104 protein-coding genes, 1 tRNA gene, 2 pseudogenes and 1 other annotated feature (1 of these 108 running past the window's edge) are annotated in these 115,343 nt (G+C 53.7%); of the genes and pseudogenes, 33 read left to right on the top strand and 74 right to left on the bottom strand.

Going from position 1 to position 115,343, the window contains the following annotated elements; all coding sequences use genetic code 11:
• From CGS49_RS00545 to CGS49_RS00465, 17 genes are all read right to left on the bottom strand, one after another.
• A protein-coding gene (locus tag CGS49_RS00545; protein WP_097800078.1) for a hypothetical protein crosses the window boundary here: on the bottom strand, positions 1-156 show its 5' portion. It extends 138 nt beyond the left edge of the window; the window shows 156 of its 294 coding nt (coding positions 1-156); its start codon is at positions 154-156; the stop codon falls past the left edge of the window.
• A gap of 2 nt (positions 157-158) precedes the next feature.
• Entirely contained in the window at positions 159-2,687 is a 2,529-nt protein-coding gene (gene pglZ, locus CGS49_RS00540; protein WP_097800077.1) for a BREX-1 system phosphatase PglZ type A, read from the bottom strand.
• Positions 2,688-2,771: 84 nt separating this feature from the next.
• Positions 2,772-3,692, bottom strand: coding sequence for a BREX-1 system adenine-specific DNA-methyltransferase PglX (locus CGS49_RS00535; RefSeq protein WP_097800076.1), 921 nt, complete (start codon positions 3,690-3,692; stop codon positions 2,772-2,774).
• A gap of 140 nt (positions 3,693-3,832) precedes the next feature.
• On the bottom strand, positions 3,833-5,443 hold the full coding sequence (locus CGS49_RS00530) for an RNA/DNA-binding domain-containing protein (protein ID WP_097800075.1): 1,611 nt from the start codon (positions 5,441-5,443) through the stop codon (positions 3,833-3,835).
• Positions 5,444-5,464: 21 nt separating this feature from the next.
• Positions 5,465-5,659, bottom strand: a complete 195-nt coding sequence (locus tag CGS49_RS00525; protein WP_097800074.1) for an antitoxin VbhA family protein — start codon at positions 5,657-5,659, stop codon at positions 5,465-5,467.
• A 38-nt stretch (positions 5,660-5,697) separates the two neighbouring features.
• Positions 5,698-7,092, bottom strand: coding sequence for a hypothetical protein (locus CGS49_RS00520; protein WP_097800073.1), 1,395 nt, complete (start codon positions 7,090-7,092; stop codon positions 5,698-5,700).
• Positions 7,073-7,900, bottom strand: a complete 828-nt coding sequence (locus CGS49_RS00515) for an FRG domain-containing protein (RefSeq protein WP_097800072.1) — start codon at positions 7,898-7,900, stop codon at positions 7,073-7,075. The genes CGS49_RS00520 and CGS49_RS00515 overlap by 20 nt, the downstream gene beginning before the upstream one ends.
• A 15-nt stretch (positions 7,901-7,915) precedes the next feature.
• On the bottom strand, positions 7,916-10,579 hold the full coding sequence (gene pglX / locus CGS49_RS00510; protein WP_097800071.1) for a BREX-1 system adenine-specific DNA-methyltransferase PglX: 2,664 nt from the start codon (positions 10,577-10,579) through the stop codon (positions 7,916-7,918).
• Between the two features lie 17 nt (positions 10,580-10,596).
• The gene (gene brxC, locus CGS49_RS00505) at positions 10,597-14,211 is read right to left on the bottom strand and encodes a BREX system P-loop protein BrxC (protein WP_097800070.1); all 3,615 of its coding nucleotides are present in this window, start codon (positions 14,209-14,211) and stop codon (positions 10,597-10,599) included.
• Positions 14,212-14,235: 24 nt separating this feature from the next.
• Positions 14,236-14,805 (bottom strand): DUF1788 domain-containing protein, encoded by a 570-nt coding sequence (locus tag CGS49_RS00500; protein WP_097800069.1) that lies wholly within the window; start codon positions 14,803-14,805, stop codon positions 14,236-14,238.
• Complete coding sequence (locus CGS49_RS00495; protein WP_097800068.1) at positions 14,802-15,407, bottom strand: DUF1819 family protein; 606 nt, start codon at positions 15,405-15,407, stop codon at positions 14,802-14,804. Before CGS49_RS00495 ends, CGS49_RS00500 begins: the two co-directional genes overlap by 4 nt.
• A 178-nt stretch (positions 15,408-15,585) precedes the next feature.
• Entirely contained in the window at positions 15,586-15,795 is a 210-nt protein-coding gene (locus CGS49_RS00490; protein ID WP_097800067.1) for a hypothetical protein, read from the bottom strand.
• Positions 15,796-15,809: 14 nt separating this feature from the next.
• Positions 15,810-19,043 carry a helicase-related protein gene (locus CGS49_RS00485; RefSeq protein ID WP_097800066.1) on the bottom strand — a complete coding sequence of 1,078 codons (3,234 nt, stop codon included), beginning with the start codon at positions 19,041-19,043 and terminating at the stop codon, positions 15,810-15,812.
• 20 nt (positions 19,044-19,063) lie between these two features.
• Complete coding sequence (locus CGS49_RS00480; protein WP_143405788.1) at positions 19,064-19,675, bottom strand: hypothetical protein; 612 nt, start codon at positions 19,673-19,675, stop codon at positions 19,064-19,066.
• A gap of 18 nt (positions 19,676-19,693) precedes the next feature.
• Positions 19,694-20,377 carry a 3'-5' exonuclease gene (locus CGS49_RS00475; protein WP_097800064.1) on the bottom strand — a complete coding sequence of 228 codons (684 nt, stop codon included), beginning with the start codon at positions 20,375-20,377 and terminating at the stop codon, positions 19,694-19,696.
• Between the two features lie 99 nt (positions 20,378-20,476).
• On the bottom strand, positions 20,477-20,773 hold the full coding sequence (locus CGS49_RS00470) for a hypothetical protein (RefSeq protein WP_097800063.1): 297 nt from the start codon (positions 20,771-20,773) through the stop codon (positions 20,477-20,479).
• A 504-nt stretch (positions 20,774-21,277) separates the two neighbouring features.
• Positions 21,278-21,490: a hypothetical protein gene (locus CGS49_RS00465; RefSeq protein WP_055192231.1), complete on the bottom strand. Its 213-nt coding sequence runs from the start codon at positions 21,488-21,490 to the stop codon at positions 21,278-21,280.
• Between the two features lie 150 nt (positions 21,491-21,640).
• Between CGS49_RS00465 and CGS49_RS00460 the strand changes: the two genes are divergently transcribed.
• The 8 genes from CGS49_RS00460 (at position 21,641) to CGS49_RS00425 (ending at position 28,803) form a co-directional block, all read left to right on the top strand.
• Complete coding sequence (locus tag CGS49_RS00460) at positions 21,641-21,952, top strand: helix-turn-helix domain-containing protein (RefSeq protein WP_055192229.1); 312 nt, start codon at positions 21,641-21,643, stop codon at positions 21,950-21,952.
• A gap of 108 nt (positions 21,953-22,060) precedes the next feature.
• Positions 22,061-23,386, top strand: coding sequence for an AfsR/SARP family transcriptional regulator (locus CGS49_RS00455; RefSeq protein WP_179858993.1), 1,326 nt, complete (start codon positions 22,061-22,063; stop codon positions 23,384-23,386).
• Positions 23,387-23,803: 417 nt separating this feature from the next.
• A complete protein-coding gene (locus CGS49_RS00450) occupies positions 23,804-24,088 on the top strand; it encodes a helix-turn-helix domain-containing protein (RefSeq protein WP_097800061.1) in 285 nt (94 codons plus the stop codon).
• A gap of 519 nt (positions 24,089-24,607) precedes the next feature.
• On the top strand, positions 24,608-25,375 hold the full coding sequence (locus CGS49_RS00445; protein WP_242975286.1) for a type II toxin-antitoxin system PemK/MazF family toxin: 768 nt from the start codon (positions 24,608-24,610) through the stop codon (positions 25,373-25,375).
• Complete coding sequence (locus CGS49_RS00440) at positions 25,372-26,157, top strand: DUF6551 family protein (protein ID WP_097800060.1); 786 nt, start codon at positions 25,372-25,374, stop codon at positions 26,155-26,157. The genes CGS49_RS00445 and CGS49_RS00440 overlap by 4 nt, the downstream gene beginning before the upstream one ends.
• Positions 26,158-26,187: 30 nt before the next feature.
• Positions 26,188-26,433, top strand: a complete 246-nt coding sequence (locus CGS49_RS00435) for a helix-turn-helix domain-containing protein (RefSeq protein ID WP_097782380.1) — start codon at positions 26,188-26,190, stop codon at positions 26,431-26,433.
• An 88-nt stretch (positions 26,434-26,521) separates the two neighbouring features.
• Complete coding sequence (locus tag CGS49_RS00430; RefSeq protein ID WP_097800059.1) at positions 26,522-27,412, top strand: helix-turn-helix domain-containing protein; 891 nt, start codon at positions 26,522-26,524, stop codon at positions 27,410-27,412.
• The gene (locus CGS49_RS00425) at positions 27,412-28,803 is read left to right on the top strand and encodes a tyrosine-type recombinase/integrase (protein WP_097800058.1); all 1,392 of its coding nucleotides are present in this window, start codon (positions 27,412-27,414) and stop codon (positions 28,801-28,803) included. The genes CGS49_RS00430 and CGS49_RS00425 overlap by 1 nt, the downstream gene beginning before the upstream one ends.
• Before the next feature lie 83 nt (positions 28,804-28,886).
• Here CGS49_RS00425 and CGS49_RS00420 read toward each other — a convergent pair whose 3' ends face one another.
• The 9 genes from CGS49_RS00420 to CGS49_RS00385 all read right to left on the bottom strand — a co-directional run bounded on the left by CGS49_RS00420 (position 28,887) and on the right by CGS49_RS00385 (position 38,295).
• Entirely contained in the window at positions 28,887-29,054 is a 168-nt protein-coding gene (locus CGS49_RS00420) for a hypothetical protein (protein WP_179858992.1), read from the bottom strand.
• A 542-nt stretch (positions 29,055-29,596) separates the two neighbouring features.
• Complete coding sequence (locus tag CGS49_RS00415; RefSeq protein ID WP_207653394.1) at positions 29,597-30,289, bottom strand: vWA domain-containing protein; 693 nt, start codon at positions 30,287-30,289, stop codon at positions 29,597-29,599.
• An 18-nt stretch (positions 30,290-30,307) separates the two neighbouring features.
• Positions 30,308-31,315: a protein kinase domain-containing protein gene (locus CGS49_RS00410; protein WP_097800057.1), complete on the bottom strand. Its 1,008-nt coding sequence runs from the start codon at positions 31,313-31,315 to the stop codon at positions 30,308-30,310.
• Complete coding sequence (locus CGS49_RS00405; protein ID WP_179858991.1) at positions 31,312-32,271, bottom strand: protein phosphatase 2C domain-containing protein; 960 nt, start codon at positions 32,269-32,271, stop codon at positions 31,312-31,314. The genes CGS49_RS00410 and CGS49_RS00405 overlap by 4 nt, the downstream gene beginning before the upstream one ends.
• Positions 32,258-32,872 carry a hypothetical protein gene (locus CGS49_RS14080; protein WP_179858990.1) on the bottom strand — a complete coding sequence of 205 codons (615 nt, stop codon included), beginning with the start codon at positions 32,870-32,872 and terminating at the stop codon, positions 32,258-32,260. Before CGS49_RS14080 ends, CGS49_RS00405 begins: the two co-directional genes overlap by 14 nt.
• Before the next feature lie 75 nt (positions 32,873-32,947).
• The gene (locus tag CGS49_RS00400) at positions 32,948-34,018 is read right to left on the bottom strand and encodes an Ig-like domain-containing protein (protein ID WP_097800055.1); all 1,071 of its coding nucleotides are present in this window, start codon (positions 34,016-34,018) and stop codon (positions 32,948-32,950) included.
• 21 nt (positions 34,019-34,039) lie between these two features.
• Positions 34,040-35,248: an InlB B-repeat-containing protein gene (locus CGS49_RS00395; RefSeq protein WP_097800054.1), complete on the bottom strand. Its 1,209-nt coding sequence runs from the start codon at positions 35,246-35,248 to the stop codon at positions 34,040-34,042.
• Positions 35,249-35,316: 68 nt separating this feature from the next.
• Positions 35,317-36,624: a zinc-ribbon domain-containing protein gene (locus CGS49_RS00390; RefSeq protein ID WP_097800053.1), complete on the bottom strand. Its 1,308-nt coding sequence runs from the start codon at positions 36,622-36,624 to the stop codon at positions 35,317-35,319.
• A gap of 300 nt (positions 36,625-36,924) precedes the next feature.
• A complete protein-coding gene (locus tag CGS49_RS00385) occupies positions 36,925-38,295 on the bottom strand; it encodes a sodium-dependent transporter (RefSeq protein WP_097800052.1) in 1,371 nt (456 codons plus the stop codon).
• Positions 38,296-38,515: 220 nt separating this feature from the next.
• Positions 38,516-38,775 (top strand) — a binding site (T-box leader).
• A gap of 102 nt (positions 38,776-38,877) precedes the next feature.
• On the opposite strand from CGS49_RS00385, the gene CGS49_RS00380 reads away from it, so the two are divergent.
• Positions 38,878-39,819: a bile acid:sodium symporter family protein gene (locus CGS49_RS00380; protein WP_097800051.1), complete on the top strand. Its 942-nt coding sequence runs from the start codon at positions 38,878-38,880 to the stop codon at positions 39,817-39,819.
• Between the two features lie 61 nt (positions 39,820-39,880).
• Here CGS49_RS00380 and CGS49_RS00375 read toward each other — a convergent pair whose 3' ends face one another.
• A complete protein-coding gene (locus tag CGS49_RS00375; RefSeq protein ID WP_097800050.1) occupies positions 39,881-41,374 on the bottom strand; it encodes a DUF1846 domain-containing protein in 1,494 nt (497 codons plus the stop codon).
• 254 nt (positions 41,375-41,628) lie between these two features.
• On the opposite strand from CGS49_RS00375, the gene CGS49_RS00370 reads away from it, so the two are divergent.
• A complete protein-coding gene (locus CGS49_RS00370; RefSeq protein ID WP_097800049.1) occupies positions 41,629-42,837 on the top strand; it encodes a GNAT family N-acetyltransferase in 1,209 nt (402 codons plus the stop codon).
• A gap of 87 nt (positions 42,838-42,924) precedes the next feature.
• Here the strand turns inward: CGS49_RS00370 and CGS49_RS00365 are convergent, their stop codons facing one another.
• The 7 genes from CGS49_RS00365 to CGS49_RS00335 form a co-directional block, all read right to left on the bottom strand.
• Positions 42,925-43,758 carry an InlB B-repeat-containing protein gene (locus CGS49_RS00365; protein WP_097800048.1) on the bottom strand — a complete coding sequence of 278 codons (834 nt, stop codon included), beginning with the start codon at positions 43,756-43,758 and terminating at the stop codon, positions 42,925-42,927.
• Positions 43,759-43,979: 221 nt separating this feature from the next.
• Positions 43,980-44,948, bottom strand: coding sequence for a hypothetical protein (locus CGS49_RS00360; protein WP_143405786.1), 969 nt, complete (start codon positions 44,946-44,948; stop codon positions 43,980-43,982).
• Between the two features lie 283 nt (positions 44,949-45,231).
• Positions 45,232-47,157, bottom strand: coding sequence for a PTS fructose transporter subunit IIABC (locus CGS49_RS00355; RefSeq protein WP_097800046.1), 1,926 nt, complete (start codon positions 47,155-47,157; stop codon positions 45,232-45,234).
• Between the two features lie 29 nt (positions 47,158-47,186).
• The gene (gene pfkB, locus CGS49_RS00350; RefSeq protein ID WP_097800045.1) at positions 47,187-48,092 is read right to left on the bottom strand and encodes a 1-phosphofructokinase; all 906 of its coding nucleotides are present in this window, start codon (positions 48,090-48,092) and stop codon (positions 47,187-47,189) included.
• The gene (locus CGS49_RS00345; protein WP_097800044.1) at positions 48,089-48,844 is read right to left on the bottom strand and encodes a DeoR/GlpR family DNA-binding transcription regulator; all 756 of its coding nucleotides are present in this window, start codon (positions 48,842-48,844) and stop codon (positions 48,089-48,091) included. The genes pfkB and CGS49_RS00345 overlap by 4 nt, the downstream gene beginning before the upstream one ends.
• A gap of 246 nt (positions 48,845-49,090) precedes the next feature.
• A complete protein-coding gene (locus CGS49_RS00340; protein WP_097800043.1) occupies positions 49,091-50,539 on the bottom strand; it encodes a C69 family dipeptidase in 1,449 nt (482 codons plus the stop codon).
• A 398-nt stretch (positions 50,540-50,937) separates the two neighbouring features.
• Complete coding sequence (locus CGS49_RS00335) at positions 50,938-51,987, bottom strand: ABC transporter substrate-binding protein (RefSeq protein WP_097800042.1); 1,050 nt, start codon at positions 51,985-51,987, stop codon at positions 50,938-50,940.
• 224 nt (positions 51,988-52,211) lie between these two features.
• On the opposite strand from CGS49_RS00335, the gene CGS49_RS00330 reads away from it, so the two are divergent.
• The 3 genes from CGS49_RS00330 (at position 52,212) to CGS49_RS00320 (ending at position 54,628) form a co-directional block, all read left to right on the top strand.
• Entirely contained in the window at positions 52,212-52,892 is a 681-nt protein-coding gene (locus CGS49_RS00330) for a Crp/Fnr family transcriptional regulator (protein ID WP_097800084.1), read from the top strand.
• Positions 52,893-53,066: 174 nt separating this feature from the next.
• Positions 53,067-54,047: a glycosyltransferase family 2 protein gene (locus CGS49_RS00325; RefSeq protein WP_097800041.1), complete on the top strand. Its 981-nt coding sequence runs from the start codon at positions 53,067-53,069 to the stop codon at positions 54,045-54,047.
• Positions 54,044-54,628 (top strand): flavin reductase family protein, encoded by a 585-nt coding sequence (locus CGS49_RS00320; protein WP_097800040.1) that lies wholly within the window; start codon positions 54,044-54,046, stop codon positions 54,626-54,628. Before CGS49_RS00325 ends, CGS49_RS00320 begins: the two co-directional genes overlap by 4 nt.
• A gap of 349 nt (positions 54,629-54,977) precedes the next feature.
• Here the strand turns inward: CGS49_RS00320 and metA are convergent, their stop codons facing one another.
• The 5 genes from metA to CGS49_RS00295 form a co-directional block, all read right to left on the bottom strand.
• Complete coding sequence (metA, locus tag CGS49_RS00315; protein WP_097800039.1) at positions 54,978-55,910, bottom strand: homoserine O-acetyltransferase MetA; 933 nt, start codon at positions 55,908-55,910, stop codon at positions 54,978-54,980.
• A 26-nt stretch (positions 55,911-55,936) separates the two neighbouring features.
• Entirely contained in the window at positions 55,937-57,211 is a 1,275-nt protein-coding gene (locus tag CGS49_RS00310) for an O-acetylhomoserine aminocarboxypropyltransferase/cysteine synthase family protein (RefSeq protein ID WP_097800038.1), read from the bottom strand.
• A gap of 114 nt (positions 57,212-57,325) precedes the next feature.
• Entirely contained in the window at positions 57,326-57,982 is a 657-nt protein-coding gene (locus tag CGS49_RS00305; RefSeq protein ID WP_097800037.1) for a methionine ABC transporter permease, read from the bottom strand.
• Entirely contained in the window at positions 57,979-58,992 is a 1,014-nt protein-coding gene (locus CGS49_RS00300) for a methionine ABC transporter ATP-binding protein (RefSeq protein ID WP_097800036.1), read from the bottom strand. The genes CGS49_RS00305 and CGS49_RS00300 overlap by 4 nt, the downstream gene beginning before the upstream one ends.
• A 21-nt stretch (positions 58,993-59,013) precedes the next feature.
• On the bottom strand, positions 59,014-59,925 hold the full coding sequence (locus CGS49_RS00295) for a MetQ/NlpA family ABC transporter substrate-binding protein (protein ID WP_097800035.1): 912 nt from the start codon (positions 59,923-59,925) through the stop codon (positions 59,014-59,016).
• Positions 59,926-60,585: 660 nt separating this feature from the next.
• Between CGS49_RS00295 and CGS49_RS14075 the strand changes: the two genes are divergently transcribed.
• The 3 genes from CGS49_RS14075 to CGS49_RS00285 all read left to right on the top strand — a co-directional run bounded on the left by CGS49_RS14075 (position 60,586) and on the right by CGS49_RS00285 (position 62,298).
• Positions 60,586-60,723 (top strand): hypothetical protein, encoded by a 138-nt coding sequence (locus tag CGS49_RS14075; protein ID WP_179858989.1) that lies wholly within the window; start codon positions 60,586-60,588, stop codon positions 60,721-60,723.
• A 328-nt stretch (positions 60,724-61,051) separates the two neighbouring features.
• Positions 61,052-61,843 (top strand): threonine/serine exporter family protein, encoded by a 792-nt coding sequence (locus CGS49_RS00290; protein WP_097800034.1) that lies wholly within the window; start codon positions 61,052-61,054, stop codon positions 61,841-61,843.
• A complete protein-coding gene (locus CGS49_RS00285) occupies positions 61,840-62,298 on the top strand; it encodes a threonine/serine exporter family protein (RefSeq protein WP_097800033.1) in 459 nt (152 codons plus the stop codon). The genes CGS49_RS00290 and CGS49_RS00285 overlap by 4 nt, the downstream gene beginning before the upstream one ends.
• A 78-nt stretch (positions 62,299-62,376) precedes the next feature.
• On the opposite strand, the gene CGS49_RS00280 is transcribed toward CGS49_RS00285, so the two are convergent.
• Complete coding sequence (locus CGS49_RS00280; protein ID WP_143405785.1) at positions 62,377-63,192, bottom strand: twin-arginine translocation signal domain-containing protein; 816 nt, start codon at positions 63,190-63,192, stop codon at positions 62,377-62,379.
• A gap of 353 nt (positions 63,193-63,545) precedes the next feature.
• Between CGS49_RS00280 and CGS49_RS00275 the strand changes: the two genes are divergently transcribed.
• The 4 genes from CGS49_RS00275 (at position 63,546) to CGS49_RS00260 (ending at position 67,022) form a co-directional block, all read left to right on the top strand.
• Complete coding sequence (locus CGS49_RS00275; protein WP_097800031.1) at positions 63,546-64,121, top strand: nitroreductase family protein; 576 nt, start codon at positions 63,546-63,548, stop codon at positions 64,119-64,121.
• A gap of 426 nt (positions 64,122-64,547) precedes the next feature.
• Positions 64,548-65,387, top strand: coding sequence for an amino acid ABC transporter substrate-binding protein (locus CGS49_RS00270; RefSeq protein WP_097800030.1), 840 nt, complete (start codon positions 64,548-64,550; stop codon positions 65,385-65,387).
• A 116-nt stretch (positions 65,388-65,503) separates the two neighbouring features.
• A complete protein-coding gene (locus tag CGS49_RS00265) occupies positions 65,504-66,268 on the top strand; it encodes an amino acid ABC transporter permease (protein ID WP_097800029.1) in 765 nt (254 codons plus the stop codon).
• Complete coding sequence (locus CGS49_RS00260) at positions 66,258-67,022, top strand: amino acid ABC transporter ATP-binding protein (protein WP_097800028.1); 765 nt, start codon at positions 66,258-66,260, stop codon at positions 67,020-67,022. Before CGS49_RS00265 ends, CGS49_RS00260 begins: the two co-directional genes overlap by 11 nt.
• A gap of 55 nt (positions 67,023-67,077) precedes the next feature.
• Here the strand turns inward: CGS49_RS00260 and dnaK are convergent, their stop codons facing one another.
• Positions 67,078-68,892: a molecular chaperone DnaK gene (gene dnaK, locus CGS49_RS00255; protein WP_097800027.1), complete on the bottom strand. Its 1,815-nt coding sequence runs from the start codon at positions 68,890-68,892 to the stop codon at positions 67,078-67,080.
• Between the two features lie 79 nt (positions 68,893-68,971).
• Positions 68,972-70,072, bottom strand: coding sequence for an SseB family protein (locus tag CGS49_RS00250; protein ID WP_097800026.1), 1,101 nt, complete (start codon positions 70,070-70,072; stop codon positions 68,972-68,974).
• Positions 70,073-70,439: 367 nt separating this feature from the next.
• Here CGS49_RS00250 and CGS49_RS00245 point away from each other — a divergent pair, with 367 nt between their 5' ends.
• Together CGS49_RS00245 and CGS49_RS00240 are read left to right on the top strand one after the other, a co-directional pair.
• Complete coding sequence (locus CGS49_RS00245) at positions 70,440-72,179, top strand: ABC transporter ATP-binding protein (RefSeq protein ID WP_343215839.1); 1,740 nt, start codon at positions 70,440-70,442, stop codon at positions 72,177-72,179.
• Positions 72,176-73,951: an ABC transporter ATP-binding protein gene (locus tag CGS49_RS00240; RefSeq protein ID WP_097800024.1), complete on the top strand. Its 1,776-nt coding sequence runs from the start codon at positions 72,176-72,178 to the stop codon at positions 73,949-73,951. The genes CGS49_RS00245 and CGS49_RS00240 overlap by 4 nt, the downstream gene beginning before the upstream one ends.
• A gap of 52 nt (positions 73,952-74,003) precedes the next feature.
• On the opposite strand, the gene CGS49_RS00235 is transcribed toward CGS49_RS00240, so the two are convergent.
• Both CGS49_RS00235 and CGS49_RS00230 read right to left on the bottom strand, forming a co-directional pair.
• Complete coding sequence (locus CGS49_RS00235) at positions 74,004-74,951, bottom strand: SurA N-terminal domain-containing protein (protein WP_097800023.1); 948 nt, start codon at positions 74,949-74,951, stop codon at positions 74,004-74,006.
• 16 nt (positions 74,952-74,967) lie between these two features.
• On the bottom strand, positions 74,968-75,342 hold the full coding sequence (locus CGS49_RS00230; protein WP_097800022.1) for a DUF3592 domain-containing protein: 375 nt from the start codon (positions 75,340-75,342) through the stop codon (positions 74,968-74,970).
• Between the two features lie 225 nt (positions 75,343-75,567).
• Between CGS49_RS00230 and CGS49_RS00225 the strand changes: the two genes are divergently transcribed.
• A tRNA-Leu gene (locus tag CGS49_RS00225) sits at positions 75,568-75,654 on the top strand.
• A 56-nt stretch (positions 75,655-75,710) separates the two neighbouring features.
• Here the strand turns inward: CGS49_RS00225 and CGS49_RS00220 are convergent.
• The 9 genes from CGS49_RS00220 to CGS49_RS00175 all read right to left on the bottom strand — a co-directional run bounded on the left by CGS49_RS00220 (position 75,711) and on the right by CGS49_RS00175 (position 81,280).
• Complete coding sequence (locus CGS49_RS00220) at positions 75,711-77,519, bottom strand: recombinase family protein (RefSeq protein WP_179858988.1); 1,809 nt, start codon at positions 77,517-77,519, stop codon at positions 75,711-75,713.
• Positions 77,519-77,698 carry a hypothetical protein gene (locus CGS49_RS00215; protein WP_005927535.1) on the bottom strand — a complete coding sequence of 60 codons (180 nt, stop codon included), beginning with the start codon at positions 77,696-77,698 and terminating at the stop codon, positions 77,519-77,521. The genes CGS49_RS00220 and CGS49_RS00215 overlap by 1 nt, the downstream gene beginning before the upstream one ends.
• A gap of 355 nt (positions 77,699-78,053) precedes the next feature.
• Positions 78,054-78,299 carry a helix-turn-helix domain-containing protein gene (locus tag CGS49_RS00205; RefSeq protein WP_097800019.1) on the bottom strand — a complete coding sequence of 82 codons (246 nt, stop codon included), beginning with the start codon at positions 78,297-78,299 and terminating at the stop codon, positions 78,054-78,056.
• A gap of 6 nt (positions 78,300-78,305) precedes the next feature.
• Positions 78,306-78,737 carry a sigma-70 family RNA polymerase sigma factor gene (locus CGS49_RS00200; RefSeq protein ID WP_097800018.1) on the bottom strand — a complete coding sequence of 144 codons (432 nt, stop codon included), beginning with the start codon at positions 78,735-78,737 and terminating at the stop codon, positions 78,306-78,308.
• Between the two features lie 526 nt (positions 78,738-79,263).
• On the bottom strand, positions 79,264-79,449 hold the full coding sequence (locus tag CGS49_RS00195; RefSeq protein WP_097800017.1) for a cysteine-rich KTR domain-containing protein: 186 nt from the start codon (positions 79,447-79,449) through the stop codon (positions 79,264-79,266).
• A gap of 1 nt (position 79,450) precedes the next feature.
• Positions 79,451-79,873 carry a YjdF family protein gene (locus CGS49_RS00190; protein WP_097800016.1) on the bottom strand — a complete coding sequence of 141 codons (423 nt, stop codon included), beginning with the start codon at positions 79,871-79,873 and terminating at the stop codon, positions 79,451-79,453.
• Positions 79,870-80,394, bottom strand: a complete 525-nt coding sequence (locus CGS49_RS00185) for a PadR family transcriptional regulator (protein WP_097800083.1) — start codon at positions 80,392-80,394, stop codon at positions 79,870-79,872. Before CGS49_RS00185 ends, CGS49_RS00190 begins: the two co-directional genes overlap by 4 nt.
• A gap of 204 nt (positions 80,395-80,598) precedes the next feature.
• Complete coding sequence (locus CGS49_RS00180; protein WP_097800015.1) at positions 80,599-80,787, bottom strand: cysteine-rich KTR domain-containing protein; 189 nt, start codon at positions 80,785-80,787, stop codon at positions 80,599-80,601.
• Between the two features lie 4 nt (positions 80,788-80,791).
• Entirely contained in the window at positions 80,792-81,280 is a 489-nt protein-coding gene (locus CGS49_RS00175; protein ID WP_097800014.1) for a hypothetical protein, read from the bottom strand.
• A 111-nt stretch (positions 81,281-81,391) separates the two neighbouring features.
• Here CGS49_RS00175 and CGS49_RS00170 point away from each other — a divergent pair, with 111 nt between their 5' ends.
• The 6 genes from CGS49_RS00170 (at position 81,392) to CGS49_RS00145 (ending at position 85,792) form a co-directional block, all read left to right on the top strand.
• Positions 81,392-81,910, top strand: coding sequence for a PadR family transcriptional regulator (locus tag CGS49_RS00170; RefSeq protein WP_097800013.1), 519 nt, complete (start codon positions 81,392-81,394; stop codon positions 81,908-81,910).
• A gap of 142 nt (positions 81,911-82,052) precedes the next feature.
• Positions 82,053-82,421, top strand: a complete 369-nt coding sequence (locus CGS49_RS00165; RefSeq protein ID WP_005927725.1) for a helix-turn-helix transcriptional regulator — start codon at positions 82,053-82,055, stop codon at positions 82,419-82,421.
• A gap of 195 nt (positions 82,422-82,616) precedes the next feature.
• Entirely contained in the window at positions 82,617-82,946 is a 330-nt protein-coding gene (locus CGS49_RS00160) for a plasmid mobilization protein (protein WP_097800012.1), read from the top strand.
• Positions 82,907-84,235, top strand: coding sequence for a relaxase/mobilization nuclease domain-containing protein (locus CGS49_RS00155; RefSeq protein ID WP_097800011.1), 1,329 nt, complete (start codon positions 82,907-82,909; stop codon positions 84,233-84,235). Before CGS49_RS00160 ends, CGS49_RS00155 begins: the two co-directional genes overlap by 40 nt.
• A 121-nt stretch (positions 84,236-84,356) precedes the next feature.
• Positions 84,357-84,950 (top strand): type IV toxin-antitoxin system AbiEi family antitoxin domain-containing protein, encoded by a 594-nt coding sequence (locus CGS49_RS00150; protein ID WP_097800010.1) that lies wholly within the window; start codon positions 84,357-84,359, stop codon positions 84,948-84,950.
• Entirely contained in the window at positions 84,947-85,792 is an 846-nt protein-coding gene (locus CGS49_RS00145) for a nucleotidyl transferase AbiEii/AbiGii toxin family protein (RefSeq protein WP_097800009.1), read from the top strand. The genes CGS49_RS00150 and CGS49_RS00145 overlap by 4 nt, the downstream gene beginning before the upstream one ends.
• 59 nt (positions 85,793-85,851) lie before the next feature.
• Here the strand turns inward: CGS49_RS00145 and CGS49_RS00140 are convergent, their stop codons facing one another.
• From CGS49_RS00140 to CGS49_RS00060, 17 genes and pseudogenes are all read right to left on the bottom strand, one after another.
• Positions 85,852-88,299 carry an ATP-binding protein gene (locus CGS49_RS00140; RefSeq protein WP_143405784.1) on the bottom strand — a complete coding sequence of 816 codons (2,448 nt, stop codon included), beginning with the start codon at positions 88,297-88,299 and terminating at the stop codon, positions 85,852-85,854.
• Positions 88,300-88,469: 170 nt separating this feature from the next.
• Positions 88,470-88,670, bottom strand: a complete 201-nt coding sequence (locus CGS49_RS00135; protein ID WP_097800007.1) for a transposon-transfer assisting family protein — start codon at positions 88,668-88,670, stop codon at positions 88,470-88,472.
• Between the two features lie 3 nt (positions 88,671-88,673).
• A complete protein-coding gene (locus tag CGS49_RS00130; protein ID WP_430407809.1) occupies positions 88,674-89,618 on the bottom strand; it encodes a hypothetical protein in 945 nt (314 codons plus the stop codon).
• Between the two features lie 3 nt (positions 89,619-89,621).
• The gene (locus tag CGS49_RS00125) at positions 89,622-92,816 is read right to left on the bottom strand and encodes a YodL domain-containing protein (protein WP_097800006.1); all 3,195 of its coding nucleotides are present in this window, start codon (positions 92,814-92,816) and stop codon (positions 89,622-89,624) included.
• 98 nt (positions 92,817-92,914) lie between these two features.
• Complete coding sequence (locus CGS49_RS00120) at positions 92,915-94,993, bottom strand: DNA topoisomerase 3 (protein WP_097800005.1); 2,079 nt, start codon at positions 94,991-94,993, stop codon at positions 92,915-92,917.
• Entirely contained in the window at positions 94,990-95,712 is a 723-nt protein-coding gene (locus CGS49_RS00115; RefSeq protein WP_097800004.1) for a DUF4366 domain-containing protein, read from the bottom strand. The genes CGS49_RS00120 and CGS49_RS00115 overlap by 4 nt, the downstream gene beginning before the upstream one ends.
• A complete protein-coding gene (locus CGS49_RS00110) occupies positions 95,702-95,953 on the bottom strand; it encodes a DUF4315 family protein (protein WP_097777297.1) in 252 nt (83 codons plus the stop codon). The genes CGS49_RS00115 and CGS49_RS00110 overlap by 11 nt, the downstream gene beginning before the upstream one ends.
• An 18-nt stretch (positions 95,954-95,971) precedes the next feature.
• Positions 95,972-97,957: a C40 family peptidase gene (locus CGS49_RS00105; protein ID WP_097800003.1), complete on the bottom strand. Its 1,986-nt coding sequence runs from the start codon at positions 97,955-97,957 to the stop codon at positions 95,972-95,974.
• Complete coding sequence (locus CGS49_RS00100; protein WP_097800002.1) at positions 97,954-98,850, bottom strand: DNA cytosine methyltransferase; 897 nt, start codon at positions 98,848-98,850, stop codon at positions 97,954-97,956. Before CGS49_RS00100 ends, CGS49_RS00105 begins: the two co-directional genes overlap by 4 nt.
• Positions 98,847-99,551 (bottom strand): annotated as a pseudogene (locus CGS49_RS00095) (VirB4-like conjugal transfer ATPase, CD1110 family); the annotation flags it as partial. The pseudogene CGS49_RS00095 and the gene CGS49_RS00100, both read right to left, overlap by 4 nt.
• Positions 99,552-99,804: 253 nt before the next feature.
• The gene (locus CGS49_RS00090) at positions 99,805-101,028 is read right to left on the bottom strand and encodes an ABC transporter permease (RefSeq protein WP_097800001.1); all 1,224 of its coding nucleotides are present in this window, start codon (positions 101,026-101,028) and stop codon (positions 99,805-99,807) included.
• Complete coding sequence (locus CGS49_RS00085) at positions 101,025-101,903, bottom strand: ABC transporter ATP-binding protein (protein WP_058351264.1); 879 nt, start codon at positions 101,901-101,903, stop codon at positions 101,025-101,027. Before CGS49_RS00085 ends, CGS49_RS00090 begins: the two co-directional genes overlap by 4 nt.
• Entirely contained in the window at positions 101,884-102,648 is a 765-nt protein-coding gene (locus tag CGS49_RS00080) for a hypothetical protein (RefSeq protein ID WP_058351263.1), read from the bottom strand. Before CGS49_RS00080 ends, CGS49_RS00085 begins: the two co-directional genes overlap by 20 nt.
• 4 nt (positions 102,649-102,652) lie before the next feature.
• The gene (locus tag CGS49_RS00075; RefSeq protein ID WP_097800000.1) at positions 102,653-103,177 is read right to left on the bottom strand and encodes an RNA polymerase sigma factor; all 525 of its coding nucleotides are present in this window, start codon (positions 103,175-103,177) and stop codon (positions 102,653-102,655) included.
• A gap of 206 nt (positions 103,178-103,383) precedes the next feature.
• Positions 103,384-104,928, bottom strand: a pseudogene (locus CGS49_RS00070) (VirD4-like conjugal transfer protein, CD1115 family); the annotation flags it as partial.
• A complete protein-coding gene (locus CGS49_RS00065; RefSeq protein WP_097799999.1) occupies positions 104,925-105,395 on the bottom strand; it encodes a PcfB family protein in 471 nt (156 codons plus the stop codon). The gene CGS49_RS00065 and the pseudogene CGS49_RS00070, both read right to left, overlap by 4 nt.
• A gap of 100 nt (positions 105,396-105,495) precedes the next feature.
• A complete protein-coding gene (locus tag CGS49_RS00060; protein ID WP_097799998.1) occupies positions 105,496-106,410 on the bottom strand; it encodes a DUF6017 domain-containing protein in 915 nt (304 codons plus the stop codon).
• Positions 106,411-106,593: 183 nt separating this feature from the next.
• Between CGS49_RS00060 and CGS49_RS00055 the strand changes: the two genes are divergently transcribed.
• Together CGS49_RS00055 and CGS49_RS00045 are read left to right on the top strand one after the other, a co-directional pair.
• A complete protein-coding gene (locus tag CGS49_RS00055) occupies positions 106,594-107,310 on the top strand; it encodes a hypothetical protein (protein WP_097799997.1) in 717 nt (238 codons plus the stop codon).
• A 304-nt stretch (positions 107,311-107,614) separates the two neighbouring features.
• Positions 107,615-107,866, top strand: coding sequence for a DUF6061 family protein (locus CGS49_RS00045; RefSeq protein WP_015536698.1), 252 nt, complete (start codon positions 107,615-107,617; stop codon positions 107,864-107,866).
• Between the two features lie 44 nt (positions 107,867-107,910).
• On the opposite strand, the gene CGS49_RS00040 is transcribed toward CGS49_RS00045, so the two are convergent.
• Genes CGS49_RS00040 through CGS49_RS00025 form a run of 4 tightly spaced genes read right to left on the bottom strand, consistent with a single transcriptional unit; the run spans position 107,911 to position 111,249 of the window.
• A complete protein-coding gene (locus tag CGS49_RS00040; RefSeq protein WP_015536699.1) occupies positions 107,911-108,612 on the bottom strand; it encodes a succinate dehydrogenase/fumarate reductase iron-sulfur subunit in 702 nt (233 codons plus the stop codon).
• Entirely contained in the window at positions 108,609-110,162 is a 1,554-nt protein-coding gene (locus CGS49_RS00035; RefSeq protein WP_097799995.1) for an FAD-binding protein, read from the bottom strand. The genes CGS49_RS00040 and CGS49_RS00035 overlap by 4 nt, the downstream gene beginning before the upstream one ends.
• Positions 110,159-110,698 carry a hypothetical protein gene (locus tag CGS49_RS00030; RefSeq protein WP_005935830.1) on the bottom strand — a complete coding sequence of 180 codons (540 nt, stop codon included), beginning with the start codon at positions 110,696-110,698 and terminating at the stop codon, positions 110,159-110,161. Before CGS49_RS00030 ends, CGS49_RS00035 begins: the two co-directional genes overlap by 4 nt.
• Positions 110,686-111,249: a DUF6921 family protein gene (locus CGS49_RS00025; RefSeq protein ID WP_242975285.1), complete on the bottom strand. Its 564-nt coding sequence runs from the start codon at positions 111,247-111,249 to the stop codon at positions 110,686-110,688. The genes CGS49_RS00030 and CGS49_RS00025 overlap by 13 nt, the downstream gene beginning before the upstream one ends.
• 196 nt (positions 111,250-111,445) lie before the next feature.
• On the opposite strand from CGS49_RS00025, the gene CGS49_RS00020 reads away from it, so the two are divergent.
• Together CGS49_RS00020 and CGS49_RS00015 are read left to right on the top strand one after the other, a co-directional pair.
• A complete protein-coding gene (locus CGS49_RS00020; protein ID WP_015536701.1) occupies positions 111,446-111,802 on the top strand; it encodes an ArsR/SmtB family transcription factor in 357 nt (118 codons plus the stop codon).
• 73 nt (positions 111,803-111,875) lie between these two features.
• Positions 111,876-114,692 (top strand): heavy metal translocating P-type ATPase, encoded by a 2,817-nt coding sequence (locus tag CGS49_RS00015; RefSeq protein ID WP_097799993.1) that lies wholly within the window; start codon positions 111,876-111,878, stop codon positions 114,690-114,692.
• Positions 114,693-115,343 lie beyond the last annotated feature (651 nt).

Here is a 115,343-nt window from a genome sequence, read left to right as displayed (position 1 = left end):
CTGTTGCTGAAGTTCTGATAAGCTGGGGAGAACGATCATACTCCACCAATCGTTTGGTTCAAGGCTCTTTAGACGTGGCTCTAACCATTTGCGACATACATCCGCCGCATTCAGAAGGTAAACGTTCATTTTTGCCACAACTTCAGCAATATTCATTTTTATTCCTCCTTTTTGGCCCCAGCAATATCAATTTTTACAGATCTTTTTTCCACAACAGCACCTGTATCCTTGTCCGTCAGCAGGAAATAGTAGTCATTTTCACGAGAATACGGGAGCTTCTTCAAAGTCAGCGTGACCTCTGTGCGGCGTTCTTCATCTGCGCAGCCCACAGTCTTGTCTGCTCGGATCGTCCGCTTGGTGGACACCTGATTGTCCATTGCGTTGACGACAAAGACCTCATACACCGCCGGGAGAACAGTATCCGTCACAAGTTCTGTCTGTAGGAACTTCAACGTGATTTTTCCATCCATCAGCGTTTCAGGGGTTGGCAGAAGCGAAACGGTGGCTTTCTGGGTCTCAACATGCCCGGCCTGCGTGCGGACGTCCAGCACCGGCACCAGCATCTCCTGCACAGAGGCACCGCCATGCACATAGTTCTGCCCGCCGCCAGCACACTTGAAAATAGAACTGCCCAGCGGGGTGTATACCGTGCGGTTATCCGCTGTATCCAGCACATCCCCCAAGCGGTAGCCCACGGCTCCGGCCACCGGCTGCGTATCATCAGAAATCATAAAACGCTTGTTTTTGATTTCTGCCTGTGGCAGATTGATGACTTTATCGCTCTCCATAATTGGGTCGTGCTTATACAGGAACCCATGGTCTGCCGTTACGATAAAGTGCCGGATGTTCGCATTGTCGGTCAGGCGGCGGATTTCCTTGTACAGTTCTTCCACAGCCTCCTCGCAGGCAGAAAAGACCTCGTTTTCCGTGCGGGCCTCATCGCCGCGGGCATCGATCTGGTTGTGGTAAACATACACCAGCGTCTTGCCAGAGAAGTAGCTGCGCAGTTCGTCGCGGCGCATATTCTGCATCTGGTCGAACTGGATGCAGCTGCTGTTTTTCTCTGCCGCTTGCAGGATGCTTTCCCGTGCAGCAGTGCCCACCGTTTTCTTTCCAAGGATGGTTACGGTGCTGTCAGGCTGAAGCTCCAGACTGACATGAGGCAGCAGTGCTGCCATGCCGAGCTGTGTATAGGAGGGCACTGTGCTGACAGCCGGGGTCAGCTTTGCCGTGCATTTTGCATCCATCGCCAGCGTTTCAAAAAGCTGCTGTGCCACTTCGTACCGCATGGCATCCGAGATAAACACCACCACGCGCTCCCGTGTCCCACTGACATTCTTGCTGTAAAAATGGGTCTGACGCTCCGTCTGGAAGGTGGTCAGATCGTGGGACAGGCTCTGGCACCAACGCACCGCCAGTGGATCGAGGAAGCAGCTGGTATACACTTTTTCCACAAGTGCTTGCAGCTTTTCAATCTCCTGTGTACGGATGACTTTTCCATAGCTCAGGTAGAACTTCCGATAAGCCGTATCCGCCTGCCATGCGCTGCCACTATACTGCGCCGCCAGTGCATCAACGCCATCTGCCGGGACGAAATGCACTGCCTCCAGAACGGTGCAGGCATTGGCCAGCAGGCAATACAGCTCTTTCTGGGCATCCTTTGCGCCAAAGTAGGTCTTGCTGCGCTCCTCGCAGATCTGCCGGATGCTGTACCCCTTCAGGGTTGCCGATGTGTTTTCTTCCATCAGGCGATTCATGATCCAGCTGCTGATCTGTGTCTCTGCCGCAGCGAACACCGTACAGTCCAGCAATAAGTCGGGATTCGTGTGCTGCAACTGCCCCAGAACCTGCATGACGTTCAGCTCCTGCGCAGCCGTTGCTGAGAACCGCTCAAAATACGGCTGATCTGGCAGATAGTTCATCATGCTGTCAAGGAAATTCAGAACCTCGCCCTCCTGCGGCAGGCTGCGATCCAGCCATTCATCCGGGGCATCAATGTCCATTGCGTGGGCAGCATAGGTGGCAAATAGGCAGGTGACCAGATCTTTCAGGTTCTTCCCGGCCGGATTGTAGCCAAACAGCCGTTTGCAGACCAACCAGAAATCCGTTGCTAGCCCGAATTTCTCAAAAAGCTGCAAGGATTCGTTCCCGGCATCCAGCGCACCGCGCAGAACATGGCGTACCAGTTCCTCCGGCTTGGGCGGGCACTTGCACAGCACCGCCATCATGGCCAGCGCAAAGGTTTCTTCCGTATAGGCAGGCGTACCCAGATCGTAGAACCGTTTCGTGCGATCCTGCGCTGCAAAGAAGTTGATATGTTCCTGCACAAAGAGCCGGGTTCTTTCATCCAGATCAAAGTCCTGTGCGATCATGGTCGCCTTGTCGGTGGAGTATTCCTGCGAGTAGCACAGCATATCCGCAAGATGGTTTTCCTCCAGTGGGGGCTTTGCAAAGGGCGCATAGATCAGAAAGCTCTCGTCCGGGTGGTCGATCTCCAGCATCCACTTGGTGGCAAACTGGGTGCGGGGCTCCATGCGGTATACCGTCACACCGGGGAGGTCGAGCTGATTCACTTCGTTCTCAAAGCTGGCCGATTCATCGTACCAGAATACCAGTTTGCGCTGCTCTCCCGGTGTAAACATTCCCCGGAGACGTTCTTCGATCTGGCGCAGTGTCGTTTTAGCCATGGGTTTTCATCTTTCCTTTACAATATCGTAGAAACACCAATACACCGGAGCGGTGTTGCAACACCCCGGTGTATTGGTTTCACATTATTTAATCGGCGCAAGTACGTTCAGATTTTTGCCATCTGCGGCGGTCTGCGCCTTGACGTAGTTCACTTTTACGCCGTCATCCAGATCCAGCGTGATGCGCAGGGCGGCAAGGTGGGCGATATTTTTCTCGTACTTCTCGCACTCCTCCTGCTGGAGCTTCAGCTTGTCCAGACGCTTCTGCGCCGTGGACACCGTGCGGGCATCGTTGCTGCTGGAAATGACATTGTTCTCCTGCACGATCTGCTGTGCGTAGGTGCGCAGCAGGGGGCTGAGATAGTTGTTGTAGACGCGGCCGGTGGTATCGGCATCCCAGCGGTGGAGGTAAACCAGCGCCTTGAAGCCGTTTTTCTTGCCGCTGTCGAACATCCAGTAGATGGGCCGCTTCTGGTAGATTTTGCAGTGGTCCGCAAAGAAATCCTTCAAAAAGTAGTTGCGGATGATCTCGCGGCTGGTGTTGCCCTTGTTGCCTAGCGCCTTTGCAATGAACGCAAGGTTTTCTTCCAGCGTATCGGCACCGTACACCACCCGGACAAACTCCACGATGCGGTTCACAAGGTCGTTTTCGCCAAAGTATTCCTCATCGCACAACGGCAGCACATTGTCTGTTACCGGCTTGAGGGTTACATATTTGCTGTCATCCCATTCGCCGCCGGCATACACCAGCCCATCCACATCCAGCGAGTACCGCCCGAACAGGCACCCCACTGCATAGGAAAGCAGGCTCTTGATCTCGCGGGTCAGGTCGGCGCGACGCACGGTCACATCCTTGTCTTCCACTTCCGGGGTCAACTCATCCTGCAAACCGTAAATATCAATAAAGATGCGGTTCAGTTCTTCCTCGTTGGCCTTGAGCTGCTGGAAACGCTGCTCACATTCTTCCTGCCATGCGGCAAATTTATCGCTTATCAGTTTTCCCATTTTATTATTCCTTCTCTGTCTAGCAGCAACTACTACCCGGCAGGTTGCAAGTCCGTTTTAATTTTGCGGCAAGTTTGATGCAAGTTTGCAGCAAGTTTGATGCAAGTTGGTTCTAAACATGCATCCAAATGCCCTCTGCATCAAACATTGGCAAACCAACGTGCCGCGCTTGTTTTTCCTTGAGGATACACCTGATGGCTATCTTTCAATTCTTGCATCAGCCTTTGTATCTGTCCACGAGTAAGACCCGGCAAAACTTGCTGCAACTCTTTGAACGGAGTTCCAACATCGTTATTCTGCCGGATATGTTTCAGCAGCAGCGCCTTATTGGTATCTTTGTCCAGACCAACGTGTCTTGTATGCACGCCGGTCTTTCCTGTTGCCGCATACAGGCTTCTTGCAAGGACATATTTCTTTCGGCCGATATGCTCCACAATACCCATTTCGACCAGCCGGGGCAGCCGCGCCTGCATTTTTCCATTGAGCGGACGATCGTGGTAAAGCGCATCAATGGCCAAGAAGTCTTCCGTGGACAGCAGCTCTGTACTTCTTTCACTGATGCGATTGATCACCGAAAGCATCGCCTTGTCAATGATTAGCCCATTCAGCGTAACGCTGACAAAGAACTCATCCGTACCAGTAAAGTCTGGGAGCGGCTTTGCCTCCTGTACGCTTAGCTCGAACATCAGATTCATGCCCTGCCCGGAACGTTCGACCATGCCGCATAGGGAAAGAATCTCTGCAATACGGCGATTGCGTGGCAACTGACGATCCAGTATATTGTCCAGCGTAATGCCAAAGGGCAGGCCACCGGGGCTTTCAACTACAAGTCTGTCCCGATATTGGCGCACAAAGATGCTGCCGCCAAACTGGTAATTTCTGTGGCTGACTGCATTCAGAATGGCCTCTCGCACGACGCGCTCATTGAACGTAAAGATGTCAAATACGAAAAAACCTTCCTGATAATGCTGTTTGTCGTTCCGCAAATTGACCAGCTCCCAGATGCGGTCATAGCACGCAAAGAAGCCCACCCGGAATTCTTCCCGCTGGTTTGCAGGGCCAGATGCTTCGGAAGAACGATATTCAAAAACAATTTCAGCCTGCGGTAAAAAACGAGTAAGCGCTTCATTTTTGCCGAACAAAATCAGAGCTGCATAGGTCACGCCACTATCCGTGATGGCACCACAATCAATGAGAATCTGATGCCTTGACCGTGTTGCAAGCTGTTTATTGCCGCTTTTTTCGATCCAGTTGGAACGGAAATTTTCAATCGCAGTCTCATCCAGATCGTCAAAGGTCGCGCCCTCACAAATTTTGCCGGAGAAGTCTGTTCCAATCTCATCATAGATGCGGCGGCGCATATCTTCCGGCATTGGACACAGCGTATCGCCGTCATAAATCCACGCAACGCCTTCATACAGTACCGGCATCCCGATCGGGCGGCTTTTCACATCAAAAACCAGTACCCGCTTTCCCTCATAGTCATACAGCTGAAAGTCAACATTGATTTTCAGCTTGTCGATCAGCCCCATACGAGTGCGTTCCGGCTGTTCAAAAGCACGACTGCCTACTACCTGACGCGGCCGTTTGTCTGTGATGCCAAACACCAGCTTGCCGCCGCCATTGTTTGCCAAGGCGCAGCAACACCTTGCGGCTTCTCCAAAATCAAACCGATTTTTCGCCTCTTTGAATTGGACGTGTTCGCCTTCCTTTGCTTCCAGAAGTTCTGGAATGGTCTCTAAATAGGGCATGGCGTTTCTCCTTTATTCTAATTATGCATTATCAGGGTGATCGTACTTTGCACGCAGTTCCTTCACAACCTCCTGCCAGCTGGCCTGTCCGTTGCCGATGCGGTCAAGGTTGCTGCGGGTGGCTTTGCTGATGGTCATACCCTCAATGGCAAAGGTGCCGTACACATTGCGCAGGTTGCTTTTGTGCTGGGCAGGAGTGGTGGATTTGATGCTCATGGACTCATCTCCTTATGAATACATTTTGCCAAAGAAACTCATTTTCCCAACGTCATAGTATAATGTACTAACAGTGCCGCAGGCATCACACCATTTCTTAGTGCGATTCGACTGACTTCACCAAATCTCCATTTTAGCTCCTTTTCATCTTTAGGCGATCCTTTTTTATCCATCTGCTTTATTTCTTGATCTACCAGTTCGCACAGTTCTTTTGCCCGAAATTCGGGGATAGAATTAACTTCTTTTATGATATCCGCTTTTGATACAGGGTCACCTGATATTTCGCCCAAAAAGTCAAAGATTCCATCAATTTGAGGTAATTTCGGAATGTCATAATTACAGCTGTATTTCTTGGGAGCTGCTTTCAAGCTTTTCCAAAGATCCGGGGCACTTCTATATTCTACTTTTTGATGGAGCGGGAGTTTCTGCTTCTTTTCAGATTCAGAAAAGTAGTAAAAAACAACCTTGTCAACTGCACTTGCATCAATCAACCTGAACAAGTGTGAATCATTGTTGGGCGACATACCAATGATATGTACTTCTCCGCTAAGTTTTCTAAACTCATCAAAGTAGTACGTTGGTGCAATCTCAAGTTCCGGATGCTCACGATATGTTTGAACTAAACCTGCTGCCGGAGCCGGAAATGCGCTTGCAGGAACTCCACTGTCAGCCAGACGCTGAACACTTGCTTTTCCTTTTTCGAATCCATCCGCCACTTGGAGCTTATTCTCACCTCTGTAATCAAAAAGGGCATTACAGTAGCAATGTTCAAATCCGGGGACCACTACTGTCTGGTGGGCTTCCGTCCTTTGATACCCCAAAATCGTATTCGGATTTTCACTGTTAGCTTTTGTACGGTAATCACCATGAAGATGGAATATTGGTTTTTTAATCAGTGTTTCAACATTGTTATCGTAGTTCAATGTAAAAATCTTATCAAACTGTTCGAACCATCTTTTCACGGGTTTTCCCATGGATAAGTATACCTTCTGAATGTCACCGTCGTTGTATATGGCATCCAACATCATCTGCTCAAAGCTGAACTTTACGGGACCCCAAATATTTTTCAGGTCAGCATTTTTCAAAAAGACAATATGGAGAATAAACAACCAGTCTTCCAACCCGACATCATAGTAGTGCTCAACCTTTTTGCTATACCTTTTCTTGAAATCCTCCAGAAGCGGAAGTTCTTCATCTGTTACTACGGAGTCGCATTCTCCTCTTGAAATAGCGTTTGCCCATTCAGCCAGATTCAAAAAGGTTTCTTCAATTTGCTCTCCGCTCATTTTTCCGTTAAAGAGTGGGTCGTATTTTCCAGCCCTCGCATTGAAAATAATTCTCTTAATGATAAACTGGTTTGAATATGCCTTTCCGCCAAAATTGATATTGATTCCGTTTCCAATCAGGAGAGATTTAAGCTCTTGCTTTTTCATCCATCCGTTCCTCAATCCACGTTTGTGGGGTTGTTCCCAGTCCCACTTTATTTAGGTGATTTTCGACTTTTTGCCAGAATCCATAACTGCTGTCATCTTCTTCTGGCGGATACATATAATTGTGCTTTATTACATCATAATTGCTCCAACGTTCCAACAGTTCCCGTGGCACAACAAACGTCATAATATGATAGTCTTTTGGAACTAATCCACACTGTGAGATGTGATTCATCTTAAAGCAAAATCCCTGTTGAACATGAGGGCGCAGCCATTTAGACGGCTTGTTTCTCAGGTCAATGATAGTAGCCTTATCTTCTGGAACAGAAATAACATAGATATATCCAACGCTGTTGTTGTCCTTCTGCCCATCACATGCAAACCACAATGCCGTCTGGAAATGGTCAACAATATCAATAAAAGATGTTGCTAGCCCATAGTGCTGTGCCAGAGCCTCCCGTTCGTCAGGAGTGCCTTTATAGTCAAACTTTTCTTTTTCAAGAACTTCCAGAGCTTGCTTTCTCCATGAATCAGCCAGATCCATTTTATCATGGGTTTCGATGTTTCTATACAAACTTGGTTTCAATGCCCATTCTTCTGTTTGTCCTCTGTAGAAAAGTCTTTCATGAATGTTTTCTCGATGAATAAAATACCGTACAATTCCCGTCACAAGGCCAAACGCACGGTAATCTGTAATCAGGTAACGTGGCATACCACCTTTGTTGGCCTTACTAAGTTTTGCTCCCCATGTACGTTTTGCAAGTTCCTCATTGCAAATCTTTTCAATTTCCTTTCTTACAGCTTCTTCCATAAATGATTCCTTTTATTACACCAGCGGGTGTCTCTTAAAGTCCCAACTCGTTTCAAAAGCATCCCAATCTGTACGGCTAATTTCAACATTGTTTGAAGCAATACGGTCAATTTTATCTTTCTCATCCCATTGCTTTATAGGAGTCAATGCGACCGACCCTGCGCCATAGTTGATAGTCGGGTTGATAACCCCCATTATCAAATCGAACACCTTAGTGTTCATGATTGACAAAATATAGAAAATGCTATTTTCATTAGGAAAAGCCGATGAACCAGCTGAATCAAAAAGTGATTTGTAATCGCTTAGACGAAAACTTGTCCCAGCAGCTGTGAGTGCACTCCATGTTATATGTTCCTTGAAATAGAGTTGCTTACTTCTTAGATTTGCTCTTGAATTTTGCAGTTCAGCTCCGTTATCCTCATAGTTGACAACATATTCTTTGTTTCCGTACCATCTCCTGAAATTTCCGCCCTTATCATACGGGTACCACTTCTTTTCGTCCTCGACCAAACCAAAGGAGAATTTTTCTTGATTCACCTCATGCCAGAGACGAAGAAATCTGTCATTATCGGAGGTATCCATGCCTTTTTTGCATGGACATATATCTCCCAAAGCTTTTCCTGTCCGAAAATCGTCAATAAAGTTTTCTCCGACCCAATATGCTATTGGCAAACCCGGAATTTTTTTAAAGTTCTCCTGATTGGCGTAATAGATTCCACGCTTTTCAAAGAATCGTTGTTCTCGAACTTCAGGAGTTTCTACATCACCCTGCTTATCAAACAGCCGTCTATAATGCCCTTGATAATTCAGAATGTGTTTTTTGTAAACAACAAAAGCTGTCGTACCAAAATCCGATCCAAAAATACCGCGTCCCGGATGAACCATATTTACTAGACTTTCATTATCTAACAGATTGACTCTTAATCTTTCATAACTAGTGATAAACATCCATACAGGAATGTTTATCATTGCCATATAGCCCTGTGATTTACACATGGCTATCGTTTTTTCCATAAAGACCGTGCTCAAATCGGATTTTGTGTCTGGATAGTTCTTCTTTATAAATTCGGCAAGTGTCCCTTCCATTCCCGCGGCACTCATATACGGCGGATTCGTCACCACGGCATCATACTTCTGGGACAGCATAACAGCCTGCTCAATGAGCTGTGCAACGGCATCCTTTGCGGCATCATACCACATGACCATGTTGATGTCGCCCGCCGTAGCGGCTGCGCTGGTCTCCCATGCTTCTTTCAAGCCCTCATAGTCCAGTGGCTTGATCTGAAGGATGGAGCCGTACTCCTTGGCATCCACAAAGGCATCCAGCAGATAGTTGAGGGTGTCCCGGTGTGCCTGCGAGTTGAGGAAGCTGCCCATCTCGTGCTTGTAGGCACCGCCCATCCAGTTGGATTCCTGAATATCATACACTCTGGGTTGGGGGATGTTTTTGCGGCCGAAGAAGCCGCTGTCATACTCCCGTGCCTTCATCATCACGGAGAAATAGGCAAACTGTGCCGCACGCTTGTCGATGTCCAGACCAAAGAGGTTGTTTTCCAGAATGGAGCGCACGGCCTCCCGCTTGGAGTAGCCGTTGTCCAGATAGATCTGCATCAGCACATCAAACAGGTAGCACAGGATATGGCCGCTGCCCATGCAGGGGTCGATGACCTTGAGCTGTTCCGGCTCCATTTTAGCGTACTGGGCACGGATGTCCTTCAGCTGCTGCTCCACCTGCGGCTCCTGCGGGGCCTCGTCCAGATAATACTTCCAGTCGGACTTGTCGAAGTCCGGGTGCCCCTCGTACCACAGGCGGCCAAGGCTGTTCTCCACCATGTAGCGCACGATCCAGTCCGGGGTAAACAACTGGGTCGCCGCCGGGATGTTCTGCTTGCTGATCTTGATGTTCTTTTTCAGGTCGGCAAACACCTTGTCCTTGGGTTCGGTGTTGTAATACTGGTACATCCAGCCGATGATCTGCACCTGACCGATTGGCTTGCCGTCCTCATCCACGGTATGGATGTCAAACCAGCGCTCGTCCACTTCGTTGACCAGACGGTAGACCACGCCGTTGGGGTCGTTGAAACTGAGCGTAATCAGCAGCTCCGAAAAGCTGTTGTGCCCCTCCAGATTCTCAAACAACCGGGGCAGAATGCGGCTCAGGTCGTTGCACTGCTTAAAAAACAGGAAACGGAACAGGTCATCTTCCTTGTTGGCATCCTGCAACTCGAAGATGCGCTTTTTTTCGTCCTCGGTAAACTCCAGATCACCGGAGAAAGGTGCCTTGACCAAATCGGGCAGTTTCTGCCCGGTGATCTCGCTGGAAAGCACCCGTACCGGGAGATAGCGGTTGACCTCCATAAAGCGGATGGCGATCAGCCGGTTGAACCATGTATAGGCGATCTCCTCGATGAACTGCTCCAGCTCCTTTTTCGGTTCATCGGTGGTATAGAAGCCGCGCACATGGGCGGCAAGGTTCCTGTACTGGTTCACATAGCGCTCGCCCTTAATGGTCTGGGTGTTGCCGTTGCCGAGGTCAAACACCAGCTCCTTGTCCGTGCTGGTTTGCGGCTCCACAATGCCGTTTTCCGTGATGCCGTACCGCTCCAGCTGGAACGTCACATCTGCTTTCAACTTCTTACGGGCTTCCACCGCAAACTTCTTGATGGGTGCCTTTTCCATAGTGTTCCTCTTTTCGTTTACCAGATATCCACGTTCAGGGTATCGCCATTGTCCAGCTTCTGCTTCAGGGCATGGCGCAGCTTTTCAATGTATGCGTCCAGTTCTGCGGCGTTGTTGATCTGCCACGATTCATCCGTCACTTCCTGAATGCTGATGGTGACACGACGGCGCACCGGGGCAGCAGGCGCAGCCTTTGCAGGAGCACCGCCCGACACCTTTGCCGCCGGGGTCTGCACCACAGGCTGGTGTGCAGCCTCGTACTGGTCGATGGTGTTGATCCAGTTGATTTTTGTCCGATTCGCATCCAGTTTTGCCAATTCGAGATCGCCCAGATTATTGGTGCTGCAAATCTTTTCCAGCGCATCGTCCCGCTCTGCGATTACAGAGGACCAGTAGTGCTCCTTGCAGCGAAGCGTATTCAGATGCTGAAGAACACGTCCATAGCAGTCCGCCACATAGTCTTTTACCGGCTCGGATTTACGATCCAACAGCTCACGGTATTTTTCCTGAAATGTCGTATGCAAAACCGCCAGATTCCGAATCTTGTCATACGGCTCTGCCATGCTCAGAATCTTACGCATTCCTTCCGCAGCGTTCTTTACTTCACCGTCATCAATGCGGCTTTGATTGCGCATGTAGAGTTCCACAGCATCGTGTGCCTCACGGAATACCTTGATCTGCCCGGCGTTGAAGAAGTCCCGCAGGGATTCGTAAGTTTCCTTGAAGTCCTGATAATCCTCCTGTGCATTTTCCAGTGCCGTGTAGAAGGATTCCGTCGTGGTGGGGTCGATCAGCGAGGTCATCAGGGCAATGCCCGCATCCACGGTGTTCTTGCCGGGGAGATACGATTCCTCCCGGTAAGTTGCCTGCTGTCTGCGCAGCTCTTCCCGCAGATCAGTACACTCTTTTTTCAAATCCGCCATCAGCTGCTCATCGTCATCCGAAGAAACGCCCTTTTCAAACAGGTCGCGCATCATATCACGAACAAGGCGCTTCTGTTTATCGGTGGCGTGCTTGCGGATGTCGCATAGCAAACGCTCCTGCGACTCCACTCTGGTAAACAGACGCTGGAACTCTTGCGCATTCCGGCTGGAAAGGCTGAGCTGCTCATGGTTCATGGTCAGCGTCAGGATGCCATCTGCAAACAGGCGTGCAACCAGCCACTCCACATCCACCGGCAGGAAACCATAAGGCTCCTTGGTAAAGATGCCCAGCAGCGTTTTCAGCGAGGTCGTCACCGTTCTCGACAGAGAATTGCGCTCAATACGGGTACGGACATCGTCCAAGGCGCGGCTGTTGCCGGTACCGTCACCGCCAAGCCGCATCTGCCCGGCATCCGCAAACAGCTTGCCGATGTCCTGCTCCGAAACCGACTTGTCAATGTCCGTCAGGTGGTTGAACAGACGTTCCACCTGCTGCTTCAGGGCATCGTTCAGGCGTGTCTCAAAGTCGCGGGAGCCGCCGGACAGCTTGGAGCCGTACACATAAATATCCGCTTCCGACAGTGCCTGCTTCAGAAACACCTTAACATTCTGACGGCGTTCTTCCACTTCTTCCTGCTTTGCCTCGCAGATAGCGCGATACTTCGTGATACGGCCTGCGGTGCCGCTGCGCAGATAGTTCTGAATTTGCAGCATCATGCGCAGCTCGTTGTTCAGGCGGGTATCGTCATGCAGCTGCACAAAAATGGTGTGGTCGCCGCTTTCGCCGGAGGACAGCATCTTCAGGCGGGATTCATCTGCATCATCGCCACGGGAGGTGATGATTTTGACTGTAATGCTGTTGTCTGGGCGGGAAAGGGCATCATAGCCATCGATTTTCCGATTGAAGCCGAAGGAATAACGGCCATTCAGATACGGATAACGGTACTTGTCCGCGCGGTAGTTTTCATCAAAGATCAGCGTTGCCAGTTCGCGGTTCATTTCGGAATCTTCCGGCCGACGGCTCGCAATTTCTCTGTTGACCTCCTGCTCCTCATTGGTCAGGAAGATGTAATTATCGCCTAGATTCTGTACCAACTGCTCCTGAACCAGCTTTTTCAGAGCCGTTTCCACCCGGTTTTCCAGCTGATAACGGTCCTCATCCGTCCGTGATGCCATCAGGGTAGCGATGTTTTGCACCGTAGGCTTATCAAACTCCCGCACATTCTTGATCATGAACAGGACTTTGAGTACCTCAACCTCAAAGCAGGTTTCTGCATGGTCGGGGTTCAGCGAATTGTTACGCTGTGCGTTGGTAATGGCAATGGCAGTTTCGTGGTCCACCAATGCGGACAGGCCCTGATAGAATGCATTGAACGGGACGAGGATGCCTTCTTCCTGATTCTGAAGGCTCTTGGCGGTGCTGAGATACATACTCAGCATGGAGCGTTCGCCATAGGAGCTGTTTTTGCCGGGACTGCTAAACAGACGGACAGCATCCAGCACCTTGCCCAGCAGATTGAACTGATAGGGAACAAAGGGGTACACCTCTGCGAAATCAGACGCATTCTCGTACAGTTTCATTTCAGGCATATCGCCAGAGAACTTGAGCAATGTATCAAGGGCATCTGCCTTTCTGGGATAAAACGTTTTCAGTTCGGCCTGCGCTTCTGCATTCTTTTTCAGGATACGCTTCTTGACAACTTCTGCCACATCGCTGGACGACAGGGACAGCCGGGTGTCAAAGCGGCCCTGAATCTTGGAGAAGTCTACATTATTGACAGCCTGAATTTTATCAATGGCTTCCTGTGCGGTGACCAGAATCCACGCTTTGCCATGGCACTGAACTGCCAGATCATGCTCCAGCGTCTGAAGATCCAGCATCATATTGGAGTCATCACCGATGTACTGACCAACCTCATCCACGCAGAAAACCACATGATGATCGTTGCCCTTACTTTCAATATGTTTACGGACGAGCTTGGCAAAATCTTCCGTGCTGATGCTGTATTCTTCGCCCACACGGTCACACCAGCTGCGTGCAGATTCCTCACTCATCACACCCTGCTCAACCAGTGCCTGCACAAACGAATCCTGTGCAAGGTCGATGCCAGCCACAGCATCATCCCAGCTGCTGCCTTCCAGTTCTTCTACACGGTCACGGAACTTTTGCAGCTTTCCATCTGCATCCAACTTCCGCTCCAGATCTGCCATGCGAGGATACTGGTAGGAATAACCCAGTTTCTCGTTGAATGCCCGCAGAAAAACCATGGTGATCACATCGCGTGCAGCGGCACTACTGGTGCGGCTCTTGGAGGCAATATCGAACAGGATCACGTCCGTGCTGACACTTTCTGCTGCGCGGATGTCTGCCAGAACCTTCGGGTCCGTAATCTTATCGTCCTCGATAAAATATTCCAATGCAGGCTTGCCTGCAACTTCTTTATCGCTGATTAGATAAGACAGCATCTTTAGAAAGTGAGATTTACCACTTCCAAAGAAGCCGGAAATCCAGACACCGATACGATCAGTATCTGCGCCAATGCCTCGACGGTAATTTGAAAAGAATGCAGCAAAATGTTTCTGAAGCTCCTGTGTCACAACATATTCCTGAAGTTCCAGCTTGACAGTTGCATCATCAACCTGACCGGGCTTGACCACCGGTTTGATTTCGCGGTTGATCGATTTTGCAAACATCTGACCAATATTCATGTCAGTTCCTCCTACACATCCATATCAGATAGGCTTCGCACGGTAATTATTGCCATCCTTTACATCGCCGAACAAATACAGGTAGCCATCTTCGTATCGTCCCGGAAACATCATCAGAACAATCCCCTGTGCAAGCCGGTCATGCAAGTCGTTCAGAATTTTATGAGAACGCAAAAGTGGGTAGCATTTTCCAACACCGGTCAACAGGATAACAGCATTGTCCTGTGGGATGCGCTTCACAATGTAGTCCAGCATAAGGTCCATCGGCCGTCCGATCTGCAAAACACTGTTCGCCGCATTCACCACGCGTGTCATGCTGCCGGTCCGCATCTCCAGGTCTTCGTATTTTTGCCGTGGATGCTTTTCAACCAGCAGTTCCGCCATGATTTTGTAGAGGTCAAACTCCACAACCGGACGATGTGCCCTCCGAAAAAGCTCAATTTCATTCTTTGTCCATTGCCGAATACGCATCTCATCTTTCGGGTCATAGCTGAACACATAGTAGCCAGCTTCACCGCCGAGTCCGGCGTGGTTCTCCTCGGAAATTGTGTGCAAAAAAGCATCAAGGTTATTCAGTCTATCAGCCGTATTCATTCATCTGCTCCTGTGATTGCCATCAGATAGGCGTTCATGTCATGTGCCTTCAGGTACTGCTTTAATGCAGAGCTGGGCAGAGGCGGCACCATCTTGTCGCCAGCAAGAAGTCCTGCATCGTTCAGCAGTTTACGGTAGGTCTGTGTCAGCTTGCGAATGGTCGTGTCTTTCCACTGAGCAATTTCCTCAGACTCGTTCTGCATCAAGCGAAAGAACGCAAGCACATCGCTCGACTCCAAAGATTCAGCTCCAACAATCAGCTTATCACGGTATACTCTGTACATGAAGGTGAAGAAAAGTTTGTCGTCTGCCATAATAGACAGCAGAACCATCATTCTCTGCACCATAACAGATTGCTGTCCGAAAAGTTCCTGCCAATCCTGATCAAACTGTGTCACCCGACGCGAAACACAATTAAGAATTTCCTTTACACGGTACTCCTTGGCTGCGGAAAACAGGTGCTTCTCAAAAGCACTGCTCCTGATTTCGTCTGCCGATGAACCGTTCAAAAGTTCATTAACATAGGCTTTATACTCATAGAACCAGAAGGGCTTTGATACCAATCCGGCAGTATACTGATCCTGTCTCTTTTTGCTGCTCATAAAACACCATCACTTATATAATGTACAATTATATTTAAGTCTATCGTTTATACGAAGCTTTGTCAATTCATAAAGTAGCTAAATTATCCTCAATTGATAGACATTCTGCACAAAACAAATCTCGCAAAACTCAGCAAATCGTTTCAGATGTTCCGAAGTTCGTGGAGCAGCGAAGTTCTCAGTTATCCTCCCAAAACTCTTCTGCATCTTCCACGCTATCATACTCATCTGCGTGTTTTTCTGCAAATTCTTCAGCGGAAGAACATTCCTGAACATCGTCAAACAGTACTTCCCGATTTGCCTTTGAGTCCCCAGCAGCTCCCGTATCAACGGGATTGAAAAAGCTCATGTAGCCGATAAAATCAAACAGACCTTTATTGAATTTCATTTGAACGACCTCCTTCAATTTTCTTCGTTCAGTCCCAGCACCTGTGCCACAACCTCGTCATGCCCAAGGAAGTAGTCCTCGATCAGGTCCCAGCGCTGTTTGGTGGTCAGATCGCTGGTCAGGAAAGCAGTCATCATGTTTTCTGCTGCAACATGGCGGCGATGGATTTCCTGAAGCTGCAGGTTCTTATAGCGACGGTCTTCGGACAGGCTGCGGATCTTCTGCGGGTCGTTGACACGAACGAAAATTTCCAGATTCTGACCGCCGCGCACCTCATAGCTTGCAAGCCCGAAGATCTCCAGCACAGCCAACAGGCGCATGACCGGGTTCTGCTTGCCGCCGATGGTGGCAGGGATATAACCCATGTACTCCGTTTCTTCCCGGTTGGGGGCACAGTTGACCAGCTTCTGATCCATCCAGTTGGCCATAGAAAAGTAGTTTCCATTGGTCACGCGGTACAGCAGACCGATACGGTTCCCGCCGCGCTGCGTTGCCTGAATAAACTTCATGCGGTCACCCTCACGCCTTGTAGGATCAGCCTGTACATCCATCACAAACAGTTCCAGCAGTGCTTTCGCAAAATCAGCATTCAGCACTTCTGCGCCAAGCGCTTCCTGTGCCTTCTGGCGGAATTCTTCTGCTGTAAACATCTTATGCTCCTTGCGGTAGCCATCAAACACTTGAGCAACCGCTTCCATGTATTGACGCAGCTTTGCGCGGGTGGTATCGAAGTCCTGACCATAATGGATCTGCGTCTTGACCCGCACCGAGATACGGTTCGTACCATCCTGTGCAAACAGTTCACCTTTGAAGAACTTGGCCTTGAACATACCAAAGGTCATATCCGAGAAATACTTTTCCCACAGGTCGCCCATGCGAATCTCATAGATGCTGCCACTGTTGCGAACCACCACATCCGATGCCAGCGGACTGAAGCTGCGATTGACCGTCACGGTGTTGTCATAGAGATTCTTGACAAAATCGCCGTACTTGGCAAGGAATTCTTCCTCGATTTCTTCGGGCACGTTGGCATAGCAGGTTGTAAACATAGCCTTGGGACGCACTACCAGCACCGGGAAGCCGTATGCTTCCTCCAGATCCTTTGCCAGCAGGAGCAGACCCGTTTTGACGCGATTTTCTACCTCGCCAGAATCAAACAGATAACTAAACGCATCCGGAGAAACCAGCAGATTACGGTGCTTTTTCTGGCTGTACATCCAGTACAGCTTGTGAAGCATCTCTCGCAGCTGGAACTGCCGCAGTTCGCCCATGCCGTGCAGACGCTTGAGCTGTGACAGATCGCCGGGCAGATATTCTTCCACCGCCGTGCCACGCAGGTTCTTGTCACGAGCGCAGCGACCGATTTCCTGCACATAATCTGCCAGATTTCCGGTAGGGGCATAGTGGTACACCTGCACAATGTCCGGCACGTCCACGCCCATACCGAATGCTTTGGTGCAGATCATCACAATTGCCTTGTTGTTCTTGAAAGCATCCTGTGCAGCGTTCTTTTCTCCCCGTTCCATACCTGCGTGGTAACGGCGGACTTTATCCTTTACACTGAAAGGTACCGCCTGATAAATGCTGTCCACCGTAGAACGGAACGGGCAGTAGACCAGTGTCTTTTTGCCTTCTGCCACATATTCTGCGATCTTCTGCGCCACATGGTTCACCTTAAACTCATCACGGCTCTCATCCGTCTGCTTGTCCAGCGAGTGAATATCAAAGTCGATGTTATCGCGGCGGACACGGCCCAGATATAGGATGGGCTGATTCAGTCCCAGCGTGCTGATGGTGTCCTGCACCACGTCATCCCTGCCACCAAACACAGCCGTTGCCGTCAGGCAGAGCACCGGGAAGTGCAGTCCATTTTTGCGCTGGCGCTCCAGATAATCGCCCATGAACCAGTAGTCCGCACGGAAATCCCGGCCCCAGCTGGTAACAGTGTGAGCTTCGTCCACCACGAACAGGCCCAGTCTGCGGCCGCCCAGCAGGGTCTCCAGCGAGGTGGTCAGCAACATTTCCGGTGCAATGTACAGAATGGACTTTTCGCCCTTATGGATGGCGTTCAGGCGCTCTTCCCGCTCCTCATGGGACACATTGGAGTTGAGGAAGGTGGCGCAGTGCACCCCGCGGGCTTCCAGCTGGCTGACCTGATCCTGCATCAGGGCGATCAACGGAGTGATAACGAGGGTCACTGCCTGATGCACCTGTGCCAAATAGATGCCAGACACCTGATAGAATGCGGACTTGCCCGCACCGGTGGGAGCGGTCAGGAACACATTGGAGTAATCCTGATAGCCATCCAATGCCAGCTCGCACTGCTTGACAAGGGTGCTGATGATCTCGCCCTGGCTGATCTGCATAGTCTCGGTTCCTGCCGCCGGGTCTTTGTAGAAGTCCAGCATACGGAAATCGGCGTTTGCGCCCCAGTACTGCTTGAGGATAGCCCGATACCGATTTATGGTTTCCGGTTCCACCTGCTCCTTGTGCTCGGCGCAGTTCAGTGCAAAGGTCGCGCCGCACTGTGCTGCCACAAAAGACAGCACATCGTAGGTATTGTTTTTGGCGTTCTGTTCCCGCTCCACAGGCAGCACCAGCGGACCTTCCACCTCGCCGCAGAAGAACTGGTCTGCCAGTACCAACGGAGAAATTTCGTGGGACAGCGTTGCCGGTGCGTCCGTAAAAACGGACTGCTTTTTCTGATAGAACGGAACACAGCGGATATTTTCGCCCTGATGCCGATTGAACAGTGCCACATAATAACGCTCATCCAGTGTGCGGACGGCTGCATAGTAATGGCTGAGAACTTCCGCAGAACCAAACTCGGTCTTTTCGCTCTCGTACGCTTTGTACAGCGCTTCGGCGTCCTCTGCCGGGATGCAGCTGGGCACATAGGCAGGGAAGGCGTTGTTGTCCACCACGATGAACTCCGCATCGAACATCTCCTTGGGGTCCTGTACGTTCTGAAGGATGGCCAGCATTTCCTCATAAATTCCGACCGTCACGCCTTCTTCCTGCATCATCAGGCTCTGCACCAGCTTCCGCTTGGCTACATCAATCTTGGCAATGCTGATGCTGCCATCCTCGTTCAGAATCTTGCCTGCCGGCAAAACCGCATCTTCGCGATGTGCCAGCCAGCGGACATTGGCCGGTACAAAACCACGAAAAAAGAGAACCACATTTTTGCCTGCATAGCTGGCAATGAGTTCTTCGGCGTGCTGCTCAAAATACTTCTGTGCGTTCATGGTCGTTCCTCCTGTACTTTTTATACTTCTTCAAATGTTTTAAGTCCCTGAACATTTGCAAAATGCGGCTTTAGCGGTTTGTCTAGAATTTCCGCTTTCAAGATCCATGGATCGTCCGTTTCCTTATGAGGAAGCTCCTGCGCTACCTCCAGAAGCGTTTTCCAGATGTCCTGATAAATGACCTTGAAAATCTTTGTCAGGGTCTCATACCGCATAACGCTATATTTGTGTCCATCCACTTCTGCGCTGCGGATCGGCTCCCAATATAAGCTGGACATAATGCCGGGTATCTTGCTGTGCGTATCCTCTGAGAAGTAATCGCTCTTTTCCTTTAGTTTTGCGAGAACAACTTTCTTGTCTTCGATGCTGCAAAACTGTAGATATCCTCCTTCAAAGTACGCCGTGTTCTTGTATTTGCGCTGATTGTTGTCCGGAATAACACGGTAGGGATGATCTTCGCAACAGTTGCCTGTTGCATAGCCTTTCTCATTGAGCAGCCGAACGGCTTCTGCGATATGGCTGTCGCAGTCAAATGTTCTTATTCTTGATTTCACCTGTCCGTCACGAGAATGCTCCCGGTAGGTGATCCGCATCTGTACATAGTACGAATTCCACAAATGTTCCATCATCACAATCCTTGCTCCTTCCCATTACACCGCCATTGCGGGTTCCGGCTGGCTGCTCTGCAGCAGAGCCGCCAGCTTTTTCATTACATCAAGCGGAAGCCCGCCCTGCATTCTGGGAGCTTCCTGATAACAGGCAGCCTGTGCCTTTGCCACATCTGCCGCAAAATTCGGAGAATGAGCCGTTTCCATCAACCGGGCACTGTTGTAAGCGTCCCACGAAGCATCGTGCAGGCAGCCTTCCGGCTCCAGCCCTGCCCGGTGCATGGCGTTGCTGAGGGAGAGGATGTTTTTCTCTCCCAGCATCTGCCGGAAGTCCTCCTGAAAATCGTGCCACTGCACCATCTCGTCCAGAAAAACGCTGTCGATGCCCTTAAAGCCGCATTCCTTGCGCAGCTGGCACAGGTCGCTGGTGCTCCATGCGTAGATCTCGCAGCCGTCCGAACCGCACCATGCTTCCAGCGCATCCAGTGCTTCGGGCAGAGAGACTGCATCACTCACGGCACCGTTGCTGATGCCGGTGAGCTTGTAGATCTTGCGCTCGATCACACCGTTGTACTGGGGCCGCACGAAAATGCGGAAGCGGTCCAGCGGGTGAAACGTATCGTCCATCCGCACTGCGCCGATCTCGATGACCTCATTCCGGAGATCTTTCTTATGTACCAGACGTGCATCGGTGGTGTTCATTTCCAGATCAATGAAGATGCTCATTTGCAGTACCCCTTTTCGCTTCCCACAGTTTTCGGTTGATTTTCTGACATGATTCTACGCTTTTATCTGTCCGATAAAACGTTCTTCTATGGACTGGTCTCAGCTTTCCTCGGCAATTTCCTGCATCTGGGCAAACAGGTCATAGTACTTCGACCCTTTTGCCGTCTCCAGATCCTCGTACTCCTCCAGGACCTGCATCTGCTGGTAATACTCCGTCGGTTTCGACTCGTCCATCATCGCACTGCGGTCCGTCACGATGAAGCCGGCAAAGTCCGCATCGCTGTAACACAGCCAGCGGGTAGGCTGACCATCTTCTGCAACTTCAAACTCCACTTCGGTCACATAAGTGCAGCACGCCAGAAAATCCTTCTTCTTTTTGGATAACACCTGAATCATAGTATTCTCTCCGTTCTCTTTCGTCCTCCGCAGATGATCGGCTCTGCTGAGGAACGATTGCATTGATGTCAAAGGAAACAAAAAAAGACCTGCAAGACTTTTTGTCTTACAGGCCCAAGTTTGTACACCAATGAATCCACTTGTCCTGAAGACAACTGGATTCTACCACAAAAGGGTATACTTCGTCAATATACAATTTTCCATTATTAACTATTGAAATAATAACACATTTAATTACGCTTGTCAAGCCTTCTTTTTCAAAATTTTCGGTTAATAGCAATTTTCGCATCTCGTCGCACCATCGTTATTTATTAAAAATTCACTTAATGTCCCCACTATAAAGGAGATTTCGTTCCGTCATTTTATACAAAATTCAATCTACTCGCGCTCCACATAATTGTGCGAACAGCCATTTTTTCTGTCCGCCGCACCGGCGCCGCGCAAAAAGCTACAGCTGTGCGTCATTTTGCGTTTTTTGGATATAATCTTAGAAAACTAAATTCTTCAGTCATCCGTTATCTGGTGAACTTCATGCAGGATTGTTTTCAGTTCTTTATATAACTGTTCGGCTCGCTCAGGCAACGAGCCATCAGTCAGTCTCAAAGAATCAACTTCTCTTTCTGCGTATCCTTGCCAATATGGACTAAGCAACCCTTTCTTTGCGTCCTCGATACAATCTTCAATTTCCGTGTAGCTTATTTCATTATAGTCGATCATTTTCCCCCCAGCCCTTCCAAAGCATCCAATCGGCTTGATAAATATTCTATCACGCATAGTTGATTATTTCAATTAAAAATTATAGATTCAACCACTCATTTTTGACTGTCCTCTAGACTACAATAGAGTAAAGAAGGATGGTGGTTGCTCATGTACGAAGAACAGTTTTCCAAGCGGCTCGCTGAACTGCGCACGAAAAAGGGAGTATCTGCGAGAGACATGAGTCTTTCCATTGGGCAAAATCCCGGATATATTCGTGCAATCGAATGTGGAACTACCTTTCCTACCATGTCGAACTTCTTTTATATATGTGAGTACCTCAACGTAACTCCACAGGAATTTTTCAATTTCAGTGAGGAACCTTCCAATGGAATGAATGCTCTTACCGATCAACTCCAGCAATTCGATTCCGAGCAGATAAATGCACTTGCTGCATTTATCAAAACCATCGTAAAAAAGTAATTTCATTCAGCTCTTGCGGTTGCATGATAAAATACAGCACAGCATTTGACTTCACCGTATAGAGCGGATGAAGCTAGAATGCTGTGCTTTTTTGTTGGAGGCATTATCATGTTGCAGTCTACATCGGAATACGAAGAACGCAATTTTGATGATATTCAGCGTGCGCTTGACATTGAACACACTGTGAAGGCTTTGGAATCTCAACTATGTTATGACCAACATTCGCCAGAAGAAGTTGCCCGACAGATTCTAAAGGCAGCGTGCAAATTCTACGATGCCGATTGGTGTGGTCTTATCCAAGTAGATTTGGACTTGAAAATCTGGACACCATTCTGGTGGTATAATGATAGTTCTGAAGATAAAACAACCATCTTGACGGAGGAGTTTGAATCTGCTGAATTTCTTGACCGATGGGTACAGGCCGTGCGCCATGGGAAACCGATGATCGTTCCTGATGCAGAAGAAGTAAAAAACACCTATCCTGCGGAGTATAATCTCTATCAGCGTCTGGGAATCCAATCTGTCCTTGGTGCTTCTCTGGAGCCGCGCCCTGTCGCTCTACTTGCGGTACGCAATCCCAAGCGGTACATTTCCGAAACGAGTATTCTGCGGCTGTTGGCGTATGTTCTTCTCGTTGCTTACAAAGACAAAAAGATGAATGACGGTCTGAACATGGCCTTCGCTCCAGAAAACATCGAGAGCAGCCATGATGTTTTTGTCAGTCTCTTTGGCGAACTGAAGATTTACACCTCCCACGGCATCCTGCGAGAAGCCGATCTGAAATCCCCAAAAATCAGCCGCTTGCTAACCTATCTTTTGATTTCAGGTAAGAAAGCTCACTCATCGCTGGAAATTGCGCAAGCTCTTTGGCCTGATGATTCAACGAATCCTGCTAAGAATATGAGAAATCTGATTTATCGCCTCCGGCAAACATTCGGTCTTATTTCAGAAAAAGAGCTTATTGTATCTACCGCTTCCGGTTATCAATTCAACCCTGATCTTCATATTATGACGGACTATCAGCAATTTGACGATCTTATCCAGTTGGCCTCGAAAGCATCTTCCGTTATCAACCGGGTAGAACTGTTAAAAAATGCGATCGACCTCTATTGTGGAAAAATTCTTTCTTCTGCTGACGGGGAACATTGGCTTATTCAGTTTGCGGCAAAGTATCATATTGCTTATGTTGGCGCCGTGAATGAACTCCTGAAGCAACTGAATGCGCTGCATTCTTATGATTTGCTGAATCAGTATGCTGCAAGGTCTCTGGCAATCGTCCCTGAAAACTCCAGAGGATACTACTGGCTGATTCACTCCCTTAAAGTTCAAGGAATGGATGAATTGGCCTCAAACGAGTATCAATTAGCAAAGCAGCACCTCACCACCGAAGAATATAAAGAATTGTGTACTTCATTAGGTGATAGCTGCGAATAATTCTCATAAGACCTTCATGAGATGTTCAAGAGACTTTCATGTGACATAAAATTTCTCAGGAGATTCCCTAAATAGGATAAAAATGGCCCTATGTGACTTTTGTGAGATGTTCATAAGACTTTCGTAAGACCCTCGTGTGATATGCTTATACGGCACGAATCGCTGCCTTGTAAGCTACCACACGAGGTTTTTCTTTTTTGGCAATTTTCCAAGGCTTTCGATTCGTCCGAATAAAAACATATCGAAAGCCTGAGATGCATTAAAGGCCGAGGATACTTATACTGCTTTCCATTTTCGGATGGAAAGGTATCGGTAACCTTTTCTTTTAATGCGTCTTTTTTTCGCTGAGAAAAGCCCGTAAACTGTCCCACAGTGAAGTGTCCTCAACCTCCGCATCCGGCGGAAAGGACCTTCATTATGTTCAGTACGAAAGAATTTGGTCAGCGTGTCAGCAATCTTCGGAAAGTTCGCAATCTTACCCAAGATGAGCTTGCATATCGAGTAAATGTAAATAAAGGTCATATTAGCCGAATTGAGCGTGGCACAGTTGCTTGCTCCTTAGAACTTCTTATTGATCTTTCAAATGAGTTGCACACCAGCACGGACTTTCTTTTAACCGGTATTGGCCCTTCTAATGATTTTGCCAAAGAGGAAATCGACACTGCCATCAGCATTCTTTCTTCCATAAAGCAACTGCTGTAATTTCAGGGTTTGGAATTTTCTTCCAGAAATAGGCCTACAAGGTAGGCCTACGAGGCCCACGCATTTCACAATTTGAGCCGCTATACTATAAGCAAGCCAGACAACATCTGGCATCCGCCCCTTGAAAATTGAACACGCATTCTTCAGTCACATTCCTGTGATGATGAGCCACGTCCGTAACAAATGCGATGATCTCCCACTGAGGGAATGAGCGGTAGGTTGACGGTAAATGGATGACAGCTTCTCCATAGCTACGATTCATCACAGAATAATGATACTTCTGCCTTCGGGCAGCTCGGTGTGAACCACGGAGAGGTGAGAACCCTATGGATTCGGTACGCTGCCGGACGGCTGAAAGATTTCCCACACGAAAACTGAGTTTTCGTTTTCCGGGGATGTCGGGGACAAATACGGAAAGGCATAGAACTATAAATCACAGCAATTTGCTGTTTGAGATAGTAGGGTGGGCTGTGCGAGCAGCCCACTGTTACATATACGGATAGAAAGGAGCAATCCAAATTGGCTACACGAGGCAAAAAAGAGAAAGCGTATCCGCCTATGCCCGCAAACTGGATGTACAAGCGCGGGGATGTCTACATGATGGATCTGAATCCTTACAGCGGTTCCGAGCAAGGCGGCATCCGACCTGCCATTGTTGTCCAGAACGATGACGGTAATTTTTACTCCAATGTTCTTCTGGTCGTTCCGCTGACAACACAGATCAAAAAGCGAAATATGCCAACGCATTTTATTCTACACAATCGTTTTTTGAGTGCGCCATCTATGGCGATTTGCGAAAGCCCGCGCCCCGCAGATAAATCCAGAGTGTTAAGCTACCTTGGGCACCTGTCCAAATATGAAATGCGGCAAGTGTCAGTGTGTCTGCAATACAGCTTTGGGTTCATTGGATACAAGTCATTCCGAAAATACCTTACGGCTCCTCCGCAGGAGGATGTTCTCGCCGCTGCAAAAGAGCTGCTCTCCCAGCAGTTTCAGAATCTTCGGGTGCTGAACAGTCAGCCCCCTGCTCTCGCCAAGCACACAAAAGGCGATCTACATAGCATTGAGCAGATATCGGAAAGGATGCTCTCCACCCCGACGGAATCTTCTGTTGAGTTCATGGTCGCAGAACTGGATGATGCACTTCAATCGCTTATGTTCCGCTGGAATATCTGTTATGAACGGTATTCCAGTTTCCGCTTATCCGATAACGAAAAGAAGAAAATCGGTTTGATTATCCAATCAGGAATTGATTTTCTGCAAAAGAAGAAGGAGGTTCCTTTATGATGAACGCAGTTGTAAAACCTTACCATGAGATGTGCCTGAACAGCAGCGAACTGGTCGTGCCGCGCGACACTTATCAGCGTGCTCTTCACCCCGCTCGTGTTGCCCGCATCGCAAAAGAATTTGACGAGCGGGTTGCCAATGAGCCGAAGATCAGCTTCCGGGATGGTCACTACTATGTGATGGACGGACAGAACACCATCGCTGCACGGAAATTTCTGAACGGCGGCGAAGATTTGCAGATTCGCTGCAAGGTTTATTTTGGTATGACAGAACGAGAAGAAGCCCTCCTGTTTGCACAGCAGACAGGCCTTTCGGAACGGCTGAGTGCAGGGCAGAAGCTCCGTGCCCTGATTTTTGCAGGGGAGCCTGCTGCCGTTGCATTCCAGCAGGCCACCGAATTGGCTGGCGTTCATCTTTCTTTTGAAGAAGGCCGGGGCAAGCAGCGGATCAGCTGCATTGCAACCGCCTATCACGAATTCATCCGGCTGGGTCCGGAACTGTATATCGAATCCCTTGATGTTTTGCTGAACGCTTGGAACGGCGAACCTGATTCCATGAGTTCCGCAAACCTGCTCGGCATCTGCCGCTTTGTAGAACTGTATCACTCCGAATATAACAAAGGCCGCTTGATTGCCAAACTGCGGCAGGTCGATGCGTTCACGATTTTTCGCCTTGCTCGAACCGCAGGCGTAAGCCTTCCCGGCAAGACGAAGTACCTTCAGCAGGTCTATACTATTTATAATGGTGGAAGCCGCCGGGCCGCACTGCCGCTCAAGTTTTAACTCAATGTATAATTAAAGAGGTTTTATCCCATGAATAATTGCGAAGAAAAAATACCTACTGCATCTTCCACCCCCACGCCCGTAGTACAGGATATCCGCTGTTACACGATTGAAGATCTGATGGCAATGCTGATTTTAAGCCGCCCCACCGTCTGTCGTCTGCTGAAACAGAATGAATTCCGCTGGTTCAAAGTTGGTGGTGCCTATCGTATCTCCAAAACCAGCTTCGATGCGTGGCTGAACGATGGCATTATCGAACCCAATCCTGCTGTTTGACATCCTCAACATTTCAAGCGAAATCTGCTATTCTTTAGCCGGGACGAGAAATCCCGGCTAAGTTTTTACATAGATGGAGGTGTCCTTCATGGATGATGTGCAGAATATTTCGGCTACCTTATACGGAAAAGCCGAACCTACCACCGCTAAAACAACCATGTCGGTTCGTGAGATGCAGCATCTTCTCGGTCTCGGCAAAACGGATAGTTATTGGCTGCTTCATAAGAATTTCTTTGACGTCATTCTGATAAACGACAAAATGCGTATCGTTATTTCCAGTTTTGAAAAATGGTACGCCAATCAGGTCAAATACCATAAGGTCAATGGTCCTCCACCGGGCGAGGAACTTTGCAAGCGGTCATATTCTATTTTGGAAGTTGCTGAAATATTAAAGGTAGACTCTGACACTGTCTATACACTCATCCGTCAGGGAAAGTTGAAAGCAGAAACGGTAGACTTCTGGATGCGGATTCCGAAAGAGGAATTTGAGCGTTGGTATCGGTCACAAAGCCGCCACCGCACTGTGGCTGATCGAGAGCGTGACCGGGAGATTGAAGCACAAACCATCTCCATCCCGGAGATGGCAAAACTGCTCGGTATTCCAAGAGAAAAGGTCTACTGGATTCTCGACTGTAAAAAATATCGGGACTGTTTCGTTATTGAGCGTGTGGCCGACAGGCGGCGCATTACCAAAGCCAGCTTTGAAACATGGCTTCTCAGTCAATCTACATATCAGGTTCAGCCACAGGCCGAAGATGTTCCAGAAGATCCTCCATTGAAACTGCAATCTCCCAAAAGCGGCAAATATTACAGTTTTCAAGAGATTCAAGACTTCTACGGCATCAGCCGCACCGCCCTTGTTACATGGATTCGTGAGGAAGGAATTCCCACAATTGATGTAGGGCGGGCAAAACGTGTCCGAAAAGATGTTTTTGATGATGTTCTAAGATCCAAACGAAAAGTGGAAGGAGATACATAATGGCCAGCATTATCAAGCGCAACAACAATTTCTGTGTTGTCTATTCCTACAAGGATGCAGATGGCACCCCCAAGCAGAAGTGGGAAACCTTTACTGACCTTTCGGATGCCAAGAATCGCAAGAAAGAGGTCGAATACAAGGAATCGGTTGGAACTTTTGTAGTTCCACAGTGCAAAACCCTTAACGACTTGCTTCCTGAATATGTTGCCCTCTATGGAAAAAGCAAATGGGCACTTTCAACCTATCAGGCAAACACTGCACTGATTGCTAATTACATAACTCCGCTCATCGGCTCGATGAAGCTGCAGGATATCTCCACTCGTGTGATCGAGGGGTATTATCAGCGGTTGCTCAAATATGAGGCTGCTGACCCTATGTGTGGGAAGCGGAAGCACCAGTTTGTTTCCCCCGGTACAGTCCGTTCGGTTCATAAGATTCTGCGGAGCGCCTTTGAGCAGGCTGTAAAATGGGAACTCATGGAAAAGAATCCCTGCATTTACGCTACCCTGCCCAAGTACACTTCCAAGAAACGTGATATCTGGACAGCCGAAACGCTGTTTCATGCTTTGAAAGTTTGTGATGATCCGAAGCTGCGGCTGTGCATCAACCTCTCGTTCTCCTGCTCCCTGCGTTTGGGCGAACTGCTCGGTCTGACTTGGGATTGTGTGGATATTTCCCCCGAAAGCATTGATGCGGGACGCGCATCCATTTACATAAACAAAGAACTTCAGCGTGTGGACGTTGCTTCACTGAACGCATTGGAAAACAAAAATGTTATCACCCGTTTTCCATCGCTGAGTTCCCGCTGCACCACCGTTCAGGTTCTGAAAAGCCCTAAAACGGATAGCAGTATCCGAACCATCTTCCTGCCCAAAACGGTCGCTGAAATGCTCGTTGAATTCAAAGCAGAGCAGGATATGACAAAGGAAGCACTGGGTGCAGAATATACCGACTACAATCTTGTGGTTGCCGGCCCATTGGGAATGCCAACCGAGCAGTCTACCATCAACGGTGCATTGAAGCGGTTGATTGAAAAAAATAATCTCCCTAAAGTGGTCTTTCACAGCTTCCGACACTCCAGTATTACATACAAACTCAAACTGAACGGCGGTGATATCAAAGCCGTGCAGGGCGATTCAGGTCATGCACAGGCTTCGATGGTCACAGAGCAGTATGCACATATCTTGGATGATGATCGGCGTCTGAATGCACAGCGTTTTGATGATTTCTTCTACCAGCACCAAGGAGCCGAACCCGAAATGCCCCATCAAACAGCGCAGCCCATCCCTGAAAACAGCGCGGTTGATGCAGATGCGGCAGCAGCACTTACCAAATTGCTGGCCAACCCCTCTATGGCCGAACTCATCAAAAATCTTGCAAAGAACTTGTAAGCCCCTATACATAAACAGCGACAGCTTTCCGATTGGGAAAACTGCCGCTGTTTGTTTTTAAGAATATCTTGGCTGAATTAAGATCAGGCGGGTTTCTTTGTATCCAGTGCCTTTACTTCTTCAACAGGAAGCTGAACCGACCGAGCAATTTCTTCATAGGTCATTTTTCCAACTTCTAGCAAAGATTTTGCAATTTCAATCGACTGCTCATGCTTTGTTTCTTCTCGTACTTCTTCAAATGCTCTGCACATCGTTGCCACTCCCTTACTTAAAGTAAGAATACCATAAGCCCCTTCCTTTTACAAGACAATGCGCATTTCCATTCGCACTGTTACATAGACCAGAGTTTTCTCGCAGAAAGCTCTGATCTTTTTCTATTGAAAACATTTGTCCATCACACCAGCTACGGCTGTATGGTCTGGTTCACGAATGCTAAACAAGCAAATATCCGTAGGGAAATATACACCTCCCAGCTAATAAAAGGTGAGCGTTGTACAATAGAGCGGCCACTTTTCATTAGCTCAGCTAATTTCCAGCTAATAAACATCTGTTTACACAGAATAAAAAAGGTTCGAATCCATTTACATACGTTGACATCCCAACAAAAAATTCATTGATATAGAGTAGAATATATTACCCTATTTTGTAATGGGTTTACAGATGCACGGGCTACTCCTAAGCGAAAGGCCTGCAGTTCGAATCTGCATGAGGACATATGCAACAAGCAGCGGCAGCTTTTCCGTCTGGAAAGCTGCCGCTGCTTGTTTTTAAGAAGATTTTGCAGGTGCTTTTCTCACCCGATGCTGTTGGCCAGCATGTTCAGGATCTGCTGATAGTCCACTTCCTTCAGGCCCTCACCGGCCTTGGCGGGGTAAGCGGCAACATTGTCCCACGAATCCATGATCTGGGACCAATATTCGGCCTCCGGGGCAAACAGCACTAGGCGCTTTGCATTCTGGTCCATGTAGCCGCGCTCCTGGGTGGCGGCGTCGCCCCACCACTGGGTCAGTTCGCGCAGGTCTTCCGGCATGCCGTTGGGGTAGTTGGGCAGGAACTTTGCAAAGCCCATCTCGTGGGTCGGGGCGTCGGTCCACACCACGATCACATGGCGGCGCTTGGTGCCAGCATTGTTCCAGTCCGAGCGGATCGCATAGGCCAGCGCTTCCAGGCCGTCCTCCGGGATGTCGCCGCCGCCCTCTGCGTGGATGCTGCGCACCGTCTCCTCAAAATCCTTTTCTTCCTCCGGCAGGTTGAAGAAATCGGTCACCATCATGGCGTCGTCACCGTCGGCGGCGTAATCGCGGAAGGCGATCACCCGCACGCGCAGCTGTGCGATGGTCTTCTGCTTATTGGTCATCATGCGCTGCACGTCCTGATAAAAATTCAGCGCGTTATCCTTGACCTTTTCGATCAGGCCGCCCATGCTGCCCGTTGCGTCAATGCAGAACACCATGTCCACATTGTAGTCAAAGTTGAAGTTCATCATGTTGCATTCCTCCTGTGCTCAAAACAGGCTGCCCGCCTGCTTGAATTTTTCGGCGCCCTTGGTGCTCTTGTAGATGTTGATGCGCAGCGCTGCCTCCCGGTCGTTCTGGGTGGCCTCGCGGTTTTCCGCCTGCTGTTCCGGCCGGATGTCCTCGCCGGAGAGCAGCCGCACCACGGTATCCAGCGAATACCGCCGCACCGGGTCCGTTTCCAGCATTCCCGCGATCAGCCGGGCCATATCCGCCGGGACGGCGTCGCCCAGCTTCAGCTCATCGCCGCTCAGGAGCCCTTCGAACAGGTAGTTATATTTGGTCCCGCTGACGAACTCCGGCACGCTGCCCTGGAAGATCTGGTGGAACAGCACGCCCAGCGCGAACACATCCAGGGGCTTGCCCACCTTGACGTCCTCTCCGGCCGCAAACAGATAGCCCTCCGGTGCCAGATAGACCACGTCGAAGTTGAAGCTTTCCGGGTCCGAAGGGGGTTCAGCCTCAAAAAAGCTGTTGTCGAAGTCGATGATCTTGGTGGTCAGCCCGCCCGACTGGCTTTTCTGCAGCAGGACGTTGTCCCACTTGAGATCGCCATGGACGATGCCGACCTTGTGCAGCTTCCAGATGCTGTGGGCCAGCGTCTTGCACAAAAGCCGCTGCTGGGCCTGACCGGCGCTGCTCATCTGCGCAACGTCCTCCGGCGTGAGCTTCTCCGAAGGAATGCACGGCATTGCGATGTAATAGTGGCTCTCACAACGGAAAAAGTCCACGATGCGCACATCGTTGCCGTCCGAAGCTTCGTTGATCGTTTTGTAGAGCAAGGTCTTCTGGGCCTCGTACTTTTCGCAATACTTCCGCCGCTTTTCCGCCTGCTCGGGCGAATACATGGACGCATTCTGCGGGTAAACGGGGCTGAGGAACTCCTTCAAAAAGTAGTCCTGCCCATCCTTCTGCGCGATGCCCCACTTGCTGAAACCGGCGTTGTCGCTTTTCAGTGTGCCTGCAACAAGGTAGCCATTGTAGTCTGTATATCTCATTTCACGTCATCCTGTTCCGACAGATAATCCGCCGCATATTCCAGCCACAGCTGTTGCTGCTGCTCCTGTGTGCTGTCGTTCCACACCGCAAGGTAGGTTTCCAGCAGGGCCTTATGGCGGGGCTCGAAGGCCTTTTTCAGGTCCGCAAAGCTTGCATAGCCAAAGCACGCCAGACACATGGTGTAATCATCCGCCGAGATCTTTTTCAGGATGCCGAACAGCTTTTCGCGCCAGTCTTCGATGCTGCTGCTCTGGAGCAGGGTGTCCAGCAGCAGTGCCTCGAACTGGATGGGCGACTCCACATAGCCAAAGCCGCCGTCCGTGGCCGTGAGCACGATGCAGGGCTGGCTGCAGCTCACCTGCTTTTCGTGCAGGTGGAACGGTTTGGACGCGCTGCACACGCTGGTCATGATGCCATCGCTGCGCATATCCGGGCCGTCCACGGTGTGCTGCACATCGTCCACGGTGATCTGCTTCAGGCCGTCTGCCGTCATAAGAAAGCCGCGCGAGTCGCCGCACCACAAAAAGTCGGCATCCACCCGGGACGGGCTGCAGCTGCACTTTGCCGCCGCAGCCGTCGTGGGGAAGTCCTTCGCCATGGAGCTGCGGATGCCGCTGCTGCCGCTGGCGTTCTCCTTGTAGCACTGCAGCGCCCGGGCAATGTCCTGTTCCAGCGCTGCGGGCGGCTCCTCGTTCTGGAACCAGTCGTAGGCCGCGCCGCTGGCGATGCGGGAGGCAAGGTACGCGCCGGTATGTCCGCCATAGACGTCATACACCCTTGCGCCGCTGCCGCCGCAGCCATCGAACACGCCCAGGAACACTTCCCCGTCATGCGCACCGAGGGCATAGCTGTCCTCGCACAGGTCCTGCTTTTTTTCACCGTTCACAAAGAACAGTGCCGAAAGCTCCAGCCCTGGGTCGGCAGTTTTCCGGGCCGTTTTCTTAGACAGTTTCATGCAGCTCCCCTTTTCCCGTATCTGCGGCCGGGGCCGTGCTTTCTGCGGCGGGCGCTGCGTCCTTCTGGGGCTCGTCGGCCGGGAGCAGGCTGTTCTCCTGCGGGGTCTCCGGCTCGCTGGCGGCCGGGACCGAGGCGGCGGGTTCTGCCGCCGGGGCCTTGCCCTGGGCCGCATCCACCGCCTGCTTCAGCTCGTTCAGCACTTCGCTCTGCTGCGCCTGTGCTTCCTGCAGCTGAGAAACGGTCTGCTTCAGCTCATCCAGCTTGGCGTTCGCGCTGTTCAGTGTGCGCTCCACACCACCAAGCTTGAGGTTCAGCACAACCGCACACAGCAGCACCACCACGAGCACCGCCAGCAAAAGCACATTCCGCCCGCCCGCGTTCTTTTTGGGGGCCGGGGCGGGCCGTTCTTCCGGCTTCGGCTGCGGGGCCGCCGCCTTCGGGGGCGGTGCTGCTTCCGGCTGCGCGGCGTCCTCACCGGATGCCTTGCGCAGCACGCCGAAGTAGCCGCTCGTGGCGAACAGGGGGCCCTGCTCTTTGCCGCATGCGGGGCAGCTCAGCTCATTTTTTGCAAGTCTTGTTCCGCAATATCTGCAAAACAATCCCTCCACGCTCCTTTCGTCTCATCGGCCGCCGGGCAGCCGTGTGCCCGGGCCGATGTACACCTGTTCCATTCCTCAGGCGGTCGCTGCGTTGGCGAGGGTCACAATGGCCACGATGACCACAACGCCCAAGCCGACAAAGAGCACGATACCGCCGATGGTCGCAGAGTTCGACACCTGCTCACGGTACTGATCCTGTGCTTCCTGGCCGATCAGCAGGCGGCACTCAGCCTTTTTGCCGTCGGTGGAGGTCACGGTGATGGTGGTCTCGCCGTCGCCCACGGCCGTCACCCAGCCGCTCTCGGTCACGGTGGCCACCGCCGGGTTGCTGGAAGTCCAGCTCTGGACCTGCACGCGAGAATCCTTTACCAGATAGTCGCCCAGGTTGAACACGTCACCGGACTTGATGTTGCCCAGCTTACCGGACTCCAGCATGGTGCGGCTGGTGCTGCCGTAGGATGCTGCGCGTTCGTACGAGAAGTACAGCGCACCGATGCGGGAGGAAACGGTCACAATATAAGAAGCGGTGCCCTCGTTGGTGGAAACCGTGATGCGGGTAGAGCCCTCATTGTAAGCCGTCACCACGCCGCTGGAGCTGACGGTGGCAACGTTGGGGTTGCTGCTGGACCAGTTCTTGTAATTGATCGTGCCGTAGGAATCGCTGATGCGCATCTGCGCGGTGGGGTGCAGGTCGTCGTAGTCAATGGTCAGAGAGCTGGGGGAGCAGCTCAGCTCCAGGCTTGCGTTCTTGACCGTATAGTAGTATTTGCTGGTCTTTTCCGGGTCGTCCTTGCGCACAGCGGTAACGGTGGCAGAGCCAAGGCCCTGTGCGGTGACACGGCCCTTCTGGTCCACGGTCACCACCGAGGTGTCCGAGCTGGACCAGGAATAGTTGGTGTTGCTGGTGAAGCCGACGCTCACCGTCTCGGACGGGTGCGTGTTGCTGGCGTAGCGCACGAGGGTGCGGAACTCGATCAGGTTTTCCTCCTCCAGTGCTTCGGCCTGCACTTCGTCCGGTGCTTCCGCGGTGGCGGCCTGCTCCGGCGCTGCCTCGGTCTCCGGCAGCTGCGCCGCAAACGCAGGCACCGTGAACTGCAGCGCAAGCGCTGCCGTCAGGGCCATGGCCACAAATTTCATCTTTCTCATGTCAAATTCCTCCTTAAATGCTTAATATACAACATGAACAGATGCAAGCATCCGTCTGTTCTGATCGTAGAACCGGACCTGATATTCGCCCGGGTCGCCGGGGCAGGCGGGGTCGAAGCGGTAGCTGCCGCTGCCAAAGCTGCCGATCTTGCCAAGGGAATAGCTCTTGCCCGTTGCGGTCTGGACCAGCTCCATGGAGATATCCACCGTCTGGCCTTCCGCATTCAGCGTAAACGTGATGACGCCGTTGCCATCCTGCGAGGCCGAAGCCGTGTAGCTGGGTGCCGGCTCATTCTGCTCAAAGTACGCCGTAAAGGTCACATTCTGGGTAAAGTTCGTGTCCGTGCGGGTGGCACTGGTGGAGCCGTCGCTCCAGCGCACAAAGTGGTAGTTGTTCCCCGGCACGGCCGTGACCGTGAAGCTCTTGCCCTCGTTCTGCTTGACCGTGTACTGCAGGCTGCTCTTGCCGGAGCTGCTGCCGCCCGTCAGCGAACCGCTGCCGGACACCTTATAGCTCACCGTATAGCTGGGCACCTGCGGTGCGGTGGACGACGCCGGAGTGCTGCTGGACGAGCCGGACGACGAGCTCACCGGCTTGCTGTCGGGTTTGCTGTCGGGCGTACTGTCCGGTTTGCTGTCCGGGACCGAGGTGCTTGCCGGTTCCTCGGAGCTGGACGGCTCCTCTGAATCGGGTTCGTCCGAGGTCACGCTGCTGCTCTCGGACGAAGCGTCCCGGCTGGAAGACGAGCTGACCGAACGGGAAGAAGACGTCTGCGCCGGGGTGTTGGCCGGGCGGGAGCCCTGGCCCAGCAGCAGCACGGCTGCGGCAGCCAGCGCCGCCAGCGCGACCGCCAACACCACAAGGATGCCGCCGCGCTTCTTTTTGGGCTTTTTGGGTTCGTCCGGTTTGCCCGGCCCTGCTCCGCCGGACGGCGGTTCTGTTTCCTTGTGACCGCCTGCACCGCCGGTGCCGCCCGGGTACGGGAACTCGTCCTTCGGCACACCGACGGCGGGCCTTGCCGCGCCGCACACGCCGCACACCTTTACCTGCTCCGAGTTTTCGGCATCGCAGGCCGGGCAGACCCAGGTCGGGTTCCAGGGGTTTGCGCTGTAGGAATAAATGGGGTAACACTGCCCCGCACTGACGACCTCATCCGTTTCCTCTGCGTGCGAGCCACTGATCTTCACGCCGCTGCGGGTCGTTTCTTCTGCTGCGGTTTTCTCCTCCACGGTTCAAATCCTTTCTTGGGACGTTTTGCCGGAGCGCTCTCCGGGGTCCGTTTTTCTCCTATTCTCACTCAAAGGCTGGGTGCCTGATGGAAATGCGTATTCTTCTTTTCGTTCTTGGCCGCGCCCGCAGCCCCGCTGATGCGCACGCTTGTTTCCGGGGCAGCTGCAGCCGGTGCCGCAGGAGCTGCCGGGGCAGCGGGTTCGGCATAGCCGTAACCTGTTGCGGCGGGTGCCGAGGGTTCTGCGCAGCCGTAATTCGCAGCGGCAGGTGCCGAGGGTTCTGCATAGCCATAGCTCGCCGCAGCCGGGGCGGCAGGTTCAGCGTAACCATAGTCCGCTGCCGTGGGGGCAGAAGGTTCGGCATAACCATAAGCGGGTGCGGCAGGCGCGGCGCAGCCGTAACTCCCCGCAGAGGGGGTGACACGCTCGGTGCGGTCATCCGTCGGCCAGAACGGTGCCGGTGCCGGTTCCGGGTCGGGCAGGGGCGCGGCTGCGTTCTTCTCCCCGGCCGGGTGGGTGGGGAACACATAAAGCGTGGCCTCGCCGTCGTCCGGCACCGGGGGCTCTGCCGGGGCACTGGGCCGCACCGGGACATCCGGGCGGGGCGCGCTGGACGGCACCGTGCTGCGCGGCGGCACAGGGGCCGGGGCAGGCGCTGCGGGCGCATGCGGCACGGCGCTGCCCGTGTCGGCGGCCGCTCCCGCCAGGCACACCGCTGCCACGATCAGATACAAGATCGTCAGGGCCACATCCAGCTTGAACCAGCCGGTCGGCTCCACCGTGGTAAAGTTCGCCCAGGCCATGCCCTCGATGCGGGCCGCCTTTTTCAGCCGTTCAAAGATATAGAACAGCGCGGCCACATGGGCGGCCGCCAGAGCGATCTGCACCCCGTGCACATTTTTCTGCTCGGTTTTGGAGGCGTTCTGGGCAAGCACAAAGGTGCTGCCCAGCATACCGCCCGCCAGCAGCAGCGCCGCAAAGGCCGTCAGTGACCCCTGCGGCAGGCTTGCGTTATCCTGCGTGTAATAGCGGGAGTTGTCTTCCTCGCTGAGAAACCAGCTGCTTTTCGTGTTGCCGTCGTCGTCAAAACCGAAGCCGGTGGCCGTCTGGAACCCGCTCACGTTCATCTGGACGCCCTCACAGGAGACCAGGAACAGCGGGCAGAAAAACAGCACCACCGCCAGCAGCGCCGCAACGCGCATGATATGGCGGCCATACTTCTGCAGCCACCCCACCAGCTGGCTCAGGCTGGTCTCGCTGCGCACCGGCACCGCCGTGTGGCCTGCCGCCGTCTCGGTGACCAGCGTGCTGCCGCATTTTTCGCAGAACCGGTTGCTGTCGCTCATTCTTGCGCCGCACTTTGTACAGATCTTCATTGTTGCCTCCTCTGTCTTTCCATGCTGCAATGCTCCCCTTCCCGGGCCGGTTTCCGCAGCACAGCCCAGGCGTTCGTGTGCCGATTTTACGGCACAGCATTCTACTTAAATTCTACTTCCTACGATTCCTTCCGTCAAGCATCGTCATTCCAAAATGCCCCCAAAATCCGGAGAGGTGCTTTGGCGGCCTTGGCATTCTGCCCAGAGTTTCCCCGTGTGCCTTGTGCAAAACAGCAAAACTTTGGGGTGCAAAAAAGCGGCAGCCTCCCGCACAGGGACGCTGCCGCTTTGGCACATACATTACATGGCGATCCAGCCCAGGGCGTTTGCCACCGAGCTGACGAGGATGATGACTGCAAAAATGGGGCACAGATACCGTACCATGAAGTTGAACACCTTCTGGCGACGGAAGGGCTTGCCCTCGCGGGTGACCTCCTGTTCGATGCGCTCCACGCCGACGACGCGGGACACCAGCAGGCAGGTTGCAATGGCGGCAATGGGCATCATGACCGAGTTGGTGAGGAAATCGAAGAAGTCCAGGAACTGCATCCCGAACACGGTCACGCCTGCCAGCGGGCCGTAGCCCAGCGCGGACAGGCTGCCCAGTGCCAGCATGATGATACCGATCATGAACGTAGCGCGCTCACGGCTCCAGCCCAGCTCGTCCTCAAAGGTGGAGACGGCGCTCTCGGTCAGGGCGATGGAGCTGGTAATTGCCGCAAACAGCACCAGCAAAAAGAACAGCGTGCCCACCACATGGCCCAGGCCCATGCTCTCGAACACCTTGGGGATGGTGATGAACATCAGTGCGGGGCCCGCCTGCAGGGTGTCCGGGTCGCCGCCGGAGAAGGAGAACACCGCCGGGATGATCATCAGGCCCGCCATGACCGCAATGGCCGTGTCGAACACTTCCACATTCTCGGTGGACTCCTCAATGGAGATGTTCTCCTTCATATAGGAGCCGAAGGTGACCAGGATACCCATGGCGATGGACAGCGAGTAGAACATCTGGCCCATGGCGGTGACCACGGTCATCCAGGAAAAGTTTGCCACATTGGGCACCAGAAAGTACTTGACGCCTTCCAGCGCACCGGGGCGGGTGACCGAGTACACCGCAATGACCACCGACAGCACCACCAGAATGGGCATCATCACCTTGGAGACGCGCTCCACGCCGTTGCGCACGCCCGCAAAGATGATGGCCAGCGTAGCGCCCGTGAAGATGACGAAGCACACCTCAGCCGACAGGCCGCTGGCGATGAAACTGGAGAAGTAGCCGTCCTGGGCCAGCTCGCTGCCGTGGCCGCTGACGTAATCCGCCAGATAGCGGATGACCCAGCCGCCGATGACCGAGTAGTACGGCACGATCAGGATGGGGATGATGGCGTTGATCCAGCCGCCGAACCGCAGGCCCGCGCTTTTGCCAAAGGCCCCGAAGGCGCTCACCGGGCTTTTCTTGGTCATGCGGCCCAGGGCCGTTTCCGCCGTGATCATGGTGTAGCCAAAGGTGACGGCCAGCACGATGTACACCAGCAGGAAGATGCCGCCGCCGTATTTTGCCGCCAGATACGGGAAACGCCAGATGTTGCCCAGGCCCACCGACGCGCCCGCCGCCGACAGCACGAAGCCGATCTTGCCGGAGAAAGCACTCCGGTTATGTTGTCTTGCCATAAAATTCCACGCTCCTATCCTTTTTTCCAATTCACAAGTAGGGCAAGTGTACCACAAGCGGGATGCAATTACAATCTTTCTTTCTGATTTTTACGCAAATTCGATTTTTTCACATGCAAAGTGAAACACGTTGTTTTCCCATTCCGTTCAGATGAAACATTGGCAGGCCCGTTTTGCTTGACTTTCGGCAGGCAAAGGCGTATACTGCGGGGCAGTGAAATATTCGGCTATGACGAGAACAAGTACCCGGGTGGAGCGCTTCAGAGAGCTGCCGGTGGATGCAAGGCAGTGCAGGAACCCCGTGGGAAGATCCTCTCCGAGCTTTCGGGCTGAAACAGCGGCTGCTGTGTGTAGGCCCGGACGGCAGGCTTCCGTTACCAGAAGCCGCGCATTGTTGGATGCGCACTGAGGGGTCGGCCCGGTTCTGGGTCGGCAAGTAAGAGTGGTACCGCAGAGGATGTACACGCCTTTGTCTCTTATGATGGGAGACAAAGGCGTTTTTTATTGCGGCACCGGGCCATTCCGGATGTTTCATGCAAACCGACGCCTGCACCTTGTGCAAAAAAGAAAGGACGAATCAACATGAAAACTCTGGAAAAAGTAAGCGACTTTGTGGGCAAATACATGGCCGCCATCGTCATTGTGGTGGCAGCCGGTGCCCTGTTCTTCCCCGGCCCGTTCAGCGTGGTCAAGACCAGCTGGGTGAACAACCTGCTGGGCATCGTGATGTTCGGCATGGGCCTGACCCTGAAGCCCAATGACTTCAAGGTGGTGTTCAGCCGCCCGAAGGATGTCATCGTAGGCTGTGTGGCGCAGTTCACCCTTATGCCCTTCCTGGCATGGGTGCTCACCATGGTGTTCCACCTGCCCACCGAGCTGGCCATCGGCGTCATTCTGGTGGGCACCTGCCCCGGCGGCACTTCTTCCAACGTGATGACCTATCTTTCCAAGGGCGACGTTGCCCTGTCCGTCGGCATGACCGCCGTTTCCACCGTGCTGGCTCCCCTGCTCACCCCGCTGCTGACCCTGCTGTATGCCGGCCAGCGCGTGGATGTGAACCCCATGAGCATGTTCCTGTCCATCGTCAAGGTGGTGCTGGTGCCCATCGCACTGGGCTTTGTGGTGAACCACTTCTTCCATAAGTTCACCGAGGAAGCCGTCCGCGTGCTGCCCCTGGTGTCCACCACTGCCATCGTGCTGATCATCTGCGCCGTGGTCTCCGCCAACAGTGCCAAGATCATGACCAGCGGCCTGCTGATCCTGGTCGTGGTCGTCCTGCACAACCTGCTGGGCTACCTGACCGGCTACGCCGTGGGCAAGGCCCTGAAGCTGGATTCCACCAAGTGCCGCGCCATCTCCATCGAGGTCGGTATGCAGAACTCCGGCCTGGCCACCAGCCTGGCGGCTGCCCACTTTGCACAGTACCCGCTGGCCACCATCCCCGGCGCTGTGTTCTCCGTGTGGCACAACATCTCCGGTGCCGTGCTGGCAAACTTCTACGCCCGCAGCGCCGAGAAGAAATAAAACGTTTTAAGATGCAAAAAAGGCAGGTGCCGCACGGCACCTGCCTTTTTTGCATCTATTTTTACTTTTTGTGATACTTGCGGTCTTCTTCCTCATAGACTGGGTCGCAGGTGAGGTACATGCCCAGACGGTTCAGGGTGCTGGTGTCCACATTGGAGAGCAGCACGGTGGAGTGCACATCACAGCCCTTGAGGTTGGGCAGCTGGTGCATGGCTGCTGCGGCCAGCTCGTTGGAAGCTGCAGAGCTGGACAGCGCGATCAAAATCTCGTCGGTGTGCAGGCGGGGGTTCCGGCCGCCCAGGTAGTTGGTCTTGAGCGTCTGGATGGGCTCGATGGACGCCGCGCTGACAAGGTCGGTCTCCTGCGGGATGCCGGCCAGAACCTTCAGCGCATTCATCAGGGCGCTGGCGGCCGCACCCAGCAGCGGGCCGGTCTTGCCGGTGATGACGGTGCCGTCGGCCAGCTCGATGGCCACAGCCGGGGCCCCGCCGGTGCTCTCGCTGCGGGCATGGGCCTGCTTTTCCACCTCGCGGGCACCCACGGTCAGGCCCGCCTGGTTCATCAGCAGTTCCAGCTTGTAGCGTTCGCTTTCCTTCACGGTGCCGGTGACCTTCTGCTCACACAGGCACTTGAAGTAACGGCGGACGATCTCCTTGCAGGAAGCTTCGCGGCAGACCTCGTCGTCCACGATGCAGTTGCCCGCCATGTTCACGCCCATGTCCGTGGGGCTCTTGTAGGGGCTCTCGCCCGCGATGAGCTCGAACATGGCGTTCACCACCGGGAAAATTTCGATGTCGCGGTTGTAGTTGACGGTGGTCACGCCGTAGGCTTCCAGATGGAAGGGGTCGATCATGTTCACATCGTTCAGGTCGGCGGTGGCGGCTTCATAGGCCAGGTTCACCGGGTGCTTGAGAGGAATGTTCCAGATGGGGAAGGTCTCGAACTTGGCGTAACCGGCCTTGACGCCGCGCTTGTGCTCGTGGTACAGCTGGGACAGGCAGGTGGCCATTTTGCCGCTGCCGGGGCCGGGGGCCGTGATGACCACCAGCGGGCGCTGGGTCTCGATGTAGTCATTGCGGCCGTAGCCCTCGTCGCTGACGATGCGGGCCACGTCGTTGGGGTAGCCGGGAATCTTGTAGTGGCGGAAGGTGCGGATGCCCAGGCTGTTCAGCCGCTTTTCAAAGGCTTCCACTTCCGGGGCGGCGGTGTACTTGGTCACGCACACGCTGCCCACGTACAGGCCCACTTCCTGAAAGGCGTCGATCAGGCGCAGCACGTCCAGATCGTAGGTGATGCCGTAATCGCCGCGGATCTTGCTGCTGACGATATCCTCCGCGCTGATGACGATGACCACCTCGGCCTGATCCTTCAGCTGCAGCAGCATTTGCAGCTTGGAATCGGGCTGGAAGCCTGGCAGCACGCGGGAGGCGTGGTAGTCGTCGAACAGCTTGCCGCCGAATTCCAGATAGAGCTTGTTGTCAAACTTCTTGATGCGCTCGCGGATATGTTCCGACTGCATCGAAAGATATTTGTCGTTGTCAAATCCAATTTTCATCGTTCGTTTCCTTTTCCTCTTTGCTGTGCCCGGCACACCGCACCGGAACTTTTCCATAACAGGAACAGTATACCACACTCAAAAAGGCGGTGCAATGCAAAAGGGGGCGGTGGCGCGGTTTTCCAGCAAATGCGGTGTTTTGCCCCATTCTTTGCCGCGTTTTTTGTGAAAAAGGTTCTTGCCGCCCTTTCCGTGCCGGGTGTATAATGGGCTTGTTCGGCAACGATCCACAAAAACAGAGAGGAAGTCCATCCATGAATTCCGCCGAAGATTATACATACCGTTATCTCGAGACAGACGATCTCGACCAGTATAACGCCCTGCTGCGCTACACCTTTCAGGTGACGGAGGAAGAACTCACCGCCACCGGCTGGAAGGACGACGAGATCAAGCAGTCCAAGTTCCCCGTGCTGGAGCGCGCCGACGTGCTGGGCTGCTTTGACGGCAAGAGCCTTGTCTCCCAGTTCGCGGTCTACCCGCTGAAGATGAACGTCTACGACGCGGTGTACCACGTCGGCTTCGTCACCAGTGTGTGCACCTACCCGGAGTACACCGGCAACGGCATCATGAAGCGGCTGATGATCCAGGGCCTGACCCAGATGCACAAGGAGGGCAAGAGCTTTGCCCTGCTTTACCCCTACTCCATCCCGCTGTACCACCACCTGGGTTGGGAGATCATCTCCAACAAAATCTCCTACAACATCAAGGACCGGCAGATCCCCACCAAAGTTTCTGCCCCCGGCTATGTGCGGCGGGTGGACTGGGACAACACCGAGTTCCACGAGCTGCACTCCCACTTTGCATCCATCACCCACGGCTGTTTGTTCCGCAACTCGCTGGCATGGGAGGAATACTGGCGCTGGGATGAGGACGACACCAATGTGGCCGTCTATTATAATGTAAAGGACAAGCCCTGCGGCTACATGGTGTACCTCATCAAGAACGACATCATGCACATCAAGGAAATGATCTACCTGAACCGCGAGGCGCAGAAGGGCCTGTGGGAGTACATCCACGCCCACGACTCCATGATCGACGAGGTGCACGGCAACACCTACTTCAGTGAGCCCATCGCCTTTGAGATGGACGATGGCGACATCAAGGAGACCATCCGCCCCTACGCCATGGGCCGCATCGTGGACGTGGCCAGCTTTCTGGAGGATTACCCCTGCGACCCGGACGGCGGCGAGCTGTGCATCGAGCTGGAAATTGAAGACACGCTTCTGCCCTGGAACGACCGCACCTTCCGCATCCGGTTCGCGGACGGCGGCTGTGAGCTGACCGACGCCCCCGCCGAGTACCACCTGAAAATGGGCATCGGCACCCTTTCCACCCTGCTGCTGGGCTACAAGACGGCCGAGCGCCTGTTTGAGCTGGAGCGCATCGAAGGCCGGGAGGAAGCCGTGGAGCGGCTGGACGACGTGCTGTTCCACAAAATTCCCTATATTTCGGATTACATCTGATCTTGCGCTTCTGGGCAGGCACCTGCGCAAAAAAGGAGCCGCCGCACGGCAATTCGTGCGGCGGCTCTTTCTTGCGTTTTTCAGGGGTTATGCTTCGGTGTTCTGGTCAAAGAGGCCCTTCTGCTTTGCCTTTTCCCAGGTCAGGCAGACGCGCAGCTTGCTCACCGGGAAAGCCGGGTGGAATTTCTGCTCGTCCTCGCTGGTGTCGTCCTTCAGCAGTTCCTGCTCCACGGCCCAGCGGGCGGCCTTCTGGGCGTCGGTATCCTCGGCGCTGAGATCGCTGTAGAGAGCCGTGCTTTCCGGTTCGGGTTTTCCGGCGCGCTCCCACAGCAGCTTAGCCAGGGCAATGCGGTTCGTGGGCATGGCCACATCATCCATGGCAAGGATGCGGTACAGGCCGGTACCCACTTCGTAAGCGCCAACCGCCGCAATGCCGCCGATGACCACACCGGCCGCGATGTCTCCGCCGTAGTCGGTGTCACTCGTGCCGGGGTCGATGATGACGCCTTCTTTGTACTCGGCGGTCACGAAAATGTCGTAGTCCGGCACGGTCAGGATCGCAGTTTCCGGGTTTTCGGGGTCTTCGTAGTCGATCTTGACCTCCTTCGAAACGTCTTCCACGCCTTCGGCCGCAATTTTTTCTACTTTCCAATCAACGAACTGCTTGCCTTCAGGGATATTAGCAGTCAGGGTCACTTTGTCTCCCTGCGCAAACTGACTATAGGGGCGCTTCTCCTCGCCGTCAGCTGTCATTGTGGCGTTGATGGGGTTCACATAAAACTTGCCCTGCTCGCGTGTGTTAAAGTAGCGGTACTCCGTTCCGCCATCGTCTTTCTGGTAGTCAATGATATAATGCGGGTCTGCGCTGACCAGCTTCAGGTCTTTCTGGTAGTGTGTAGCAGTTTTTGTGGTGACCTGCAAGCCCTCTTCTATGTCGGTTGCATCTACCACCGCCTTGTGGGTAAAATCTTCCGTTATTTCAAGATCCACTGGAAGATCTGAGTCCTGATAATAATTATCCAGTAGAATATCGCTGAAGTCTCCCGATGAGCCGGCATTCTCAATTGTCACATCTTTCACTTTCAGCGCAGTTTCGGAGTCCACGAGCCTTTCAATTCCAGCGCCTCTGCCACTTGTTGCCTTTACCCTGATCGTTGCATTCTCAATTGTGATGGATCCACACTACTTACGCGGATTCCATCTACATTCTCTCCTTCTATCTCAAAGGTGCCGCCTGTGATATGCAATTCATTTGCTTCCGCTCCTTGCATATAGGACTCGTAATCCACTACGTTCCCCCACCGACAGCCTTGGAGGTTTTTGAAATATCCACCGGTAATCGTTGTATTCGATGGGCCATTCTGAATATCTATCACATTAATCCCATTTGGATTCATTAACTCAAACGTACCGCCGTGAATCTGCAGCTCTCCACTATACTGGTGAACAACTATATCTTCATAACCTATGAAATGGCCATCGTTGATGATCGTTGTTCCATAGTTTTCAAGTGCGTAGGCATCGGGATGATTATCATCCCGCTCTCGTCCAATAAATGTACCTCCTTCGATCTGCATTACTGCAGATTTATCAGCATTATTTACTACCGCACCGCCCATTCCTGTCTCAAAAGTACCGCTGTTGATGGTAAGGGTTCCCTTGCTATCATTCTCGCATCCGACTGCGGCTTCTACCTTCTTTCTATATGTGCCGCCGTTGATCTCAACCGTTGTATTATCATCCGTACTGGAAAGGCCGATGAGTGCAGCACCTAAACCGTAATAGAATACCGGTTCACTCATGTTTTCCACAATCGCGTCGTTTCCACCGTTGATCGTCACATGGCCTTTGACCACTTTGATCAACATATCCCGGATATTTGTGGTCACGTGACCGGTAATGTTGATGATCACGTCCTTGCCATCCTGAACATTTACCGTGATCGGTCCGGTATACTCGCCGCCCTCCATTGTATACGTACCGCCCTCGGTGATTTCTTTTCCTGCAAAAGGCAGGGTTTCCTCCGCCTGCGCACTTACGCCATTGCCATTCTCCGGTTCTGTGCCCGGCTCCGCCGCAAACGCGCCCACTGGCAGAACCGACAGCATCATGCACGCCGCAAGCGCTGCACTGAGAAGTCTCGTACTCTTTTTTCTCATTGTTCATCCCTCGCTCTCTTTGTTGTCCGGGTGCCTCCCCCGAAGGCGTGGCACCTCATCTTCATTATACCCCCCCCCCCTTATTTGGTTGCAATAGTTTCGGACTTTTTCGCCCCACCAAAGTTTCCCGCCATTTTTCGACACATTTGCACAAACAACGCAAAACCGCCCCGGAAAGCTCCGGGGCGGTTCTGCAGGCTTTATGGTATCTCCAAATGGGAGGAAATGGCGTTTTTTACTCGGCGTCGGTGCGGTTCTTCTTGAGCAGGCTCAGGATCACCGCGCCCAGCACGCTGCCCACGGCCAGCGCCACGCAGTACAGCACCGCGTGGTCCACCACCGGGAACACGAAGATGCCGCCATGGGGGGCGCGCAGGGCACAGCCGAAGGTCATGGACAGCGCACCGGCGACGGCCGCACCGGCCACACAGCTGGGCAGGATGCGCAGCGGGTCGGCGGCGGCGTAGGGGATGGCACCCTCGGTGACGAAGCACAGGCCCATGATGTAGTTCACGATGCCGTTGCGGCGCTCGTCGGGGGTCCACTTCTTGGGGCAGAAGGTGGTGGAAAGGGCGATGGCGATGGGAGGCACCATGCCGCCCACCATGACGGCGGCCATCACCTCATAGTTGCCGGAAGCAAGGGCGGCCGTGCCGAAGACGTAGGCTGCCTTGTTGAACGGGCCGCCCATATCAATGCTCATCATACCGGCCACGATGGCACCCAGCAGCACCTTGGAGGTGCCGCCCATGGCGTTCAGGCAATCGGTCATGGCAGTGTTGATCATACCCATGACCGGGTTGATGCCGCACATCACCGCGCCGATGACCAGCATGCCGCCCAGCGGGTAGATGAGCATGGGGCGGATGCCGTTCAGGCTGGCGGGGAGCTTTTCGGTGATTTTCTTGAGGAACTGGACGATATAGCCCGCCGCAAAACCGGCCAGCAGAGCCGCCAGGAAACCGCCGGAAATACCGGTGGTCTCGCCTGCCGCGATGCCCGCGAAGTTGGTGCCGTTCATGGCCAGCACACCGCCCACGAAACCAACGGCCAGACCCGGACGGTCCGCGATGGACATGGCGATGAAGGCGGAGAGGATGGGCAGCATGTAGCCGAAGGCTGCACCGCCCACCGTCTTGAAGAAGGCGGCGACGGGGGTGTTCATGCCGAAGTTGGAGGGGTCAATGGTGTAATCGTCCAGCAGGAAGGCCAGCGCGATCATGATGCCGCCGCCCACCACGAAGGGCAGCATGTGGGAGACGCCGTTCATCAAGTTCTTGTAGAGGGTGCGGCCCACGCTGTCCTTGCCGGAAGCATCGTCGGCCGCCTGCGCACCGCCCTCGGCGTGGTAGACGGGCACCTCGCCGTGGACGATCTTCTTGATGAGCTCCTCCGGCTTATGGATGCCGTCGTCCACGCGGGTGAACAGCACCGGCTTGCCGTCGAAGCGGGCGGTCTCCACCTTTTTCTCGGCCGCCACGATGATGCCGTCGCAGGCCGCAATTTCCTCTTTGGTGAGGATGTTCTTCGCGCCGTCGGAGCCGTTGGTCTCCACTTTGGTGGGCAGGCCCAGCTTGTCGCCCGCCTTGGTGAGGGCCTCGGCGGCCATGTAAGTGTGGGCGATGCCGTTCACGCAGGCGGTGACCGCCAGAATGCGGTAGCCGTTCTGGGGGATCTCCTGCTGGGTGAAGCTCTCGGTGCCGAACTGGGCGTCCTCCTGCGCGTCGATGCAGGCAAGGAACTCTGCCGGGGTCTTGGCGGCTTTCAGCTTTGCCACAAAGTCCTCGTTCATCAGCATCTGCATCATGCGGGCCAGCATGTCCACATGCAGGCTGCCGTTCTCCGGCGCGGCAATGGCGAACAGCAGGTCAGTGGTGCCGTCGTCCTCGGCGTTGTACTGCACCGGCTTTGCCAGCCGCAGGGCCGCCAGACTGGGCCGGGTGACCACATCGGTCTTGGCGTGGGGCACCGTGATGCCGTTGTCCACATAGGTGGAGCCTTCAGCTTCGCGGGCATAGAGGGCCTTTTTGTAGGCATCCTTGTCCGTGATGTTGCCGTGGGTGGCCTGCAGCTCCACCAGACGGCTCAGGATCTGCTCCTGCGTCTGCAGCGCCTCGTCCAGCGCAATGGACTGTGCGGTAAATAACTCGGTGATGCGCATAAACGTTCCTCCTTGTTCCTTTTATCCTATCAAAGCTGCGCCAGCAGCTCGTCGATCTTCTCCTTTGTGGCAAGCCCCAGGCTGAAGGCCGTGGCGCTGCCGCAGGCGGTGCCCAGGCGCAGGGCATAGGCGTAGCTCTGGGTCTTGCGCCACCCGGCCACGAAACCGGCCACCATGCTGTCGCCTGCGCCCACGCTGTTCACCACCTTGCCCTTCGGGCAGCCGATGCGGTGGGTCTCGCCGTGCTCGTCCAGCAGCAGAGCGCCGTCGCCGGCCATGCTCACCAGCACGTTGCGGGCCCCCTTTTGCTGCAGGGTGCGGGCGGCGGCGGTGATTTCCTCGTCCGTGGTGAGCACTTTGCCCACGATCTCGCCCAGCTCATGGTTGTTGGGCTTGATGAGGAAGGGGTGGTACTGCAGCACATTCACCAGCAGATCGCGGGTGGCGTCCACCACGGCCCGCACGCCGCGGCCCTGCAGCCGGGCCAGCAGCCGCTCGTAGGTGTCCTGCGGCAGGCTTTTCGGGATGCTGCCCGCCAGAATGAGGATGTCGTCCTCGCCCAGCTGGTCCAACCGGGCTTCCAGCTGCTGCATGGCGCTTTCCGGGATGGCGGGGCCCGCGCCGTTCAGCTCGGTCTCCTGCCCGGCCTTGATCTTGACGTTGATGCGGGTCATGCCCTGTTCCAGGTGCACGAAGTCGGTGCGCAGGCCCTGAGCGGCAAGGCCCCGCTCCAGCCAGGCACCGGTCTCACCGGCCACGAAGCCCAGGGCCACGCTCTCGCAGCCCAGCTGGGCCAGCACGCCGGACACGTTGATGCCCTTGCCGCCCAGCACGCAGTCCTCGCCGTTTGCGCGGTTCACCTCGCCCACTTCCAGCGGGGCATCCAGCCGCACCACATAATCAATGGCCGGGTTGAACGTTACGGTATAGATCATAGCTCTGTCTCCTTTACTAAAGTGTACTGTTTGTACTTGGGGTTCGGGCAGCGGTTTGTCAGGATGGCCCCGCTTTGCAGGTCCGCGATGACCGCCGGGTAGACGCGGGCGAATTTGGCGTCATCCACCAGAAACCAGGCTTCCCGCGCCCGGTGCACCGCCGCCGCTTTTACGGCCGCCTCCTCGGGGTCCGGAGTGGTAAAGCCCGCTTCCAGCGCCACACCGTTGGCCCCCATGAACGCCTTGGTGAACCGGTACTGCTGCAGGCTGGCCAGGGCGGGCGCGCCCACGATGGCTTCGGTCTGGGGCCGCAGCAGCCCGCCGGGCAGGTACACCCGGCAGCCCTTCCGGGCCAGCGCCCGGGCGTGGGCCACGCCGTTGGTCACATAACCAGCCTTGAGAGCGTCGCCCTCCAGCGCATGCACCAGCTCCAGCGTGGTGGACCCGGCGTCGATGAAGACGAAGTCGTCTGCCTGGATCAGCCCGGCCGCCGTCTGCGCGATGCTGCGCTTCTGGGCCACGGCCAGCGTCTCCTTGGCCGCCATGGTGGGCTCATCGGCCAGAAAACGGCTGTCCGGCAGGGTGGCACCGCCGTGCACCTTGTTCAGCTTGCCCAGCCGGTCCAGCTCGGTCAGATCGCGCCGGATGGTGGACTCGCTGGTGTTCAGCGCCTCGCACAGCTCCTGCACGGTGACGGTGCGCTGCCGTTCCAGCTGCTTCAGGATCAGACTGAAGCGTTCTTCTGCCAGCATCTGCATCTCTCCTTTTCGCCTCCACGCCCTGACCGGTTTTGCACAAGTCTGGCGTGTTTTGATTGTTTGCATCTTTATTATAGCAAGTTTTGCGTCAAAATCAATCAGTTTCGGTCATTTTCGTTCGCGTTCACTCACAAAAAAATGCGTCAAAATTTGTGCAGCACGCACAGAGAGTGGGATACAAGCAGAAAACCCGTTCAGAACAAGCTCTGAACGGGTTTTCATTTGACGGTTTTTGATCGTTTATGCATCCGAACGGGAGTAGGCGTTCTTCATCTGGCAGCTCAGCTCAAACAGAACTTTATCCAGCGTATCGGCAGCTTTCTCCTTCAGCATGGCGGCAATGGCGTCGTTGGCTTCCTCGCGCAGGGCGGCCCCCTTGGCGGCATCCGGCTCAGCGGTAAGCTTTGCGTCGTATTCGTTCACCAGCGCCCGGGCGGCAGAGACCACAGCCTCGGCGTAGCGCTCGATGTGGATGAGCGACTTATTATAGGAAGCATCGGTCATGGCGGCGATCATGCGGCTGACCCAGTAGAAGTTGTCGGTGGAGACGGTGCCGGTGGTGTTTGCAAGGTACTCCGGGGTGCGCTCCACGTTGGCGTAGAAAGGCACCATGGTGTTGAAGGCGTTGGACGCATAGGCGATCCACTCAATGGCACGGGAAGCTTCCGACACATCCGGGCGCATCTGCAGCAGAGCCATGAAATCGTTGCGGTTGATGCCGATGGAGCGGTAAGCGCCCTTCATGCCCTTGTCGCCGTAGGTCAGGTAGGGGTCATAGGGCGTGCCCTGATAATGGCCGGACAGCACATACTTGACTTCTTCCGGAGTGATCTTCTTTTCCGGCACCATGCACCAGGGCAGGTCGTCGGAGCGGGGGCCGTAGTCGGCGTCCGGGCCGTCCCACACCCAGGTAGTGGGGTTCAGGTGGCGCAGCATCCACCAGGCGCGGGGCGTGTTATAGACATGGTCGGCGTCGTCATGGCTGCCGAAGGCGTCCCGCGGGTTCAGGCTGCCGTCCATGGAGAGATTCAGGTGATACTTTTCCACGAACTCCGCCAGATCAGCCGAGCACATGTGCTCCTTCTGGGCACCAAGGGCATCTTCCAGATCAAAGCTGTCGATGCCCAGCTGGTTCGGCATGACCACATAGCTGTCGTCCGGCACACGGCGGGCGATCCAGTGGTGGCCGCCGATGGTCTCCAGCCACCAGATCTCGTCCACGTCCTGGAAGGCGATGCCGTTCATCTCGTAGGTACCATACGTTTCCAGCAGCTTGCCCAGCCGCCGCACGCCCTCGCGGGCTGTGTGGATGTAGGGCAGGGTCAGGTAGACGATATCTTCCTCACCGATGCCGCCGGGCACCAGCGGGTCCGCGCCCAGCACGCGGGGGTTGGAGGTGATGGTCTCGGTGGCGGTCATGCCCACATTGGCCGCGTTGACGCCGCCGGCCGCCCAGATGCCCTTGCCCTCCACCGCATTGGGCATGGCGGTGAAGCGCAGCGCACCTTCGGGCAGAGGCACCTCCACATGAGAAAGCACACTGCGGTAGGTTTTAGGCATCTCCGCAGGGTGCACCACGGTGAATTTTTTGGCGGTGAAGTGGCCCGCGCCGGAATCGTCGTTGCGGGCGATCATGGTGGAGCCATCGTAAGAAGCATTTTTGCCGACCAGAATTGTCGTACAAGCCATAATCTATGTCCTCCGTTTCGGTTTGTTTTGATTTACTATGGGTATTGTAGTCTTTTTTGAACGGAAAGGCAAGGGGTGGAAGGGGCGGCAGCAGTTTCCCGGGCAGGACGGCAGATAGTTTCTCCAGCGAATGACCTGGGGGTGGGGCCCCGGCGCGCAAGCGTTGGGGCGGGACTGGAGTTCTGCAACGGCAACGACCGCCGCCGGTGGCGGAAACAGGGAGTTGCTGTTGGGGCCGCGGCCAGCAAGACGCAAGCGATAGCGAAGCGGATGCTGGGTGCCGCAACCCGTCGCTGTTCGCGGAGAAAGCTATCTGATGGCCTGCCCTATTGCCACACGCAAAAAGGCCGCCATGCGTACCAATCGCACAGCGGCCGGAGAGATGGTTTATTCAGGGGTTACTCGGCAGTCCAGTAGAAGTCGTCGCCGGGCAGTGCGCCGCCCACAGCTGCGGGGTCGGCGTCATACAGCACCTGCAGGTAGGCGGAGGCGTTGGCCTTCAGCTCGTCGCCGGTCAGGCAGACGATGTTGCAGTTGGGCAGGGCCTTCTTGGCGATGGCAGCCTTGGCCACAACGCCCTGCTCCTCGCACAGCGCGGCAGTGCCGTCCAGATCGGTGTTGGCGGCGTCCACGCTCTTGGCGTAGTCAGCGAGGAAAGCGGCCACCACGTCGGGGTGGGCCTCGGCGTACTCCTTACGCACCACGGTCACACCGGTGATAAGCTGGGTGTCAGCCACCTTGTCCCACTCCTCGGTCAGGTTCAGGGCCACGCGCAGGGTGTCGTCCTGCAGACCGGCCGCGGTCACATAGGGCTGGGGCAGCACGGCAATGGCGTTGTCGGTGTTGGCCATCTGGGCGGTGACCTCGGTGGCCTCGCTGTAGTATTCAATGGTCACGTCCTTGTCCGGGTCGATGCCGTTGGCATTCAGCAGATAGCGTAGGACGTACTCCGGCGTGGTGCCCTTGCCGGTGGACAGGATGGTGCGGCCCTTCAGGTCAGCCATGGACTGGACGGTGTCGCCGCCTTTTTCCACCACATACAGCACGCCCAGCGTGTTGACGGCCACGGCCTGAATGCCGCCGTTCGTCTTCTGGTAGAGGGTCGCGGCCAGGTTTGCCGGGATGGCAGCCATGTCCAGCTCGCCCTTCATCAGCAGAGGCACGATCTCGTCGGCCGCGCCGTAGAGCTGCAGGTCATAGTCCATGGCGGCGGTGCCGTCTTCTTCCATACTCAGCAGGTTGACAAGGCCCATGGTGGTGGGGCCCTTCAGCCCGGCAATGCGCAGGGCATCAGTGGTGGACAGTTCTTTTGCTTCTTCACTGGAAGCAGCTTCGGATGCTGCCTCGGAGACAGCCTCGCTGGAAGCAGCTTCGGATGCTGCACCGCCGCAGGCAGCCAGGCTCAGTGCCATGGTCAGCGCCAGCAGCAGGGATACGATCTTTTTCATGTGTGGATACCTTCCTCTTTCCGCGCAAGACCGCGCCCTTTCCCCCGCCGGGGCCGCATCGTTTGCGGAATGGGTCGGTCTTTTTCAAAATTTTACAAAGCAAATTTGCAAAATCATTTGCTTTGCGCGTCTAAGTTTACTATAATAGGGGTAAAAATACCGTTGCGTGTGCAACAGAATTGCAGGAGGGCTGTGGGAGCCTGTCTCTTTCCCACGGATTTGTGATGAAAAACTATCTTCCGCTGTTACAATCCACCTCTTTGTTCACCGGCATCCCCACCGACCAGCTGCAGGTGCTGCTGGCCCAGCTGGGTGCTGTGGTGCGCAGTTACGGCAAGGGCGAGGCCCTCGTGCTGGCCGGGGAACCCAACCGCCGGGTGGGCGTGGTGCTCACCGGCATGCTGGAAGCCTACCGCCCGGCCCCGGGCGGGGCGCGCATCCCCATCACCCACATGGAGCCGGGCGGCGTGTTCGGCGACGTGCTGGGCGGGTCCAGCCTTGCCAGCCCGGTGACGGTGCTGGCCGCCGCACCCTGCGAAGTGCTGCTCATCCCCTACGAGCGGCTGCTGCTTTCGGACGGCAGCCCGGCGCACCAGCGCGCACTGCAGAACCTGGTGCGCACCATCAGCGACAAGTATTTTTCGCTTTCCCGCCGCATCGACCTGCTGGTGCTGAAAAGCCTGCGGGCCAAGGTGTGCGCTTACCTGCTCAGCGAAGCCGAGCGGGCGGGCAGCCTGACCTTCAGCATCCCGTTCTCCCGCATCCAGCTGGCGGATTACCTGAACTGCGACCGCAGCGCCCTCAGCCGTGAGCTGAGCCAGATGCAGCGGGACGGCCTGCTGGACACTTACAAGAGCAGCTTCAAGCTTCTGGAACCGGAGACTTTGAAGCAAATGGTGCAGTGAGCCGGACCATTTAAAATGGCCGCCGCGTGCGCTTTGGCCATTCTCATCGGAAATTTTATTTTTATATTTGAGTTTTAGAAAAATCTGCGGATTTTTCTAAAACTCTTTTTCACGGGAAGGGCCATAACTTCAACGGCATCCTTTTTGCTGTTTATTATAAGGAGCTTTTTTATCATGTCAAAACCTATCCTCTGGATCGTGATCCCCTGCTACAACGAGGAGCAGGTGCTGCCCATCACGGCACCCATGTTTCTGGAAAAGATCAACAGCCTGGCCGCACAGGGCCTTGTGAGCGAGAAAAGCCGGGTGCTGTTCGTAAACGACGGCTCCCGCGACAAGACCTGGGAGCTCATTCAGGGCTTTGCCGCGCAGGATGAGCACTTCATCGGCATCTCGCAGAGCCGCAACCGCGGCCACCAGAACGCCGTACTGGCGGGCCTGATGGAAGCGCTGCACAGCGGCACCTGTGATATCACCATCTCCATCGACTGCGACGGCCAGGACGACATCAACGCCATGGATGAGATGGTGAAAAAGTACCTAGCCGGTGCCGAGGTGGTGTACGGCGTGCGCAGCCGCCGGGATACCGACACCTTCTTCAAGCGGTTCACCGCCGAGGGTTTCTATCACGTGATGAACGCTCTGGGCGCGGACATCGTGTTCAACCACGCCGACTACCGGCTCATCAGCACCCGGGTGCTGGAGAGCTTTGCGGACTACAAAGAGGTGAACATCTTCCTGCGCGGCATGGTGCCGCTGGTGGGCTTTAAGAGCGAAGTTGTCACCTACGAGCGCCACGAGCGTCTGGCCGGTGAGAGCCACTACCCCCTGAGCAAGATGCTGGCACTGGCCTTTGACGGCATCACCAGCCTTTCCAACAAGCCCATCCGCATCATCACGGGCGCGGGCATCGTGGTGAGCCTGATCAGCTTCATCGGCGTGATCTGGGCCATCATTGATGCCATCCTAGGCAGTGTGGTGGCAGGCTGGGCCTCCACCATCTGCATCGTCTGCTTTGTGGGTGGCGTACAGCTGGTGTGCCTGGGCGTCATCGGTGAGTATATCGGCAAAATTTATATGGAAACGAAAGCCCGCCCGCGCTACATCATCTCCGAGCGCACCTGGGCCCCCTATGAAAGGAAGTATCACGGATGAGCAAACAGAGCTGGCGGGGCAGCACCCTGCTGAACCCGGAACCGCCGGTGCTGGTCTCCTGCGGCGGGCTGGATAAGCCCAACCTCATCACCATCGGCTGGACGGGCACCATCTGCACCCAGCCCAGCATGGTGAGCATCAGCGTGCGGCCGGAGCGCTACAGCCACCACCTTATCCAGGAGAGCGGGCAGTTTGCCATCAACCTGCCCACCGAAGCGCTGGTGCACTCCATCGACTGGTGCGGCGTGAAAAGCGGCCGCGACGTGGATAAGTTCGCCGCCTGCGGCCTGCATGCCGCCCCCGGCAGCGTGCTGACCGACTGCCCGGTGCTGGAAGAAAGCCCGGTGAACCTCGAGTGCAAAGTGACTCAGGTGATCCCGCTGGGCAGCCATGATCTGTTCCTGGCCGAAGTTGTGGCCTGCGATGTGGACGAAAGCCTGCTGGATGAGACCGGCAAGCTCTGCCTTGATAAAGCCAAGCTCATCGTCTACAGCCACGGCGAGTATCTGGCCCTGGGCAAAAAGCTGGGCACCTTTGGCTACAGTGTGCGGAAGAAAAAGCCGGTAAGGCGTAAAAAATAATTTACATTTCATCGCTTGACTTTTGCTTAAAACTGCATATACTAAAGATAGGCAATGAGATGAAGGCCTGTTCCGTGGTTACCACGAAAAAACCAAAAGCCCCCCGGTAGTGTCAGTACCGGGGGGCTTCTTGGGTTAGTGCTTGCTGCCCTTGAAGAACAGGCTGTCAAGCCACTTGCACAGATAGTAGGCAACTACCTCTGCTCCGACAGTCTGTATAAATGAGACGAAGACTTCCATTGGTTACCACCTCCTTTCCGCGGTTAGGGGAATGGAGAAGGGCCGCAGGAACAGTATAGCATAAAAACCGGTATCGCGCAATTTTGACGCAATACCGGTTTTTGTGCATTTATTCGTGCTTCACGCGCTGGATTTCGCCCAGATCGTAGGGGGTGTTCTGGTAGACGTAGTAGTTCAGCCAGTTCTCATACAGCAGGTGGGCGTGGGCACGCCAGCGGAACAGCGGCGGCTTCGCGGGGTCGTCGTCCGGGTAGTAGTTCACCGGCACATGGATGGGCAGGCCCTTGTCCACGTCGCGGCGGTACTCGGAATCCAACGTGTACTTGTCGTACTCCGGGTGGCCGGTGACGAAAATTTGCCGTCCGTTCTCGGTGCTCATGAGGAAGGGGCCGGCCACGTCACTCTCGGCAAGGATGCGCAGTGCCTTACAGTTGTCCACATCCTCGCGGCTGATGCCGGTATGGCGGCTGTGGGGCGCATAGAACACCTCGTCGAAGCCGCGCACCAGCGGGTTTGCCGGGCGGGTGACCCGGTGCTCGAACACGCCGAACATCTTCTCCGGCAGCAGCTGTTTGTGCACGCCGTAGTGGTAGTACAGGCCCGCCTGCGCGCCCCAGCACACATGGAGGGTGGAGTAGACATTCGTCTCGCTGAAATCCATGATCTCGCACAGCTCGTCCCAGTAGTCCACCTGCTCGAAGTCCATGGTCTCGATGGGTGCCCCCGTGATGATCATGCCGTCGTAGCGGTTATTCTTCACCTCGTCGAAGGTCTTATAGAAGGACTCGAGGTGTGCCGCCGAGACATGGGTGGCTGCGTGGCTGGCCGTCTGCATCAGGGTCATGTGCACCTGAATGGGGGTATTGGCCAGCAGGCGGGCGATCTGGGTCTCGGTGGTGATCTTGGTGGGCATCAGGTTGAGGATGAGAATTTCCAGCGGGCGGATGTGCTGGGCAAGGGCGCGCTCACGGTGCATGACGAAGACATTTTCGTTGTAGAGGGCATCGTAAGCGGGCAGGGTCTTGGGGATGATCAGCGGCATAGTGTCGTACTCCTTTGGGGAAGTTTTTAGATCTTATCCAGCGCCTGCGCGATATCGGCGATGAGGTCTTCGCTGCTTTCCAGGCCGCAGCTCATGCGCACCAGCTCTGCGGGCACACCGGCGGCTTTCAGCTGCTCGTCGTTCATCTGGCGGTGGGTGCTGGATGCGGGGTTCAGGCAGCAGGTGCGGGCATCGGCCACATGGGTCTCGATGGCAGCCAGCTTCAGCTCCTTCATGAAAGTGCTGGCAGCTTCGCGGCCGCCGGCCAGACCAAAGCTCACCACGCCGCAGCTGCCGTTCGGCAGGTACTTTTCGGCCAGTGCGTGGTAGGGGCTGTTTTCCAGACCGCAGTAGTTGACGTAAGCCACCTTGGGGTGTGCTTCCAGGAACTTTGCCACGGCCATGCCGTTTTCGCAGTGGCGCTGCATCCGGACATGCAGGCTTTCGAGGCCGAGGTTCAGCATGTAAGCGTTCATGGGGGACTGCATGGAGCCGAAGTCGCGCATGAGCTGGGCAGTAGCCTTGGTGATGAAAGCTCCCTCTTTGCCGAAGCGCTCGGCGTAGGTGATGCCGTGGTAGCTGTCGTCCGGGGTGCACAGGCCGGGGAACTTTTCAGCGTGGGCCATCCAGTCGAACTTGCCACTGTCCACGATGGCTCCGCCCAGCACAGCGCCGTGGCCGTCCATGTACTTGGTGGTGGAGTGGGTGACGATGTCCGCGCCCCACTCAAAGGGGCGGCAGTTGACCGGCGTGGGGAAGGTGTTGTCCACGATGAGCGGCACGCCGTGGGCGTGGGCGGCCGTGGCAAACTTTTCAATGTCCAGCACGGTGAGGGCCGGGTTTGCGATGGTCTCGCCGAACACGACCTTGGTGTTGGGCCGGAAGGCGGCGTTCAGTTCTTCCTCGGTGCACAGCGGGTCCACGAAGGTGGCGTCAATGCCCATCTTCTTCATGGTGACGGAGATGAGGTTGAAGGTGCCGCCGTAGATGGTGCTGGATGCCACGATGTGGTCGCCTGCTTCGCAGAGGTTGAACAGCGCGAAGAAGTTTGCGGCCTGACCGCTGGAGGTGAGCATGGCGGCAGTGCCGCCTTCCAGCTCGCAAATCTTTTTCGCCACCAGGTCGCAGGTGGGGTTCTGCAGGCGGGAATAGAAGTAGCCGTCGGCTTCCAGGTCGAACAGCTTGCCCATATCCTCGCTGGTGGCATACTTGAAGGTGGTGGACTGCACGATGGGGATCTGGCGGGGTTCGCCGTTGCCGGGGGTGTAACCGCCCTGCACGCAGATGGTATCACGATTCATACTACATACTCCTTTGCTGGGTTTGTCCATATAGCACAATTCCCCGCAGGAGTGCAGATGCCTCCGGCGGGGAATTGAAACGTTAAATTTTGCTTCCCGACCGGGGGCTAGGGGTTACTTCCGCAGTCTCTTATCACTCTTGTTGGCCCACCAGGTGCCCACGCTCTGGAACACCTGCACCATGAGCACCAGCAGCACCACGCAGACGATCATGATATCGGTCTGGTAGCGGTAGTAGCCGTAGGACAACGCAATTTTGCCCAGGCCGCCGCCGCCAATGACGCCGGACATGGCCGAGTAGCCCAGAATGGTGGTCAGGGCGGTGGTCATGCTGGAGATCAGGCCGGGCAGGCACTCGGGGATCATCACCTTGGTGATGATCTGGAAGGGGGTAGCGCCCATGCTCTGGGCAGCTTCCACCACGCCCTCGTCCAGCTCGCGCAGGCTGGTCTCCACCAGACGTGCCACGAAGGGGAAGGCCGCCACCACCAGCGGAACGATGGTGGCCTTGGTGCCCACCGTGGTGCCCACGATGGCACGGGTGAGCGGGAAGACGCAGATCATCAGGATCAGGAAGGGCACGCTGCGCAGAATGTTGATGACGATGTTCAGGATGTGCATCAGCCAGGAAGGCAGCGGCAGAACGCCGTCCTTGTCACCGGCCACCAGCAGCACACCCAGCGGCAGGCCCAGCACCAGCGCAAAGGCGGTGGAGAGCGCCGTCACATAGAAGGTCTCCCAGATGGCAAAGCCGTAATCTGCAATGCTCATTCGCCGGTCACCTCCTCCACCGTCACACCGGGCTGGCCGCGCATGTAGGCGGCCGCCTGCTTTGCCTGCTCCACATCGGCAGGCAGCTTGAGCAGCATGGAGCCGTAGCACTGGCCGTTCAGATCACGGGTGTCGGCACTGAGCACCGACACCAGAATGCCTTTTTCAGCCGCAAGGCTTGCCACCAGCGGCTTTGCAGTGGACGAACCGTTGAAGGTGACGCGCACCACATGGTCGTCCGGGGCAAAGCTGGAAAGATCGCGGGCAGCGCTGCCGCCGTTGGGGGCCACCAGACGCTTTGCCGCCGCCGTCTTGGGGTTCGAGAAAATTTCTGCGACCGCGCCCTGTTCCACGACCACACCGCCGTCCAGAATGGCAACCTGATCGCAGATCTCCTCCACGACGCTCATCTGGTGGGTGATGACCACCACCGTGATACCCAGCTTCTTGTTGATGTCCTTGATCAGGGTCAGGATGGCATGGGTGGTGTTGGGGTCCAGCGCACTGGTGGCCTCGTCGCACAGCAGGACCTTCGGGTCCGTTGCCAGCGCGCGGGCGATGGCGATGCGCTGCTTCTGGCCGCCGGAAAGCTGGGCCGGGTAGGCGTTGGCCTTATCGGGCAGGCCCACCACGTCCAGCAGCTCCTTGGCGCGCTTTTCGGCATCCGCCTTCTTCACACCGGCCAGTTCCATGGGGAAGCAGATGTTCTTCAGGCAGCTGCGCTGCATGAGCAGGTTGAACTGCTGGAAGATCATGGTGATGTCGCGGCGGCGCTCACGCAGCTGGGCTGCGCTGAGGGTCTCCATGGCGGTGCCATCGATGACGACGCTGCCCTCGGTTGGGCGCTCCAACAGGTTGATGCAGCGCACCAGCGTGGATTTGCCTGCACCGGACATGCCGATGATGCCGTAGATGGAACCATCCGGGATGGTGAGGTTGATGTCGTGCAGCGCGTTCACCGCGCCGTCCTTCATCTGGAAGGTCTTGGAAAGGTGTTTGATCTCAATCACAGAAATTGCTCCTTTTTAGGCTTAGCCCTCGATCGGTGCCAGGCTGTCCTGCTTGCCGCCGTAGATGCCCATGGGCTCCACGTGGATGCCGGCAACGGTCACCAGGTGGGTGCCGTGCTCTGCATTGAAGTCGTCCAGATACGGCTGATGCTGGAAGTAGTTGGTGTCGATCTGGCCGTCCTCAACCACGTTGTTGGGCTGGATGTAGTCGTCGAACTCCTGGATGTCCAGGGTGATGCCCTTGGCAGCCAGAATGTCCTTGCAGATCTCCAGCACCTCGCAGTGGGGAGCCGGGGTAGCAGCGCAGCTGACGGTCTCGCCGTTCAGTGCGTCGTAATCAATGGAGGAGTCGTAGCCGTCGGTGGGGTTCTCGACAACGGAGACCACAGCACCCTTGTAGTTTTCCTCCATGAAGTCCTTCACCTGCTGGCTCTGCAGAGCGGCCACCAGAGCCTTGATCTTGGGCTCCTCCTCGTTGCCTTCCTTGCAGACCAGAACGTTGACGTAAGCAGAGGTGCCGTCCTCCATGGCCAGAGCATCGTTGATGGGGTCCAGGCCGGCGGAGATGGCGTAGTTGGAGTTGATGACGGCGTAGTCCTCGTCCTGCAGGACGTTGGGCACCTGAGCAGCCTCGACCTCATCGACGGTGACGTTCAGGGGGTTTTCCTCGATGTCCTTTGCGGTGGCGGTCAGGCCGGCGTCAGCCTTCAGCTTGAAGAAGCCGTTCTTCTCCAGCAGGGTCAGGGCGCGGGCCTCGTTGGTGGTGTCGTTGGGCACAGCCACCTTGATCTTATCCAGCTTGGCTGCGGTGGAAGCAGCTGCAGAAGAAGCAGTGCCGGAAGATGCGGTGGAAGAAGATCCGCCGCATGCGGTCAGGGCAGCGGCTGCAGCAGCCACACCGGTAACTTTCAGAAAATCGCGACGAGTAATCATAGTTTTGTTCCCTCTCTATTTTGCTTATTACAAATGTACAGCGGCCCGCACGGCACAGTTCCGTGCAAGGGCCTTGGAACGGATGCATGAAAAAAGCTCCCGTCCCTGCCTTTGAGCCAACGCTCAGACAAGGACGGGAGCAGAACATACTTCCGTGGTACCACCTTGGTTTACCGCACCCTCACGGGCACAGCCTCGATGCTGCGGCAGCTTTGCTGCTTACAGCCGGACGCTGTAACGGGGCGCATCCCGTTGCGAACTTAGCGCTCATGCACCTCGCCCGCACAGCTCCGAGGCCATTTTCAGCTTCCTGTTTCCTGCCCTTTTCCACCGCCCGGGCTCTCTGGTAAGGATCAATGCGAAAGCTTACTCTCCTCATCACAGCCATTTTTGTGATATTGCATTTATAATAATCCAATCGACGGGATTTGTCAACACCTAAAACGAAGTTTTTTAGTAGGGAATTGCGGTTTTTCTTGTCTTACGTCAAGCTTTGTGTTACACTGGTGATAAGGCGCTGATTGCATATCGGTGGTCATGCTTTCCATCCCGCATCGCTGATTCTTCTATTATTACATAGAACGAAGCAGAGGTTCCGGGAGGAAACTTTTTTTGGAAGTACCCTGCCCGGAGCCTTGAAGGCGAAGGGAGGGATGTCGGATGACTCTTTTGGAGACTCTCGCACTGCTCACGTTCGTTCTCACTCTGTTGAGCCTGATCGTGGATGTGATCCGTCTGACCGTTGAGGTCATGGCAAAGTTTTCCCAGAAGAAAGACGATGATAACAAAAAAGATTGACCGCCCCAGTTACCAGCCGAGCGGTCAATCTTTTGACTAGCAGGATGGAAAGCTGGCCCAATGCAGTCAGCGCCCCTTCTGCTTGTAGTATAGTGATTTTTTCCGCTTTTGTCAAGCAGGATCATTTTCCTCTTGTGCGCCAGCCGCGGACATGATAGAATAAACGTATCCGACCAGTGGGCCGGGAGTTTCTCCGAGGACCGTCCGCTGGGGTGGGACCCTGTTGCCCGAAGGGCAATAGGGCGGGCGATGGAATGGCCCGTTTCGTGTCCGAGGAGAAATTACCGACACGCTGGTGAAATCAACTTTATTGTAAGGAGGTGCGGCAATGAACGGCAGAGAAATCTACCCCGACGAGGAACTGCGCCGCCGCATCATGGATTTCATCATGGCGGCGGGGCAGACGCTGCTGGAAAACGGTGCCGAGGTGTTCCGGGTGGAGCAGACCATGGAGATCATGGCACGCAGTTTCCATTTGCGGGAGTTCCACATTTATGTGCTGACCAACGGCATTTTTGCCAGCGCAGGCACCGCCGAGATCAGCGAGGTGCGCAATGTGCCCACCCGCACCACCCATCTGGGCCGGGTGGCGGCGGTGAACGCCCTCTCCCGCGAGATCGCCGAGGGCAATATGACGCTGGACGAAGCCGAGAGCCGCCTGGTGCTGGCCCGGCGCATCCCTTTCCCCAAGGACTGGGTGCAGCTGGTGAGCGGCCTGTGCGGCGCGTTCTGCTTTGCGCTCATCTTCGGCGGCACGCTGCGCAGCGCGCTGGCGGCGGCGGCGGCGGGCCTGGCCGCCAGCTGGTATCTGCTGCTGTGCGAGCGGCACGAGCTGCCGGGCGGCTTCCGCAAGATCAGCTGCGCAGCCCTCATCACACTGGTGTGCATCCTGGGCTGCAATCTGCTGGGCACGCCCGCCAGCCACGCCATCATCGGCGCGCTGATGATCCTGACGCCGGGCATCGCCTTCACCATGGGCATCCGGGACTTCGTGCACGGCGACTATCTTTCCGGCACCATCCGCATGATCGACGCGCTGCTCATTGCAGCCAGCATCGCCATCGGCACCGGCCTTGTGCTGAGCCTTTATACATTCTTTACGGGGGTGGTGGTCGCATGATGCTTACCAGTACACAGATCGGGGAGCTGGCCGCCCAGTTCTTCATTGCCGGGGCGGGCACCCTGAGCTTTGCCATCCTGTTCGGCTGCCCGCGCAAGAGCCTGCCCTTCTGCGGGCTGGTGGGGGCCGTGGGCTGGTTCGTCTACGAGCTGGCCGTCCTGCTGGGCATGGACGCCGCCGCCGCTTCCCTGCTGGCGGTCATCCCGCTCACCCTGCTCACCCGGGTGTTTGCCATCGTGCTCAAAATGCCGGTGACGGTGTTTTTGCTCTCCGGCATCTTCCCGCTGGTGCCCGGCGCGGGCATCTACTACTGCGCCTACTATTTCATCCAGGGCAACAACGCGCTGGCCCTCTCCCACGGCATCAGTACCTTTAAGGTTGCGGTGGCGCTGGCCGTGGGCATCTCGCTGGTGCTGAGCGTGCCCATCCCGAAAAGGCACCAGAATAAGATGTAAGTTCTTTTTCTGCGCAAAAGCGGCTGCCCCATGTGAGGGACAGCCGCTTTATTAGGTATTCTTGAAATTTTCCGCTTCTTAGTAGAAGTTCTTCGTATCGCTCAGGTAAACTTTGACAATCGGATTGCTCCAATCAACAGCAAAGATATTTGTTTCCTCAAAGTTTTTACTGCCAGCATTGGGCGTCGTTCCAATGCGCTGCATTACATATCTGTAGCCCATCGTGCACGCACTGTTCAGGTTCTTCATCTCGCTAGTGGAAATCGTATTCTGCCCCTTCCAAAGCGGAACCTTTTCATCATAGCTTCCATTGTCAACAGGACTATCCTTTTCAGGATTCTCAGACCAGAAGCTGGAATACTTGGTATACTTCACTTCGACCTCGCCCATGACCTTCTTCACCGGAACAATCACGGTGTTGTTGCTCAGCTGAACATCACCGGTGGTCTCGTAGAACAGCTTGGCCAGCGCCTTCAGCTCATCCTGGTCCAGATCATTAACCGTGATGGTGGGGTTCACAGCGGATGCCGTGACTTCACCGGACAGCACTGTGGTGCCGTCCAGCTGATAATAGACCTGATAGGTCACCTCTTTTGCAACCAGGTTCACGTTCGCATAGCGCTTGCCGTTCTCACGAATGACCTTGGCCTTTGCGTCCGCGATCTCATATGCTGCTTTGTACTCAGCGGGCAGTTCAATGGTCGCTGTGTCCATTTCGTCTGCGCCGGTCTGGACCTTGCCCTTGCCGGTCAGCTCCAGCTTTGCGCCATTCGCATAAAAATAGACATCCACATCCAGCATCGGGCCGCAGCCGGACAGTGCGCCCGCAGCAGCCACAGCCAGCGCTGCAGCACCGGCACACTTCATAAAGTTGCGACGAGAAATTTTAGACATCGTTTTTCCTCCTGATCGTTTTGCACTTTCTTCCCATAGCAAAGCAAACCAGCCCGGAATATTCCCGCCAGTTTGTCTCGGCAAACCGTAAGATATCACGTCTTGCGCTGCTTGTCAAGTTTTTCACATGAAGTTAATTCATCGCAACTTTTCAGCACAAGTGTGTTGCTTTTCGTTCATCTCAGAGGTGTTTTTCTTTCACCGTCCGGCGCGGGCCAGCGCCGCTGTTCCGGCCGCTCTTTTCCCGCCGTTCTCTGCCCGCTTCCCGGCGCGGTGCTTGCGGGGCACGGCCGCATCTGGTATACTGCAGGAAAGCAGGACCCCATTCCATACTATATAAGGAGTTGTTTTACATGTCTGTCATGGATACCCTCGCCACCCGCCGCACCTACCGCCGGTTCGAGCAGAAGCCTGTGCCGCAGGATGTGGTGGACGACATCATTGAAGCCGTGCGGCTTTCTTCCAGCGGGGCCAATCGGCAGGCCGTGCGGCTGGTGGTGGTGAACCAGCCCACAGACGTGGCCAGGGTGCAACCACTGGTGAAGTGGGCCGCCTACCTGCCGCCGGAGCAGGGCACCCCAAAGGCCGACGAGCTGCCCACCTTGTTTGTTGCCGTGGTGAAGAATACTGCCATCCCCGGCGACCCGGCCACCGACATCGGCATCGCGCTGGCCAACATGACCCTTGCCGCCTGGGACAAGGGCGTGGGCAGCTGCATCATGGGGGCCATCAACAAGCCGGTGCTGACCGAACTGCTGGGCATTGAAGCGCCGCAGCAGCTGGTCTACATGGTGGCCTTCGGCTATCCGAGCCACAAATCGCACATCGTGCCGCTGACCGCCGAGACCGGCGTGAAGTATTATCTGGATGAGAACCGGGATTACTGCGTGCCGAAGCGCAGCAAAGAGGAGATCGCACGGTATTTGTAACACCGGATGATTTAGAATTGTCTCCGCTTCGCTCTGACAATATCAGCGGAAAAATTATTTTTAATTTCGCGTTTGGAGCGCCCCCGACGCTTGTCAGGACAAAGTCCTTCCATCTGCTATCGCAGACCGCTCGCCTGCTTGAAAGCCCCACTGGGGCTTTCATGCCCTCCGGGCACAGCCGTCCTTTCTGGTTTTCTTTTGGGCGGCAAAAAGAGAACATTCCCCGCCGTCCTGCATATATACATTCTATTCAACCATTCTGCTGCATAATTGTTTTCAATTCGGTTTCAAATCGTCGGATTTTTTGCACAAGTATTGACTTTTCATTTTGTACAATCTATACTAAATCCGTTCGCCGGAGGTCTGATGAAGCGCATCGTCCCGACGGGCCGAAAATTATACAGTACATTTGAGGAGTGTTTGAATATGAAAAAGATCTCTCGTCGCAGCTTCCTGGCTGCTGCCGGTCTGTCCGTTGCCGCTCTGGCTCTGACCGCCTGCGGTGGTTCTTCTTCCAGCGTGGCTTCCTCTGTGGCAAGCTCTGCTTCTTCTGAGGCTGCTTCCACCAGCGCTGCCGCCGGTGAGCTGACTACTGTGATGGCTGGCAAGCTGACCATGGCGACCAACGCCACCTTCCCTCCGTATGAGATGACCACCGACGGCGGCGACATCGAGGGCATCGATGTGGACACCGCCAAGGCCATTGCCGAGAAGCTGGGTCTGGAGCTGCAGGTGGACGACATGGAGTTTGACGCCGCACTGCTGAGCGTGCAGCAGGGCAAGGCCGACATCGCCATGGCCGGCATCACCGTCACCGATGAGCGCAAGGCCGTGATGGCATTCTCCGACAGCTACGCCACCGGCATCCAGTCCATCATCGTGCCGGAAGGCTCCGACATCGCATCTCCCGATGATCTGGCAGGCAAGAAGATCGGTACCCAACGCGGCACCACCGGCTACATCTACTGCACCGACGACTTCGGCGAGGACTCTGTGGTGGCTTACGACAACGGTCTGACCGCTGTGCAGGCCCTGAACAATGGTCAGGTGGACGCCGTGGTCATCGACAACGCTCCCGCCAAGGAGTATGTGGCTGCCAACCCCGGCCTGAAGGTGCTGGAGACCAGCTATGCCGAGGAGGATTACGCCATCGGCATGAATAAGGACAACACCGCTCTGGTGGAGGCCGTCAACGCTGCTCTGGAAGAGCTGAAGGCAGACGGCACCCTGCAGTCCATCGTGGACAAGTACATCACCGCAGACTGATCGGTCGGCGGACCCGGTACAAAACAGGGGGAGGCGGCCCCGGACAGGGACGTCTCCTCTTTTTTGGGAAAATAAGGTTACAAAATTCTAACAAAAAATGGAAAGCGAGGATGCGAATGGCTGCTCAATACGAACTGCTCAAAGAGCTGCTCAACAGCGGCACAAAGCTGAACTTCGGGCAGGAGTTTTTCTTCAAATTTTATCAGGCCTTTCTGCTGAAGGACCGCTGGCTCCAGTACGTCGGCGGCGTGGGCACCACCCTGCTGGTCACCGCCCTGGCACTGGCGCTGGGCATCGTGCTGGGCAGCGTGGTGGCGCTGGTGCGTGTGGCCCACGACCAGCAGCGCCCCGGGCACAAAAACCCGGTGCTGGGCTTCTTCAATGTGATCTGCGAGATCTACACCACTATTATCCGCGGCACCCCCATGATGGTGCAGCTGCTCATCATGAGCATGGTCATCTTTGCCAACAGCCGCAACTTTACCATGGTGGGTGCACTGACGCTGGGCATCAACTCCGGTGCCTATGTGTCCGAGATCATCCGCGGCGGCCTGATGGCCGTGGACCCCGGCCAGATGGAGGCCGGACGCAGCCTTGGCCTGAACTACATGACCACCATGGTGGTCATCATCATCCCGCAGGCTATCCGCGCGGTGCTGCCTGCTCTGGGCAACGAGTTCATCATGCTGCTGAAGGATACCTCCCTGATCACGGTCATTGGCGGCAAGGAGCTGCTGTATGCGGGGCAGGGCATCATGAACCGTACCTACGAAGCCATGTACCCGCTGCTGGGCGTTGCACTGATCTACCTTGTGCTGGTCATGCTGTTCACCCGGCTGCTGGCAATGTTTGAGAGGAGGCTGGCACAAAGTGACCGATAAGATCCTGGAAGTCCGTGGTCTGACCAAGACCTACGGCGGCGTGAAGAAAAAGGGCGCAAAGCAGCCCACCCCCACCCTGGACGTGCTCAAGGGCATCGACATCGACATCTACCGCGGCGACGTGGTGTGCCTGATCGGACCCTCCGGCTGCGGCAAGTCCACCTTTCTGCGGTGCCTGAACCGCTTGGAAATCCCCACTTCCGGCTCCATCAAGTTTGAAGGGGTGGAGGTGGACGATGCCCACATCGACGCTGTGCGCCAGAAGATGGGCATGGTGTTCCAGCACTTCAATCTGTTCCCCCACCTGACCGTGAAGAAGAACCTTGAGCTGGCCCCCACCCTGCTCAAGCTCAAGGACAAGCAGGCCATCTCCGACAAGGCCGACGAACTGCTGGCCCGCGTGGGTCTTTCCGACAAGGCTGACGTCTACCCCAAGAGCCTTTCCGGCGGCCAACAGCAGCGCATCGCCATTGCCCGCGCCCTGGCCATGGACCCGGACGTCATCCTGTTCGACGAGCCCACCAGCGCCCTGGACCCCGAGATGGTGGGCGAAGTTCTGGAACTGATGAAGGAGCTGGCCCACACCGGCATCACCATGCTGGTGGTCACCCACGAGATGGGCTTTGCCCGCGAGGTGTCCAACCGCGTCATCTTCATCGACGACGGCAAGATTCAGGAAGACGAGCCGCCGCAGGAGCTGTTCTCCAACCCGAAGCACCCGCGCCTGAAAGCGTTCCTGTCCAAAATGCTGTAATATTTTTCCACAACAAAAAAACTCCGCTGTGCAAAACACAGCGGAGTTTTTTCTGTTACAGTGTGCTGTTTGTGTCATCGGAGCCCTGCTCACTGGTGTAGAGCACCATCAGGTGGTTGGCACTGGCTTCCAGCTGGCTCTTGGCCTGGCGCAGGGCGGCTTCTTCGGTCTCGTTCATCTTCTCGGGCTTGTCCTTGCGCAGGCAGCGGCGCAGGTTGGCGAGGTCGGACTTGATGCGGTTCTTCTCGTCCTTGTCCAGCTCTTTCTTGCACTTGGAGAGGGCCTCGTCCACCTTATAGGCCAGCATCTCGGCCTGATTGTGCAGGTCCAGTCGGTCTTTGCGGCGGCTGTCCTCGGCCTCGTAGGCGGCGGCGTCGGCCATGGCGCGCTGGATCTCGTTCTCCGACAGGTTCGTGCTGCCGGTGATGGTGATATTCTGCTCCCGGCCGGTGCCGAGGTCCTTGGCCGACACTTTCACGACGCCGTTCACGTCGATGTCGAAGGTGACTTCGATCTGCGGCTTGGAGGAGAAACTTGCCCGGATGCCGTTCAGCTTGAACTTGCCGAGGCTCTTGTTATCCCGGGCGAAGTGGCGCTCGCCCTGCAGCACGTTGATCTCCACGCTGGTCTGCATGGGACGTGCCGTGGTGAAGATCTGGCTCTTGCGGGTGGGGATCATGCTGTTGCGGGTGATGAGGGGCGTTGCCACACCGCCCAGCGTCTCGATGGAGAGGGTCAGCGGGGTCACGTCCATCAGCACAAGGCCCTGCGCCGCCGCGCCGGTGGCACCGGCCAGCTTGCCGCCGCCCTGCAGCAGACCGCCCTGCACGGCCGCGCCCATGGCCACGCACTCGTCGGGGTTCAGGCTGTGGCTGGGCTCTTTGCCCAGCAGCTCCTTCACCTGCCGTTCCACGGCGGGCATCCGGGTGCTGCCACCCACCAGCAGCACCTTGCCCAGCTGGCTGGCCGAGATGCCGGCGTCCCGCAAGGCGTTCTGCACCGGCTGCACCGTGCGGGCCAGCAGATCGCCGGTCATCATCTCGAACTGCGGGCGGGAGAGGGAAATATCCAGATGGTGCGGGCCGTCCTTGCCCACCGCGATGAAGGGCAGATTCAGCTGGGCCGACGGCGCGGCAGAGAGCTCCTTCTTCGCCTTTTCGGCTTCTTCTTTTAACCGGCCCATGGCGGCGGGGTCCTTCGTCAGGTCGATGCGGTCCGACTTCTTGAACTCGGCCACTGCGTACTCCACGATGCGCTCGTCGAAGTCGTCACCGCCGAGATGGGTGTCGCCGCCGGTAGCAAGCACCGTGAAGGTGCCGTCCTCGATCTCGATGATGGACACATCAAAGGTGCCGCCGCCCAGGTCGTACACCAGAATTTTCTGCGATGCTTCGTTGTCAAGGCCGTAAGCCACGGCGGCGGCGGTGGGCTCGTTGATGATGCGCAGCACATTCAGGCCCGCAATGCGGCCTGCATCCTGCGTGGCCTTGCGCTGGCTGTCGTCAAAGTAAGCGGGCACCGTGATAACGGCTTCGGTCACCGGCTCACCGAGGTAGCTCTCGGCATCGCGGCGGATCTTGGCCAAAATCATGGCGCTGATCTCCTGCGGGGTCAGGTCTTTGCCGTCGATGTGCACCCGGTAGTCCGAGCCCATGTGGCGCTTGATGCTGGACACGGTGCGGCCGGAGTTCGTGGCGATCTGGCGCTTGGCCGCGCCGCCCACAAGGCGCTCGCCATCCTTGGTAAAGGCCACCACGCTGGGGGTGGTGCGCTCGCCTTCCGCGTTGGTGATGACCACAGGCTTGCCGCCCTCCACCACCGCCACGCAGGAATTCGTCGTGCCCAGATCAATGCCGATCACTTTGCTCATACTGTCTGTTTCCTCTCTTTGCGGACGCACCGCCACTGCTTTTTCACGGTCTATTGTAGCGTATCTGTATGACGCTTTTTTAGTCCAATTGTAAAGATTCCATGTCGTAGGCCGCCGGGGCCGCGGGCTGCGGTGCGGTCAGCTCCTGCAGCAGCTGCTCGGTCTCGGCCAGCCACTGGGCGGCGTCCGGCTCGTTTTCCCGCGCGCGGATGCCAAAGCCCTGCTTTGCTTCGGCGGCCAGCGCCAGCGCCTTTTTGCGGGAGGTGTAGCGGGTCTCATACTGGGCCACGCGCAAACACACCTGCGGGGTGTACTCGATATCCGGCATGTGGGCGGCGTTCTGCCGCGCGCGGCGGTACCAGATAAGGGCCTTGCCGTTGTCGCCCCGGGCGGCGCAGTCGTCGCCCAGCGCGATGTGGGCCAGCACTTCGCCGCTTTCGGCGGCCTGCTTCCACATACGGCGGGCCTCGGCGCGGCTGGGCTTCACGCCCCGGCCCTTGTACAGGCAGTCGGCCAGCAGCGAAAGCCCCATGGCGCTGCCCAGCTCGGCGGCTTTCTCAAAGCACTCCGCCGCCTGCTCCCAATTGCCATTGCGGGCGGCTTCCTTTCCGGCGTCCGCTTCCTCGTCGCCGGGGGCCTCGGGGGTGTGGCCCGCGTGGAGCAAGCCGTTGAGCAGGGCCCCGTCCAGCGTGGCCGAGTGGCTCCACGGGTCCAGCACCACACCGTCGATGCCCGGGGTGGAAAGGGCCAGCTCCATGGCGTCTTCCAGCGTGTAGTCCGCCATGGGCCGGGCGGCAGTGCTGCGGTCGCCGCAGGCGGCGGCGCTGGACGTGAACAGCGGCAGCCAGGTGCGGCCTTTGTCGTTGCGCAGAGTCCACAGCTTGAGGCCGTCGGCCTTTTCGGTGGGCACCGGGTGCTCTGCCCAGGGCGCAGGAGCGCCGTGCACGGTCAGAGCCGTCTGCAGCGGCACCAGAACATGGGTCTCCAGCTCCAGCGCATAGTTCAGCGCGCCCATCAGGGTCCAGAAGCCTTCCTCGTTCTGGGCTTTGTAGAGGTTTTCCACGGCCCGCTCGATCGCGGGGCAGCCCGTGCCTGCGGGGCTGTAGGCCGGTGCGGTGCGGGCGCGCCGCGCGCTGCCCACCGGGCGGAACCGGATGCCGCCATCTGTTCGTCTTGCCATCTGCTCACCATTCTTCCCATTGCTGTAATCAGCTTTTAGTATAACAGGAAATGGAAATTTTCTCAACGGGGAAACCCTCTCCGTCATTGCAGTTAAAACTCTCTCAGTCAAACCCTGCGGGTTTGCCAGCTCCCCCGAGGGGAGGAGCCAAGAGCATAACGGGAGCGTTTCTTGCCTCTCCCTTTGAAAGACGTCCCCCGGCCGGGGGAAGATGTCGCGTAGCGACAAAAAGGGGACAAGGCGGCATTGCGAAGCAATGACGGAGAGGGCGCTGTTTTCCTCTTTTCCTATAGCATTTCGCCGCTTTCTGCGCTATAATAAATAAGATTCCGTAACCATTATAATGTACGAAAGAAGGAGTATCGCCTTGAACAAGATGCTAGGCTATCTGAACGGCTACAGGCGCGAAAGCGTGCTTGCGCCGCTTTTCAAGATGCTGGAAGCCACGTTCGACCTGTTCGTGCCGCTGGTCATGGCGGACATCGTGAACGTTGGCATTGCTGCCCGCGATTTCCACTACATCCTCGTGCGGTGCGGCCTGCTGCTGCTGCTCGCGGCCATCGGCCTTGCCTGCAGCCTGACGGCTCAGTATTTCTCCGCAAAGGCGGCTGTGGGCTATTCCACGGCCTTGCGCCACGCCCTGTTTGCCCACATCCAGAGCCTGAGCTTTTCCGAGATGGACACCCTGGGCACCAGCACCCTCATCACCCGCATGACCAGCGACGTGAACCAGGTGCAGAGCGGCCTGAACCTGTTTTTGCGCCTGTTCCTGCGCAGCCCGTTCGTGGTGATCGGTGCCATGGTCATGGCCTTCACGGTCAACGTGAAAGCCGCGCTGATCTTCGTGGTGACCATCCCGCTGCTGAGCGTTGTCGTGTTCGGTATCATGGCCGCCACCCGGCCCATGTATAAGACGGTGCAGAACCGTCTGGACCGTGTGCTGGGCCTGACCCGCGAAAACCTGACCGGCGTGCGCGTCGTGCGTGCCTTTGACAAGGAAAAGGACGAGGTATCGCGCTTTGAGAACGCCAACGCCCTGCTCACCGACATGCAGCTGCACGTGGGCCATATCTCCGCCCTGATGAACCCTGTGACCTATGTGCTCATCAACATCGCCATCGTGGCACTGCTGTATGTGGGCAGCATCCAGATCAACGTGGGCGGCATGGCTTCCGGCGACGTCATCGCTCTGGTGAACTACATGAACCAGATCTTGGTGGAGCTGGTCAAGCTGGCCAACCTCATCGTGCAGGTGAGCAAAGGCATCGCCTGCGCAGGCCGCGTGCAGGCTGTGCTGGACACGAAACCCGGCATGGCTTTCCCGGCTAAAGTTCTGGGCGAGGTGGCCGCCGACAAGGCAGCCGACGCCGTGCGCTTTGACCATGTGTCCCTCACCTACGCCGGGGCCGGTGCACCCAGCCTTTCCGACATCAGCTTTACCGCCAAGCGCGGCCAGACCATCGGCGTCATCGGCGGCACCGGCAGCGGCAAATCCAGCCTGGTGAACCTCATCCCCCGCTTCTACGACGCCACCGAGGGCACCGTGGAAATTATGGGCCGCGACGCCCGCAGCTACCCCCGCGAAGCGCTGCGCGGCAAGGTGGCCATGGTCATGCAGAAGGCCCAGCTGTTCGGCGGCACCATCCGCTCGAACCTGCTCTGGGGCAACAAGAACGCTTCCGATGCGGAGCTCTGGGCTGCCCTCGAGACCGCACAGGCGGCAGAGTTCGTCAAGGCGAAGCCCCTCGGGCTGGACGAGCCCGTGGAGCAGGGCGGACGCAACCTCTCCGGCGGCCAGAAGCAGCGCCTGACCATCGCCCGCGCCCTTGTGGGCAAGCCGGACATCCTCATTCTGGACGACAGCGCCAGCGCACTGGACTACGCCACCGACGCCGCCCTGCGCAAGGCACTGGCGGCTCTGCCGGGTGATTTGACCGTGTTCATCGTCAGCCAGCGCGCCGCCAGCCTGCAGCACGCCGACCAGATCATTGTTCTGGACGACGGCAGACTGGTGGGCCTTGGCCGCCACGACGCGCTGCGCCAGAATTGCCCCGTCTACGAGGAAATTTACGAGAGCCAGTTCAAGAAAGGGGATGCGCAGAAATGAGTGCAAAAGCAAAAACAAAGCTGACCCCTGAACAGCGCAAGGCCACCCTGACCCGTGTTCTGGGCAAGATACGCCCCTACTCCCTGTTCGTGGTGTGCAGCCTGGTGGTGGCCGCCGTGAGCGTGGGGGCCCAGCTGTATATCCCCATCCTGTGCGGCAGCGCCATTGATATGATGCTGGGCAAGGGTGCCGTGGATTTCTCCGGCGTGATGGGCATCATCGTCAAGGTGCTGGTGGTGGCGGGTGCCGCCGCGCTGGCCCAGTGGCTGCTGAGCGTGTGCAACAACCGCATCACCTTCCTTGTCAGCCGCGATCTGCGCAACGAAGCCCTGCGCAAGATCCAGACCCTGCCGCTTTCTTACCTCGACAGCCACCCCTCCGGCGATATCGTCAGCCGCATGGTGGCGGACGTGGACACCTTTGCGGACGGCCTGCTGATGGGCTTTACTCAGCTGTTCAGCGGCGTGCTGACCATTCTGGGCACCCTGCTGTTCATGCTGAGCGAGAACGTGCCCATCACGCTGGTGGTGGTGTGCATCACCCCGCTGAGCCTTCTGGTGGCAAGCTTCCTTGCCAAGCGCAGCTACAAATACTTCCAGGGCCAGAGCACCGTGCGCGGCGAGCAGACGGCCCTTGTCAACGAGATGATCGAGGGCCAGAAGGTGGTGCAGGCCTTCGGCCACGAAGCCGAGAGCCTTGCCGCCTTTGACGAGGTGAACAGCCGCCTGCAGGACGTGAGCCTAAAGGCCATCTTCTTCTCCAGCATGACGAACCCCGCCACCCGCTTTGTGAACAACATCGTCTACGCAGGCGTGGGCCTTGTGGGCGCACTGTACACCGTGCGCGGCGGCATCACCATCGGCCAGCTGAGCGTGTTCCTCAGCTACGCCAACCAGTACACGAAACCCTTTAATGAAATTTCCGGCGTGGTCACCGAGCTGCAGAACGCTCTGGCCTGCGCCGCCCGCGTGTTCGAGCTGCTGGACGCCGACGATCAGGTGCCGGAAGCCGAGAACGCCAAAGTGCTGCAGCCGGACGGCCATGTGCAGCTGGAGGATGTCTCCTTCCGCTACCTGCCCGACCGCCCGCTGATCGAGGGCCTTTCCCTCGACGTGAAGCCCGGCCAGCGCATCGCCATCGTGGGCCCCACGGGCTGCGGCAAGACCACCCTCATCAACCTGCTGATGCGCTTCTACGACGTGAACGGCGGCGATATCAAAGTCTCCGGCACCGATATCCGGGATGTGACCCGTGCTTCCCTGCGCGGCAGCTACGGCATGGTGCTGCAGGATACCTGGCTGCGTGCCGGTACCGTGCGGGAGAACATCGCCTACGGCAAGCCGGACGCCAGCCCGGAAGAAGTGGTGGCTGCGGCCAAAGCCGCCCATGCGGACAGCTTCATCCGCCGCCTGCCCGAGGGCTACGACACGGTGATCGCTGAGGACGGCGGCAACATCAGCCAGGGCCAGAAGCAGCTGCTGTGCATCGCCCGCGTGATGCTCTGCCTGCCGCCGATGCTGATCCTGGACGAAGCCACGTCCTCCATCGACACCCGCACCGAGGTGCGCATCCAGAAAGCCTTCGCCCGCATGATGCAGGGCCGCACCAGTTTCATCGTGGCCCACCGCCTGTCCACCATCCGGGAAGCGGACGTCATCCTCGTGATGAAGGACGGCCACATCGTGGAGCAGGGCAACCACGACGAACTGCTGGCCGCGAACGGCTTCTACGCGAAACTGTATAACAGCCAGTTCGAGGGCGTGGAGACCTGAGCGCCCATTAAAAACAAAGAGGAGAGATGCGTTGCATCTCTCCTCTTTGTTTTTAGCTCAATTGCTGCACCACCGGTTCGGCGGGCGGCGGGGTCAGGGTGGAGTGCGCCACGATGAACTGCTCTGCCCGCTCCCGGGCCAGCCGCTGGCGCACCTTGCGGGCGTCGTTGGCGGGGAAGGTGCGTTCCCCGTCCAGTTTCTCGTTCCAGTTTTCCAGCGCGGCGGTCACCTCGGCTTCAGCGGGCTGCAGGTCTTCCTTTTCGGCCACCAGCAAAAGGCCCAGCCAGCTGCGCAGCTTGCGCTCGGCCTGCTGGTGCAGCCAGACGCGGAACTCCTCCACGGTCTGGCCCCGCACCTTGAGGAATTGGTCGAAGTTGACGCCGTTTGCCTGCAGGCGCAGGTTGAACTGCCGCTGCTCGGCAAAGTAGTTGCCTGCTACCAGCTGCCTCGGCAGCGGGCCGGTCACCCGGTCGCCCAGCTGCCAGACCAGCTCCTTCGCGGCCCGGTCCCTCGCCTGGGCACAGCGCTTTGCGTAGATGTCCGCCGTCACCTGCTTGCGCAGGGCCGCCTTGCCTGCCGCGTCGGCGGCACGGTCCTCGTCGCCGTGGTTGCGGTTGATCTCCAGTTCCACGGTCAGCTGCCGGATGGGGTGGGGCTCCACCGCCTGCACAAAGCCGGTGTACGCCCCCAGCTCCAGCGGCGGCAGCGCAAAGAACTGCGCGCCCGCCCGGAAGCCCTCGGCCCGGTTCACGGCCAGCAGCTGGAAATCCGGGTCCGACACCGGCACAAGGCCGTACTCGCGCACCAGCTGCTCATACAGCGGCGAGAAGCCTTCCAGAATGGTGCGGTTCACGGCCACCGTCAGCAGGTCTTCTTCCTCCTGCGGGGCGTTTTCGGCTGTCTGCTCGGCGGCAATGGCAGCCGCCAGTTCCTCGGCGCCTGCCCGAAAGACCAGCCTGCAGTCCCCCGGCTCCGCCATACCAAAATGCTCTAACTTCATCGTGTTCTCCCTCCGTTCAGCGGGCGATGCCCACCGTTAGCACCAGCAGCGCTGCGCCCACCACGGCGTACAGCACCTCTGCGCCCAGCACGGAGTGGTCGCCCTCCACATACATCTTCTCCGGGTCCTCCGGGTCGTAATACAGGGTGACGGTGCTGCCCGTGGCAAAGGCTTTGGCCTTGGCCGGTTTCGGGTACTGCAGCCGGTGGCTGCCGCCTGCCGTGGCAAAGGCCAGCACATAGGCCGCGCCGTCCCGGCTCTGGACGATACCCTCCACGGTGGCTTCCACCTTTTCGCCCCGGGTGCACAGCCGCCGCCGGGCCAGCATGCTGCGCAGCGCCATGAAGAACATGAGCCCGGCCCCCAGCAGGAAGATGATAACATTCAGCATTGTTTTCCCTCATTTCTCGGTTTTGCGCCGGGAAGCGTTCCAGCGCGTTTCGTCTATTGTATCACACTTTGGGCGAAATTTCGCCCTGCAGCGCCCATTCAGAGTGCAACAATTTTGCGGGAAAAATTTGTCAGAAAAAATTGAAAATAATGCTTGACAATTCCCGCATATCTGGTATAATTACTATCGTTCCGAGCGACACGGCTCACGAACAAAACAGAATATGCGGATATGGCGGAATTGGCAGACGCGTTAGATTCAGGTTCTAATCGGGGCAACTCGGTGGAGGTTCAAGTCCTCTTATCCGCACCATGACGAATGTTCTTACAGCATTTAGCTGTCAAAGAACATTCGTCATTTTTTATTTGCTAAATAGCGACATCACAGGGGGCGTAGTTCACAACTACGCCTTTTCTTGTATTCACCGATACATCGGGTGTCGGCAAAGGAAGTGCGCTTGGAATCTCGATGGTGCCCACGCAGTTGTAGTGAATGCGGAGCCGCTGCTCCCACACGCCGTTGACCTTTTCTGCATCGAACACTTCGATTTTTTCCACCAGTTCATTCAGCATCCGGGGTGTCAGCTTTTTTGCTCTGGTGTACTTGCGAACCAGACTGATAAACATATCCGTTGTCATAGTTCGGCTGCTCTGCTTTTCGATTTCGGAGCGGAGCTGTTTGATTTTCTCGGTCAGCTCCTTTTGCTCGTCCTCGTATCTTCGGGACATTCTGGAAAAGCGTTCGTCAGAGATCTTGCCGGAAACATTGTCCTCATAGATGCGCTCAAAAAGGCCGTCCAGTTCTTCATCACGGGCAAGGAGTGCTTTCAACTCTTTCTCTTTCAGCTTGCGGCCGGCTTCGTCCGCCTGCAGGGAGTGCCCGATAACAGCCTTCAAAAAGTCGTCCTCATAGAGGCTGGCAAACTTGGTCAGCCGCCGAATCTCGCCCAGCACCACTTCTTCCAGAAAGTCTACACGGATGTAATGGGTGGATTGGCAGGTACCACGGTTGCCCTTGTAGTTGGAGCAGTTGAAATACTTGATTTCCGGGTTGCCCTGATTGAAGTGGAAGTGCAGATTGCAGCCGCAGTCTGCACAGACAAGTAAGCCAGAGAACATATTGTGTTCTCCGTTGCTGGTACAGCGTTTGCGCATTTTTCCGCGCTTCTGCTGCACCTGTTCAAACACGGCACGTTCAATAATGGGTTCGTGAACATCTTGGAACACTACCCAATTTTCCGGGTCGTTATGAATCCGCTTTTTGTTCTTGTAGGACTTGGAGTAGGTTTTGAAGTTCAGAATATCCCCGCAATACTCCTGCTGATACAGAAGATGGGTAATCGTGGAGCCATTCCACTTGGTAGCGGGCCGTATCTTGCTCCTTCCGGGACGGCCGATGCCTTTCTGAATCCAGTAGGCCTGCGGCGTCAGGATGCCTTCCTTTTCAAACTGGGTGGCAATCTGTTCCGTGCCAAAGCCCTCCAACGTCATATCAAAAATGCGCCGGACAACTTGTGCAGCTTCTTCATCAATGACCCAATGCTTGGGATTGTTCGGGTCCTTGATATATCCATAGGGAGGAAGTCCCATCGGTTCGCCGGAGTTGCCTTTGATTTTATTACTGATACGGCGTTTCTTGCTGATGTCACGGGCATACCACTCATTGAACAGGTTTCGGATGGGTGCCAGTTCGTTTTCTCCCTCGGCCGTGTCGATGTTGTCCGAAACGGCAACAAGTCGGATGTCATGGTCTGGGAAAAATTCTTCTGTCAGCCGCCCGACCTCGATATAGTTTCGGCCCAGACGGGAAAGGTCTTTGACGAACACAGCAGAGGCTTTTCCTTGTTCAAGCTGCTGCATCATTTCAACGAAACCGGGACGGTTCATGGTCACGCCGGAAATGCCATCATCCAGAAAGTGAACCAGATTGGTATAGCCTTTTTCCTTTGCAACTTTGGTGAGCAGTTTCTTTTGGTTGCCGATGCTGTAACTCTCGCCCTCCAAATTATCATCACGGGAAAGACGCTCATAGAGAAAAGCGGTTGCTTCACGGGATTTCTTGTTACTCGACTGTTTCATACTCGCTCCTTTCTTGGGACAGTCGAATAGCAAATTCACTTGTACACCTATATTATAACACAATCCGCTTTCTCTGTCCGCTGCCTCCCGAAAGGTCATTATAATTTTTCGCTTTCGGATTTCATCAGCCGGAGAAGAACTTCTCCTAAGGTCTGAGAGCTTTCTTCTTTGAACACCGGCTCAACGATAAAGGAGCGATTGCCAATACGATAAGTCGAATCCAGAGTAAGCATCTCTGGATTTTTTGTTTTTTCAGGGTTTGTCTTTTTCGCTTGCATCGTAAAAATCCCCTTTCTTAAAAATCAAAAAATGAGCCAACGGATGGCTGCTGGCAGCAGCCCACGGGAATCTCACCCCTGCATTCCTCATGCAGCCCTACTCATTGCCTGCGACGCTCTGAACGCTCGGACTTTGACGGTAAGGGAGTATCAGCCTGTCTGTATGTCATGGCCCGCAAGCAGCCGCGCTTGCATTGCGGCGTGGTAGTGATCGCTCCACTTTTCAAAGAAAAGCATCGTGGCGCACCCGCCGTCTGGCTCGATACAGACAGCAACGTATCCGTTTGCCCTATGATGCACCGCCATTGTCCTGCGGGCATATTTTTCAAGGTGCTGTCCCGAAACGTGGAAAGGGTCAGCCCGTTTCGGCTTTGGTTACAATAGAAGAAATCAGTTTGATTTCCAGATGGCGTTTCATGTACTCGTCTATGCACACATGAGGCTGACCGTGCTTGTCATAGAGAATGCCCGTACAGAGCTTGTTGATGTATCCTCTGTAATGATGCAAAACCTGTTCAACGGCATCGGTGTCCCCGGCACAGGCAGAGCGAATCACCGAGAGCGGCAAAAACTCTCTGCTCGTGTGTTCATAGGAGTTCATTTACGCCTAACCTCCCTCCGGCAAGTGCGCCTTTAGCTTTTTTTGCAGCTCGTTCAGCGTTTTTGTCCGGTGGCGCTGTACAGCACTCCGGGACATTCCCATGAGGTCGCCAATCTCACCGTCGCCCAGTTCCAGAACGCAAAACAGAATCAGAATGCTTTGTTCTTGCTTTGGCAGAGCGGCAAACGCATTGGCAACAAGTTCATTGTCGATGTGCAGATCACAGCCGTAGGATGAAAATACAAATTCTTCACTTGGATAATGGTCTACACTCGTGAGCTGCCCCAGTTCTTCCAACGAAAGAACGCTGAATGACTTTTCACGGTCAAGCAGACGTTTCTTATTTCGGTAATAGTTCCGGGCCTCATTTCGCAGCACCGCTTTGCAGAACGCATCGAATCGGTACTGTTCGCCATCGTTGCGAGGGATAGCTTCCATCTTCTCACCCCCTTTCCGTGGGGATGTCGGGTGGATTTTTCCCTTTCCGCTAATATGACACCTGAAACACCCGATTCTGCCCGCTTTTTTGAAAATTTCCCCAAAAATTTTTGAAGCAGGTAGATTTTCAGGCGGCAATAGAAAAGCCCGGCAGACCGAAAACGGCCAACCGGGCATAATGACAGCACGAAGCGCGCAGAAGCTACATCGTATAGTACATAGCAAAAGCCCTGCTGACCCTGTGCGGGAGCAAGGCTTTTTTTGACAGTTCAAAGCTAGGCGTTCGATAGAATATCAGGCGCATGGCGGCATCCTCCTAGTGGCCGCCATACAAACAATGGTATGCTCTGATAAGCAAAAAGAGCCGGCGACCTTGATTTTCTCAAAAGCCGCCGGTTCAAAATGGGCGCAAAGAGTCACCTGCTCAAACCAACGGTTTTTTTCTTTCCCCGTTGGGCGGGGCAGGCTCTTATCGTATACTAAAATAAAAAAGAGCCGATAATCACAAGTGAATTTACCTTGTGCATTATCGGCTCTGCGTCTGTGCGTCTGGCTCTTGGATGATAGATAAATTTAGTTTTCTTACCGCAATCAGGGTTTCATGTTTGCATTTAGGACAATATAACGGAAAATTATCCAATATTGTATCATCGCGAATTTTCAATCGCGTTTTGCTGCCGCAAAAGGGGCATAAAATCCATTCTATCTTCATGTTATCTTCCTCTGTGCTTGGCTTTCTTTTTTTCCTGCCGTATGGCAAACTGGCGGTCTTTCTCCGCATCTTTCTGCTCACGACTCTTGGTTTGTCGTTCCAGCTTACATTGCTCATGCTGGAGTTTCAACGCCTGCTGCGCCTTTGTTCCAATGCCTTTATCCTGCAGTTGGCTTTGAATTTCGCGCTGCATACGTTTGGGATTGATTTTTCGCTCCATGGCTACTTCGGCCTGGATTGGGGGACTAAATTTCAACTTGTGCCAATTCTTCAGCAGAAACTCATAGACCTCGTAATCTTTGGGCTCTGAGCCAAAAGTGATTTTGCATACCTCGTACTTACCGTTATCCGTTCTTTCATATAGACCGATCCAAAACGGAGCTTCGAACAGGATGGTCAAACTGCTTTGGGGGCCTGTACTCATTCTTCTAAGAACTGCCCTTCAAAGTGATCCAGCCATTCTAGAAGGGCTCGATAGAGAAGCTGCTGCTGCTCAAAAATCGTTCTCCCAACCAAAGGAATGTCTGCAAATTCCCGCGCATAGCCCTCGTTCGATTCAGCCGAGGACTGTATGCTCCGGCGCAAAGTCGAAACCAGCTCCAACGCTTCGGCTTTGTCCATCTTGTTCAAATTGGTAATGACCACATTGAAATCGAATAGCAAGGGTACTGTGCCAGCGGCACAAGAGGCCATCAGCTCCTTGAAATACGCTCTGCCCTGATCGGTAATGGAATAAATGGCCTTATCCGCAAACTTATCGCCCTTGACAATATCGCTTTGAAGATAGCCCTTATCGCTCAGCTGGAGTACTTTTCTATAAATAGAAGGTACACTTATTTTTGTCCAGCGAGAAAGATGGTGGTACTCCACATCCTTTTGAATGTCATAGGCGCTTTGAGGTTTCTCCAAAACAATGCCAAGTATAACTAAATCGATTGATGACATAACGACACCTCCACTTTTACTATTGTCAATAGTACTATTAATGATAGCAAAAGTCAAGGCAACTGACCAAAAATGAACTTCAAAACTTTTTTCGTTGGCCCTCTTATTAAGCCATCTACCCAGTAGCATTTTCCTTTTCTTCCACCGAGGGAATCACAGAAAAAGTGAAAACAGAGCCGATAACATCGGAGTTTTTTCTCTGTGTTATCGGCTCTGCGTCTTAGCGTCTGGCTCTTGCACGATGGATAGATTTAGTTGTCGAACTGCGATTAAAGTTTCATGCTTGCATTTGGGACAAAACAATGGGAAATTTTCAAGAATGGTATCGCTGCGGATTCTTAATCGTGTTTTACTGCCGCAGACAGGACATAATACCCACTCAATATGACTCATATCCTTATTGCCCGCAGCAAGTAACCCGATATTCCTTGATATGACCGGGGTAAGAATGTACTTTGTCCATAAGCGGCCCTCTTGCTCCCATTGTAAATGCGATGTCACTGCTTTTAATCGACATGAGAATATCCCCACAGGAAAGATTCAAATATCGCATCGTGTTTTCGGGCAGCCTCACAACACCGTTTTGAGAAATATGCAGCCAAGTATAGCCTCGTCCTTTATAGCGAACGAATTCTCCTTCATCAATCGTGTACTGTGACAATGCGGGACAATCATCTAATATATGCTTCAATTTTGATTGCCCAAGTAATTGTTTGCTGGTCACGCAAAATCCGCCCGTGATTTTGCTCCCCGTGAAAATAATAATGCGTCCTTCTTTTTGAACGGGATATTGTTCAAGAGTCTCTGCCGGAAAAAGTATTTCTCGCCTATTGCTGATGGCAGAAAGTCCAAATACATATTTTCCACCCTTATTTAGTTGCGGCATTTTACTCCCCCTTGTATTTTGATTATAACTGTGGTACAGTTATAATATAATGTTGTAGTACTCTATATATAGAGTACTACAACTTGAAACTAAAGTCAAGGGGTATGCGTTATGCTCTCGAAATCTGCTACTATGTTATTGGGTCTGATCAATCAAAGACCGCTTAATCCATATGAAATTATCAAGCAACTACAAATCATGAATGTTCATCGTTGGTACAACATCGCCAATTCGACAGTCTACGCTACACTAAAAGTCTTAGAGAAAAAAGAATATATTTATGGCAGCGTTGAAAAGGATGGAAATATGCCCGACAAGACGATTTACTCGCTTACAGACAAAGGGAAACAAGAATTTGTGGCAACATTACAGCAATCAATTTTGTCCTTCGACTATGATACCAACATTTTCTCGATTGCCGCATTTTTTATTGATGCGTTAGATGATCCGCAAAGTCTGCTTTCACAGCGTTTGAAAATATTAAATAGCTATCTTGAGGGAATTGAGCAGCAGATAACAGTCATAAAAGACGACATACCTTCCATTGCAAAAGCTAATATTGAACGAACTAAATATATTGTTGAAGCAGAAATTGCAGGTACTGAGAGTTTGATTCATGCAATATTGTAATGACCAACTGTTGAAAGCTGCTTGGTATCTGATAAACTAGGTGCGCAGCCCCGGATTATGAATTATAAAATGTAGACAGAACGGACATAGCAACATTTCGCCAATCGCTCATGAACTATAAAATGTATATGGGTGATGCAGAATGGCGAAAATTGAGGACTGTCCCGGCTTTGAAACGTTCGGAGCGGATGTCAAGGCAGCTCGAAAGGCAAAACAACTTTCCCGCAGTGCGCTGGCTGACATGATACATTGTGACAGCCGGTATCTTGCGAACATCGAAAACGAAGGCACGCTGCCCAGCCTGCCGGTGGTGATTCAGCTGATAAAAATATGTGGTCTGCCCGTGGAGCGGTACTTCAACCCGGAACTCATGCGGGAAGAAAGTGCGGAACGTCAGCGGGTCAGCCACAAGCTGCAGCTTTGCCCGGAAGAATACTTACCTATCGTAGAAGGTGCCATTGACGGTGCCTTACGAATCCATGAACAGGAAAAAGAGCCCGTGTGTGTCTGATTGTCATGCACGGTCATTGAGAGGATGCAAAAGCGTCCTCTTATTTTTTTTTTTTGCATTTTGCGGGCAAAACGGGGGTGTTGTGGTGTCATAGTAGTGGGGAGATGTAACGTAGCAAGCATAGGGAGTGTAGCCACTCCCGGCAGAAATGCTTGCTGGGGAGTACCCCAGACCCCCAAGAAACGAGGTGAAACTATGACGAACCGAACCCGAAAAATTGTTCTGCGTGTTCCCGTGACGCCGGAGGAACAGGAACTTATCCGGCAGAAGATGGCTTTGCTGCACACACGGAATTTTTCTGCCTACGCCCGGAAGATGCTGATAGATGGTTATGTTGTCCACATCGACACCACCGACATCCGGGCGCAGACCGCCGAATTGCAGAAGATTGGCGTCAACGTCAATCAGATTGCGCGGTGGCTGAACAGCATGGGGCCGCTGTACACACAAGACGTTGCGGACATCAAGGGAGCATTGGCGCAGATATGGCAGTTACAAAGATACATCCTATCAAGTCAACGCTGAAAAAGGCATTGGACTACATCGAGAATCCGGCCAAGACGGACGAAAAAATGCTGGTGTCCTCCTTTGCCTGCTCCTACGAAACCGCCGACATCGAGTTTGAACTACTGCTCTCGCAGGCCATGCAGAAAGGCAACAATCTGGCCCACCACCTGATACAGTCTTTTGCGCCGGGCGAAACCACACCGGAGCAAGCCCACGAGATTGGTCGGCAGCTTGCAGATGAAGTCCTGCAAGGCAAATACCCGTATGTACTGACCACGCACATTGACAAGGGGCACGTCCACAACCACATTATCTTTTGTGCAGTGGACATGGTGAACCAGCGGAAGTATGTTTCCAACCGACAAAGTTATGCCTACATCCGGCGCACTAGCGATCGGCTATGCAAGGAATACGGCCTGTCCGTGGTGATGCCCGGTCAAGACCGGGGCAAGAGCTATGCCGAGTGGGACGCACACCGCAAGGGTACAAGCTGGAAGGCGAAGCTGAAAGCTGCCATAGATGCAGCCATCCCGCAGGCCAAGGATTTTGACGATTTTCTGCGGCTCCTGCAGGAGCAGGGCTACGAGGCCAAGCGTGGCAAGTATGTTTCGTTCCGTGCGCCCGGACAGGAACGGTTCACCCGCTGCAAAACGCTGGGCGAAGCCTACACCGAGGAAGCCATCATCGAACGCATCAAAGGGCGGTTCGTGGAGCGGAAGCCCAAAGAAAACCGCAAAATTTCGCTGCGGATTGATTTGGAGAACAGCATCAAGGCCCAGCAGTCCGCAGGGTATGAGAAGTGGGCAAAACTCCACAATCTGAAACAGGCGGCCCGGACGCTGAACTTCCTGACCGAGCATGAAATCGAAAGCTACCCGGATTTGGAAAGCCGGGTGGCCGAGATCACCGCCGCCAGCACCGAAGCTGCCGCCGCATTGAAAGCAGCAGAGCGCCGACTTGCTGAAATGGCCGTACTAATAAAGGATTTCACCACCTGTAAGGAGCTGCGTCCACTGGTGCAGGAGTACCAACGGGCCGCTGACAAAAAGCAGTTCCGGCGCAAGCACGAGGGCTCCCTGATTCTCTATGAAGCCGCAGCCAAGGCCCTGAAAGAGCAGGGCTTCCAAAAGCTGCCCGACCTTTACGCACTGAAAGCCGAATATAAGCAGTTGGCCGAGCAGAAAGACCAGCTGCAACGACAGTACACCGAAGCCAAACGCCAGATGCAGGAGTATGGCATCATCAAGCAGAATGTGGACGGTGTTCTGTTCTCGAATCATAGGCAGGAGAGGGACAAGACCCTGTGAGCATTGCTTGACAATGACGCATTACTTTTAACCAAAATAATGTGCGACTGTCAATTCACTGTTGACGAACACACATTATTTCTCTATAATATAATGTGTGAATGTCAAGTGAGGTGATAGCATGAACAACATGGGCAAAGTAGAAAAAATGGTGCAGTCTGCCCCCAATGGCATCATTACGGCCGCACAGCTGACGAAAGCCGGCTTACATCGGGGCTATCTGCATGATTTTGTCGAGAGCGGGGAACTGTACCGTTTCGGGCGTGGTCTGTATGTACAGAGCAGCGCATGGGAAGATGATTTTTACCTGTTGCAGCGGAAGTACAGCAGAGGTATCTACTCGCATGATACCGCACTCTATCTGCTGGGCTATTCTGACCGCACTCCGGCAAGGTACACGATGACTTTTCCCAAGGGCTACAATGCACTGTCCTTGAAGCAGGAAGATTTGATCGTCAAACGAGCTATTCCAGAAAATTATGACTTCGGTATTATTGAAATCCAATCGCCATCCGGCAATCCCATTCGTGTTTACGATTTGGAACGGACGCTGTGCGACATCCTGCGCGGCAGCGGGAGTGATATTCAAATTGTGGGCGCGGCCATGAAACGTTACGCCGCATCCAAAGACAAAGACATTCACAAATTGATGCAGTACGCAGAACGACTTCGTGTGAAGCCCAAGGTTCTGCGCTACATGGAGATTTTACTATGATTACAAAAAATCCGATGCAGTTAAAAGCCTATATCAAGAAGAAAGCAGCCGAGAAGCATATTTCCGCGCAGCTTGTGATGCAGAACTATATGCTGGAAAGACTGCTGGAACGCATTTCGCTTTCACCGTATAAGCATAACTTCATCATCAAAGGCGGTTTTCTGGTTTCGGCTATCGTTGGTCTGGACACACGGGCCACTATGGATTTGGATACGACTATCAAGGGCTTTACACTGACCCATGAAGCTATCCTTTCTATTTTCAAAGATGTGTGTGCAGTCCAGATTGACGATGATGTGCAGTTTGAAGTGGTGGGCGTTGCGGATATTCGGGAAACAGACGATTATCCCGGAATCCGGGTATCACTGAAAGCCAACTACCCGCCGATCAGCGTTCCGCTGACGGTGGATATCACCACTGGCGATATGATAACGCCCCGCGAAATCGAGTACACCTTTTCAATGCTGTTCGATGACCGCACGATCAGCGTTCTGGCCTACAATCTTGAAACAGTTCTGGCTGAAAAGCTGGAAACCGTGTTGTCCCGCAACATTGCAAACACCCGTCCGAGAGATTACTACGACATCTATATTCTGTACGCCCTGCGCGGAGCCGAGTGCGATAAGGCAACGCTGCGGCGGGCACTGGAACGGACAACGGGAAAACGCGGCAGTTCTAAAATCTTAACGCAGTACCCGGAGATTATGCAGGAAATCCGGGGGAGCGATATACTCCGTAAGCAATGGAACAAGTATAGCAGGGAATACGACTATGCAAAGGATATTTCTTTTGATGATACCTGCAATGCTATCTATTCGATTATGCAAAAAGTAATGATGTAATAAGTTGTTGACATGAAAAATCCCCACTTCTGGATAAACACCAGAGTGGGGATTCTGTATTATACGCTTAATTTGTTATATTTTTCAACACGCTTTCTTAGCATCGTTGCGAAAACTTTAGATTCACCCAAGTTCTTAAAAGATGGTTGAAGTTTTTTGTTTATAGTCCTTGCCAGTACCAAATACTTTGTTCGAGCAAGTTTATCTTCCTCAAAATAATCAAGGTAAACACTACCAAGTTTAGAAAGGCATTGATAATATTCTTTGTCGAAGATTTTCATAGCCTCAAAAGCGTCAACACCTTCTTCCAAATAGCGAATGGCTTCTAAATTTTTATTTATTTCAGCCAAATATTGTCCGAACAGCCATAGTAACGAAGCGTATGACTTCGTATTTTGTATATCTGAAAATTGCTCAACCGTTTTAATGACAAATATTGCATTTCTAAAACCATCAATAATTTCATCTGTATGACGTTCGGGTAAAACACCTGCGCGATCAATTACCTGCAAAATTCTTGATTTTTGAAATTTAATATAAGGATGAGCCGTTATCGCCTCTGCATTTTTGCTTTCTCTAATAACATCTTCGAGGATAGATTGAGCTTTAAATCTGCTGTCTTTCTTACACTCATAGTCAGCTTCGCCATATAGCCTATACAATCTTGCTGCAGCAATTCGATCGCTGCCCGAAACTATATGCCAGTCATTTAAAATTTTAGCTAGTTCATTTCGACTATTTATATCACGGTTTAGTTCATCAAGTTCTTGCTGAACTTGAGTTTCACGCTGGCGTATTTCCGTTGATACAGAGTCAAAAGTAGTGGCATCGGGCATAAAGCGATTTATAATATACTTTTCCGCAAAATTATTTAAACTATATTGGTCACCACTTTTTTCAAGAATTAGATAATTGCAGAGAGTATCTGCAACAGCCTCAACACGTGGATAGGGTTCATTAGACAACAGACAGATTGTGTTCAGGTCTATGCCATCATTTTGGCTAACTGCAAATATTTTTAAGATTCGATAAAACAATTCACAGTCGTTAGAAAAAACTTTCTCAATTTCCTCGAAGGTATCTTTGAACATAAATTCACTAATAACTTCATAAGCGTTACCCGGAAAACGTTTCAACCCATTTCGGATGTTCTTCCAAGCATTTATACTTGAAAATTCAGTTTGAAGGCCACTTATACTTGACAAATTTTGACTAAGTCTGCGTAGACAAAGAACCAAAACGAGTGTGTTTCCTTTAGCTAATGTTAGAAGTTCTTCAATTTCACAAGCGTCTAAATTTAGGTCTAAACAGTTTTCCGATATATATTCCTTTACAAAGGTTATTCCACTCTCTTTTTCAAATCCAGAGAGTTTAAAATTCACCTCATAGTCTTCACTATTACGGGAGGTAAGAAGAAATTGCATTTCGGCTGGTGTTTGAGCATCAATAAAATGTTTGATGTTTATTCGCTCATCTTCTGATATTGCTTCGAGGTTATCAACAATAATGATTCCCTCGTCATGGAAATTCTTGAAATCGGAAATTTGAAGATTGTTTAGAATGAGATTCCTTAAGTCATCTAAGTTTTCAAAGCGTTTGTGTATAGGGCTTTCGATTATCCTGCCGTTTGCCGATGCAATCTCCAATTTTTGTTTTTTAGCTGAAAAGAACAGAATATAAGAAGGAAGATAATCATTTAATGTGTTTTCATCCCAAATATCCTGAACGATTCGCTTTACAACTTCTAGTACCAGCGCGGTTTTTCCTACACCACCATACCCGTACACACAACAAGAGTGTTGCTTACGCAAATCTCCGGGATTTCCGCAGATAAATTTTTTGAGACGTTCAATTTCATTTTCACGACAGACGATACGAGATTCAGTATACGGCATACTGGAAAAGTTATGGCATTTTACAGGAATTTCAATTTTCCTGTTTTGTAAGACACTTATTTCAACAAGAAGTTGTTCCTTGGTCTTTCGAGAAAAGTAACCGTTGTCCAAGAAATTGATAATATCTTTCGTAAAAGCCAAAACGGGAATCAAATCAGTGTCTTCGAGTGTTTTGCAATCCGGGTGATCAAGTTTGTTCCGGGCATATCTATATTTTTCAGCCAAAACACAATAGTCATGATACTCACCAAATAAAAGATAAAGGTCAGCAAAAAGGTTTTGAAATGCAAACGTGACAATATTTAGATGTCCCACCATTGGCACATCATTATCAGAAGTAATGACATCTACATGGCGATTTTGATTAGCTGTAACAAAGCGAGCATATAATTTTGCACAATTCTTTTCTGTGCAGCTGTTGGGAAGTTTATCTCGCAAAAAAATTGGGTCTGCTGATGATAGTGTGGCCTTACGGTTGTTTAATTCCGTTGAAAAATCTATATATGCAGGGTAATGAGATATTACAACATCAGCAATATACGATCTAAACGGAACTTCAAACCCCATTAAGAGAGTACGAAATAAATCATGCTGTTTTAACGAAAGATACACATGATCACACCCTTTCTTTGTTTAGTTTACCATAATTGTGTATAAAATAAAAGGGTGAATATAAGAAGCCGGACACAGCAGCCACAAGGCTACCGTGTCCGGCTGTTTCTGTGTTGACAACGGCACATTACTTTGATTAAAAATAATGTGTGGCTGTCAAGCTGGCGGTATTATTCACCCGTGAAATCAAACCTCTGTCCGTCAAAGTCAGCATCGGTCATGTGCTCCAACTTTGCAATAACACCGTTTGCCAGCCGCCGCATTTCCGTGTCCATATCCGGCAGGGCGGCCAGCATCCGCGCCATCGTCCGGCGGCGGTCAGAAGCGTGGTACATACAAATCAAATTTTCTTCTTCTACGCTGAAATTCATGCGTCAGACCTCCATTTCGTGTTGCTTGCTGCGGGCCGCTGCCTTTTTCGGGCTGGCGGCCTGTTTTGTTTCGGAAAGCTGCTTGCGGACGGAAGTGCGGGGCTTGCAGATGCCCTTGTCCCGGTTCTCGTTTTTGTCAACCAGCGCGTAGATACCGAAGCGGTCCTTCACGCCGGACAGGTGCAGGGATTTGTACGGCAGCATGGCAATCAGCCGATCCGTGTCCCGGCTGGATGCCAGCTTGGTGAAATAGGGCGATACCTCCACCATAAAATGATTCTTGTCCGGGCTGTTGGGAGCCGCCAACCGCTTTATATCGGTTGCGATACGCTGGGCCTCGGCCTCGATCAGCCCTGCGTGTAGTGCTGCAAGATGTTCTTTGAAATCACTGGGCCGTGCAGGTTCCCGGCTGCGTTGCTCCTGACGGATGGCCGCTTGCAGAAGTTCCGGGTCACGGGGCTGCATTTCATACCGCACGAACTCTCCGAAATATTTGTCCGGGCGACTGTCGAAATGCTCTTTCGGGTCAATCTCCCGCATCCCGCTTTCGTAGATCAGACGGTTGGCACCCACGGGCAGGGCGGCTTCCCGGATGTGCTGGAAATGCTGCTGATAGTCCAATTCATACAGATTGCCTTGCACGGTTCCGTTGGCTGCGCCGGTCAGCTCCACCGCATAGGCAAGAATCCTGTCGTGGGTCTGCTCGCCGCAGAATTTCCATGTGTTGTAGGTTTGGGTGTCTTTGAGCAGCACGTCCCGTTCCCGGAAGCAGAATGTTCCAGAAGGCCGGGACAGCCACAACAGCAGCTTATCTTCCGGCTGGTCGCTGCGGGTTGCTTTCCGCAGCATCTTGATGTCAAAGGCAAAATCGCTCTGATAGTATGCGGTGTTCTGGTGCATAATGGCTTCCAGCGCAGCGATCACATCCACATTTTCAAATTTTTGCACGGCTTATACCTCCAATTCCTTTGTCTTTTCCCGTGGCGGCGTTTGCTTGCTCTGCTCCTTTTTTGCGGCATCCAGCTGTGCCCGGATGGACGGTTTTTTCGTTTTTGCGGCGCGGGACTTCTTGGCTTTCGGTGCCTTTTCCTCGGCCTTGACTGCGGCGGCAAGGTCCGTCAGAGAAATTTGTTCTCCGGCCTTTGCTTTGGCTTCCAACTCACCTAAAGAGGGCGCATTGTTCAGCACACTGTCAATCATATTTTCGTTCTGTTCGGTGGAAAGTTCTGCGGTGCGCAGCGGATTTTCCCGTAAGAACTCCGGCACCTGCTGGAAGCCCACACTGTCGCAGTAATGGGCGGTGTCCTGCCCATTCTGGTGCAGCACCACCACATCCGAAACAGACAGTGAGTGTCCCTTGAAATCTGCCGGATAGTCAACATTGAATGTGCGGTAGATGTCCTCCAACGTGGTGCCAGCAGTCAGCGGCGCAGAGTAAACTTCTGCGTAGTTGGCCTTGTCCACAGTCCGGCCAGCGGCCTGCAGGCGGTCGTATGGCTCAAAACGGTAATCGTGAGTGGAATCCTCATTGCGCAGCTGGTAGATGGAAAAGCTGTCCTGCTGCGGTGCTTCAAATCCTGCTGCCGCGTATTTCTCTACGGTCATTCCGGCAGCGGCCGCTTCCTGCGCGATCTCGGCCTGCACCTGTGCCTTGTAGTCCTGCAAGCTCTGGTCAAAGTCAGCCAGCTTGGGCGGTTCCGGCAAGTTGTATTGGCCTTGGTTGAGCAGCGGGCGGCAGTCCTGCACATAGGTCACAACCGCGTTGTAATAGACGGTCTGTTCCGGCGAAATGTTCTGTTCCTCCCGCAAAGCAGTGGTGGCGGTCTGCTCCATAGCGGAAAGATTGCAATGCTGTTTGAGGTACGGGATAAACTCGGTCAGCACCATTTCCCGCTCTGCCTTGTCCTGTACCCATGCTTCCGGGCCCTTGTTGTGCAGAACAAAATTTTTCCAGTTCTCGTCTTTGGCGTAGTATTCGTGGTAGCTCCGGATGTGCTGAATCAGGGAGCCGTCCCCGTCACCAAAATCCTGCCGCCCCTCGTAGTTGTCGGGCTGGCCGTTCAGGGTAAAGTCAATGCGGAACGCGGTCTTGTCGTACCAGCCGCCCTCGTAACCATCCTTTTCCCGTTCCGTGTGCTGGGCGGTGTCCAGTTCTTCAAAGACGCGGTTTGCCACGGACAGTGGCATGGTTTCGCCGTCCTGCAGCTTGTCACTTTCACTCCACAGAATTGTGACCGTGGGCTCTGCGGCGGGGTCTGGAATTTTAACGGGTGCGGGAATTTCATTCGCTTTTTCTGCTGCCTCTTGGAACGCTGCCAGCTTGTCGCCCAACAAAACTTCCGACACCTTGACTGTCTGCCCCAGCAGAGCAAGAGCTTCCTCTCCGGCATCCGGCAGGGTCAGACCGGGTGCGTCCAGTTGGCCGCCGTCCAGAGCCTTATTATCCGGGCCATACAGGGTGTAGTCATAGCCGGAATCGCAGGTCTGGATAAACAAGGTGTTGCCGTTATCCAATGCAAATGCGGCTTCCTGTGCGTTGGAAAGGTCTGCTTCCCGCTGCTGGCGCAGTTCTGCCAGATGTTCGTCCAGCGCAGAGATCAGCTCATGGGCCGCGCTACGGATAACTTCCAGAGAGGCTTTCAGCTCCGCCAGTTCCCGACCAGAACTCCACCCAGCCACATAGCCAAAGGAATACTCGGATGTGTCCAGCCCGTAGTGCTGGCAGACGGCATAGGCCACGCTTTCGGCCTGCACCTCGCGGGTGCGGCTGTCCGGGCGGTTGCTCTGTTCCGGGGTGTTCGGGTCGATGGTGTGCAGCTTGGCATGGGCAATCTCATGGATGGCCGTCTTGATGGTCTGTAACTGGCTCATGCCCTCTTGGATGGCAATGCGGTTGTCGAGCAGATGAAAGTACCCATGCGCGCCGCCCTCGATGTCCTCAAACCCGATGGGCACCGGGGATGCCTGCTCCAACGCCTTGAAAAAATCTTGGTAGTCCTGCACGCTGCCGGACAGTTCATCCACGGCAATGGACGGCAGCGGCTCGCCCTCGGTCTGGCTGACATCGAACACAGACACCACCTTGAACGCCGGAATCTGCACGGTCTTTTCTTCCGTCAGCGGCTTGCCGTCCTTGTCCAGAATCGGCTTGCCCTGTTCGTCCAGCTTTTCCATCTTCTGCTTGACCTTGTACGGCGCAGGAGCAAGAATCTTGATGCCTTTTTCGCCCTTTTTCACGGTGCGATGGAACGTGTCTTTCCACTTGTTGAAGCCCGCCACCAGCTGCCCGCCCTGCATGGCGATCAGCAAGGTGTTGTTGAAGCTGTAATTGTGGAATTTTGCCATCGTGGTGAGGTAGGCTTTGTAGCGGTCGCTGTCGAACAACTGCTGAATCCCTGTTTCCAGCCGGTCCGTGATTTCTTTCATCCGTTCTGCGCTGTCCTTACCGTTCAGGATAATGGGAATAACTTTCTGCGGTTCTGTTTCAGGTTGAACAGGCGGCGGGATATTGGCTGCATCCCGCATGACTTCCGGCACAGGAAAGGACAGTACCCGGTATTCCTCCGGCACGGGCTGGCCCTCGTGGACTTTCTGCCACTCGTCCCCGCTTTTGACAAGGTAGCCGTACTGGGTGAACGCACCCTGTTCCTGCTGAGCCACATACCGGCCAAACTGTGCCGTGTCGATGCCGCCTTTCCATTCTTCCGGCATATCCACCATGCCGGAGCGATTCAGGTAGTAATCTCCTAGCTGGGCAGGCCCGTGCACATCCGGCAGATGCACATAGTAGTCCACATTTTCGGGAAAGTCGGTGATTCTCCCGATGCTGAAAAGCTCACTCTGCGGGGCTTGCAAGGCGGCGTTCAGTTCTGCGCGTTCCCCGGTAGAGAGTGTTTCCAGTCGTGATGCCAGAAAGTTCAGTTCGTCCACATTGGATGCCAGCACCATGTTGTAGGGGATGGCAAAACGCTTTTCTTCCTCGGCAAAATAGCCGGAAATGAAAAGGCCCTGCGGATTATCGGACGAAATGCCGATTTGCCGCAGGGCCGCTTGTACCTGTTCGGTTGTAGTGGGCAGGTCCAGCCAGATGCCATCCCTGCCTTGCTGCTGCCGATTTTGCAGCTGGATGGAAAACAATTCGCTCATTTGGTCACACTCCTTTTTTGCTATCCTACGGATAGAGAGAGCCGGTTATGGCAAAATGAATGCTTCACCTTACCATAACCGGCCCTCGTATTTTTGCCTTACTCTTTGCGCTCTACCCGGTAATTGACGTACTTGCCTCCCGTATCTGCCAGAAGCACCGTTGCATCATAGGTTTTGCCTGTCTTTTCGGAATAGAGGCTCTTGACCTTTGCCTTACCGTTTTTGAGCAGAGCAGCGGCGATCTTCGGTGTGAACGCCTTTTTGCGCTGCTCAAAGAAGCGGTCATTCTTCCACATTACGAACTGACAGCCACGATTTCCGCAGTAGAAGTTTTTCTTGCCCTCGTAGACGTTTTCACTACACCGGGGACACTTGCCGATAATAACCCGTTCTGACTGGAACAAGTTTTGCTTATCTGTACTGATACAAGAATAGGTCTTGACCAGCTGGCGCACCTGCGCTTCAATTTCGGCCATGAACTCGTCCGGGTCTGCCTTGCCTTTGGCAATCTCGGTCAGGCGGTTTTCCCATTCGGCGGTCAGGGCGGGAGAGGTCAGGCTTTCCGGCAGAACCACCGCCAGATTGATGCCGTCCTTGGTGGGGACAAGCTGTTTGCCCTTGCGCTGCACAAAGCCCATTTGCACCAGCTTTTCCAGAATCGCCGCACGGGTGGCCGGAGTACCCAGCCCCTTGCGTTCTGAGTTTTCCGGCATATCCTCGGCTCCGGCCCGCTCCATTGCTGACAGGAGCGTATCTTCGGTGTAGGCTTTCGGCGGGGACGTGAAGCGTTCCGAAACGTTAGCCGTCACGGAAAAACTCTGCCCCTCGGCCAGTTCCGGCAGGGTGTTCAGGCTTTCCGCTTCTTCTTCGCCGTCTGCTTTCATGGTGGAGCGGAACCGTTGGTCGATCTCTTTCCAGCCGGGGACAAGCACGGTCTTTCCCTTGGCGGTGAACTCGTTTCCTGCACAGGAGAACACAGCAGTCACAGTTTCGTACTCATGGGGTGCAGCCACGGCGCAGAGCAGCTTGGAGCAGACAAGGTTCATCAGCTTGCATTCACTCTCGGCAAGGCCGGTGAAGCCCTGTTTTACAAATTCGGCTGTGGGAAGGATGGCGTGGTGGTCCGATACCTTTTTGCTGTTCAGTACCCGGCCCACTTCCGCAGTCAGCGCAAGTCCTTGGGCAAAGGGCAGCAGCCCCAGCAGATCAGACACAAGATGTTGTACCGTCTGGCCCATGTCCTCGGTCAGATATTGGCTGTCCGTGCGGGGATAGGTCAGCAGTTTCTTTTCATAAAGCTGCTGGGCATAGTCAAGGGTCTGCTTTGCCGTGAAGCCGAACAGGCGGTTTGCCTCCCGCTGCAAGGTGGTCAGGTCATAGAGTTTGGGCGGCTGTTCCGCCTTTTTCTCTCGCCGAATGGACGTGCAGACTGCATTTGCACCTGTGCATTTTTCTTTGAGAGAATTTGCGGTTTCTGCATCCGCAATGCGTCCGCTGTCCGCTTTCAGGCTGCCGGACTGGATGCCGACCGTATAATACTTTTCTTTCTGGAAGCGCAGGATTTTTGCATCCCGGTCCACCAGCATTTTCAGTGTCGGGGTCTGCACCCGGCCCACGGTCAGGGTCTTATGGTACAGCACCGAAAACAGCCGTGTTGCATTGATGCCCACCAGCCAATCCGCCTTTGCGCGGCAGAGGGCCGATTGGTATAGCGCATCGTAGTCCGAATCCGGGCGCAGGTTTGCGAAGCCCTCCCGGATAGCAGCATCCTCCATGCTGGAAATCCAGAGCCGCTTCACAGGTTTCGTGCAGCCGGCCATTTGGTAGACAAGACGGAAAATCAGTTCTCCCTCCCGGCCTGCGTCGGTTGCGGCGGTCACACTGTCCACATCCGGGCGGTTGAGCAGGGCACGCAGAACTTCAAACTGCTGTTTCTTTTCGTCCGGGACGACGAACTGCCACGGCTGGGGCAGGATGGGCAAATCCTCATACCGCCACTTGCAGTATTTTTCATCGTACTGGCCCGCCTCTGCAAAGGACACCAGATGCCCGATGCACCAGCTGACCAGATACCCGCCGCCCTGCCAATAGCCGTTTTGCTTTTCAGTGGCCCCGATCACGGCGGCGATGCTACGGGCCACACTGGGCTTTTCGGCGATCACCAGCTGAAAGCTCATGTTTCATCCTCCTGTCCATTCTCCGAATGAATTTCGATTTCAGCCGGTTCCTCGTCTGCATCCTCGTCCTCGCCAAAATCGTATTCGTCCAGATCATCGTGCCCGGTGGTGTCGGCCTTGGGCTTGCGGAACTTGAAATAATAGAGTGCCGCGCCACCGCCAGCCAAAGCCAGCACCAGCAGGATCATCAGACTGCCCATGTTGGACTTCGGCTTTTCCTGCGGCGTTTCGGTATCGGTTTTGACTGCTTCCGGGGTCGTGCAGTTGCGCAGGCTCTTTTCACACAAGGGGCAGTTTTCGTTGACACTTCCGGCCTCACATTTCACCGTGCAGGTGCAGAACTCGGTGTCCTGCGGTTCTTCATCCAGCAGGGCCAGCAAGTCGGCATCGTCCACTTGGTTCAGGAAGTGAACGGACATTTCCTTGTCCTCGTTGGCACGGTCAATGAGAATGTAAAAATAATTCCCGGCCTTGGTGGTCACTGTGATAAGCTGTTTGTCCCCGTAGAAATCATCCACCAGTGTTGCATTGCCCTTGGGCGTGATGGGCACACCCTCCGGCTCCATGCCGCCCGTGGTGGGTTCTTCTTCGATAATCTCCGGCAGAGGTTCCGGGGCAGGGTCAGAGCCGCTTGCAAAAGCGGGCATGGAAAAGGAGCAGAGGCAGAGCAGGATAGCCAGCAGCCCAGCTGCAAAACGGCGGTTCCAATCAGGTTTCATCGGCGGCATCCTCCTGTTTGTGGTACGGGGTAACGGTGGGCGCAGCGTTCAGCGCACCGCTGCGCAGGAAGGCCGCAAACTCGTCCGGCTTCATATTCATGCTGCGCACCAGCTGAATGATTTGCAGATTTTCCTGTTCGGTCTTTGCAGCTTCCAGTTCTTTCAACTGCTGCTGGTATTCGCTGATTTTTTCTTTGAGCCGTTCGATGTCGCGCTCAATGCGGGAAAGTCTTTTTGCCATACAAAATCCTTTCTGGCGTCACGGTAAACGCCCATAGCTGTAAAAATGTTCCTGCCAATATTTTGAGTTGAGGTTTGTGTAAGAGATAGGGTCGCCGCAGTGCAGCATGATGGAATTGCCCACATAGATACCGCAATGGCTCACGCCGGGGGTATCGTAGGTTCCCTTGAAAAACACAAGGTCGCCCGGTTTGACCTGTGCGGCCGAAACAGGAGTACAGAAGTTGTAAAGGCCCTGTGCGGTCTGACGGCCCACGTTCCAGCCGGAGTGATTCAGAACCCACGAAATGTAGCCGCTGCAATCAAAGCTGGTACTGGGTGAACTGCCGCCCCACACATACGGGTAGCCAATGTACTTGGTTGCTTCCTCCATCATGGCAGCGAACTTATCATCTTTGAGAGCTTCCGGGGGAACATCGTAGTAGGTGGGCTGCTTGATGGTGGACGCATTGGGGTACTGTGCCTGCCCGAACAAATCCGGCCGGTTGCCCAGCGTGCGCATATAGAGCGAATAGGCACTAAGCTGTTCCTCGGTCAGTACTTCCACAGGCAGATGAGATAAATCCTTGTTCTTCAGCTTGACCGTGCAGATGTAGTATTCATACGGTTCTTGGTAGGTGATAACTTGCGGCACACCATACGGGCCAATAATGACCATCATTTTTGTACGGTAACGTATCTGCATGGTCACAGTCTCGGTCAGGATGTACTGCTTTTCAAAGAGCATTTCAAGTTCGCCCTGCACCTCGGCCAATGTAAAAACGCCATCATGGGGCGCGGACAAAATCGAGATCAGCACATAGGGGTCATGCTCGATTTCGTCCAGATAAAAATGGTATTCATCGTAGTTGTGGGTGGCCTCGTAGGTGTCGAGATACCGTTGCAGTTTTTGTTCCAGCTTGGCGTAGGCTTTCTCTGCACCCAGCATATCCTTGTCCTTGGAAAAGTAAGAGGATGCCGTCACGCCGGTTCCTGCTGTGCCCGCCATCACGGTGCAGGACTGCAACCCCGTTATCAGGAGCAGAGCCAGCAGACCGAACACCGCCACGATCAGAATGGTTTTCCAGTTCCGGGCCGCAAATTCGGCTACCCGTTCGCTGCCCTCGGCCGCCAGCTTCGTTACCCGGAAACCGTTCTCTGCGGTGGCGGCTGCACCCTGCGCGGCGGCTTGGCCGGCCTGCCGTGCAGCTTTGGCATACTGCTGTTTGATACGCCGTTTCTGCCACATCCGGGAAATGGGGTTGCTGGCCGCCTGTGCAATTTGCGGATTGTCCCGCAAGGATTTCTGGTAAAAGTATTCTGCATTGGCAGACATGAGCTGACGCTCTGCCTTTTCCACGGCCTTGTAGGGTTTCATCTTGTGGTGCCGGATGCCGCTGCGGATGGCTTTGGCGGTCTGACGCTCCACCAGTTCTTCACCTTTGTGGCCGCCCTCCACGCCCACATTTTCGTGTTCGACCTCGTGGATTTTTCCGTGAGCGAACAGCAATGCTTCCGACAGCGGGCGGCTGGCCGGGTTTGGTTTCAGGCTGGGCGGGCCTTTGTCCTGCTGCTCAAACCGCAGGGTGGATTTTGCCTTGCCGCTGGCTGCATCGTAGACTTTTTCTTTGACCGGGACACGCTTTTTCGGCAGAGCGGCGCGGGCCGCATCTAGCTTGTCGGCTTTCGCTTCCGCCTTTTGGATGTACGGCTGCAACGCCGGGTCTGCCCTTTCTTCTTCGGTCAGTTCCAGACGGGCGGCGGAACGGTGCAGACCATCTTCACTTTTGGCGGTGGCCGCTGTTTCTGCTGCCTTTTTCGCTTTCCTTTTATTTTTATGCCCGTCCTTGATGTCCTCGGCCCGTTCCAGAATTTTTTCGGCCTTGCCCTCGGAATCCGTTGAGTAATCCTGTTCCGCTTCCCGACTGGAAACATTCTCTACAGTGCCGTCCGCTTGATTTTCCACCACCAGACCATCACGGGTCATGGTCTGGGTGACTTTGGCTTTTGCCTGCAATTCTTTCAAGGTTCTTCACCTCCCATCGGACAGCGGCCCGTTTCAATGTCCGCAATGTATTTGAGAATCGGGAACACCTGCGGCGGCGAAACTGCATTGCCCAGTGTTTTCATCCGCTTGCTGCGGTTCGGCACCTCTTCGGTCAGGCGCGGAATGTCGGCGGGTTCTTCGGCCCAAAGGGAATGTCCGTCCATTTGCGCGGGAAACCCATCAGCCACTCTACCCAGTCCGGGTTGAGGTAGGGCCTTTCCAGCGTGGTGGGGGTCATGCGGTAGACCACATGAGAGAGCCGCGCCGTCCATGCTTTGCCATCCTTGTTCATCTTGCGATAGCTGCCGTTCGCAGAGATTTGGATGTCCAACCCCTTGCCCACATCCCCGGTGTCGCTGGCAAGGGGTGTGGGAAGCAGCGGAGCCGATGATGAATACCCGTTTCCGTTCGTGCCACGCGCCAACGGCAGCAGCAGGTAATACGAAAACCCGAACATCGTAACCTGCCTGCTCCAAGTCAATGAGCGTTTTGTCGAGCCCCATACGGAGGAAGCCAGCAACATTTTCTCCAAGCACCCAACGGGGCTGCAATTCCCGGATAACACGCAGCATTTCGGACCACAGGTAGCGTTCATCGTGGAAGCCGCGCTGCCGCCCTGCGGTGGAGAACGGCTGGCACGGGAAGCCACCTGAAATGAGGGTGACGGTGCGAAGTCCTGTTTTTTCAAAGAAAGCCTCCTTTGTTACAGTGGTGATGTCCTGAAAACGGGGCACTTCCGGCCAGTGGCTTGCCAGCACAGCGGCGGGAAATGCCGCCCACTCGCATTGACAGACAGAGGTAAACCCCGCTGCTTCCGCGGCAAGGTCGATGCCGCCGATGCCGGAAAACAAGCTGAAATGTGTTAAGCTCATAGCTCCACCACCTCGCTGAGCCGGGTGGTCATGATCTTATAGAGCTGTGTGTTTTTCGGGATGGGGTTGGAAAAAGGAAGCACCACGTTTTCAAAAATCAGCAGTCCTTCGCCCGGTTCCGAATTGTCGATGTACTTCTGCTGGTCTGCGGAGAGGTTCAGCCGTTCCGAAAGGATTTTGCGGTCGCCGGATGCCTGATTCAGCAGCGTGATGAAGTCGCTGTTTTCCAGAATGTTCTCAATCTCCGGGGAAGAAAGAAGGTCCTTCACATTCTGGGTGGCACCCGTGGGCACACCGCCCCATTTGCGGAAGCGTTTCCAGATTTCTGCGGAATAAGCAGCGGTCTGTTCTTCTTTCAAGAGCAAATGGAACTCGTCTGCAAAATACCATGTAGCCCTGCCTTGGCTGCGGTTCTGGGTGACGCGGCCCCATATCTGGTCTTGGATAATGAGCATCCCCAATTTTTTTAACTGCTTGCCTAACTCTTTGATGTCAAAGGCCACAAGTCGGTTGTGGATGTCTACATTCGTTTTGTGATTAAAAACATTCAGCGAGCCGGACACATACAGGTCTAATGCCTGCGCCACCCGGTCCGCTTCCGGCAAGTGCTGGTCGAGCAGGGCTTGGTGGAGGTCGGATAAAATCGGCATATTCTCTGGGCAGGGGTTTGCCAGATAGGGGCGGTAGATGGCTTTCACGGCTGGTTTTCCCTTGGGCTTTCATCTCTAAAATCTGTTTGCCATACTCGTCGATCTTTATATATTTCTGGACATAGCAAAACCTCCTCGTGTAGTTCTATTATCCTACACGGGGAGGCTTTTTGTCTATTGTCTACTTTTTACGGACCGGTTCAGATTATCTTTCAGATGGGCTTATTATATTTGTTTGATTTTCTTTTCCTTATCAATACCTCATAAATTGCTTAGAGTTTCAAGTTGGCGTTTCACTCGCTTTTTACTTTATTTCTGTTTTTCGATATACCTGATACAGAACAGGTAAAATAATAAGGAATAGAACGGAATAAATTGTTAAAATAATCGGAACTGATCCTATCACTTTCCCACCAATTTCATAAAGAGTAAAGGTTTTAATTGCCATATTTATCTGCAAGAGCTGGTCTGGCAAAAGTCCTAATACATCTGATAATACTGAAAATCCACCCAAAAAGGATTGAATGAATAACAGTACAAATGGAATTGTAACAGCTAAAACAGTTGTATGTGTCTTGGCAGATACCAGCATGGAAACAGCTAAAATGAATAATGCTCCCACATATCCACCAATCACGGTTAAGAGGTATGCCTGCAAATAGGTAATATTGTAAAAACTTTTCCAGAAAGCCCAGCTTGTCTGAATAACACAATTTGCACCGCCAATACCTGCAACACTAAATACTACTGCGGAATATATCAGAATTACCAACCAGTAAACTCCGGTAATAACAATCAACCCAGCCGCTATTTTAGAAAAAGTCCCCCTATTTCTGCCATACCTTGCGGAAAAGAAAACAGAATCCGCTTTCCACCCAAATTCGTTTGAAAAGATACCTGCTACAAAGAAACTCATAATCAAAACGGTCAGCATAATGATTGTGGGTGCATAGTCCAAAGCAGCAGTAAAACCGCCTGCATATTCATAATAAAAAGGAGTCTCCAGTTTTTGATATTGACTAACCAGAAATGCTTTTTCCTTTTCACTGAATTGGTCTTTTGCTTCATCAGAATTAAGCCATTTCTCCAGATTTAAGATGCGGTTATCATAAAGCTTTCCAACCTCATCCTCTGATAAGCTGTCTGCCCGATAGTAATTATGTTCTCGGAACTCGGAAAATCCAGAGTTAATTAAATCCCTAATATCAGAAAATCCCTGTTTTTTGGAATAGCCAATGTTGCTGGTTTTAATATCTGTCGGGCTGTCAGGATAGGTTTCGTTGATTAGCCGATTTTGCCGAATGACCTCTCGAAGCACATCTTCTGTGATCAGGCCTTCCCATTCCGCTTTTGTATCACGCAAGTACCTTGCTGCCGCAATTCCTGTGTGTGTATCCCCCTCCTCATCCACATAGCCCATGGAAGATATTGCAAAATAGCAAGTAACAGCGATGGCTGCCAGCAATACGATCAGACCGATTTTATTTGCAGTTTTTGAAAATATCTTTTTTATTTCAAATCGAATCATTCCATGTCACCACCCTTTTCTCCAAAATAATACAAAAAGACGTCTTCTAAATTAGGGCGCACAAGTCTTGCATGTTCAAGCGGCTGCCTGGCAGAAATAATTCGTAATTCAACAGTACCATTTTCTGATTTCATATTAGATACTTTATATTGTTTCATCAACTTTGCTGCTTTTTCATGGGAAGTCTGACAAGCCCATACTTTTTGCGGCATGGAAGATACGATTTCATCTAAATTCCCTTGCTGCAAAATCTTACCGTCTTTCATAAGCCAAATATCCTTTGCAATATACTCCACATCCGAAACAATGTGAGTAGATAATATAACAATACGGTTTTCTGACAGTTCACTGATTAGATTGCGAAAACGTATTCTTTCTGCGGGGTCAAGTCCGGCAGTTGGTTCATCCAAAATCAAAATTTTAGGGTCATTCAGTATCGCTTGTGCAATGCCAGCCCGACGTTTCATGCCTCCGGATAATTTCCGCATTTTTTTATTAGCAGCTTTGGAAAGTCCTACCTGTGCAAGTAGTTTGTTTACTTTTTTCTTTGCCACAATCGGGCGAATCCCTTTTAAGGCTGCAATGTATAAAAGATAATCCTTTACCGTAAATTCCGGATAAAATCCAAATTCCTGCGGCAAATATCCTAAAAGATTCCGGTACTCGCCGCCCATTCCCCCAATATCCTGCCCGTCACATAATATCTTTCCACTTGTAGGGGTCAGCAGTGAGCATATCATTTTCATTAAAGTGGTTTTTCCAGCACCATTGACACCTAAAAGACCATACACACCATTTGAAATCGTAAGATTCAGGTTGTTTACTGCTCGAAAATTTCCAAACTCTTTTGTCAGATTAACTAATTGTAGTTCCACTTAAATCCACCTCCCAGAATTTATTACAATCAAATATGGTTTTATAAATTGCACCAATCAGAAAAACAACAGCAGTTCCAAACAAAGCATACCAAACCGGAAGTGTAATGAGAACGTAAATGGTTTCGTTATTGATAATGAACCACCATATTCCGCTCCATAACAGGCAGAGAATAATAGAAGTTCCCTCATTTACACGACTATTGCTGCACAACGTACCAAAGCAAATGCAAGCAGTCACCACGGCTGGAAACAAAAACTGGATGACAATTTCTGATAGCGCGAGATTGACACTTCCTCTAAGTGTGATACAAAACAGGCTTATCATAAATAAATCGACAATTCCAAATAGAAAGATTCTGGCTGCATATATCTGTCGCAATGAATAAAGGCAGGTCGCTTCTATCTGCATACAGTCACAAGATTTGTTTTTCCAAAATTCCGGTATCATCAGAACAATAAAGAGTACCCCTATCATACCTAACATTCTTATCACATACCTATTGTCTAAAAGATCTGGCAAAAGGGTTGCAGCAGTCCATAACAAAAGCATTTGCAGCAGCCACCACCGCTTGCGTATAAGATGTAACTCTGTCCATAAAAATTCCCAATACGTTAGTTGCTTTTCCTGCTCAACGGAGCAATAACTTTCTATTGATTTTCTTACGGTTTCTTTTATGTGCTGTTCATCAGGAATAATATTCTGATTTTCCCGATACCTTTTGAGTTGTTCTTCAATATTCACAAAATCACTCCTCCCTTAGCAGTCTTTCTAAATGTGTTTTTGCCTGTTTTACCCGGTATTTTACTAATGGCAAACCTATTTGTAAGGTGCTGGATATTTCTGTAAGTTTCAGTTCCTGAAAGTAATACAAGATAATAACTTCCCTTAATTCGGCGGGTAATCTATCCAGAGCTGCCTTAATCGTCAGCCTGTTAAGAAGCTCGTCTGTTTCAGGGGGATGTAAACAATCTTGAATTTCTAAAGACTGTTCCTCTAACAAACTTTCTCGGATTTTTTTATAGGAATCCCTGCAAAGATTTCCAGCAATCGTATACAAATAATTTTTGGTTTTTCCCATATAACGGTAGTCAGACAATTTCTCGAAAAAGCGCAAAAAAGTTTCCTGTGTTAAATCTTCTGCGGTTGATGTATCAGGGCAATGATAGTTACAATAGTTCAATATTTCCTTATAGTATTTGCGAACAAATACATTAAAAGCATTTTCGTCTCCACGCTTCATTCTTTGTAGCAACAAAAAATCTATATTCACGAAATCCTCCTTTCCCGTTATTGAAAGTCAATGCGCATTTCTCTTTCTACCATGTATAACGAATGAACACTGTAAAAAGATAGTGTGGCTTCATTTTTTATAAAAATTTTTTCCGGATAGATTGCTTATCCCTATTTATTATATTGAATTGCCCTTATAGCTTCAAGATAGATAATTTGACACCAATTCATCACTTGACATTGTGGCAAAGACTTTCCTAATTTTTGATAGTTCAGTCCGTGGGAGGTTTGAGAACCCCGGTTCTCGCTGGTGTTGAAACTGTCGATGGTCTCTTTCCCCAGCGCATCGGAGATCTCTTTGGCATTCTTGCCCCGCCCACTCAAAAAGAGAACAGAATCGCAGTTGTCCGAAATGATTTCGGCCGCATCCTTGTAGATGGCTTTTAGCTGCGACTGGCTCTGCAAAATGATGGATGCCGAGATTTCCCGGCTGCGGATGGTGGCGATCAGCTTGTCGAAGTTGGGAATCTGCCCAATGTTGGCGAACTCGTCCAGAATCAGCCGTACATGGACAGGCAGTCGGCCACCGTATTTATCATCCGCACGGTCACACAGCAGGTTGATAAGCTGGCTTTGAAGCATGGCAAGAATGAAGTTGAAGGTGGTGTCCGTGTCGCTCATAATCAGGAACAATACCGTCTTTTCATCCCCGATGGTGTCCAGCTCCATTTCATCGTCCTCCATCAGTTCACGCACTTCCCGGATGTCAAACGGGGCTAAACGGGCACCGCAGCTTATCAGGATGGAGGAACGGGTCTTGCCCGCCGACAGCAAGAACTTTTTGTACTGCCGGACAGCGAAGTGGTCCGGGTCTTTCTGTTCCAGCCGCTCAAACATGAGGTCCACCGGGCTTTGAAAGTCCGGGTCATCCTCGCGGGCTTCACTGGCATTTATCATTTCCAGCAGGGTGGTGAAGTTCATTTCCTCTGCCGGGGCCTCGTACCAGATGTAGCCGATCAGAGCCGTGTAGAACAGCCGTTCCGACTTCACCCAAAAATCTTCTGCTGATTTTTCACCCTCGCCCTTGGTGTTGGCGATAAGGGTATTCACCAGCTTCAGCACGTCTTTTTCCGAGTGGATATAGACAAAGGGGTTGTACTTCATGGACTTGGAAAAGTTTATCGTGTTCAGGATTTTCACCCGGTAGCCCGCCCGCTGGAACATTTGGCCTGTTTCGAGAACCAGTGTGCCTTTCGGGTCTGTGACTACGAATGAGGTGGGATAATCAGACGTGGGAAAGCATTGCATGAGGTTGGGCTTGACGTAAAACCGCGTCTTGCCGCTGCCGGAGCCGCCAATCACCAGCACATTCTTGTTCCGGGCCGTCTTGGGGTCTTTGGGCCGCCCGGTCATGGTCAGGCGTTCGGTCTGGGTCAGCAGGATGTTGTTTTCAAACTTGGGGTCGATGTAGGGGGCAATATCCTTGGCGGTGCCCCACCGGGCAGAGCCGTATTCTTCACCCTTGCGGTACTTCTTGGCGTTCTTGCCCTTGCTGTACACAATGAGACGGACAGCCACCGCCCCAACAACGCCCACACACAGGTCAAACGGGTGCAGGCTGGGCAGCGGGCTTGCAAAGGCGGCGGAGATGCCGCTCGTTAGGTGCAGCAGCTTGGCCGAAGCATCCGCGCCCGCCGACAGACGGTACGTCTGCCCGCATTTGGCAAACAGGTACACGAACAGCAGATATGGCAGATTCAGCACCAGCAGTTTTTTTAGTTCAGGCTTCATCGTTCCAGCTCCCTTTGCTTGATTTTTTCTTTCGCACGTTTCGGCTGCTGGGCCGCTTTCTGCTTGGCTGCGGTCAGCACCTTGCGGATGGAGGGCCGCTGCTCCTTGGAGAGCGTTTTGGCTGTGAACTCCCGGAACGCCTGTTCCAGATTGTCCGTATCCTTGGCCTTGAAGATCACGATGTAGTGGGGCGGCTGGGTGGTCTTGTCCTTACGCAAGGTGAAGTCCACGCCGTACTTCTTGGCGCAGGGCTTGAACGCCCCGATGTTCGCTTCCGTGATTTCAATGTTGGTCAGGGCCGCGCCGTGGGCTTTCAGCTGTTTCAGGCTTTGCTTGCCGTGGTGCAGCTTTGGCCCCTTGGCCCGGTGCTGCAAATATTTTTTCAGGGCAGCTTGCAACGCTTGGGCGGTGAGCTTGCCCGTTTTCATGGACAGGGCAATAGTTTTCTGGGTGACTTCTTCCTGCAATATGAATCCCTCCTTGTTGCAGAAAATTCAGAGCGGCAGCTAGGGTGGAACCACCAGCCGCCGCAGGTAAAGTGTTCTCATGGATGGGTACTCCTTTCGGTCAGGTGTTGGGCGGGCGGCCCCAATCGGGCTGCGCCATATCGTGCGCCACAAGGGACGCATAGTAGCTGTTGATGGTGCTGGGGGCGTTGAACAGCATGGCCCGCAGGTATTGCTTGATGTTGCGGACTTTGGTGGTGTTGTCCCGCAGGCAGTCCATGACGAACTCGATGTGATGGCTGTCCAGTTTCAGGAACTTGGCCTTGACCAACTCTGCCGGGTAATCGTCCCCGGCCACCCGGATGGACTTGCGGTTGGTGCAGACGGTTTCCAGCAGGATGTCCACGATCTCGTCCAGCTGCTCCCGGTCTATCCGGGGATTTTGGATGAGGGTGTTATACTCGATGTTCTCCAAAATCAGGTCCCGGTAGATTTGATAGGCCGTTTTCTTTCGGCTTCCTGTCCGTTCCGGCGGCGGTGCCGCTGCCTCGTCCTCGTCCAAAGGCAAGGGGTTTGGGGAATGGATAGAAATGGAATCGGTATTTAATCCCTCTTTCTTTTGTTTTTCTGTAATTAGTTTATCTTTATTTAATTGCATTGGATTTTCCAACGTAGGGTTTTCCTGCGTGGGATTCTCCAACGTTGGATTTTCCAATGTAGGTGAAACCGATGCAGGAATGGGCTGCGGCAGCTCAAAGATTACATAGTCTGCGCCGCGCAGCCGCCCTTTCTCATCCCGTTCTCTGGAACGCTGGATGTAGCCCGTCTGTTCCAGTTCCCGGATGGCCTGCCGTATCGCGTCTATGCTTTCCCGGTTGATACGGGCCAGTCCTTGCAGGGTGTAGTCCCAATCTTCCGGCAGGGAGAGCATTTGGGAGAGTAAGCCCTTGGCTTTCAGGGACAAGGCCCGGTTCCGCAGGTGGTGGTTTGACATGACCGTGTAGCCGCTGTTCTTTTCTACCCGAAACACTGCCATTTCACGGATGCCTCCTTTCGTTGTAAACAAAAAAAGCAGCGTTCATTTGCTCCCGGTGATGGGAGAAGTGAACGCTGCGCGTACTTGAGATAGGTTAGAATAAACCGTATTGATGGTACATTCCAACAAAGACTTGCATAATTGAAAAAAATAGATAGAATAAGATAAAAGGAGATGATTGTTGTGCCTTATGTAACCGACTCGGCATTTCCTGAAACCCAAAATGAATATGTCTGCTGGATTGATATTATGGGAACTAAAAGTAAGATGGAACACTCTGTCAATACCTGCGGAATTTTCATGTTAAAGTTTCATGCGGCAATACTAGAAGCAATCCAAAAGAAAAAGTGTGCCATAAACGTGTATCCGGTTATGGATGGGGTGTATATTACATCAAAATCGGTTAACGATTTACAAACGGCGATGTTCCATATCTTTTCAGAACTTGGAAATTTATTCCTTTCTGAAAACGATTTTCACCACCAGTTCCTTGTAAAAGCTTCTATTGCCTATGGGCCAGTGATTCACGGAAAAGATATTGATAATTCAGTCAATGCAAACCTTGCAGCAGATGAAAGCTATAAAAACTCCTTGTTAATTGGGCTGCCTATGATACAAGCAATTACGGGAGAACAAAAAGCACCTCCTTTTGGTGTGTTTATCCATGAGTCTGCCAGAACATTTCACCCTGATGGAGAAAACCCTCTTTTTTTCAAATGGTGGAAGTGGTTTTTACATGATCCGTCTACATGGAACAAAGACTCGACAAAAAGACTAGCGAAGAAAGTACAACAGTATTTCGATAATTGCGATAAACAGTCCATTGTTTTGGAGTACTCGAGCGATAGAATAAAAGCTCACAAGCAAGCTGCAAAAGAATACTTTATGGAAATCAAGTAATAAAAAGACAGTCGCTGTTCAAAAACAACTGCCTATTGAAAACTAATACAAGCAAGTTGCTATCCGATGACCTCAAAAACAAATTGTACTACGATGGTTTTCAAAAAGTTCTGTATCACTACTCGCACCAAACCATGAAAATCCGAACCTTTTCTCGATAGGAGAAGGGTTCGGATTTTTTGTTTTCTTCGGAAAGCAAAATGAAGGCTCCTTCCCGACGGCTGTGTGTCCAAAACCTTATCAGAAGAACCGTATAACAAAAGTCACAACTGTAAAGGTGCCGTAAGGCAGAAAGGACACAAACATGAAGTACGATGCAAGAGCCTGCCATTTCAACATGGATACCGGCTGCGTGGAGCTGCTGCTCCGGGATGGGAGAATGATCTCCATTGACTGCACTGGGGTCGAGGATGAATTGGACGTGACCATGGCGCAGAGGTTGGAGTTAGATTATCTCATCTACAATGACCCGCTTGGCTATGCAGACTTGATTCTGAACGGCGAACCAGAGGAGTATCTGAAGAATGTGGCGGGAAGTCACGGATTAGAAGATTAAGCATAAAAGGGTATGCGGCTATAAACCGCATACCCTTTTACACTTTATCGCTTCCAGACCGCTGCGGCATTGGAACGTGACATCAGTTCTTCGACCGGGATTCCGGCTGGGCAGATGTCCTGGCACGCAAGAGATTTTCCGCAGCCTTCAAAATAAAGCTGACGATACGCATTTGCGAGTTCTGTCTGATGGGCAATATCCTGTTCTTCGTTCAGAATACGGTAAGCGTTGACGGGCAGAACAGCTCCAGCAAATTCACTGTTCGGGTCAAAGTTCGGGCAGACCTCCAAGCAGCAGCCACAGAGCAGACACTTAGCAGATCGATACCGCTGGCTGTGCGTATAGCTGGTCTGGAACGCATCTCCTTCCAGCCACAGCTTTGTCCGCTTCAGTGCTTCAAAGATCACGGAACGGTCTACGACCAGATCTTTCACCAGTGGGAATTTGCTCAAAGGCTCCAGAGTAACAACGCTTCCCTTACAGTCCCGCAGAAAAACGGAACAGGCAAGACGAGGCAGACCATTGATCCGCATGGCACAGGCACCGCACTTGCGTATCATGCAGCCGCATTCCCACGCAATGGGGGAAACGACCGTTCCGCTCTTTTCGCACAGAGGGCTGCGGTGATTCAGCTCGTTCAACACCGAAGCAATCGAGGTGTCCGCACTTCCCTCAAAGGAAAACTCCTGCCAGCAGGGTGAAGCCTGCGGGTTTTCCTGTCGTTTGATTCGGATGGTGTAGTTCATAAATCATGCCGCCTTTCGGGGATGGATTCAAAGCTGATGGCGATATGCTGCCCGTTCCAGTGTGCCACGGTGGTTTTGCAGTAAACGGCATCGTTGTGTTGGGGATAATCTGCCCGCCAGTGCGCACCCCGGCTTTCTTTTCGGGCGAGGGCACTTTCCAGCATGGCACAGCCCAGAAGCGGAAGGGTGCCAGACAGTTTGCGGATTTCCTGAATGCCCGCTTCCAATGTCTGTGCATCCCGCACGACACCGAGTGCGTTCAGCAGAATACGATTCATCTGCATTTGAGCGTCCGGGGAAAGTTCGGGCAGAAGGGATTCTTCGGCACAGGGCATATTGGGGGAACTGACTGTTTCCCGGCAGGCAGTTTCCGCAGCAATCTGTCCTCCATAGATCGCACCCAGAAGAGAATTTCCACCCAGACGGTTTGCGCCATGGTACTGAGCGCAGCATTCACCGGCAGCGTACAGATTCCGCATCGAAGTGCGGTGCCGCTCGTCCACCTGAATGCCTCCCATAAAGTAGTGGATACCCGGCAAAATCGGAATGGGTTCTTTGCGAATATCTTTGTGCAGATAGGTCTGACAATCATCCACCAGTCCGGCAAGTTTATGCTCCATGACTTCTTTAGGAAGCTCTGTCATATCAAGGAACACCTCATAGTCACGGCTGACCGTCCAGACTTCCCGCGCGGTGATGTCACGCGGCATCAGGTTGCCGAGTTCCGGATATTTTTCTTCCATGAAATACCACGGCTTCCCGTTCCGTAATGCAAACAGCCGCCCGCCCTCACCACGGGCGGCCTCACTCAGAAGCATCCGTTTTTCGCCCAGTTCGACCGTGGTAGGGTGGTACTGGATCATTTCAAGATTTGCCATCGGAACGCCCAGACGGAACAGTTCTGCGGTGACTTCTCCGGTATTGGCAAGAGAGCCGGTCGTATCACCGAATAAGCCATGCAGCCCGCCTGTGGCAATCAGGACGGCATCGCATACAAACCGCAGCAGTTCGCCAGTATAGGTGTCCTGCACTGTGCAGCCACCGCAGATGTTCCCGGAAAGCAGCAGGGTGCGGAACTTATGGTGTGGAAAGCGTTCGACCGTTCCTGCGCTTTCTTCCCGGCGCACAGCATCAATCAGAGCGGTCATTAGCTGCTTTCCCGTATCGCTTTGTGCAAAGGCCGTCCGCTTTTTCTTCTGTCCGCCAAAATTCCGCAGGTCGAGTTCATCGTCATCTGTCACGTTGAATTGTACTCCCAGATGGTGCAGGCTGCGCACCAGTTCGGACGCAGCCTGCGTCATCCCCCAGACTGCATTCGGGTCAGCAAGTCCGCAGGCAGCGGTCAGGGTATCTGTATAATGCTGCTCCGGGCCATCCTCCTCTCCCTTGGTATTCAAGGCTGCATTGATTCCGCCCTCTGCCATAACAGACTGCGCCCGCTCGGAGGCAAGGGAGGACACCAGCTTTACCGTCCAGCCGTTTTTCACAGCAGTCAAAGCAGCGGAAAGCCCTGCCAGCCCTGCACCCACGATCACCAAAGTGTGTTTCATACATTGTTCCACCCGATATAATATAGAATGATCGAACCGGCAGCAAACAGCACCAGTATAGAAAGAATCAGATAGAGGTCGCCGCGCTGCTCCTTATCCCGGACGATGCCCAGCGATACCAGAAGGGGTCGGAGATTGAGCAGAAGATGCACAAATACCGAAGCAACCAGTAAAAGCTGCGTCAGCAGCCGGACCGTTGTGAACGGAAACAGAATGTATACGCCGTCCTGCACTCTGCCGAACACGCCAATATGGAAAAAGAGCATGAGCAAAATAGCAAGCCCACTGGTGCGCCTTGCCCAGAACAGAGCATTCTGCTTTCCGTAGAGTTTTCCGCCGGACCGGGAAGCCCGGAATGTCTGTGCGGTCAGCAAAAGCCCAAGGACGGTGTGCGCCGCCAGAATGCCAACGCCGATCCATGCCAGAAACTTTCCTGCCCCGGAACTGATGCCCAGCAACATAAAACTGCCCATCAGCCCATGAAGCAGACAGATGAAAAGTAGCAGAACGGAGAGAATGGTGTTCAGTTTTCGCATGAGGGGCCCTCCATTTCTTCTGCGGAAAGCAGAAGGATGTCTGCATCCGGCAATGCTGTTGCATCAAGCGTATTTTCCGAAATCAGCAGCAGTTGATACCGCCCATTGATTGCACGGGAACGCAGCATGGTTTCGCTGTACTGCTTCAACGTGACATCTGCTCCGGCAGCAGTCAGGCGTTCACAAAGAGCCGTTGCATAGCAAAGCAAGGGATAGTCTGTTTCGCAGACCGAAAGCGTCATGTGCGGCAGTCCGGCATCGGAAAGGACTTCTGTCTCACCGGAAACAAATGCTTTCAGATCATTCCGGAAATCCGCATCGGAAAACGGTTCCAGCGCAGGGTTGATGCAGAACAGATAGTTGCCCTCCAGCGGTGCGGCCATCTGTGCGGCACGTTTCGCTTTCGGGGTCGCACCGGTCAGCCCATCCAGAATAGAGGGCGGCGAGTGCATAAATACGCCAAACGCGGCAAGAAATCCCAATGTCAGAACCAGAGTGATGAATTTTCCTTTCACAGGCAGACCTCTTTTATTTATTGCATGGTTGTTCAAATGATAAATCTTCTGCGCAAAATACGGCAGTTGAGTAAACGCTCAACTATATTGTATGCGAAATAAGGAGGCTGTCAAGGTCTGTTAGACGACAAATCGCAGGAAGCAGATGCTAACTTTTCCTCTTGACAACGGAGGAAGATCAGATATAATATGATTGAACGGTTGTTCAACTACAAAACAAGGAGAACGTCTGATGTCAAATTCTTTATACACCTGTAATTGCGATGTGATCCATGAGGACATCGTGAACGATGTAAAAGGCAAAATGCAGCCGAAAGACGACTACATCCAGCTTGCATCGCTTTTCAAGCTGTTCGGAGATGGCACAAGAGTGCAGATCCTTCATGCTCTGGAACAGAGCGAGATGTGTGTATGCGACCTTGCGGTTCTGCTGGGCGTCACCAAATCGGCGATCTCTCACCAGCTGAAAGCACTCCGGCTTGCCGGACTGGTCAAATTCCGCAGAGAGGCCCAGATCGTGTATTATTCGCTGGCGGATGATCATGTAAAGGAGATCATCGACAAGGGATTTGAGCATTTAAGAGGATGATCGCGCAAGCGATTATCTTTTTGTCTTTTAAGTTGAGCGATTGAACAATTAAGAAAACGTAGTGGAGGTCAAAATGAAAAGAGTATTCATCCTGAAAGGTCTGGATTGCCCGAATTGTTCCGCCAAGATAGAAAAAGAGGTCGGAGCATTGCCGGGAGTGGAATCCTCGGTTGTGAATTTAATGCAGCAGACACTGACCGTTCAGTCAGAAAAGTCTGCGGATGCAACACTGGCGGAACAGGTCGAAACGATCGTTCACAGCCATGAACCGGATGTTGAGGTGTCGGAAAAGACCGAACCTGCGGTGACGAAGGTCTATCTCCTGAAAGGTCTGGATTGTCCGAACTGCTCAGCAAAAATCGAGAAAGAAGTCGGTGAGCTGGGTGGCGTGGCTTCTTCGACCGTGAATCTGATGAACCAGACATTGACTGTTCAGGCAGGAACATCGGTGGCTACCTCCCTGCTGGACACCGTTACCACGATAGTCCACAGCCACGAGCCAGATGTTGAAGTGTCGGAAAAGACCGAACCTGCGGTGACGAAAGTCTATCTCCTGAAAGGTCTGGACTGCCCGAACTGCTCAGCAAAGATCGAGAAAGAAGTCGGTGAGCTGGGTGGCGTGGCTTCTTCGACCGTGAATCTGATGAACCAGACATTGACTGTTCAGGCAGGAACATCGGTGGCTACCTCCCTGCTGGACACCGTTACCACGATAGTCCACAGCCACGAGCCAGATGTTGAAGTGTCGGAAAAGACCGAACCTGCGGTGACGAAAGTCTATCTCCTGAAAGGTCTGGACTGCCCGAACTGCTCAGCAAAGATCGAGAAAGAAGTCGGTGAGCTGGATGGCGTGACTTCTTCGACCGTGAATCTGATGAACCAGACGCTGACTGTTCAGGCTGGAACATCGGTAGCTGCTTCCTTGCTGGATACCGTTACCACGATCGTACACAGCCATGAGCCGGATGTTGAAGTGTCGGAAAAGCAGCTGGAAGCGACTGCACCTGTCAAAAAGGATGAAAAAGCGGCGGTCTATAACGATGAGGATAAGAAGCGCACGATACGGCTTGCCGTGGGTGCTGTGGTCTATGCAATCGGTATGGCATTGACCGTATTCGCAAAGCTGCCGACTCTGGCGGAACTGGCGTTTCTGATTGTGGCGTATGTGATTCTTGGCTGGGATGTCGTATGGCAGGCAGTGAAAAATATCACCAGAGGACAGGTGTTTGACGAGCATTTCCTGATGAGTGTTTCCACGATCGGCGCATTTGCCATCGGGGAATACCCGGAAGCTGTTGCAGTTATGCTGTTCTATCAGGTCGGAGAGTTCTTCCAGTCGCTGGCGGTAAAGCGTTCCAGAAAGTCCATCTCTGACCTTATGGACATCTGTCCGGATTCGGCGACCGTTAAGCGGAATGGCGTATTGCAGGTCGTTTCTCCGGAAAGCGTTGCGGTGGGCGAGATCATCGTGGTAAAACCCGGTGAAAAAATCCCGCTGGATGGCATCGTTGTGGATGGCGAATCCATGCTGGACACCAAGGCACTGACCGGCGAATCTGTGCCGAGAAGCATCCGCAAAGGCGATGAAGCCCTGTCCGGCTGCATCAACCAGAGCGGTTTGCTGACGCTGAAAGTCACAAAGAGCTTCGGGGAATCCACGGTATCGAAGATCACTGACCTTGTGGAGAATGCTTCTGCAAGAAAAGCTCCCACCGAGAACTTCATCACGACCTTTGCACGATACTATACGCCGGTCGTTGTTGGAATGGCGGCTGTGTTGGCGATCATTCCGCCGCTCGTCCTTGGCGGCGGCTGGTCTGAGTGGTTGCGCAGAGGTTTTGTGTTCCTGATCGTTTCCTGCCCGTGTGCATTGGTCATTTCTATTCCCCTGACCTTCTTCGGCGGTATTGGTGCCGCATCCAAGCGCGGTGTGCTGGTAAAGGGCAGCAACTATCTGGAAGCACTGAACAAAGTGAGCGTGGTGGTCTTTGATAAGACCGGCACCTTAACAAAGGGTGTTTTTGAGGTCGCAAATATCATTCCGGCAGCCGGATACCAGAAAGAGCAGGTATTGGAGTATGCTGCACAGGCAGAGAGTTATTCCAACCACCCGATCGCAAAGTCGATTCTTGCGACTTATGGAAAGCCAATCGACCAGAAGCAGTTCTCTGGCTTTGAGGAAATCTCAGGACACGGCATCAGCGTTATGGTGCAGGGAAAGAAGGTACTGGCTGGCAACAGTAAGCTGATGGAATCTGAAAAGATTGCCTATGCCGCTTGCGATGCAGCCGGAACAAAGTGCTATGTAGCAGCGGATGGTAGCTATGTAGGCTGTATCCTGATCGCAGATGAAGTGAAGCCGGACAGCAAGTGCGCAATCGCAGAGCTGAAAAAGATTGGCGTGGAAAAAACTGTTATGCTTACCGGCGATGATGAGCGAATCGGCAAGTCGGTGGCAGACGAACTTGGTCTGGATGCGTATTATGCACAGCTCTTGCCCGACCAGAAGGTCGAAAAGCTGGAAATGCTGGATAAGCAGAAACGGCAGGGCAGCAAACTCGCCTTCGTGGGCGATGGCATCAACGATGCCCCTGTTCTTGCCCGTGCAGATGTCGGCATTGCCATGGGAGGTCTTGGCTCGGATGCCGCGATTGAAGCTGCGGATGTTGTTCTGATGACAGATGAACCATCGAAACTTGTAGAAGCCATTGATGTTGCAAAGGCTACGAAACGGATTGTGATGCAGAACATCGTGATTGCTCTTGGCATCAAGAGCGTGTTCCTTGTTCTGGGCGCACTCGGCATGGCCGGTATGTGGGAAGCCGTGTTCGGTGATGTGGGTGTCACGATCATCGCTGTTCTGAACGCAATGCGGATTCTGAAGAAATAAGCACAAACAAAAACAGGGTGCGCCCCTGAATAGGACGCACCCTGCAAAAATCCACACACGATAAGTAAGGCAGGGAGTTCCCCAGCGGGAACTTCCTGTTTTTCTTTGGTTGCAATATGAGCCTGTTCCGCCTGCCATAGGCAAGCTCGCGTTTGCGAAGCGCAGCGGAGCAATGAAAGCCCCAGTGGGGCTTTTAAGCGACCGAACGGTCTTGCGCAGCAAGATGGAGGGGCCTCGCCCCGACAAGTGACCGCTGACCTTCCTCACTGTTCCAGCAGGCAAGGATGGCCGGGTAGAATGCCCGCGCCAGACGGTCAATGACTTCATCGGGATAAGGGGAAGTATTTGTGGACTTTTTCTTTTTGTTCAAACGCACGCTCCTTTGATCGTCCTACCGCAGCAAAGCCGGGCAAGAAAATCAAAGTTCCATTTTTTATCAGGCGCAAGGGCGCGGATGCTTTCCGCCCTGCACTTGCGGCTGGTGGCTCGTTGATGGCTTACAAGTGCCTGTCGTTATGCGGTCTTTTCTCCTTCAAGGGCTTCTGCAAGAGCCTTTTCCAGATAGGTTTCGATTTCAGTCAGGTAGTTAGCAGGCCTCTGCATTGCGAAGCGGAGAACCTTCTGCTTTTCCGGGTCAGTGAAATAGCTGGG

Source organism: Faecalibacterium langellae (assembly GCF_002549775.1).
GTDB lineage: Bacteria > Bacillota > Clostridia > Oscillospirales > Ruminococcaceae > Faecalibacterium > Faecalibacterium langellae.
This window is presented reverse-complemented; position numbering and strand designations above follow the sequence as displayed.

What these genes read in the sequence shown, in the direction of transcription:
- CGS49_RS00195 (WP_097800017.1), bottom strand. Translation starts at nt 79,449, where the DNA reads ATGAAGATAGAATGGATTTTATGCCCCTTTTGCGGCAGCAAAACGCGA.
- CGS49_RS00215 (WP_005927535.1), bottom strand. Translation starts at nt 77,698, where the DNA reads ATGCAAGCGAAAAAGACAAACCCTGAAAAAACAAAAAATCCAGAGATG.
- CGS49_RS00385 (WP_097800052.1), bottom strand. Translation starts at nt 38,295, where the DNA reads ATGGCAAGACAACATAACCGGAGTGCTTTCTCCGGCAAGATCGGCTTC.
- CGS49_RS00325 (WP_097800041.1), top strand. Translation starts at nt 53,067, where the DNA reads ATGTCAAAACCTATCCTCTGGATCGTGATCCCCTGCTACAACGAGGAG.
- CGS49_RS00165 (WP_005927725.1), top strand. Translation starts at nt 82,053, where the DNA reads ATGGCGAAAATTGAGGACTGTCCCGGCTTTGAAACGTTCGGAGCGGAT.
- CGS49_RS00335 (WP_097800042.1), bottom strand. Translation starts at nt 51,987, where the DNA reads ATGAAAAAGATCGTATCCCTGCTGCTGGCGCTGACCATGGCACTGAGC.
- CGS49_RS00465 (WP_055192231.1), bottom strand. Translation starts at nt 21,490, where the DNA reads ATGATCGACTATAATGAAATAAGCTACACGGAAATTGAAGATTGTATC.
- CGS49_RS00145 (WP_097800009.1), top strand. Translation starts at nt 84,947, where the DNA reads ATGATTACAAAAAATCCGATGCAGTTAAAAGCCTATATCAAGAAGAAA.
- CGS49_RS00170 (WP_097800013.1), top strand. Translation starts at nt 81,392, where the DNA reads ATGCTCTCGAAATCTGCTACTATGTTATTGGGTCTGATCAATCAAAGA.
- CGS49_RS00390 (WP_097800053.1), bottom strand. Translation starts at nt 36,624, where the DNA reads ATGAAGATCTGTACAAAGTGCGGCGCAAGAATGAGCGACAGCAACCGG.
- CGS49_RS14075 (WP_179858989.1), top strand. Translation starts at nt 60,586, where the DNA reads ATGACTCTTTTGGAGACTCTCGCACTGCTCACGTTCGTTCTCACTCTG.
- CGS49_RS00330 (WP_097800084.1), top strand. Translation starts at nt 52,212, where the DNA reads ATGAAAAACTATCTTCCGCTGTTACAATCCACCTCTTTGTTCACCGGC.
- CGS49_RS00020 (WP_015536701.1), top strand. Translation starts at nt 111,446, where the DNA reads ATGTCAAATTCTTTATACACCTGTAATTGCGATGTGATCCATGAGGAC.
- CGS49_RS00320 (WP_097800040.1), top strand. Translation starts at nt 54,044, where the DNA reads ATGAGCAAACAGAGCTGGCGGGGCAGCACCCTGCTGAACCCGGAACCG.
- CGS49_RS00490 (WP_097800067.1), bottom strand. Translation starts at nt 15,795, where the DNA reads ATGAAATTCAATAAAGGTCTGTTTGATTTTATCGGCTACATGAGCTTT.
- CGS49_RS00290 (WP_097800034.1), top strand. Translation starts at nt 61,052, where the DNA reads ATGAACGGCAGAGAAATCTACCCCGACGAGGAACTGCGCCGCCGCATC.
- CGS49_RS00030 (WP_005935830.1), bottom strand. Translation starts at nt 110,698, where the DNA reads ATGCGAAAACTGAACACCATTCTCTCCGTTCTGCTACTTTTCATCTGT.
- CGS49_RS00455 (WP_179858993.1), top strand. Translation starts at nt 22,061, where the DNA reads ATGTTGCAGTCTACATCGGAATACGAAGAACGCAATTTTGATGATATT.
- CGS49_RS00460 (WP_055192229.1), top strand. Translation starts at nt 21,641, where the DNA reads ATGTACGAAGAACAGTTTTCCAAGCGGCTCGCTGAACTGCGCACGAAA.
- CGS49_RS00090 (WP_097800001.1), bottom strand. Translation starts at nt 101,028, where the DNA reads ATGATTCGATTTGAAATAAAAAAGATATTTTCAAAAACTGCAAATAAA.
- CGS49_RS00205 (WP_097800019.1), bottom strand. Translation starts at nt 78,299, where the DNA reads ATGAACTCCTATGAACACACGAGCAGAGAGTTTTTGCCGCTCTCGGTG.
- CGS49_RS00115 (WP_097800004.1), bottom strand. Translation starts at nt 95,712, where the DNA reads ATGAAACCTGATTGGAACCGCCGTTTTGCAGCTGGGCTGCTGGCTATC.
- CGS49_RS00535 (WP_097800076.1), bottom strand. Translation starts at nt 3,692, where the DNA reads ATGGGAAAACTGATAAGCGATAAATTTGCCGCATGGCAGGAAGAATGT.
- CGS49_RS00110 (WP_097777297.1), bottom strand. Translation starts at nt 95,953, where the DNA reads ATGGCAAAAAGACTTTCCCGCATTGAGCGCGACATCGAACGGCTCAAA.
- CGS49_RS00230 (WP_097800022.1), bottom strand. Translation starts at nt 75,342, where the DNA reads ATGCTGAATGTTATCATCTTCCTGCTGGGGGCCGGGCTCATGTTCTTC.
- CGS49_RS00135 (WP_097800007.1), bottom strand. Translation starts at nt 88,670, where the DNA reads ATGAATTTCAGCGTAGAAGAAGAAAATTTGATTTGTATGTACCACGCT.
- metA (WP_097800039.1), bottom strand. Translation starts at nt 55,910, where the DNA reads ATGCCGCTGATCATCCCCAAGACCCTGCCCGCTTACGATGCCCTCTAC.
- CGS49_RS00470 (WP_097800063.1), bottom strand. Translation starts at nt 20,773, where the DNA reads ATGATTCAGGTGTTATCCAAAAAGAAGAAGGATTTTCTGGCGTGCTGC.
- CGS49_RS00435 (WP_097782380.1), top strand. Translation starts at nt 26,188, where the DNA reads ATGAATAATTGCGAAGAAAAAATACCTACTGCATCTTCCACCCCCACG.
- CGS49_RS00520 (WP_097800073.1), bottom strand. Translation starts at nt 7,092, where the DNA reads ATGAAAAAGCAAGAGCTTAAATCTCTCCTGATTGGAAACGGAATCAAT.
- CGS49_RS00250 (WP_097800026.1), bottom strand. Translation starts at nt 70,072, where the DNA reads ATGGCAAGACGAACAGATGGCGGCATCCGGTTCCGCCCGGTGGGCAGC.
- CGS49_RS00340 (WP_097800043.1), bottom strand. Translation starts at nt 50,539, where the DNA reads ATGGCTTGTACGACAATTCTGGTCGGCAAAAATGCTTCTTACGATGGC.
- CGS49_RS00475 (WP_097800064.1), bottom strand. Translation starts at nt 20,377, where the DNA reads ATGAGCATCTTCATTGATCTGGAAATGAACACCACCGATGCACGTCTG.
- CGS49_RS00375 (WP_097800050.1), bottom strand. Translation starts at nt 41,374, where the DNA reads ATGAAAATTGGATTTGACAACGACAAATATCTTTCGATGCAGTCGGAA.
- CGS49_RS00035 (WP_097799995.1), bottom strand. Translation starts at nt 110,162, where the DNA reads ATGAAACACACTTTGGTGATCGTGGGTGCAGGGCTGGCAGGGCTTTCC.
- CGS49_RS00440 (WP_097800060.1), top strand. Translation starts at nt 25,372, where the DNA reads ATGATGAACGCAGTTGTAAAACCTTACCATGAGATGTGCCTGAACAGC.
- CGS49_RS00270 (WP_097800030.1), top strand. Translation starts at nt 64,548, where the DNA reads ATGAAAAAGATCTCTCGTCGCAGCTTCCTGGCTGCTGCCGGTCTGTCC.
- brxC (WP_097800070.1), bottom strand. Translation starts at nt 14,211, where the DNA reads ATGAATATTGGTCAGATGTTTGCAAAATCGATCAACCGCGAAATCAAA.
- CGS49_RS00045 (WP_015536698.1), top strand. Translation starts at nt 107,615, where the DNA reads ATGAAGTACGATGCAAGAGCCTGCCATTTCAACATGGATACCGGCTGC.
- CGS49_RS00360 (WP_143405786.1), bottom strand. Translation starts at nt 44,948, where the DNA reads ATGATGCTGTCGGTTCTGCCAGTGGGCGCGTTTGCGGCGGAGCCGGGC.
- CGS49_RS00530 (WP_097800075.1), bottom strand. Translation starts at nt 5,443, where the DNA reads ATGCCCTATTTAGAGACCATTCCAGAACTTCTGGAAGCAAAGGAAGGC.
- CGS49_RS00150 (WP_097800010.1), top strand. Translation starts at nt 84,357, where the DNA reads ATGAACAACATGGGCAAAGTAGAAAAAATGGTGCAGTCTGCCCCCAAT.
- CGS49_RS00400 (WP_097800055.1), bottom strand. Translation starts at nt 34,018, where the DNA reads ATGAGAAAGATGAAATTTGTGGCCATGGCCCTGACGGCAGCGCTTGCG.
- CGS49_RS00235 (WP_097800023.1), bottom strand. Translation starts at nt 74,951, where the DNA reads ATGAAGTTAGAGCATTTTGGTATGGCGGAGCCGGGGGACTGCAGGCTG.
- CGS49_RS00220 (WP_179858988.1), bottom strand. Translation starts at nt 77,519, where the DNA reads ATGACCTTTCGGGAGGCAGCGGACAGAGAAAGCGGATTGTGTTATAAT.
- CGS49_RS00405 (WP_179858991.1), bottom strand. Translation starts at nt 32,271, where the DNA reads ATGAAACTGTCTAAGAAAACGGCCCGGAAAACTGCCGACCCAGGGCTG.
- pfkB (WP_097800045.1), bottom strand. Translation starts at nt 48,092, where the DNA reads ATGATCTATACCGTAACGTTCAACCCGGCCATTGATTATGTGGTGCGG.
- CGS49_RS00100 (WP_097800002.1), bottom strand. Translation starts at nt 98,850, where the DNA reads ATGAGCTTAACACATTTCAGCTTGTTTTCCGGCATCGGCGGCATCGAC.
- CGS49_RS00160 (WP_097800012.1), top strand. Translation starts at nt 82,617, where the DNA reads ATGACGAACCGAACCCGAAAAATTGTTCTGCGTGTTCCCGTGACGCCG.
- CGS49_RS00295 (WP_097800035.1), bottom strand. Translation starts at nt 59,925, where the DNA reads ATGATTACTCGTCGCGATTTTCTGAAAGTTACCGGTGTGGCTGCTGCA.
- CGS49_RS00155 (WP_097800011.1), top strand. Translation starts at nt 82,907, where the DNA reads ATGGCAGTTACAAAGATACATCCTATCAAGTCAACGCTGAAAAAGGCA.
- CGS49_RS00355 (WP_097800046.1), bottom strand. Translation starts at nt 47,157, where the DNA reads ATGCGCATCACCGAGTTATTTACCGCACAGTCCATTGCGCTGGACGAG.
- CGS49_RS00275 (WP_097800031.1), top strand. Translation starts at nt 63,546, where the DNA reads ATGTCTGTCATGGATACCCTCGCCACCCGCCGCACCTACCGCCGGTTC.
- CGS49_RS00310 (WP_097800038.1), bottom strand. Translation starts at nt 57,211, where the DNA reads ATGAATCGTGATACCATCTGCGTGCAGGGCGGTTACACCCCCGGCAAC.
- CGS49_RS00265 (WP_097800029.1), top strand. Translation starts at nt 65,504, where the DNA reads ATGGCTGCTCAATACGAACTGCTCAAAGAGCTGCTCAACAGCGGCACA.
- CGS49_RS00415 (WP_207653394.1), bottom strand. Translation starts at nt 30,289, where the DNA reads ATGATGAACTTCAACTTTGACTACAATGTGGACATGGTGTTCTGCATT.
- CGS49_RS00450 (WP_097800061.1), top strand. Translation starts at nt 23,804, where the DNA reads ATGTTCAGTACGAAAGAATTTGGTCAGCGTGTCAGCAATCTTCGGAAA.
- CGS49_RS00120 (WP_097800005.1), bottom strand. Translation starts at nt 94,993, where the DNA reads ATGAGCTTTCAGCTGGTGATCGCCGAAAAGCCCAGTGTGGCCCGTAGC.
- CGS49_RS00200 (WP_097800018.1), bottom strand. Translation starts at nt 78,737, where the DNA reads ATGGAAGCTATCCCTCGCAACGATGGCGAACAGTACCGATTCGATGCG.
- CGS49_RS00420 (WP_179858992.1), bottom strand. Translation starts at nt 29,054, where the DNA reads ATGTGCAGAGCATTTGAAGAAGTACGAGAAGAAACAAAGCATGAGCAG.
- pglZ (WP_097800077.1), bottom strand. Translation starts at nt 2,687, where the DNA reads ATGGCTAAAACGACACTGCGCCAGATCGAAGAACGTCTCCGGGGAATG.
- CGS49_RS00495 (WP_097800068.1), bottom strand. Translation starts at nt 15,407, where the DNA reads ATGAGCAGCAAAAAGAGACAGGATCAGTATACTGCCGGATTGGTATCA.
- CGS49_RS00060 (WP_097799998.1), bottom strand. Translation starts at nt 106,410, where the DNA reads ATGGCAGTGTTTCGGGTAGAAAAGAACAGCGGCTACACGGTCATGTCA.
- CGS49_RS00485 (WP_097800066.1), bottom strand. Translation starts at nt 19,043, where the DNA reads ATGAACGCACAGAAGTATTTTGAGCAGCACGCCGAAGAACTCATTGCC.
- CGS49_RS00370 (WP_097800049.1), top strand. Translation starts at nt 41,629, where the DNA reads ATGAATTCCGCCGAAGATTATACATACCGTTATCTCGAGACAGACGAT.
- CGS49_RS00430 (WP_097800059.1), top strand. Translation starts at nt 26,522, where the DNA reads ATGGATGATGTGCAGAATATTTCGGCTACCTTATACGGAAAAGCCGAA.
- CGS49_RS00285 (WP_097800033.1), top strand. Translation starts at nt 61,840, where the DNA reads ATGATGCTTACCAGTACACAGATCGGGGAGCTGGCCGCCCAGTTCTTC.
- CGS49_RS00040 (WP_015536699.1), bottom strand. Translation starts at nt 108,612, where the DNA reads ATGAACTACACCATCCGAATCAAACGACAGGAAAACCCGCAGGCTTCA.
- CGS49_RS00125 (WP_097800006.1), bottom strand. Translation starts at nt 92,816, where the DNA reads ATGAGCGAATTGTTTTCCATCCAGCTGCAAAATCGGCAGCAGCAAGGC.
- CGS49_RS00500 (WP_097800069.1), bottom strand. Translation starts at nt 14,805, where the DNA reads ATGAATACGGCTGATAGACTGAATAACCTTGATGCTTTTTTGCACACA.
- CGS49_RS00175 (WP_097800014.1), bottom strand. Translation starts at nt 81,280, where the DNA reads ATGCCGCAACTAAATAAGGGTGGAAAATATGTATTTGGACTTTCTGCC.
- CGS49_RS00280 (WP_143405785.1), bottom strand. Translation starts at nt 63,192, where the DNA reads ATGTCTAAAATTTCTCGTCGCAACTTTATGAAGTGTGCCGGTGCTGCA.
- CGS49_RS00180 (WP_097800015.1), bottom strand. Translation starts at nt 80,787, where the DNA reads ATGAGTCATATTGAGTGGGTATTATGTCCTGTCTGCGGCAGTAAAACA.
- pglX (WP_097800071.1), bottom strand. Translation starts at nt 10,579, where the DNA reads ATGGAAAAGGCACCCATCAAGAAGTTTGCGGTGGAAGCCCGTAAGAAG.
- CGS49_RS00380 (WP_097800051.1), top strand. Translation starts at nt 38,878, where the DNA reads ATGAAAACTCTGGAAAAAGTAAGCGACTTTGTGGGCAAATACATGGCC.
- dnaK (WP_097800027.1), bottom strand. Translation starts at nt 68,892, where the DNA reads ATGAGCAAAGTGATCGGCATTGATCTGGGCACGACGAATTCCTGCGTG.
- CGS49_RS00425 (WP_097800058.1), top strand. Translation starts at nt 27,412, where the DNA reads ATGGCCAGCATTATCAAGCGCAACAACAATTTCTGTGTTGTCTATTCC.
- CGS49_RS00240 (WP_097800024.1), top strand. Translation starts at nt 72,176, where the DNA reads ATGAGTGCAAAAGCAAAAACAAAGCTGACCCCTGAACAGCGCAAGGCC.
- CGS49_RS00185 (WP_097800083.1), bottom strand. Translation starts at nt 80,394, where the DNA reads ATGTCATCAATCGATTTAGTTATACTTGGCATTGTTTTGGAGAAACCT.
- CGS49_RS00345 (WP_097800044.1), bottom strand. Translation starts at nt 48,844, where the DNA reads ATGCTGGCAGAAGAACGCTTCAGTCTGATCCTGAAGCAGCTGGAACGG.
- CGS49_RS00525 (WP_097800074.1), bottom strand. Translation starts at nt 5,659, where the DNA reads ATGAGCATCAAATCCACCACTCCTGCCCAGCACAAAAGCAACCTGCGC.
- CGS49_RS00190 (WP_097800016.1), bottom strand. Translation starts at nt 79,873, where the DNA reads ATGAGTACAGGCCCCCAAAGCAGTTTGACCATCCTGTTCGAAGCTCCG.
- CGS49_RS00515 (WP_097800072.1), bottom strand. Translation starts at nt 7,900, where the DNA reads ATGGAAGAAGCTGTAAGAAAGGAAATTGAAAAGATTTGCAATGAGGAA.
- CGS49_RS00015 (WP_097799993.1), top strand. Translation starts at nt 111,876, where the DNA reads ATGAAAAGAGTATTCATCCTGAAAGGTCTGGATTGCCCGAATTGTTCC.
- CGS49_RS00410 (WP_097800057.1), bottom strand. Translation starts at nt 31,315, where the DNA reads ATGAGATATACAGACTACAATGGCTACCTTGTTGCAGGCACACTGAAA.
- CGS49_RS00305 (WP_097800037.1), bottom strand. Translation starts at nt 57,982, where the DNA reads ATGAGCATTGCAGATTACGGCTTTGCCATCTGGGAGACCTTCTATGTG.